General features: G+C 40.7%; 101 protein-coding genes and 2 pseudogenes. 46 read left to right on the top strand and 57 right to left on the bottom strand.

From position 1 onward, the window contains the following. Window positions 1-232 precede the first annotated feature (232 nt). From ACHSBP_RS12400 to dapB, 5 genes are all read right to left on the bottom strand, one after another. A complete protein-coding gene (locus ACHSBP_RS12400) occupies window positions 233-1,348 on the bottom strand; it encodes a tetratricopeptide repeat protein (protein ID WP_395388984.1) in 1,116 nt (371 codons plus the stop codon). A gap of 89 nt (window positions 1,349-1,437) precedes the next feature. Then, entirely contained in the window at window positions 1,438-1,914 is a 477-nt protein-coding gene (gene greA, locus ACHSBP_RS12405) for a transcription elongation factor GreA (protein WP_010558849.1), read from the bottom strand. Window positions 1,915-2,019: 105 nt separating this feature from the next. Then, a complete protein-coding gene (carB, locus tag ACHSBP_RS12410) occupies window positions 2,020-5,238 on the bottom strand; it encodes a carbamoyl-phosphate synthase large subunit (RefSeq protein WP_395388985.1) in 3,219 nt (1,072 codons plus the stop codon). Between the two features lie 17 nt (window positions 5,239-5,255). After that, window positions 5,256-6,386, bottom strand: coding sequence for a glutamine-hydrolyzing carbamoyl-phosphate synthase small subunit (gene carA / locus ACHSBP_RS12415; RefSeq protein ID WP_010558847.1), 1,131 nt, complete (start codon window positions 6,384-6,386; stop codon window positions 5,256-5,258). A 217-nt stretch (window positions 6,387-6,603) separates the two neighbouring features. Next, window positions 6,604-7,404 (bottom strand): 4-hydroxy-tetrahydrodipicolinate reductase, encoded by an 801-nt coding sequence (gene dapB, locus ACHSBP_RS12420; RefSeq protein WP_395388986.1) that lies wholly within the window; start codon window positions 7,402-7,404, stop codon window positions 6,604-6,606. 339 nt (window positions 7,405-7,743) lie between these two features. Between dapB and ACHSBP_RS12425 the strand changes: the two genes are divergently transcribed. Further along, a complete protein-coding gene (locus ACHSBP_RS12425; protein ID WP_395388988.1) occupies window positions 7,744-9,060 on the top strand; it encodes a Na+/H+ antiporter NhaC family protein in 1,317 nt (438 codons plus the stop codon). A 508-nt stretch (window positions 9,061-9,568) separates the two neighbouring features. Further along, window positions 9,569-10,858, top strand: a complete 1,290-nt coding sequence (locus ACHSBP_RS12430; protein ID WP_395388989.1) for a hypothetical protein — start codon at window positions 9,569-9,571, stop codon at window positions 10,856-10,858. 166 nt (window positions 10,859-11,024) lie between these two features. Here the strand turns inward: ACHSBP_RS12430 and ACHSBP_RS12435 are convergent, their stop codons facing one another. Both ACHSBP_RS12435 and ACHSBP_RS12440 read right to left on the bottom strand, forming a co-directional pair. Then, a complete protein-coding gene (locus ACHSBP_RS12435; protein ID WP_395388990.1) occupies window positions 11,025-11,546 on the bottom strand; it encodes a GrpB family protein in 522 nt (173 codons plus the stop codon). 391 nt (window positions 11,547-11,937) lie between these two features. After that, a complete protein-coding gene (locus ACHSBP_RS12440) occupies window positions 11,938-12,810 on the bottom strand; it encodes an AraC family transcriptional regulator (RefSeq protein WP_010558842.1) in 873 nt (290 codons plus the stop codon). 621 nt (window positions 12,811-13,431) lie between these two features. On the opposite strand from ACHSBP_RS12440, the gene ACHSBP_RS12445 reads away from it, so the two are divergent. Genes ACHSBP_RS12445 through ACHSBP_RS12455 form a run of 3 tightly spaced genes read left to right on the top strand, consistent with a single transcriptional unit; the run spans window position 13,432 to window position 18,092 of the window. Continuing rightward, window positions 13,432-14,676, top strand: coding sequence for an MFS transporter (locus tag ACHSBP_RS12445; protein ID WP_395388991.1), 1,245 nt, complete (start codon window positions 13,432-13,434; stop codon window positions 14,674-14,676). Window positions 14,677-14,686: 10 nt separating this feature from the next. After that, a complete protein-coding gene (locus ACHSBP_RS12450; RefSeq protein ID WP_010558840.1) occupies window positions 14,687-15,553 on the top strand; it encodes an ROK family protein in 867 nt (288 codons plus the stop codon). After that, entirely contained in the window at window positions 15,546-18,092 is a 2,547-nt protein-coding gene (locus ACHSBP_RS12455) for a family 20 glycosylhydrolase (protein ID WP_010558839.1), read from the top strand. The genes ACHSBP_RS12450 and ACHSBP_RS12455 overlap by 8 nt, the downstream gene beginning before the upstream one ends. A 285-nt stretch (window positions 18,093-18,377) precedes the next feature. Here ACHSBP_RS12455 and ACHSBP_RS12460 read toward each other — a convergent pair whose 3' ends face one another. Next, complete coding sequence (locus ACHSBP_RS12460; protein WP_010558838.1) at window positions 18,378-19,217, bottom strand: GNAT family N-acetyltransferase; 840 nt, start codon at window positions 19,215-19,217, stop codon at window positions 18,378-18,380. A 217-nt stretch (window positions 19,218-19,434) separates the two neighbouring features. Between ACHSBP_RS12460 and ACHSBP_RS12465 the strand changes: the two genes are divergently transcribed. From ACHSBP_RS12465 to tyrS, 3 genes and pseudogenes are all read left to right on the top strand, one after another. Continuing rightward, a complete protein-coding gene (locus tag ACHSBP_RS12465) occupies window positions 19,435-19,881 on the top strand; it encodes a hypothetical protein (protein ID WP_010558837.1) in 447 nt (148 codons plus the stop codon). 248 nt (window positions 19,882-20,129) lie between these two features. Then, window positions 20,130-20,930 (top strand): LuxR C-terminal-related transcriptional regulator, encoded by an 801-nt coding sequence (locus ACHSBP_RS12470; RefSeq protein ID WP_010558836.1) that lies wholly within the window; start codon window positions 20,130-20,132, stop codon window positions 20,928-20,930. A 90-nt stretch (window positions 20,931-21,020) separates the two neighbouring features. After that, window positions 21,021-22,270 (top strand): annotated as a pseudogene (gene tyrS, locus ACHSBP_RS12475) (tyrosine--tRNA ligase). A gap of 193 nt (window positions 22,271-22,463) precedes the next feature. On the opposite strand, the gene ACHSBP_RS12480 reads toward tyrS, so the two are convergent. From ACHSBP_RS12480 to ACHSBP_RS12510, 7 genes are all read right to left on the bottom strand, one after another. After that, window positions 22,464-24,152: a diguanylate cyclase gene (locus ACHSBP_RS12480; protein WP_010558835.1), complete on the bottom strand. Its 1,689-nt coding sequence runs from the start codon at window positions 24,150-24,152 to the stop codon at window positions 22,464-22,466. Between the two features lie 312 nt (window positions 24,153-24,464). Next, a complete protein-coding gene (locus tag ACHSBP_RS12485; RefSeq protein WP_395388994.1) occupies window positions 24,465-26,642 on the bottom strand; it encodes a carbohydrate-binding protein in 2,178 nt (725 codons plus the stop codon). Between the two features lie 396 nt (window positions 26,643-27,038). Then, complete coding sequence (locus ACHSBP_RS12490) at window positions 27,039-29,624, bottom strand: TonB-dependent receptor (RefSeq protein WP_395388995.1); 2,586 nt, start codon at window positions 29,622-29,624, stop codon at window positions 27,039-27,041. A 235-nt stretch (window positions 29,625-29,859) separates the two neighbouring features. Next, window positions 29,860-31,458, bottom strand: coding sequence for a glycoside hydrolase family 3 protein (locus ACHSBP_RS12495; protein ID WP_395388997.1), 1,599 nt, complete (start codon window positions 31,456-31,458; stop codon window positions 29,860-29,862). 124 nt (window positions 31,459-31,582) lie between these two features. Then, window positions 31,583-32,380 (bottom strand): ATP-binding cassette domain-containing protein, encoded by a 798-nt coding sequence (locus tag ACHSBP_RS12500; protein WP_010558831.1) that lies wholly within the window; start codon window positions 32,378-32,380, stop codon window positions 31,583-31,585. Then, on the bottom strand, window positions 32,373-33,365 hold the full coding sequence (locus ACHSBP_RS12505) for an ABC transporter permease (RefSeq protein ID WP_395388999.1): 993 nt from the start codon (window positions 33,363-33,365) through the stop codon (window positions 32,373-32,375). The genes ACHSBP_RS12500 and ACHSBP_RS12505 overlap by 8 nt, the downstream gene beginning before the upstream one ends. 9 nt (window positions 33,366-33,374) lie before the next feature. Continuing rightward, window positions 33,375-34,469, bottom strand: coding sequence for a substrate-binding domain-containing protein (locus tag ACHSBP_RS12510; RefSeq protein WP_395389001.1), 1,095 nt, complete (start codon window positions 34,467-34,469; stop codon window positions 33,375-33,377). A gap of 177 nt (window positions 34,470-34,646) precedes the next feature. Here ACHSBP_RS12510 and ACHSBP_RS12515 point away from each other — a divergent pair, with 177 nt between their 5' ends. Beyond that, window positions 34,647-35,840, top strand: coding sequence for an ROK family transcriptional regulator (locus tag ACHSBP_RS12515; protein WP_010558828.1), 1,194 nt, complete (start codon window positions 34,647-34,649; stop codon window positions 35,838-35,840). A 68-nt stretch (window positions 35,841-35,908) separates the two neighbouring features. Here ACHSBP_RS12515 and ACHSBP_RS12520 read toward each other — a convergent pair whose 3' ends face one another. From ACHSBP_RS12520 to ACHSBP_RS12545, 6 genes are all read right to left on the bottom strand, one after another. Further along, complete coding sequence (locus ACHSBP_RS12520) at window positions 35,909-36,085, bottom strand: hypothetical protein (RefSeq protein ID WP_157813591.1); 177 nt, start codon at window positions 36,083-36,085, stop codon at window positions 35,909-35,911. Between the two features lie 186 nt (window positions 36,086-36,271). Beyond that, window positions 36,272-38,389 (bottom strand): methyl-accepting chemotaxis protein, encoded by a 2,118-nt coding sequence (locus ACHSBP_RS12525; protein ID WP_395389003.1) that lies wholly within the window; start codon window positions 38,387-38,389, stop codon window positions 36,272-36,274. 207 nt (window positions 38,390-38,596) lie between these two features. Beyond that, window positions 38,597-39,610, bottom strand: a complete 1,014-nt coding sequence (locus tag ACHSBP_RS12530; protein ID WP_395389004.1) for a tetratricopeptide repeat protein — start codon at window positions 39,608-39,610, stop codon at window positions 38,597-38,599. 73 nt (window positions 39,611-39,683) lie between these two features. Beyond that, complete coding sequence (locus ACHSBP_RS12535) at window positions 39,684-40,160, bottom strand: hypothetical protein (protein WP_010558825.1); 477 nt, start codon at window positions 40,158-40,160, stop codon at window positions 39,684-39,686. Further along, window positions 40,160-40,846, bottom strand: coding sequence for a hypothetical protein (locus ACHSBP_RS12540; protein ID WP_040641345.1), 687 nt, complete (start codon window positions 40,844-40,846; stop codon window positions 40,160-40,162). The genes ACHSBP_RS12535 and ACHSBP_RS12540 overlap by 1 nt, the downstream gene beginning before the upstream one ends. 208 nt (window positions 40,847-41,054) lie before the next feature. Further along, window positions 41,055-41,903 (bottom strand): LysR family transcriptional regulator, encoded by an 849-nt coding sequence (locus ACHSBP_RS12545; RefSeq protein WP_010558823.1) that lies wholly within the window; start codon window positions 41,901-41,903, stop codon window positions 41,055-41,057. 119 nt (window positions 41,904-42,022) lie between these two features. On the opposite strand from ACHSBP_RS12545, the gene ACHSBP_RS12550 reads away from it, so the two are divergent. Then, on the top strand, window positions 42,023-42,718 hold the full coding sequence (locus tag ACHSBP_RS12550; RefSeq protein WP_010558822.1) for an FMN-dependent NADH-azoreductase: 696 nt from the start codon (window positions 42,023-42,025) through the stop codon (window positions 42,716-42,718). Beyond that, window positions 42,702-43,172, top strand: a complete 471-nt coding sequence (locus ACHSBP_RS12555) for a nucleoside deaminase (RefSeq protein WP_395389005.1) — start codon at window positions 42,702-42,704, stop codon at window positions 43,170-43,172. The genes ACHSBP_RS12550 and ACHSBP_RS12555 overlap by 17 nt, the downstream gene beginning before the upstream one ends. A gap of 34 nt (window positions 43,173-43,206) precedes the next feature. Here the strand turns inward: ACHSBP_RS12555 and ACHSBP_RS12560 are convergent, their stop codons facing one another. The 9 genes from ACHSBP_RS12560 to ACHSBP_RS12600 form a co-directional block, all read right to left on the bottom strand. Beyond that, the gene (locus ACHSBP_RS12560; protein WP_010558820.1) at window positions 43,207-43,758 is read right to left on the bottom strand and encodes a GNAT family N-acetyltransferase; all 552 of its coding nucleotides are present in this window, start codon (window positions 43,756-43,758) and stop codon (window positions 43,207-43,209) included. A 47-nt stretch (window positions 43,759-43,805) separates the two neighbouring features. After that, window positions 43,806-44,411, bottom strand: a complete 606-nt coding sequence (locus ACHSBP_RS12565; protein ID WP_010558819.1) for a DUF998 domain-containing protein — start codon at window positions 44,409-44,411, stop codon at window positions 43,806-43,808. A gap of 66 nt (window positions 44,412-44,477) precedes the next feature. Continuing rightward, window positions 44,478-44,816, bottom strand: coding sequence for a GNAT family N-acetyltransferase (locus ACHSBP_RS12570; protein ID WP_395389007.1), 339 nt, complete (start codon window positions 44,814-44,816; stop codon window positions 44,478-44,480). A gap of 22 nt (window positions 44,817-44,838) precedes the next feature. Continuing rightward, window positions 44,839-45,108 carry a hypothetical protein gene (locus ACHSBP_RS12575; RefSeq protein ID WP_096035309.1) on the bottom strand — a complete coding sequence of 90 codons (270 nt, stop codon included), beginning with the start codon at window positions 45,106-45,108 and terminating at the stop codon, window positions 44,839-44,841. Window positions 45,109-45,146: 38 nt separating this feature from the next. After that, on the bottom strand, window positions 45,147-46,004 hold the full coding sequence (locus ACHSBP_RS12580; protein ID WP_395389008.1) for an alpha/beta fold hydrolase: 858 nt from the start codon (window positions 46,002-46,004) through the stop codon (window positions 45,147-45,149). A 55-nt stretch (window positions 46,005-46,059) separates the two neighbouring features. Further along, window positions 46,060-46,413 carry a 2OG-Fe(II) oxygenase gene (locus tag ACHSBP_RS12585; protein WP_336436042.1) on the bottom strand — a complete coding sequence of 118 codons (354 nt, stop codon included), beginning with the start codon at window positions 46,411-46,413 and terminating at the stop codon, window positions 46,060-46,062. Continuing rightward, on the bottom strand, window positions 46,414-46,974 hold the full coding sequence (locus ACHSBP_RS12590) for a GNAT family N-acetyltransferase (protein WP_395389011.1): 561 nt from the start codon (window positions 46,972-46,974) through the stop codon (window positions 46,414-46,416). Window positions 46,975-47,080: 106 nt separating this feature from the next. Beyond that, window positions 47,081-47,395: a hypothetical protein gene (locus tag ACHSBP_RS12595; RefSeq protein WP_105172649.1), complete on the bottom strand. Its 315-nt coding sequence runs from the start codon at window positions 47,393-47,395 to the stop codon at window positions 47,081-47,083. 187 nt (window positions 47,396-47,582) lie between these two features. After that, on the bottom strand, window positions 47,583-48,377 hold the full coding sequence (locus tag ACHSBP_RS12600; RefSeq protein ID WP_395389012.1) for a polysaccharide deacetylase family protein: 795 nt from the start codon (window positions 48,375-48,377) through the stop codon (window positions 47,583-47,585). Window positions 48,378-48,630: 253 nt separating this feature from the next. Between ACHSBP_RS12600 and ACHSBP_RS12605 the strand changes: the two genes are divergently transcribed. The 5 genes from ACHSBP_RS12605 to ACHSBP_RS12625 all read left to right on the top strand — a co-directional run bounded on the left by ACHSBP_RS12605 (window position 48,631) and on the right by ACHSBP_RS12625 (window position 52,148). Further along, window positions 48,631-49,512, top strand: coding sequence for a class II glutamine amidotransferase (locus ACHSBP_RS12605; protein WP_395389014.1), 882 nt, complete (start codon window positions 48,631-48,633; stop codon window positions 49,510-49,512). Between the two features lie 442 nt (window positions 49,513-49,954). Beyond that, window positions 49,955-50,236, top strand: coding sequence for a hypothetical protein (locus ACHSBP_RS12610; RefSeq protein WP_010558812.1), 282 nt, complete (start codon window positions 49,955-49,957; stop codon window positions 50,234-50,236). Window positions 50,237-50,391: 155 nt separating this feature from the next. Next, window positions 50,392-50,592, top strand: coding sequence for a hypothetical protein (locus ACHSBP_RS12615; protein ID WP_010558811.1), 201 nt, complete (start codon window positions 50,392-50,394; stop codon window positions 50,590-50,592). Between the two features lie 15 nt (window positions 50,593-50,607). Then, window positions 50,608-51,648: a cyclin family protein gene (locus ACHSBP_RS12620; protein ID WP_096035310.1), complete on the top strand. Its 1,041-nt coding sequence runs from the start codon at window positions 50,608-50,610 to the stop codon at window positions 51,646-51,648. A 200-nt stretch (window positions 51,649-51,848) separates the two neighbouring features. Further along, complete coding sequence (locus tag ACHSBP_RS12625) at window positions 51,849-52,148, top strand: hypothetical protein (RefSeq protein WP_148665301.1); 300 nt, start codon at window positions 51,849-51,851, stop codon at window positions 52,146-52,148. A gap of 306 nt (window positions 52,149-52,454) precedes the next feature. Here the strand turns inward: ACHSBP_RS12625 and ACHSBP_RS12630 are convergent, their stop codons facing one another. Both ACHSBP_RS12630 and maoP read right to left on the bottom strand, forming a co-directional pair. After that, on the bottom strand, window positions 52,455-52,598 hold the full coding sequence (locus ACHSBP_RS12630; protein WP_158523473.1) for a hypothetical protein: 144 nt from the start codon (window positions 52,596-52,598) through the stop codon (window positions 52,455-52,457). Continuing rightward, window positions 52,588-52,926, bottom strand: coding sequence for a DUF413 domain-containing protein (maoP, locus tag ACHSBP_RS12635; protein WP_010558808.1), 339 nt, complete (start codon window positions 52,924-52,926; stop codon window positions 52,588-52,590). Before maoP ends, ACHSBP_RS12630 begins: the two co-directional genes overlap by 11 nt. 351 nt (window positions 52,927-53,277) lie before the next feature. Here maoP and ACHSBP_RS12640 point away from each other — a divergent pair, with 351 nt between their 5' ends. After that, window positions 53,278-54,570 (top strand): hypothetical protein, encoded by a 1,293-nt coding sequence (locus tag ACHSBP_RS12640; RefSeq protein WP_010558807.1) that lies wholly within the window; start codon window positions 53,278-53,280, stop codon window positions 54,568-54,570. Window positions 54,571-54,664: 94 nt separating this feature from the next. On the opposite strand, the gene ACHSBP_RS12645 is transcribed toward ACHSBP_RS12640, so the two are convergent. The 3 genes and pseudogenes from ACHSBP_RS12645 to ACHSBP_RS12655 all read right to left on the bottom strand — a co-directional run bounded on the left by ACHSBP_RS12645 (window position 54,665) and on the right by ACHSBP_RS12655 (window position 58,277). Then, entirely contained in the window at window positions 54,665-55,324 is a 660-nt protein-coding gene (locus tag ACHSBP_RS12645) for a cysteine hydrolase family protein (RefSeq protein WP_010558806.1), read from the bottom strand. 75 nt (window positions 55,325-55,399) lie between these two features. Then, on the bottom strand, window positions 55,400-55,966 hold the full coding sequence (locus ACHSBP_RS12650; protein WP_395389017.1) for a Crp/Fnr family transcriptional regulator: 567 nt from the start codon (window positions 55,964-55,966) through the stop codon (window positions 55,400-55,402). 196 nt (window positions 55,967-56,162) lie between these two features. Then, a pseudogene (locus tag ACHSBP_RS12655) lies at window positions 56,163-58,277 on the bottom strand (TonB-dependent siderophore receptor). Between the two features lie 270 nt (window positions 58,278-58,547). On the opposite strand from ACHSBP_RS12655, the gene ACHSBP_RS12660 reads away from it, so the two are divergent. Both ACHSBP_RS12660 and ACHSBP_RS12665 read left to right on the top strand, forming a co-directional pair. Next, on the top strand, window positions 58,548-60,314 hold the full coding sequence (locus ACHSBP_RS12660; RefSeq protein WP_395389018.1) for a TonB-dependent receptor: 1,767 nt from the start codon (window positions 58,548-58,550) through the stop codon (window positions 60,312-60,314). Next, window positions 60,299-60,577: a hypothetical protein gene (locus ACHSBP_RS12665; protein WP_395389020.1), complete on the top strand. Its 279-nt coding sequence runs from the start codon at window positions 60,299-60,301 to the stop codon at window positions 60,575-60,577. Before ACHSBP_RS12660 ends, ACHSBP_RS12665 begins: the two co-directional genes overlap by 16 nt. 75 nt (window positions 60,578-60,652) lie before the next feature. Here the strand turns inward: ACHSBP_RS12665 and sdhD are convergent, their stop codons facing one another. Continuing rightward, on the bottom strand, window positions 60,653-60,991 hold the full coding sequence (gene sdhD, locus ACHSBP_RS12670; RefSeq protein WP_395389021.1) for a succinate dehydrogenase, hydrophobic membrane anchor protein: 339 nt from the start codon (window positions 60,989-60,991) through the stop codon (window positions 60,653-60,655). Further along, window positions 60,979-61,362 carry a succinate dehydrogenase, cytochrome b556 subunit gene (gene sdhC / locus ACHSBP_RS12675; RefSeq protein ID WP_395389022.1) on the bottom strand — a complete coding sequence of 128 codons (384 nt, stop codon included), beginning with the start codon at window positions 61,360-61,362 and terminating at the stop codon, window positions 60,979-60,981. The genes sdhD and sdhC overlap by 13 nt, the downstream gene beginning before the upstream one ends. Before the next feature lie 244 nt (window positions 61,363-61,606). On the opposite strand from sdhC, the gene ACHSBP_RS12680 reads away from it, so the two are divergent. The 3 genes from ACHSBP_RS12680 to ACHSBP_RS12690 all read left to right on the top strand — a co-directional run bounded on the left by ACHSBP_RS12680 (window position 61,607) and on the right by ACHSBP_RS12690 (window position 65,491). Next, on the top strand, window positions 61,607-62,110 hold the full coding sequence (locus tag ACHSBP_RS12680) for an RNA polymerase sigma factor (protein WP_395389023.1): 504 nt from the start codon (window positions 61,607-61,609) through the stop codon (window positions 62,108-62,110). Next, window positions 62,103-62,996 (top strand): FecR family protein, encoded by an 894-nt coding sequence (locus ACHSBP_RS12685; protein WP_395389024.1) that lies wholly within the window; start codon window positions 62,103-62,105, stop codon window positions 62,994-62,996. The genes ACHSBP_RS12680 and ACHSBP_RS12685 overlap by 8 nt, the downstream gene beginning before the upstream one ends. A gap of 68 nt (window positions 62,997-63,064) precedes the next feature. Beyond that, entirely contained in the window at window positions 63,065-65,491 is a 2,427-nt protein-coding gene (locus ACHSBP_RS12690; protein ID WP_336436057.1) for a TonB-dependent receptor, read from the top strand. Window positions 65,492-65,539: 48 nt separating this feature from the next. Here ACHSBP_RS12690 and ACHSBP_RS12695 read toward each other — a convergent pair whose 3' ends face one another. Beyond that, window positions 65,540-67,789 (bottom strand): carboxypeptidase-like regulatory domain-containing protein, encoded by a 2,250-nt coding sequence (locus ACHSBP_RS12695; protein ID WP_395389025.1) that lies wholly within the window; start codon window positions 67,787-67,789, stop codon window positions 65,540-65,542. A gap of 429 nt (window positions 67,790-68,218) precedes the next feature. Here ACHSBP_RS12695 and ACHSBP_RS12700 point away from each other — a divergent pair, with 429 nt between their 5' ends. From ACHSBP_RS12700 to ACHSBP_RS12710, 3 genes are read left to right on the top strand one after another with little or no spacing between them, the layout of a single operon-like run. After that, window positions 68,219-68,449, top strand: coding sequence for a helix-turn-helix domain-containing protein (locus tag ACHSBP_RS12700; protein ID WP_395389026.1), 231 nt, complete (start codon window positions 68,219-68,221; stop codon window positions 68,447-68,449). Between the two features lie 14 nt (window positions 68,450-68,463). Continuing rightward, the gene (locus ACHSBP_RS12705; RefSeq protein WP_395389027.1) at window positions 68,464-69,066 is read left to right on the top strand and encodes a hypothetical protein; all 603 of its coding nucleotides are present in this window, start codon (window positions 68,464-68,466) and stop codon (window positions 69,064-69,066) included. A gap of 36 nt (window positions 69,067-69,102) precedes the next feature. Next, a complete protein-coding gene (locus ACHSBP_RS12710; protein ID WP_395389028.1) occupies window positions 69,103-70,341 on the top strand; it encodes a serine hydrolase domain-containing protein in 1,239 nt (412 codons plus the stop codon). Window positions 70,342-70,403: 62 nt separating this feature from the next. Here the strand turns inward: ACHSBP_RS12710 and ACHSBP_RS12715 are convergent, their stop codons facing one another. The 4 genes from ACHSBP_RS12715 to ACHSBP_RS12730 all read right to left on the bottom strand — a co-directional run bounded on the left by ACHSBP_RS12715 (window position 70,404) and on the right by ACHSBP_RS12730 (window position 72,777). Continuing rightward, complete coding sequence (locus ACHSBP_RS12715; protein WP_395389029.1) at window positions 70,404-71,036, bottom strand: LysE family translocator; 633 nt, start codon at window positions 71,034-71,036, stop codon at window positions 70,404-70,406. Window positions 71,037-71,155: 119 nt separating this feature from the next. After that, window positions 71,156-71,653: an ATP-binding protein gene (locus ACHSBP_RS12720; RefSeq protein WP_010558791.1), complete on the bottom strand. Its 498-nt coding sequence runs from the start codon at window positions 71,651-71,653 to the stop codon at window positions 71,156-71,158. A gap of 25 nt (window positions 71,654-71,678) precedes the next feature. Next, entirely contained in the window at window positions 71,679-71,915 is a 237-nt protein-coding gene (locus tag ACHSBP_RS12725; protein WP_010558790.1) for a helix-hairpin-helix domain-containing protein, read from the bottom strand. A gap of 58 nt (window positions 71,916-71,973) precedes the next feature. Beyond that, window positions 71,974-72,777 (bottom strand): DUF2071 domain-containing protein, encoded by an 804-nt coding sequence (locus tag ACHSBP_RS12730; RefSeq protein ID WP_395389030.1) that lies wholly within the window; start codon window positions 72,775-72,777, stop codon window positions 71,974-71,976. A 384-nt stretch (window positions 72,778-73,161) separates the two neighbouring features. Between ACHSBP_RS12730 and ACHSBP_RS12735 the strand changes: the two genes are divergently transcribed. Beyond that, entirely contained in the window at window positions 73,162-75,243 is a 2,082-nt protein-coding gene (locus ACHSBP_RS12735) for a TonB-dependent siderophore receptor (RefSeq protein ID WP_395389031.1), read from the top strand. Window positions 75,244-75,459: 216 nt separating this feature from the next. Here the strand turns inward: ACHSBP_RS12735 and ACHSBP_RS12740 are convergent, their stop codons facing one another. Together ACHSBP_RS12740 and ACHSBP_RS12745 are read right to left on the bottom strand one after the other, a co-directional pair. Further along, a complete protein-coding gene (locus tag ACHSBP_RS12740) occupies window positions 75,460-76,371 on the bottom strand; it encodes a hypothetical protein (RefSeq protein ID WP_395389032.1) in 912 nt (303 codons plus the stop codon). A 101-nt stretch (window positions 76,372-76,472) separates the two neighbouring features. Next, on the bottom strand, window positions 76,473-77,435 hold the full coding sequence (locus ACHSBP_RS12745) for an alpha/beta fold hydrolase (protein ID WP_395389033.1): 963 nt from the start codon (window positions 77,433-77,435) through the stop codon (window positions 76,473-76,475). Between the two features lie 333 nt (window positions 77,436-77,768). On the opposite strand from ACHSBP_RS12745, the gene yiaY reads away from it, so the two are divergent. The 3 genes from yiaY (at window position 77,769) to ACHSBP_RS12760 (ending at window position 80,438) form a co-directional block, all read left to right on the top strand. Next, window positions 77,769-78,917: an L-threonine dehydrogenase gene (yiaY, locus tag ACHSBP_RS12750; RefSeq protein WP_395389034.1), complete on the top strand. Its 1,149-nt coding sequence runs from the start codon at window positions 77,769-77,771 to the stop codon at window positions 78,915-78,917. Between the two features lie 240 nt (window positions 78,918-79,157). Continuing rightward, a complete protein-coding gene (locus ACHSBP_RS12755; protein WP_010558784.1) occupies window positions 79,158-79,391 on the top strand; it encodes a phage tail tube assembly chaperone in 234 nt (77 codons plus the stop codon). Window positions 79,392-79,541: 150 nt separating this feature from the next. Beyond that, window positions 79,542-80,438: a hypothetical protein gene (locus ACHSBP_RS12760; protein WP_395389035.1), complete on the top strand. Its 897-nt coding sequence runs from the start codon at window positions 79,542-79,544 to the stop codon at window positions 80,436-80,438. Between the two features lie 51 nt (window positions 80,439-80,489). On the opposite strand, the gene ACHSBP_RS12765 is transcribed toward ACHSBP_RS12760, so the two are convergent. Beyond that, window positions 80,490-82,457: an LTA synthase family protein gene (locus ACHSBP_RS12765; RefSeq protein ID WP_010558782.1), complete on the bottom strand. Its 1,968-nt coding sequence runs from the start codon at window positions 82,455-82,457 to the stop codon at window positions 80,490-80,492. Between the two features lie 312 nt (window positions 82,458-82,769). Between ACHSBP_RS12765 and ACHSBP_RS12770 the strand changes: the two genes are divergently transcribed. The 5 genes from ACHSBP_RS12770 (at window position 82,770) to ACHSBP_RS12790 (ending at window position 87,874) form a co-directional block, all read left to right on the top strand. After that, a complete protein-coding gene (locus tag ACHSBP_RS12770; RefSeq protein WP_010558781.1) occupies window positions 82,770-83,510 on the top strand; it encodes a transporter substrate-binding domain-containing protein in 741 nt (246 codons plus the stop codon). 83 nt (window positions 83,511-83,593) lie between these two features. Continuing rightward, window positions 83,594-84,343 (top strand): DUF805 domain-containing protein, encoded by a 750-nt coding sequence (locus ACHSBP_RS12775; protein ID WP_395389037.1) that lies wholly within the window; start codon window positions 83,594-83,596, stop codon window positions 84,341-84,343. Between the two features lie 82 nt (window positions 84,344-84,425). Then, on the top strand, window positions 84,426-85,448 hold the full coding sequence (locus ACHSBP_RS12780) for a winged helix-turn-helix domain-containing protein (RefSeq protein ID WP_395389039.1): 1,023 nt from the start codon (window positions 84,426-84,428) through the stop codon (window positions 85,446-85,448). Window positions 85,449-85,586: 138 nt separating this feature from the next. Continuing rightward, window positions 85,587-86,345: a DsbC family protein gene (locus ACHSBP_RS12785; protein ID WP_395389040.1), complete on the top strand. Its 759-nt coding sequence runs from the start codon at window positions 85,587-85,589 to the stop codon at window positions 86,343-86,345. A gap of 419 nt (window positions 86,346-86,764) precedes the next feature. Next, window positions 86,765-87,874, top strand: coding sequence for an OmpA family protein (locus tag ACHSBP_RS12790; protein WP_395389041.1), 1,110 nt, complete (start codon window positions 86,765-86,767; stop codon window positions 87,872-87,874). A gap of 63 nt (window positions 87,875-87,937) precedes the next feature. On the opposite strand, the gene ACHSBP_RS12795 is transcribed toward ACHSBP_RS12790, so the two are convergent. Together ACHSBP_RS12795 and ACHSBP_RS12800 are read right to left on the bottom strand one after the other, a co-directional pair. Next, window positions 87,938-88,873: a sodium-dependent bicarbonate transport family permease gene (locus tag ACHSBP_RS12795; RefSeq protein ID WP_395389042.1), complete on the bottom strand. Its 936-nt coding sequence runs from the start codon at window positions 88,871-88,873 to the stop codon at window positions 87,938-87,940. A 3-nt stretch (window positions 88,874-88,876) separates the two neighbouring features. Further along, window positions 88,877-89,095, bottom strand: a complete 219-nt coding sequence (locus ACHSBP_RS12800; RefSeq protein WP_138631336.1) for a hypothetical protein — start codon at window positions 89,093-89,095, stop codon at window positions 88,877-88,879. A gap of 124 nt (window positions 89,096-89,219) precedes the next feature. Here ACHSBP_RS12800 and ACHSBP_RS12805 point away from each other — a divergent pair, with 124 nt between their 5' ends. The 7 genes from ACHSBP_RS12805 to ACHSBP_RS12835 all read left to right on the top strand — a co-directional run bounded on the left by ACHSBP_RS12805 (window position 89,220) and on the right by ACHSBP_RS12835 (window position 94,790). Beyond that, window positions 89,220-90,155, top strand: a complete 936-nt coding sequence (locus tag ACHSBP_RS12805) for a LysR family transcriptional regulator (RefSeq protein ID WP_395389043.1) — start codon at window positions 89,220-89,222, stop codon at window positions 90,153-90,155. A 273-nt stretch (window positions 90,156-90,428) separates the two neighbouring features. Next, window positions 90,429-90,923, top strand: coding sequence for a hypothetical protein (locus ACHSBP_RS12810; protein ID WP_395389044.1), 495 nt, complete (start codon window positions 90,429-90,431; stop codon window positions 90,921-90,923). Between the two features lie 31 nt (window positions 90,924-90,954). Continuing rightward, window positions 90,955-91,563 (top strand): superoxide dismutase, encoded by a 609-nt coding sequence (locus ACHSBP_RS12815; protein ID WP_395389045.1) that lies wholly within the window; start codon window positions 90,955-90,957, stop codon window positions 91,561-91,563. A 69-nt stretch (window positions 91,564-91,632) separates the two neighbouring features. Then, on the top strand, window positions 91,633-92,685 hold the full coding sequence (locus tag ACHSBP_RS12820; protein ID WP_395389046.1) for a ChaN family lipoprotein: 1,053 nt from the start codon (window positions 91,633-91,635) through the stop codon (window positions 92,683-92,685). Window positions 92,686-92,831: 146 nt separating this feature from the next. Then, complete coding sequence (locus tag ACHSBP_RS12825; protein WP_395389047.1) at window positions 92,832-93,320, top strand: hypothetical protein; 489 nt, start codon at window positions 92,832-92,834, stop codon at window positions 93,318-93,320. Between the two features lie 63 nt (window positions 93,321-93,383). Continuing rightward, window positions 93,384-93,686, top strand: coding sequence for a hypothetical protein (locus ACHSBP_RS12830; protein ID WP_010558769.1), 303 nt, complete (start codon window positions 93,384-93,386; stop codon window positions 93,684-93,686). A 54-nt stretch (window positions 93,687-93,740) separates the two neighbouring features. Beyond that, window positions 93,741-94,790, top strand: a complete 1,050-nt coding sequence (locus tag ACHSBP_RS12835) for a hypothetical protein (RefSeq protein ID WP_010558768.1) — start codon at window positions 93,741-93,743, stop codon at window positions 94,788-94,790. A gap of 45 nt (window positions 94,791-94,835) precedes the next feature. Here the strand turns inward: ACHSBP_RS12835 and ACHSBP_RS12840 are convergent, their stop codons facing one another. Continuing rightward, on the bottom strand, window positions 94,836-95,444 hold the full coding sequence (locus tag ACHSBP_RS12840) for a glutathione S-transferase family protein (RefSeq protein ID WP_010558767.1): 609 nt from the start codon (window positions 95,442-95,444) through the stop codon (window positions 94,836-94,838). Window positions 95,445-95,550: 106 nt separating this feature from the next. Between ACHSBP_RS12840 and ACHSBP_RS12845 the strand changes: the two genes are divergently transcribed. After that, entirely contained in the window at window positions 95,551-96,435 is an 885-nt protein-coding gene (locus ACHSBP_RS12845; protein ID WP_010558766.1) for a LysR family transcriptional regulator, read from the top strand. Window positions 96,436-96,515: 80 nt separating this feature from the next. Here the strand turns inward: ACHSBP_RS12845 and ACHSBP_RS12850 are convergent, their stop codons facing one another. Then, window positions 96,516-101,873, bottom strand: coding sequence for a hypothetical protein (locus ACHSBP_RS12850; protein WP_395389049.1), 5,358 nt, complete (start codon window positions 101,871-101,873; stop codon window positions 96,516-96,518). Window positions 101,874-102,262: 389 nt separating this feature from the next. Here ACHSBP_RS12850 and ACHSBP_RS12855 point away from each other — a divergent pair, with 389 nt between their 5' ends. Next, window positions 102,263-104,680, top strand: coding sequence for a TonB-dependent receptor (locus ACHSBP_RS12855; protein WP_395389050.1), 2,418 nt, complete (start codon window positions 102,263-102,265; stop codon window positions 104,678-104,680). Window positions 104,681-104,789: 109 nt separating this feature from the next. On the opposite strand, the gene ACHSBP_RS12860 is transcribed toward ACHSBP_RS12855, so the two are convergent. Continuing rightward, the gene (locus tag ACHSBP_RS12860) at window positions 104,790-105,683 is read right to left on the bottom strand and encodes a LysR family transcriptional regulator (protein ID WP_395389051.1); all 894 of its coding nucleotides are present in this window, start codon (window positions 105,681-105,683) and stop codon (window positions 104,790-104,792) included. Window positions 105,684-105,792: 109 nt separating this feature from the next. Between ACHSBP_RS12860 and ACHSBP_RS12865 the strand changes: the two genes are divergently transcribed. After that, window positions 105,793-106,428 (top strand): NAD(P)-dependent oxidoreductase, encoded by a 636-nt coding sequence (locus tag ACHSBP_RS12865; protein WP_395389052.1) that lies wholly within the window; start codon window positions 105,793-105,795, stop codon window positions 106,426-106,428. A gap of 141 nt (window positions 106,429-106,569) precedes the next feature. Here ACHSBP_RS12865 and ACHSBP_RS12870 read toward each other — a convergent pair whose 3' ends face one another. The 4 genes from ACHSBP_RS12870 to ACHSBP_RS12885 all read right to left on the bottom strand — a co-directional run bounded on the left by ACHSBP_RS12870 (window position 106,570) and on the right by ACHSBP_RS12885 (window position 109,314). Further along, window positions 106,570-106,863: a hypothetical protein gene (locus ACHSBP_RS12870; RefSeq protein WP_395389053.1), complete on the bottom strand. Its 294-nt coding sequence runs from the start codon at window positions 106,861-106,863 to the stop codon at window positions 106,570-106,572. A 69-nt stretch (window positions 106,864-106,932) separates the two neighbouring features. Beyond that, window positions 106,933-107,541, bottom strand: a complete 609-nt coding sequence (locus ACHSBP_RS12875) for a glutathione S-transferase family protein (RefSeq protein ID WP_395389054.1) — start codon at window positions 107,539-107,541, stop codon at window positions 106,933-106,935. Window positions 107,542-107,554: 13 nt separating this feature from the next. Next, window positions 107,555-108,604 carry an NADP-dependent oxidoreductase gene (locus ACHSBP_RS12880; RefSeq protein ID WP_395389055.1) on the bottom strand — a complete coding sequence of 350 codons (1,050 nt, stop codon included), beginning with the start codon at window positions 108,602-108,604 and terminating at the stop codon, window positions 107,555-107,557. Window positions 108,605-108,639: 35 nt separating this feature from the next. Next, the gene (locus ACHSBP_RS12885) at window positions 108,640-109,314 is read right to left on the bottom strand and encodes a type 1 glutamine amidotransferase domain-containing protein (protein WP_395389056.1); all 675 of its coding nucleotides are present in this window, start codon (window positions 109,312-109,314) and stop codon (window positions 108,640-108,642) included. Window positions 109,315-109,488: 174 nt separating this feature from the next. Here ACHSBP_RS12885 and ACHSBP_RS12890 point away from each other — a divergent pair, with 174 nt between their 5' ends. After that, window positions 109,489-110,373: a LysR family transcriptional regulator gene (locus ACHSBP_RS12890; RefSeq protein WP_395389057.1), complete on the top strand. Its 885-nt coding sequence runs from the start codon at window positions 109,489-109,491 to the stop codon at window positions 110,371-110,373. Window positions 110,374-110,439: 66 nt separating this feature from the next. Here ACHSBP_RS12890 and ACHSBP_RS12895 read toward each other — a convergent pair whose 3' ends face one another. Both ACHSBP_RS12895 and ACHSBP_RS12900 read right to left on the bottom strand, forming a co-directional pair. Next, complete coding sequence (locus ACHSBP_RS12895) at window positions 110,440-111,276, bottom strand: DUF417 family protein (RefSeq protein ID WP_395389059.1); 837 nt, start codon at window positions 111,274-111,276, stop codon at window positions 110,440-110,442. A gap of 187 nt (window positions 111,277-111,463) precedes the next feature. Beyond that, on the bottom strand, window positions 111,464-112,327 hold the full coding sequence (locus tag ACHSBP_RS12900; RefSeq protein WP_395389060.1) for an alpha/beta fold hydrolase: 864 nt from the start codon (window positions 112,325-112,327) through the stop codon (window positions 111,464-111,466). Window positions 112,328-112,472: 145 nt separating this feature from the next. Here ACHSBP_RS12900 and ACHSBP_RS12905 point away from each other — a divergent pair, with 145 nt between their 5' ends. After that, a complete protein-coding gene (locus ACHSBP_RS12905) occupies window positions 112,473-112,907 on the top strand; it encodes a hypothetical protein (RefSeq protein ID WP_395389062.1) in 435 nt (144 codons plus the stop codon). 128 nt (window positions 112,908-113,035) lie between these two features. Here the strand turns inward: ACHSBP_RS12905 and ACHSBP_RS12910 are convergent. After that, a partial coding sequence (locus ACHSBP_RS12910) for a hypothetical protein (protein ID WP_395389063.1) occupies window positions 113,036-113,311 on the bottom strand: 276 nt, incomplete at its 5' end.

Here is a 113,311-nt window from a genome sequence, read left to right on the forward strand (position 1 = left end):
GTTCTGTTTGAGCGTGCTTTTATCGCGGCGCTCGATGTGTGGCCTAGTAATCTAAGCGAATATCGAGCAACAATGAGAAAAGTGCGCTCAAAAGAACCGTTCGGCAGCGCTTGATTGGCTTTTCTACAGTGTTATCGGCTGGCTCACATAGAATAACTATGCCACGCAGCCTCTGCCTTGTATAAAACCCAATCAAACTGCTGCAAAAACGAACTTGAAAGATCAACAGACCCTAGAATTTTGCTGCAAAATTAAAGTCACTTGCAACACGAATATAAGGCATCGCAATATTATACGTTTGCACTAACTGCTGAGCGCGTTTTTTAGCCGCGGCATATGTCGCAAAATCAAAGTTAATGGCGTAATAAAAACCTGCCATTTCAACAACCTTACACTCAAGCTGTTGCGCCACTCTTAATGCATTTTCACGTTCTGCATATTTACCAAACTGTAAAACAAACCCACTTAAATTTTGACTTGGTTGTGGTGGCTCAAAGGTCAATGCATTGTGCGAACGAGTGCTGGTTTGATGTGCTGCGGCAGATTGATTGCTGTGCTCGTTAATAAGGAACATTTCCGCTTGAGGCACACCTTGCTTAAGGGCCATTAGCGCGTATTCATGGGCTTTGTTTTTATCTTGCGCTAGGTATTCGCCATTAAAGTGTAACGAAGCCAAGTTATGCGCTGCAAAACCATTGCCTTGTTTGGCGGCACTTTGGTAATAACCAATACTTTTTTGGGGCTCAGTTTTAAAAATCAGTGTGGCATAAATAAATTGCGCTTTATCATATCCTGCATCAGCAGATCCTTTGATAAGTGCCAAGCCCCGTGCTTGATCTTTAGAAACGCCCTCGCCTTTCAAATAAAGCGCGCCTAATTCTAATTTGGCTTTATTATCACCCTGTTCAACAGCCGCAGTTAACCACTGGGCTGCTTTCTCCGGTTGATAAACAACACTCGTCTCATTGCTATAGCGACTCGCCAATTTACGCTGCGCATTAATCGAGCCATTACGCGCTGCTTTCAAATAATAATCAAACGCCAGGCGCTTACGCTTTTCAACATCAACGCCAACTACTTTTCCAAGTTCAAACGTAAGCGCGAGATTAAACGTTGCCTCCGCGTGACCTTGTTCATCGGCAAGGGTTAAATATTCGAGTGCTTTTTGTTTGTTTTTAACGACTCCTTGTCCTTTAGCGTACAAGGTTGCCAAGATAAAATTTGCTTCTGCGTTATCATCTTCTGCTAATTCGGCACATTTATAGCGCGCGTTTATATAATCCGCATCGTTAAACGCGCGGGTGCATTCATTATCAAACTGGGGCGTGTACTGGGCTTTAACAGCCATAAATGGCGTTAAAAGTAGCAAGCAAAACAGGAAATGTATTTTCATAACGCTAAAACAAAAAAGCTCGGTAATAACCGAGCTTTTATAAGTTAGATGTATTCTACTTCTGTGATTTCGTACTCAACCGCACCATTTGGGGTTTTGATTGTTACTGCATCATCGATTTCTTTACCGATTAATCCACGGGCAATTGGTGAGTTAAATGAAATCAGATTATTTTTAATGTCTGCTTCATCATCACCAACGATGCGATAAGTCGTTTCTTCGTCAGTATCAACGTTAACGATAGTAACGGTTGCACCGAAAATCACTTTGCCGTTATTTTGCATTTTAGTAACGTCAATAATTTGAACCGTTGATAGTTTTGCTTCAATCTCTTGAATACGGCCTTCACAAAAACCTTGCTCTTCACGCGCTGCGTGGTATTCAGCATTTTCTTTTAGGTCACCGTGTTCACGCGCTTCTGCAATATCAGCGACAATTTTAGGACGGCGTACCGTTTTTAATTCATTTAACTCGTCACGCAGTAATTGTTCACCACGTACTGTCATTGGTGTTTGTTGCATTATTCTTCCTAGAACTCTTTCACAATAAAAGCCCGGATTAACCGGGCTTTTTATCATTTCTACTTTAATTGTCTTAGTCTATATCAAAAAATATAGACGGGGCAATTAATTTACACGCTTGTGTAGCTCTTGTACCGACGATACCGTTGAACGGTCATCAGCAGCATGTGCTTTACAGTTAGCAAATGCGGCATTAAGCGTTGTTGTGTAGTTTACTTTACCTTGCAGAGCACCACGACGAAGTACTTTAGAGTCTTCAATCGCTTGACGACCTTCAGTGGTGTTTACAATGTAGCTGTACTCACCATTCTTGATACGGTCAAGAATATGAGGACGACCTTCGTAAACTTTGTTTACACGACGCGCTTCAATGCCTGCATCTTCAAGTGCTTTTGCTGTGCCGCCAGTTGCGTCAAGCTCAAAGCCTAAATCACGCATGGTACGCGCTAATTCAACAATACGCTTTTTATCGCTGTTACGAACAGATAGTAGCGCACGACCACCACGTGGCATTACGTTACCTGCACCAAGCTGTGCTTTAGCAAATGCGTCAGCGAATGTGTCACCCACACCCATAACTTCACCTGTTGAACGCATTTCAGGACCACGCATTGGGTCAACGCCAGGGAATTTAGCGAACGGAAGTACTACTTCTTTTACGCTGTAGTATGGAGGAATGATTTCTTTCGTTACGCCTTGGCTTGCAAGAGACTGACCCGCCATACAACGTGCAGCTACTTTAGCAAGTGCAACACCTGTTGCTTTTGACACAAAAGGAACAGTACGTGCAGCACGTGGGTTTACTTCAATTAAGTATACTTCGCCATCTTTAACAGCAAACTGAGTATTCATTAAGCCAACAACGCCAAGTTCTAATGCCATGCGAGTTACTTGGTCACGCATGCGGTCTTGGATTTCAGGGCTTAGTGAGTATGCTGGTAGTGAACATGCTGAGTCACCTGAGTGAACACCTGCTTGTTCGATGTGTTCCATGATACCACCGATGATCACTTGCTCACCGTCACAGATAGCATCTACGTCGATTTCGATTGCGTCATCTAAGAAGCGGTCAAGAAGTACTGGCGCTTCGTTAGACGCTTGTACCGCTTCTGTCATGTAACGACGTAAATCGTCTTCGTCGTATACAATTTCCATCGCACGACCACCAAGTACGTATGAAGGACGCACAACTAGTGGGAAACCGATTTCTTGAGACTTAGCGACTGCTTCTTCTAAAGAAGTAACCGTTGCGTTTTCAGGCTGAAGAAGGTCTAAACGCTCAACCATTTGCTGGAAGCGTTCACGGTCTTCTGCACGGTCGATTGCATCTGGCGAAGTACCAATGATTGGCACGCCGTTCGCTTCAAGTTCACGGGCAAGCTTAAGTGGTGTTTGACCACCGTACTGCACGATTACGCCTTTTGGCTTTTCAACACGTACGATTTCTAATACGTCTTCTAGCGTGATTGGCTCGAAGAATAAACGATCTGATGTGTCGTAGTCGGTAGAAACCGTTTCAGGGTTACAGTTAACCATAATCGTTTCATAACCGTCTTCACGCATTGCAAGGGCTGCGTGTACACAACAGTAATCGAATTCAATACCTTGACCGATACGGTTAGGGCCACCGCCGATAACCATAATTTTGTCTTTGTCAGACGGGTTCGCTTCACACTCTTCATCGTACGATGAGTACATGTAAGCTGTGTCTGAGCTAAATTCTGCCGCACAGGTATCTACGCGCTTGTAAACTGGTAATACTTCAAGCGTGTGACGCTTTTTACGTACTTCAGCTTCGCTAACACCAAGTAGTTCAGCGATACGTGCATCCGCAAAACCTTTACGCTTTAAGCTGCGTAGGAAGTCTTTGTTAAGACCAGCCATGCCGCCTTCAACGATTTTTGCTTCGTCTTTAATGATATCTTCGATTTGTACTAAGTACCAACGGTCAATCTTAGTCAGTTCGAATACATCTTCAACGCTCATACCGTGACGCATTGCATCAGCAACATACCAAATACGCTCTGCACCTGGCTCACGTAATTCACGTACGATTTTTTCTTTCGCGTTCGGGTCGTCAAGCGCAACGATTGGGTTGAAACCCGTTGCGCCAACTTCTAAGCCGCGAAGTGCTTTGTGTAATGATTCTTGTTGGTTACGGCCAATCGCCATAACTTCACCAACAGACTTCATCTGAGTCGTTAGACGGTCGTTAGAACCTGCGAATTTTTCGAAGTTGAAACGCGGGATCTTAGTTACAACGTAGTCGATTGACGGCTCGAACGATGCAGGTGTTGCGCCACCCGTGATATCGTTTTGAAGCTCGTCTAGCGTGTAACCTACTGCTAATTTTGCAGCGATTTTTGCAATTGGGAAACCTGTTGCTTTTGATGCAAGTGCAGATGAACGTGATACACGTGGGTTCATTTCGATGATAACCATACGGCCATCAGCTGGGTTTACACCAAACTGTACGTTTGAACCACCTGTTTCAACACCGATTTCACGAAGAACCGCCATCGATGCGTTACGCATTAGCTGGTATTCTTTGTCTGTTAGTGTTTGTGCTGGAGCTACCGTGATTGAATCACCTGTGTGAACACCCATAGGGTCGAAGTTCTCGATAGAACATACGATGATACAGTTGTCGTTTTTGTCACGAACAACTTCCATCTCGTATTCTTTCCAACCTAGTAAGCTTTCATCAATAAGAAGTTCGCTTGTAGGTGAAAGGTCAAGACCACGGGTACAGATCTCTTCGAACTCTTCCATGTTGTAAGCAACACCACCACCGGTACCACCCATAGTGAAAGAAGGACGAATAATACATGGGAAGCCAATACGCGTTAGCGTGTCACGTGCTTCATCCATTGAGTGTGCGATTTCTGCGCGAGGACACTCAAGGCCAATCGCCTTCATCGCTGCATCAAAACGCTCACGGTTTTCTGCTTTGTCGATTGCATCTGCAGTTGCACCGATTAGCTCAACGCCGTGCTTTGCAAGTACGCCGTGCTTATCTAAATCAAGTGCACAGTTAAGTGCAGTTTGACCACCCATAGTCGGTAGTACTGCATCTGGCTTTTCTTTTTCGATGATGCGCTCAACTACTTCCCAGTGAATTGGCTCGATGTAAGTTGCATCAGCCATTTCTGGGTCAGTCATGATAGTAGCAGGGTTAGAGTTTACTAAGATTACGCGGTAACCTTCTTCTCTTAGTGCTTTACACGCCTGTGCGCCTGAATAATCGAATTCACATGCCTGACCGATAACAATCGGACCTGCACCTAAAATTAAAATACTTTTTATGTCATTACGTTTTGGCATTTTAGTCTCAGTCCTAATTATTTACGTTCTTGCATTAAGTCGATGAAATGGTCAAATAACGGTGCTGCATCGTGAGGACCTGGGCTTGCTTCAGGGTGACCTTGGAAGCTAAACGCTGGCTTATCAGTGCGGTGAATACCTTGTAATGTGCCGTCGAATAATGAAACGTGCGTTGCACGTAAATTTTCAGGAAGTGTGTCTTGGTCTGCCGCGAAACCGTGGTTTTGCGCAGTGATCATTACCACATCGCGGTCTAGGTCTTTAACCGGGTGGTTACCACCGTGGTGACCAAATTTCATTTTTACTGTCTGCGCGCCTGAAGCAAGAGCAAGTAACTGATGACCTAAACAAATACCAAAAATTGGTGTATCTGTTTCAAGGAAAGTTTTAATTGCTTCAATTGCATAAATACACGGCGCTGGGTCACCAGGGCCATTTGATAAGAAGATGCCATCAGGGTTAAGTGCAAGTACGTCAGCAGCAGGGGTTTGTGCTGGTACAACAGTTAACTTACAACCGCGGTCAACTAACATACGTAAAATGTTACGTTTTACACCGAAGTCGTATGCCACAACGTGGAATTTTGCATCTTCATCGCTCAGAGTTTTAAACCCTTCGCCTAACGTCCAACTTGTTTCGTTCCAAGTGTACTGTTCTTTTGTACACACTACTTTAGCAAGGTCCATACCTTTAAGGCCTGGGAATGCTTTTGCCGCTTCAAGTGCTTTTGCTTCATCAACATCACCTGCGATGATACAGCCGTTTTGTGCGCCTTTGTCACGTAAAATACGAGTTAGCTTACGCGTATCAATATCAGCAATACCTAGGATGTTGCGTGATTTAAGATACTCATCTAACGATTGCTCATTACGGAAGTTGCTTGCAAGCAGCGGAAGGTCGCGAATAACTAGGCCTTTAGCCCAAATTTTTGAAGCTTCTTCATCTTCGCTATTGGTACCTGTGTTACCGATATGTGGGTAAGTTAAAGTAACAATTTGTTCAGCGTAAGATGGATCGGTTAAAATTTCTTGATATCCAGTCATTGAAGTATTAAAAACTACTTCACCAACTGAGATACCCTCAGCACCAATGGCAGTACCGCGAAATACCGTGCCGTCTTCAAGGACTAACAGAGCGGATTTAGACAAGTTGACCTCCTAACAGTAAAAAACGGGCAAAATTTGCGTAAAATTCAACCCGTTCAATCGACCTAACGCCCTAGAGAAAGCGCTAGATTATAAAATTTTGGCAAATTCCAAGTATTTTAGATGAAATCTGAAAAAAGGTCTAATAAAAAATCAGAAAAAATTAAAAATAACGTGTTTAACAGAAAATTTACTTTAACCTGCCAAAAAATTCAGTTATCTACCTAAAACCAAGCACATCTTGCATAGTATAAAGTCCAACTGGTTTATTATATAACCAAGCTGCAGCCCTTACAGCGCCTTTAGCAAAGGTCATTCGAGAGCTTGCTTTATGAGTAAGTTCGAGTCTTTCGCCGTCAGCCGCAAAATAAGCCGTATGTTCACCAACTATATCGCCGCCACGCATCACAGAATAGCCAATTTCTTTTTGACTTTTCGCCTGCTCATCTTTTGAACGGTCAAAAACCGCGACTTCATCGTGTTGCCAGCCTTTTGCCTCAGCAATGGCTTCACCAATCATTAATGCCGTGCCAGACGGCGCATCAATTTTGTGTTTGTGGTGCAGTTCGAAAATTTCGATATCAATATCGTCTGCCAAGGTTTTTGCCGCAGTTTTAACCAGGTTCTCAAGTAAATTGATTCCTACTGAGTAATTGCGAGAAAAAACAATTGGGATTGATTTTGCAGCAGATTCAAGCTCCGCCATATCATCCGCGGTTAAACCGGTCGTGCCAATTACCATTGGAATATTATGTGCCACCGCGTAGGCTAAGTGTTTTTTCATGCCTATTGGTAGTGTGAAATCAATAATTACGTCAGTGCCAGCGCTTACACTCGTTTCATCACTAAAGGTAACTGTGCTGTTGCCTTGGTTAATAAAATGCTTAACGGCTTGTCCCAGTAATTCATTGTTAGCGCGCACTGCGGCACATACTAATTCTGTTGACTCATTGTTGATGCTTGCTTCACAAAGTGCGCGGCCCATTCGGCCATTCGCCCCAAACACTGCGATGTTTATCATAATTTTCTCTACTTTTGTTCGGTTAAATGCGTTAAACCTGACGCTTTCATAATCTCGGATAAAGTTTGTTTGATATTACCCATTAAAGAAAGCCGACCTTAGCATTTTTTAGCTATTAGTTTTATTCCTTTGCCAATTATAACAAGTTCAATTTGACAAAACATCTAGACATCTATACATTCGCACATCCATTTTTATTCACTCTATTTTTTTGCCAATATCGCTTAAAACTTGCGCTCACGCACAAAACATGGAACAAATAGAACTGAATAAGAAGAAGAAATTTCGGTTATTGCCGGTTGTTAGCAATAACTTACAAAGTTTCCGTTTGAGGTTTTTATGGATACGCACATTAACAAAACCGCAGCAAAACTCTCGTTGCTGCCGTTACTTACATTTGTCGGCCTATTTTTAGGGGCGGGTTTATATTTGCAGTCGCAAGGCGTTGATTATGCGTTTTATCAATTACCAGCGCCTGTAGCGATTTTACCTGCAATTTTACTGGCGTTTTTACTCAATAAAAAAACTATTAACGAATCGGTAGAGACCTTTATAAAGGGTGCGGGCCACAACAACATTATCACTATGTGTTTGATTTATCTGCTTGCTGGTGCGTTTTCAACAGTTGCAGGCGCGACTGGTGGTGTTGATGCTGTGGTAAACGCAGGCCTTGATTTAGTGCCTCCTGCGTTTTTATTGCCAGGCTTATTTTTAATCTCAGCAGTGGTGTCAACGGCAATGGGTACATCAATGGGTACCATAGGTGCCATTGGCCCTATTGCCTATGCACTCTCAGTTAAAACGGGGCTTGATCCTGCGCTTGTTGCCGGTACGGTGGTGTCAGGTGCAATGTTTGGCGACAACTTATCAATTATTTCAGATACCACGATTGCCGCTACGCGCACGCAAGGCTGTGAAATGAAAGATAAATTCCGCGAGAACTTAAAAATTGCCTTACCCGCCGCTGCGTTAACCGTATTACTGTTAGCCTTTTTAACACCTGAACCTGAAATCATCGATGTTAAGGATTACGACTTATTATTAGTATTACCTTATGCATTTATTTTGGTACTTGCGGTCGCAGGCTTGAATGTCTTTGTCGTGTTGTTTAGTGGCATTGTGTTTGCCGGTTTAATGGGCTTTACTGGTGACTACCAAGGTGGTCAATTTGTTAAAGACATTTACGAGGGCTTTAAAGGCATGCAAGAAATTTTCTTGTTGTCGATGTTTATTGGCGGCCTGTCTGAGTTTATTCGTGTAAATGGTGGCCTTGATTACATCGCCCACAAAATTCAAAAAGGCACTGCTGTTATTGCTAAATGGAATCGTAAAGTAGCCGACCAGTTTGGCATTGCTGCGTTAGTACTTACTTCCAATTTATGCATTGCGAACAACACAGTATCAATTATAGTCGCAGGCCCAATTGCGAAAAAGCTTGCTGAAGACGGCAATATTCCGGCTAAACGCTCGGCAAGTTTACTCGATATTTTCGCTTGTGTAATGCAAGGTAGTTTGCCATACGGTGCACAAGCACTATTACTTGGCGCTACTTTCCATATTACACCCTGGGATGTTGCAACTAGCTCTTACTATTGCTTTATTTTAGCATTTGTTGCGCTGGCAATAATTGCTTTATACAAGCGCCACGAAGCCTAGTTTCGCTTTTAACGGTTCCGTGTTTGGCGCTCAAATGAGCGCCTTTTTTTTATCTTTAAAATGTACTTGTTGGTAAAAGGGTGCAACCTCTATTACTTATTACCGAGTTAAAAGGAAAACCTAGGCTATTTTAAGGCTGAAACACCCTCTGTTATTCCCGCTTTTTCCATAAGCACATCGTTTAGTTTACGCTCTCTTGTACCTTAAATTATTTACAATCTCGCTATGTTAAGAGGTAAACAGATTCAGTTTTGGATAACGCAGCACTACTATCGATTATTGTTACTGATATCAGCTTTAGTTTTCTCTGCATTAAAATTGTAATAAGAAAATTCGCCTTAAACTCTGTAGTCACTGCGCCCTATAACTATATACATAACCTTCTACTATTAAATTTAGACAGTCGTACTGTTTCATATTCAGGTCTGATACCAAATAACACTTGCATTTAATTGTTATAGTATAACATAATATCAGTGTTACTATATAACATTACAAGGATAAAAAGATGATACGTAAAGCGCTTGCAAGTGCTATTTTGGTTTCCCTACTGAGCGCCTGCGGTTCAGACAAGCACACCGTAATTGACAATACGCCGGTTGTAGATCAACCTTCTGAGCCTCACCCAGAACTTGAATTACCTGCGGGTCGCTTAGCGATTAACTCTCCCGATTCAAATCAAGTTAGTATTTATGATTTAACCAGCAATCAAGTCATTGACACATTTTCTGTTACTAACACTGTATCTGCACTTTATGCCAGCCCTAATGGTCGCTACGCGGTAGCGATTCAGCGTAACGATAATCTAGTTGAATTTATTGATGGCGGTATTTATTTAGAAGAACACGGCGATCATCATGATCTGCATGAAGATGCCCCATCTGCTAACTCGTTTGAATTACTCGATGTAAAACCAACGCACTATGTGCCTGTTGGTGAGCAAGCATTGGTATTTTTTGACGGTGATAAAGACGCATCTGCAGATGCCGGGTTTGCAATTATTTCTGACGAAAGTATTACTGAAAGCCGCATTGTTGCTGAACACCATTATGAAACCTATCAACACGGTACAGGACAAATTCGTGATGGCTTCGTACTTGCCACTATTCGTGATGTAAACAGTGAAACATCGTTACCTGAAACAATTGGTTTATTTGAAGTACATAACGATCACTTCCACCAAGAACAAACATTTGAACACGCGTGCCCTGATCTTCACGGTAGTTTCCAAACTGAAGACTATATCGCGTTTGCGTGTAATGACGGCGTTGTAAAAGTAAAACAAGAAGGTGAGTTATTCACGTCTAGCAAAATCACTAACCCAGAAGAATTACCAGTCGGAGTGCGCATTGGTAAATTTATTGGTAGCAAGGAAAACAACACGATTATCGGCTTATCACGCGGGGGCGTATTTGCTGTTGATTTAACAACAGATGAAATTAGCCCATTCCAATGGCAAGCTGAAGGTATTACTAGCTACTTAGCGTACGGTGTTAGCGGTGATGAAGAATCAATCGTCGTATTAGACGAAGCTGGCTATATTAATGTGTATAACCAAGAATCGCAGTGGCAAAGTGTCGCACGTTTCGCCGCGATTACGGAACTAGATGCTGAAAAAAGCGCTAAGCTTATTGCAAATAAAGCAAATAATCACGTTTACCTAGCGTACGGCAATACCGTGTATCAAATTGATATAGAACATCAAACAGTTGATGAAGTTACAACCTTTGAAGATGGTATTGGCAACCTAACTTGGTTAGGCGCGTTTGAAGAAGAAGAGCACGAACACGACCATTAATAAGCGCATATTTTATATTTAAACAAAAAAATACGCTTATCGGTTTAACGCTTTCACTTTGGTTTCCCATTAAAGTGATCTTAATGCCGGCAAGGCTACATTGCCGGCATTCTTTATCTGAAACTTCCTAATAAAATTTAAAACAGTTAGATAAAAACTGACTGATTTACGCTAAACGTGCCAATACGCCTTTCACAAAAGGCGATTTTGCTTTGCCGTAGTCATCTTGAACGGTATTACCTTCAGCTAGTACCGCTTTCTTTTTTGCTTCATAAGCAGCTCTATCTTCTGGATTTTCGAGCATATGTTGTTTGTAAGCGACTTGTTTTAAATGCTCTTCGCTATTGTGTTCAATAACATGTAAATGCACATTAAACACTTCACCATTATATTTAACGCCTATGTCTTTACGCGGGCGTGTTGCTGGAAAAGGCTTATTACTGTGTTGGTCAACAAAGCCAAACTGCTTGATGTATTCGACTGCCGATTCCAATTCACCTGGTTGATATAAAATAGAAATATCAATGATGCCCTTGCCGGCAACATAAAATGATGACGAGCCAAAATGTAAAAAGGTAAAACGAGGATCATCAAGGCGTTGCATAATATGCGTTGCGACGGTTAAAAATTCTTCTCGCCAAGGGTTAAAGCTAGCTGGCACTAATTTATAACTACAAAATTCAATCATTGAAATGTCTTAAAAACAATTTTGTTTAATATAACGCTTTGTTAGTTAGCGATAAATAGTTTCTCGGTAGATGAAGTTTATTTGTTACAGATCAACAAACACTATTGAGAATAATTATCAATTCACTTAAAGTAAATATCAATCTGATACAGTGTTTTTGTCTAAAATAATGCCAATTCAGTTAGCGCAGTTATATTGCTAAACACCTTATGTGCTAACAATTCGTGATTTCGGTGAAGTGGTTTAACTGTGCCTGTATTTACACACCTCCCCTGGTTTTTAGTAACGATGGGCTGTAATTCAGCCTTATTCCACTAAGTTAACAAACCAAAGGGCACGCACGTGCCCTTTTATCTTTCAAATACATGGGCTGTTGCAAAAACTAACAATTTCAATTAATTAAGTTGTGGTTAATGAGTTGTTGACGAAACTTACGCGGCGTACATCCTTTAAACGCCAGAAAACGACGATTAAAGTTAGACACGTTATTAAAACCGCATTGGTCGCTGATCACCGAAATGGGTGATGAACTGGTCACCAACAGCTTGCACGCTTTACCAATGCGTAAACGATTAATAAACTCAGTGAGCGTGCATTCGGTGCGCTGTTTAAAATAGCGATGAAAGTGGTTGGTTGACATATGCGCCAGTTCTGCAAGTTGATCGGCGTATAAATTATCTGTGTAGTGTTGGTATATAAACTCAATCACTTGGTTAAGTTTGCCGTTATCTTGTTCCATCTGCTTACCAAATGCGAACATTGGGGTTGATAAAGTAACTTGTTCGACGTCGTGCTGCATTTTATCTAGCAAATCGAGTAATAAAAACAAACGCTGAGTTGCCCCCGCATTATCCATAGCTTCAAATAACGCTTTTGCTTCAATTGCGCATTCTTTTGAATACTTAATGCCTTTTAGCGAACGCGCTAACATTGGCAGTAAGCCTTGCAATTCTTTATGGTCACGCGCTAGCTTATCAAGCCATTTTACGGGAATTTGCGCTACATACACGATTTGCTCTGAGCCATCTTGGTTTGCTTCAGATTGCCATGTGTGCGGTAAATTAGGCCCGACAAAAACCAAATCTAGCTCACCATATTCCTCAATATGATCGCCAATATGGCGCATACCTTTACTGTTTAATGTTAGGCAAATTTCATATTCAGGATGGTAGTGCCAACTGAACGGCAGATATGGCATCAGGTATTTATGATACCGCCATGACGCATCGGTAGGCGTTATCACCTTTTCGCAAAATGCACGCATAATTTAATAACTAACTTAATTCAATTACTACAAACCATTTCAACAGAATCGTGCATAACAAAAGATACTATTCTATCAAGTAACGATACTTTTCAATTTTATCGTTAAGTTGTATTTCAGACTATTCGCTAAAAGTCGAACAAGTATGTACCTATAAAATTAACGGGTTACTTATTAAAGTGGTTTAAAATAACCTAAATGCTGTGATACCGGCTTCAGCTCCTGTTTTGTTTGGAGTAATTTGATTCGATATTTACAATAAGTAGATCCGCTTATCTCAAAAAACTCTCAAAACTTACAACATTTCAGCGGTGATGGGCGCATTCAATTAACGCTCCATCAAAAGTCAAAATCACGCCTGAAATGATCGAAAACAGCTGTTAGCTTGATTGAAAAGTATTATTAATAAATAGAAAAATACCGCTATCTATTTCTTTATCTTGGCACACTAGATAACGTTTACAGTCTACTCGGTATTTCCCCCTAAGAAATCACCTTACAGGACATGTAAGCGCGAGGCTGTGGCAATCCCCTTGTTTTTGTCGCAGCCTCACCCATACGCTCTTGGCGAACGAAAAATACTAATAAACGAATAAAGCCAATAATAAACAGGAAATAATCATGAAAGCCTATCCCGTCGTGCTCTTAGTCTTAATCACCTTTTTTGTGATTTCGTTTGTTTCAAACCTACTCGGCCCTATTTTTCCCGCACTGATTGAAAGCTATCAAATTGGTCTGATGTTAGCTGGATTTTTCCCCTTTGCCTTTTTTGCCGCATACGGCTTAATGTCAATCCCAGCGGGACTAATCGCACAAAAAAAAGGGGAAAAATTTGTTATTTTACTGGCGTTTGCGTTGGCGGCACTCGGCGCTATATTATTTGTATTATTGCCTAATTTTGCTATGGCAATGTTTGCGCTGTTTACCATTGGCAGTGCGATGGCACTACTACAAGTAGCGATTAATCCGCTGCTTCGACGCGCCGGTGGCGAGCAAAACTTTGCCGCTTATTCTGTATCGGCTCAATTATTATTTGGTGCAGCAGCGGCATTATCACCATTAGTGTACAGCACTCTGGTTAGCCACATTGAAAATGGTACACCAACTGGGCAACTACTTGCGGCCTTCACTGAACCAAATAAAGCGTGGCTAATTATGTATGCGCTATTTGCGGTTATTAGCTTAGTGATGTTGGCCATTACTTTTATTACTCCAATCGCGCGCGAGCCTCAGCAACAACAGAACAGCAACCTTGCCGATTCGTTAGCACTTTTTAAAGACAAAACCGTATTACTGTTTTTTATTGCAATTGCCTGTTATGTCGGTTTAGAGCAAGGCATTGCGAACTCGATTTCGGTCTTTTTAGAGACTTACCACGGACTTGATCCCAATACCCAAGGCACTGAAGTGGTCAGTCAGTTTTGGTTATTTTTAACCATTGGCTGTGTATTAGGGTTAGTGCTGTTAAAAGTGCTCGACGCTAAATTAGTGCTAAAACTGTTTTCTCTGGGTGCTGCAGCGTCACTTGCTTGCGCTATTTTTGGCAGCAAGCAAGTTGCGCTTGTGGCGTTTCCAGCAGCAGGCTTCTTTTTATCAATTATGTGGTCTGTACTGTTCTCACTTGCGCTAAATTCGGTTGCAAACGGTCACAGTGCAGTGTCTGGTATTTTATGTACTGGCATTATAGGTGGTGCGTTAGCATCGCCGATTATTGGCTTTATCGCAGAGTTTTCAGACGATTTACGTGTAGCACTGTTAGTGTTGTTTATTCCACTGGGCTTTATTTTCAGCGTTAGTATTTGGGCTAAGCCGCTGATTAAAAATCACACCATTCAATTTAATAAAAAACGTATCGCAGTAGATTAAGAGAGCAGTAATGACTAGTTGCAATACCCCGTTTATTACCTGTGTTGACTTAGGCGGCACTAAACTTGCCATCGCAAACATTGCAGATGGCAAGATTATTAAATCGCATACCTTGCCAATTGATGCGAGCTTAAGTAAAGACGACTTTAACGCGTTTTTATTTAATAATTTAGCCCCCTTTGTAACAAAGGCATGCCGTGGCATTTGCATTGGTGTGCCAGGCTTAGTCGAGAGTGATAGCGGCTTTGTTATTGAGGTGCTCAATATTAAACACTGGCAAAATGTGGCGCTTAAAACGCTGCTTGAAGCGCGCTTTGCTCGGCCTGTTTTAGTGCATAACGATGCCAATTGTTTTACCTATGGCATTTATAAGAGCGAAGCCTATCAGGGTTATGAAAATTTAGTCGGTGTCACCTTAGGCACAGGCCTTGGCGCGGGCTTAATCTTGAATGGCCGCCTTTATACCGGCAAACAATCTGCCGCTGGCGAGTTTGGTAGTTTCCCCTATTTAGACGGCATTATCGAAGACTATTGTTCAAGCCAGTTCTTTAAAAAACAAGGTTTAGATGGCGCTGCCACTTATCAGCAAGCACAAGCAGGTGATAACCGCGCACTGGCGGTGTTTGCCGAACTAGGTAAGCATTTAGGCCACGCACTAGTACAAGTAGTGCAAGCGTTTAACCCTGAAAAAGTGGTGTTTGGCGGTGCAATCGCCAAAAGTGCCCCACTGTTTATTGATGCGTTACAGCAAGCATTACTTAAGCAACTGCCGCAAAGCGTTTATAGCGCACTGCAAATTCATTACACCCAAGATACAAATACTGCGCTGTTTGGCGCTTATCAGCTTTTTTTAGAAGAGGTAGCAACAGGTGAATAAGTTATTAGCCCTTTCTGTTTTATGTGTAGTAACACCGAAGCTTGTCAATGCCAACCAACACACCATCGATACGCTTGCCAACGAGCTTGATGTTAACTATCGCTTAATTAGTGCCAGCCCCAAAAGTTGCCCAGGCGATGAAAAAAAGTGTTACTTATCTGAGTTAACACTGACCAACCCAAGTGACCTTAAAGACACCAACTTTGCCATATTTTTTAGCCAATTGATGCCAATTTATGCTGTGGAATCACCGCACTTTGATATTAGCCATATCAACGGCGACGTTCACAAAATTTCCGCAAAAAAACACTTTAAAGGGTTTACTAAAAATACCCCAGAGGTGATCCATTTTTACAGCAAAGATTCGCAAATTACCCGTTCCGAATTTATGCCAAACTACATTATTAGCGATAGAGCTGCGAGCGATAAGGTAACTGCACGCAAGATTAAAAGCACCCATACTCGCATAGATCCTGAAACCGGTCTTGAGCGCCAGCCCTACCTTGCGCCATTTACCTCACTTGCGCAGTTACGCGTAAGCAAACAAGACCAAACGCCGTGGATGTCGCCACAATATCTCTATCAAACGCAGTTAAAACCGAGCCTTAACACGGCGCCAGTGAGTTTAATCCCGAAACCAAGTCGCCTTAACATTAATTCAGCCGATAATCTTGTAAAGCTCAGCAAGGGGCTAAACCTGTCACCTGAGCTTGCCAACAATAACGCGCTGTCTGCGGCGTTAACGCGCCTTGAACTGTTCGGTATTGGCCATTCCAAAACAGGCATTCCAACACAACTTAACATTGATAATACACTCGCCAATGAGGCCTATCAGTTAACCCTAGCGCCCAATGCCATTACCATCACAGCGAGCAGCAACACCGGTGCATTTTACGCACTAATGTCGATTGCGGGCTTAGTCAGCCTGGATAATTTAAGCGTACCAAGCCTTACCATAGTTGATGAACCGCATTTTGAATTTAGAGGTTTGCATATTGATGTGGCACGAAATTTCCGTAGTAAACAGTTTATCTTAGATACCTTGTCACAAATGGCGGCCTACAAACTCAATAAATTGCACCTCCATTTAGCCGACGATGAAGGTTGGCGCTTAGCCGTTAACGACTTACCAGAGCTGACCGAGGTCGGCGCATATCGCTGTTTTGACTTAACTGAAAGCGAATGTTTATTGCCACAATTAGGCGCAGGTATCGACAAATCGAGCCCAGTTAATGGCTTTTATAGCAAAGCAGACTACCAAGAGATTTTAAAATTTGCTGCGCTTAACCATATTGAAGTCATTCCATCGCTGGATATGCCAGGGCATTCACGCGCTGCGGTAAAAGCCATGGATGCGCGTTACAGAAAATACATGCAAGTGGGCGAGCAACAAAAAGCCGAGCAGTACTGGTTAAGTGAAGCAAATGACACCACCCAATACTCATCAATTCAGCATTATAACGACAACACTCTCAATGTTTGTTTGCCAAGCACTTATACTTTTATTGAAAAAGTGATTGATGAACTTATCGCGATGCACCACGAAGTTGGTGTAGAGCTTGCCACTTATCATATTGGTGCGGACGAAACGGCCGGTGCGTGGCTTAATAGCCCGGCATGTAACGCCCTTAAAGCCAGCACACCTGAGCTAACCTCATTTAACGGCTACTTTATTGAAAAAGTATCGCAATTAGTCGCCAGCAAAGGGATAAAAGTAGCGGCTTGGAATGATGGTTTAGGTGATACTAATCCACAGAATATGCCGTCAAAGGTACAGTCGAACGGCTGGTCGATGATCACCGAGGGTGGCTACAAGGAAGTACACCAGCAAGCCAATTTAGGCTGGGATATGGTACTTTCTACACCCGAAGTTACCTACTTTGATTTCCCTTACCAAAGCCACCCTGAAGAGCGCGGCAATCATTGGGCGGCACGTGCCATTGACGGTTATAAAGTGTTTGGCTTTATGCCCGAAAACTTACCTGCTCACGCAGAAATTTGGCAAACCAAAGAGCACCTCGCATATCGCGCTGATGATAACCAAGCGCGTCTAAACCAAGGTATTCAATTTAAAGGCTTGCAAGGCCATTTATGGAGCGAAATGTTACGTTCAGATAACCAAGCCGAATACATGCTTTATCCGCGCTTATTGGCGCTAGCTGAACGCGCTTGGCACAAAGCCGACTGGCAACTTAGCTACGCTGAAAAAGGGCGTATCTATGATAAGCAAAGCGGTGTGTTTACGGCACAAAAACAAGCCGAAAGGGATACTGATTGGCAGCGCTTCGCCGCGTTGGTTGGCTTAAAAGAAATTGCAAAGTTAGAAAAGCAAGGAGTATTTTATCGCGTACCAACCGTTGCAGCAGCGGTTAATAACGGCAAGCTAGATGCATTTACGCCTTACCCTGGCTTTGCAATTGAGGTGCAAGATAAACAAGGCACTTGGCATGCAATTAACCACATCAAAGATGTAAACGATGCTCGTTATATTCGTGCGCGCAGTGAAACACGCGTTGGTAGAAGTCTTTCGTTAAAATAGACTGTGTGCGCCGCTTTACGTTTACGCTAGCCTAAAGCGGCGCAAATAATATATACCGATTTGCTACAAAGGGGTAACTTTTAGTTATTTATAACAAAAGTATTAGCTCACCTAGCACCATGATTTAAATGATAAAATAGTACTTTTAAACAGCTTTACACACCTTTTCTGGGGATAACCCTCTAATGATTATGGATGAAGGTATTAGTTTCCAAATAGACCAGCGATACTATTTAAATAGCAAACAACCATTTCATCATAAAAGGCTTATTTGTTTTTTGCATGTTAACCCAACTCAAAGGTGGTAATGCCATAAATTTTATCACGTGCGGTAGCGGGTATTGTTTTTTGATACATGCGCATTGTGGCAAACACTACATCCATGCGTTCCGATTCAGCTAAAGAGATTGCCTGTGGGTTGTTTTCGGGCACATCTAAAATAATCTGTTCCCCTTGAATATCCACCTGCAACGCCTGAAAAAGCGATAATGCAATATCTGGCGAATCAGCAAAAAGCGGCCCTACTTTATAACCTTCCTGACACTTGCGCCTGACTGCATAACCTTTAATTTCACCGTTTTGTAAAAAGCATACAGACTTACCCTGAGGTTGTAATAACCACGCAGCTAGAAATTGCTCACGCGTAGCACCAAAACATGGCTTATCGTAAGTTAAAATATGAGGAAGATGTTCTTTTTTAATATCAACAACCTGCGCCGAACGAGTTGTCGCATTGGCTAATTTTTGAAAGCGTTTATTCTGATAATAAGGCACGTAACCGATGCGCTTGTATATCTCGACATTTTCCAGCACACCATCAATGCCAACATTTCGATCGCCGCAATATGTTAAGCGGTGTTTGGTCAGAGTTAAACCATAACCCTTACCTCGATGCTCAGGTGCAACAATATACAAGCCACAAAACGCATACGTGTGATCATAAGTGACCGCACTGCCAACTGCGACAATTTCACCATTTAACTCTCCAACAAAAAAGCCATTGGGATCTGCCAAATAAAACAGCTCAGCATCGTTTAAACCTGGGTTCCAACCTTCTCTTGCAGCCCAATCAATGGCGATTTTTAGCTCATCAGCCAACATAGGACGAATTGTAAATTCTGACATGAAACCCGCTCTTTATAGTTGAAAATCAAATTATTTGAGTGTGATTCTTAACAGCCTAACGTCTATGCTATCATCTGTAAATTAAACGGATTAAAAACAAAATAGTGTACTGTTGTTTACCTTGGAGATAAAAAATACTTAACTAATTTAAAAATCAGCCGACATCTATCGCGTATGGCCTAAATCTCTTTGCTTTATTAATTAACCAAGGACAGTAATGAGCATTTCTAGCATCAGTAGTATTCATACTACTACCTCACAAAAAACAAATCCGGATAACAACATTGATAGTGCTGAAAACAAACAAGCTGACGAAGAAAATAGCGATGTTCAGGTATCAATCTCAACAGAAGCATTTAAAAAATTAAAAGAAAGTAATAACCCTGAAAGTGATAAAAAATCTGAATTACCTGAACATATTCAACAAATGATCAAAGCAATTGAGCGCATCGTTGAACAAATCAAAGTAGCAGAACAAACACTAATTGAGGCCAAAAGTGCAGATTATGAAAGTGAAGAAGTAAAACAAGCAACATTGGATGGCCATCAAAGCCATTTAAACTCTCTTGAGATTGCTCGTTTTGATGCAGTTAGAGCATTACAAGAAGCAATGAAAGAAGCTGGCATTCAAGACATGAGTATCATAGCAGATTTAATGAAATAATATTTTTTTACAGTGTGACAATGAACAACAAGTAAAAATTTAAGTTCTTTAGTGTTATTCTTAGTACTTATTTTATCTGGGCGAAAACACTTCATTTTGAGCCAAAAAATAGCTAAGCAATGAAGGTTTGGTTAAGTAGAGAATAGTTGAGTATGTAAGTTTATTAATAATTAACGATTCTTACTCCGCTTTGAGCAATTTAGGTAAATACGCTATGTTAAAACGCCCTATTGTTAATAAAACGCGATATGCCTCAATCAGAATTTAATAATCTACTTGCTGACTCTATTTCCTCTCTTAAATCACTGAGTTTTGCATCTAAACTAATGAACCTAGTCGGTTCCATAATTGATTATGACTGCGCCGTAATTTTGGGTCTACGTGAAGGAAAACACCCTATATACCTTTACGATTCAATTGAAAGTAATCGTGAGTTACTTTTCTATCATTACCTCACTCGTGCTTTTCAAGATACTCCTTTCTACAAAATGTTCAGCAATAACAAACAACAAGGTGTTTTTGCATTAAAAGACGTTGTTAAATGGGAGCTGGGATTTCAAACATACAGCAATAAATTTTACCTACAAACAGGCTGGAAAGATGAGCTAAGTATTCTCATTAATGTTGAAGCAACACGCTGGGTCGTTATCTTTTTAGGTCGCATTCATGCAGGAAGTTCATTTTCGTTGTTAAACGTCAAGACGTTAGAGTCGTACTTTACAATCATTCAATCTCTATGTAAGCAACATTGGAAACAAACTGAATTCTTGCTTGCTGAGCAAGTCATTATACCTGAGTCTTACACAGACAATAGACGAGAGTTTATACGAGAAGCCCTACACTCTTTTGGCAAAGATTTACTTTCAACTAGAGAAAAGCAAATTGCCCGTTTAATCTTACAAGGGCTTGATACTAAAGAGATAGCAAAACAATTAGGCATTGCCGAAGGAACGGTAAAAAACCACCGTAAACGTATCTACGCGCAACTTAGAGTGACATCTCTCAGTGAACTTTTCCAAATCTTTCTCAATCACATTATTATCCACTAAATTGAGCCATTATCCCTTTAGGGATATATCGCGTTTAAGCTTGAATTCGTAATCTGTACATCACTAATTTATAAAAATAAGACGTTATAGATGACACTTTTACAGGAACTACAAACACGCGGATTAATTACTCAAGCTAGCGATTTGGCGCAAATACAGAAGCATCTTAGCCAGTCACAAACTGTTTATTGCGGTTTTGATGCCACCGCAAGTAGTCTACATATCGGGCATTTAGTTCCACTCGTTTTACTCAAACGTTTTCAAGATGCCGGACATCGAGTAATTGCTCTTGTTGGTGGTGCAACAGGCATGATTGGCGACCCAAGTTTCAAAACTATAGAACGCAGTTTGAATGCGAAAGAAGTAGTAAGTGATTGGGCCCAAGAACTCATGACTCAAATTGAGTGTGTACTTACGCCCCATCTAACTAAGCCCATGCTCATCCTCAATAATGAAGATTGGATGAAAGAAGTTAATGTCATTGATTTTTCCGTGAGGTAGGTAAACATTTCTCACTCAACAATATGCTCAAGCGCGAATCTGTTAAGCAACGACTGCTAAGACCTGACCAAGGTATTTCCTTTACAGAATTTAGTTACGGGTTGCTTCAGTCCTTTGATTTTACGGTTCTTAATAGAAAGTATGGTTGTAGTATACAAATTGGAGGAAATGATCAATGGGGTAATATTGTAAGTGGTATTGACCTGACACGCCGTCTAAATGACAAACAAGCGTTTGGTTTCACTCTACCGTTAATAACTAAATCTGACGGTACTAAATTTGGAAAAACAGAATCCGGTACAATATGGCTTGATCCGAACAAAACATCTCCATACATGTTTTACCGGTTCTGGTTATCCGTGGACGATTCTGATGTTTACAACTTACTTAGGTTCTATACTTTTTTGTCCTGTGATGAAATCGACCTGATAGCGGTTAAGGATAAAGCCTGTAACAATAAACCTAAGGCACAAAAAATTCTTGCGCAACATATGACCCGCTTTGTTCACGGCGACCTTGGAGTACTCAGCGCTGAGCGTATTTCAAGAGCCCTCTTCACAGGTAACATAGCCAAACTGAGTTATAGTGATCTAAAACAACTTGAGTTAGATGGCCTTCCAAGTATCGAAAGCTCTCAGCAAGACATTATCGAATTGCTGGTGGAATCAAAGTTAGCTAAATCAAAGCGTGTTGCAAAAGAGCTAATTAAAGATAAAGCGATTAGTGTAAATGGATCAAAAATAACATCAGACGATATCCAATTAGGTTTACCATTGACTGATAATCATTGGCTAATTCAGCGTGGTAAGAAGCATTTTTGCTTAATCAAGCGTAAATAAAAAATAAAACTAATGCGTTTTAACTTTATATTGTTAGAGTTAAACGCATTATTAAAGTATTTGCTAACAAGTTTTTAGGAATATCCTCAACAAAAAATAAACCTTATTAATTGTCTACTTAGTATCAGGTTAGACACAGTTATCAAAACGGTAACTTTCAATTTTTCACATGTCAGTTTTTATCTTAATCAAATCAATCGGCAATTGTATTATCAATAGAAGTAGCGCAAACTTGATTTCTACCCGCATGTTTTGCTTTGTATAGCTGTTCATCAGCAGCCTTTAAACAACTTATATAATCTACTTTGCTTGTTGAACTTGTTGCACATAAACCAATACTAACAGTAACATATTTACTGACTTTAGAAAGCGCATTAGGAAGGGCTAAAGCTTCGACCATCTTACATATTTCGTTGGCTACTGTTGTTGCTTGTTCTTTATTTGCTCCTATAAGCAGAGCCGCGAATTCCTCTCCACCATATCGTGCAACAAGGTCCCCAGTACGACTTATTCGCTCATTTAATGTCTGTGCAACTTTAATTAAATACTCATCTCCCACGTTATGCCCTTGACTATCGTTAACCGATTTAAAAAAGTCTATATCGATTAACAATACTGAAACCTCTATGCCTGCTCTCGCGCTTCGAACCCATTCTGTATTTACGTAGTTATCAAAATATCGACGATTTTTAAGCCCAGTTAAAACATCAGTTTGCGCTATTTTTTGCAGCTGGGTGTTTGCATCTTGTAATTCAGAGGTTTTTGCTTTTACTTTTTGCTCTAAAATTAAATTGCTGTTAATGAGTCTGTCCGCCATTTTGTTTAAAGCTTGTGCTAGCTTTCCCAACTCATCATCTGAAAAAAACTCTATCCGTTTAGCTAGATCCCCTTCACTTATCATTACGGCAACCTCGGTAATTGATAACACTGGCTGAGTAATTTTTTTCGCCAAAAAAAGTGATGCTAGCAACACAACAAAAACAAGTAATATAATGAGATAAATAATCAATTGCTGCAGCTCATCATTGAGACCCCGCACTTCTTGCTGATCCATTTTTACAATAATCGCGATATCTAATTCATCCATCTGTCGACTTACCGCAAATACAGGCTTGTTGCGATAATCTTCTGTCATTATTAGCTGATCGCTTTTATCTCTATACTTACGGTCCATAAATATTGCTGCACTGCTAGATTTTTCAAATAACTGCGGATGGCTTTCGAAGCGAAGCGGTGTAAAAAACAAGATATTTTTATCCGCAGAACGCGTCGCCATAATCACCTCGCCTGTTTTTCCAAGCCCTGTGTAATCACGTAAAAATTCATTTAAGCTGTGAGTGTCTACCGACATAACTACAACGCCTATTGTTTCGCCTGTTAAAATTAATGGAGCTGCGAACACAATAGCAGGCACATCGCTTTCTCGCTCACCGAGCAATACGTCAACCGCACGACTTTGTTTTCCTTGTAAGTAAAAGGGCTTGTTAGAAAAATCTAGGTATTGCTTGGCCGGGTTACTCGCAGTCAACACTTTGCCATCGATATCTAGAATAAAAATATCTTTAATTGATGATGTTTGCGCGATCGCATCCGTAATAATGCGTTGCACCAGTTTCAACTCTTGCGCATCTTTATTGGTTAAATAGTTAGACAACGAAATACGGAGCTGGGTGCGACTTTTAACCAAATTTAGTTTTTCAAAGTTACTGTCAATAAACGAACTCATGCGTTGATACTGAATATTTGCAATAGACAACAAATGATAAGTTGCAAGATTTTTCACTAACCGCTGAGAGTTAAAATAATAAACAGACGTAATTATAGTGTGAGTAACAAACCCAAGTAGCAGCAATATCAGTAGTATTTTGTATTTAATGCCCATAGAGTTATCTCAAACAGTAACCTATTAACCCAACCTTTATATTAGTTGATATTTACAAAGATGCTTCTGGGTGCATTCATACAGGAGGAGGTAAATAGGTTAATTATTTCGATTTGGCTTAACTATAACCTTAATTTATTGCACGTCCGAATGTGCACTTAGCGATAGCGTAAAAGTAATGAGGGTAAAAATTGTGTGATGCCCTATCACATCACACTAATTTAACCTGAGTTTAAGTTAGTCGCTTTAAAAATGTCCATGCACCTCAACTTGCGAGCCAACAACTCTAGCTGAGCCTAAGTAATTTCGTTTTTACTGGCAGTCACTTATAAACTTCCACGGATCACCCGCAGTCGGCACATTATTTTGCGACCACCATTTGGCCTCGTATATTTTGCCTTGATAAGTGACTTGCATACCGCCCGTGTAAACCTCTGACGAAAGCCATGCATTTGGACAAGAAACCCCTTGTTCAAAGCTCACAGAAATAGTGTGATTACTACTGATAGCATTAAAGGTATAAGCATTTGCTGCGTTGACCGTTACCCCATCAACTGTAATGTTTGCCACGCGATAACCACTGTCTGCAACAAAATTAAGTGTGAAGTCAGTGTTACTTTTTGCTCTTAGCTCGCCATTTGCATTAGGTAGTGGTGAAATACTGCCACCATTACCCACCACTGCCGCTGTTACCGTGTAATACACTGGAATATCGATTGTCGCGTCACTAAAACTACCATTAACAAATGAAAAGTTTGCTGCACTTAGTGTTGTGACATCGGTATTTTTGAGCACTAGTCGTTTTTGATCGCCTTGCGACGCCGCTGCATCAAGTGTAATGACCGTATCCGCCCCCTCTTGCGTTAACACTAGCATCGAAAAACTGTAGTTAAACAGTGGCATACTAATCACAGTTTTTGCTGCATCAAAACTGTTAACCGACAAGGTCATGTTCCAGCCCCAGTTTTGGCTATTAAGTGGAACAATAAAGCCTAAACGGTCATACCCACCGGTTACATTATCAAACATATCTGGCGATAAATCGGCGATGGTTAACCCCACTAACTCAACCGAGCTATAAATGCCGCCATCTGCTGCTTGCACGCCAACCACCAGCGCATTATCCGTTTCGTACGCTTTTAAATGTTTAAAACCAATCCCTGCAGTGCCCCGAATTTTATCTAAGCGTGGATTAAAGTTATTAACCGTTTGCGAACCCGACCAAGCAATTTCATAAATTTTTGATTCTGCAATCACAGCACTTGGATTTGCGCTAATTTCAGCGGCGCTCACACCTTCAATCACCACACGTTGATTAGCAAAGCTAAGCTCTGCACCTGCAGCGACATCAGCTATCTGTAAATTTGCCAATGGCGCAGTTGCTGTCCAATCTCTTAGCACAATAAAATCTTCTGCAAGGGTGAAACCGCGCACTGTAGTGATAGCGCTGTCATTTTGATGTAACGCAAGCGTATCCACTCCGCCACCTAATATTACAAGATCATTACCCCAGCCAGCGGATAATGTTTCTGCGTAGCTTGAGCCTTCAATTACATCGTCAAAAGGCGTATCGAAAATGGTATTATAACCACCAAATTTATGTACATATTTAGTGATGCAAGTGCCTAATTCGTCACACGTAATTTCATCCTTTGTTAATAAACGTGCTGTGCCCCACGCACCGCGTAAATGTGCTGCGGCTAACAACCCCGACATAGTCGCTTGCACTTGCACTGGATTGCCATTGTCATCAACATCCGGCCAGCTTTTTGTAAGTGCTTCTGCCCATGTCATATTGGCATCACTTAACAATTGCGTCATCACACCGTAATTAAAATGCATGGCATCGCGAATAACCAATTCTTGTTTTTCTGGCTTAATTAAGTCAGCAAATGAGTTAACACCGTTTTTGCCAACGAATGTGCCTTGCCAGTTATTAACATCCGTTGCTAAGATTTTATTGCCACCAGAGCCGACGATTTCGACTAACGCTTCAGTTTCGCAACCAATCCACGTCGAATCATCAACAAAGACATAAAAACTGTCGTATTCAACACCGTCTACGGTAACCACTTTTGGACTGTAATACCCTGCATCAATTAATACTGCTTCACCTAGCTGATAACCAACAAAGCCCCACGCATTCATTGAGTTGTACTGCATGCTCTTAAACATTTCTGGGTCGTTAGGGGTTTGCGCGTTGTAAAAATGGTCGACCCCCAATTTAGTGAAAAACTCATTGATGGTCGTTGGCTCGGGGATCATGCTACCAGTTGAGCAATCACGCACCATACGACCGGGTGCACTTACCCGTGCATAGTTATAAACAGGATTGTTGAGGTTTTCGAGATAAAAATCGGCGAGATTTGGGTTTATACCCGATTCAAAGTTTCGCAATGAATCTAAAAAGTCTTGAATACCAGTACCTGCATTAACATTACAGCTAATTAATACAGCCAGTGCGCAAGTAGTCATTTTAGCGTGACGCATTAGGGTGTCCTTCTTAAAATTGTTTACAAGTTGCTAATTTTGCAAAAGTTAAATTTAAGTATGCTTAAACAATCGCATTGTCTTGGTTAAACCAGAACTGCGCTAAATCTAATGGTCTAACATAATTCACACTAACGCTTGACTAAAATTTAGTCAATATAATTTACTTATTAATTTAACTTTTTATTTACATTTTGAAATGGTGATAATTGTGAGATAAAGATAAGGCAAACTGGGCAGCTTGCCTTAGGGGAACACGAGCCACTAATCTAAACAACATAATTCGGCCCATCTGTGTTAGACGGATAAACGTTGCTGATGTGGTATTGGTAATACTTTTGCATTCAACAACTTAGAATATAGCGGTTTGAGGCACATTAGCCTCAAATCTTTTATTTAAAAGCGAATGCTGGCGCCAACAAAGTAACGGGTACCGAATTCATCGACACTGTGAACAATATTGCCCGCCTTAGGTTGACGCAATACCAATGCTTCGTTGAGCAAGTTCACCGCTTCAAATGACATATCTACATTTTCTGTAACATGCCAAATAACCGATGCATCTAATTGATCATACGCATCATTTAGGCTGTCTAAGCTACTACCATTGTACTGACGGACCCAGTCATCACGGTAGTTATAAGCTAAACGTACACTAAACATTTCGTTTTCAAAGTAACCTGATAAGTTAAATGAGTTTTTAGACACTTCTTCAATTGGTACTTCTTCGCCGGCTGAGTTGGTACGTGCACTGTCGGTATACGTGTAATTAAACTGAGCACCAAAACCATTACCAAAGTCGTGTTGGTATTGTAATTCAATACCTTGCACATCAGCGGTGCCTACGTTACGAGAACGTGTCACTAAACATTCAGGACCACACCCAGCATAGTTCTCTTTTGCTGTGGTTTGCTCTATGTAATCACTAATATTTTTTATAAAGAAAGTCGCACCAACAATCGATGACGGATTAAAATAATACTCTAAGCCCATATCGTATTGGTCTGATTTGTATGGGTTTAATTCAGGACTGCCCACATTAGCTGTTTGAAAACTTTCAGAGATAATGTCTGCTACTTTCATATCGTCATAGTCAGGACGCGACACCGTCGAGCCTGCTGCAACACGGAAAATAAGGTCATCTGATAGGTCCATTGCCACATTCACACTTGGCAAGTAATTGGTATAAGACTTTTCAACTTCACCCGCTACGCCGTTAATTTCGCCAACTGAAAGAATATCGGTATCGACGATACGCAAGCCTACGTTACCGCGAAAGCCTTCACCTGAAAAATTAGCTTTAACATAGGCCGCGGTAATGTCTTCTTCTATTGAAAATGCGTCACGTACAGAAATGCTACTAGGCTTGTTTGCCTCGGCATAACGCCAAATATCGCGACTCGCTACTGGAAACGACGACATACTTCCCGCGCGCCCTTCTGCTGAGTGTAGGCCAGATACAAAACCGCCATTAAAATCAGCTAACGAAAGACCCTCAGCTATTGCCGCTGCAAGGTCAAGATCTTGGTAATTACCTTGTGATGAAAACGCTTGTTGTTGATATTTTAAACCCGCTTGAATTGACGTTACTAAGTCGCTCTCTAACAAGAAAGTAAAATCAGCCTGGGCGTAATCAATTTCGTTTTCACGAATGTAATTGATATATGTAAACTCTTGAAATAGATCAAAGTTACTGTGTGAATCAAGATAGGCTGGATTCGTTGGGATGAGTTCCAGTGGACCAGCGACATCAAAGCTAAAACTTGAATTTTCGGTGTTGGTGATATCCCCCCACCACGTACTCGACTGCAACGTTTCACCTTTAGCATCCGATTTACCAATTACAAAATCAGCAGACCATGTATCCGCCTCATATTCAACGGTAAAGTTAAGCGCATCGGTTTGCATATCAGGTTTACGCAATACCGCATTGTTAAAAAGTGGTGCAAGTCCAGCACCTGATGCACGCGATGTTGCTTGAGTAACAATGCCGTTTGCATTTTCAACTACCGAATCACCTTGCATTTGGCCAAAACCAACAATGGCAAACATCGCTGAATTGACGTGATCGTTCTTCAATTCAAATAAATTGTAATTTAAGTTAAACGATAAGTTATCGCTTGGCGCGTATTGCAATGTCAGTTGAGAGCTTGCACGCTCGCGATCTTCATCGAATAAAATAGATGACATAGCGCCATAAGAGCTACGCTCTACGCCATTAGAATCAGTAAACGTGGCGTTTCCAGCGGGGCCAAAATTCGACAAGGTTTCGCGGTATACCTTTGACTCTTCATTGGAATACGCGAGTAACACACCAAACGTTTCGCTGTCATTCTTCCAACTGCCTAACGCTGAATACGCAGGCGACCAGTCTTCAGCATTGTTGTGATACATGCCTTCAACCGACGCAAATACAGTCCCAGCATCCATATCAAGCGGTTTACGGGTTTTAAGATTAACCGTACCGCCCATCGCGCCTTCATTAATATTAGATTCAACGGATTTATACACATCCATGCCAGCAATCTGCTCCGACGCTAACATTTCAAAGTTAAAGCTGCGGTTCATACCGCCCAAGTCAAACCAACCAACGCTTGCTACATTTTGACCGTTTAATAGCACCATACTGTGCTCAGGCGCCGTACCACGAATGGTTACTCCGTTCACTTCACCAAATGTTCTAACAACTGTCACACCAGGAATACGTTGTAGTGCATCACCGATGTTTTTATCGGGAAACTTACCAATATCTTCAGCTGAAATTGAGTCGACAACAGCATTGGCAAAGCGCTTTGTATTGAGTGCTTTGGTTAAACTTCTGCGAATACCACGCACTTCAATGGTCTCAATGTTGTCATTTTCAGCCAGTTGTTTGCTCTCTTGCGCTGACAAATTAAAGGTCATGGCACAAAGCGCTGCACCAATACACAATGACAGGCGCGTTGCTTTTAGTGTTACCGCAACAGGTTGGTTAGTCTTCATCTTGTTGTCCTTATTATTATTTATAAGTTTTCAAATGTTATGTGGTCTCACTGCCGCTAACCAACTGAAATATCTTTGCATTCTCAGTCAACTCGCTCCGTCAAAGCACTGCCTTCTCCCCAGACGCATGCAATTGCCACTTTAGTTTATTTGTATTAGTAAATTATTTTGATTAATTATTTATTAAATCATTTTGACTAATTGTCAAGCAATTCTCATTCTTTTTGTTTAATTTCTATAAAAGTGACGCAACATACTTTGCGGCACAGACACGGCTTGAGTAAGCACAAATGTAAGTCGCCAGTTCTGTATAGTCCGTTAGTTCGTAATCAGAGCGCATAGCAATCACCACTACTTGCTTGCCAAAGCGTTTTAGCGCGCGTTGTACTAATTGCTTTTGCTCCGCTACATCAAAGCTTTCTCCGGGTAACGGATAATCTTCGGTAACAATTACAAGCGGTGTTGAAATTGTCTCATCACAACCTTCAAGCAACGTTAAAAACTCATCAAAAGGTAATAAGTTTACTTTACTTGTGCGCTGTTGTAGGCCCTGAATAATGGTATCTTTTGCAGATCGGGGATCGTTTGGCCCAATACCTCGACTATTTACTAAGCTGTCATATTTTTTCGGATGCGCGGCAAAGGTGAGAGTAAACTCACGACCCGTAAGTGGCCAATTACCCGCCTCATTCCGCAACACCGAAACGCTACTGCTAACCGCCGTTTCAATTAACGCTTGAATATCGTCTGCAGTTAAGTGCTCCGGCGTTTTTACAACATTGAGCTTGTCGTATTTAAACGACAACACATGGTGTAACCGTTCGTTTATCACGGCTTCAGCAAGTTGCCCTGATTCAACTGCGTGGATCACCCCATTTAACGTAGCAAGTTGCAGCGCTTTATAATCAGTTGCACTGTTTTCATAGTGCTCTTCGCTTAGCATCACTAAATGCGCACCTGCTTTTAACGCTAAAATCGCGGCTTCAGCAGGTTGGTAGTTTTTACGCATTGCCCACATATTCATACTGTCGGTTATGATCAGTCCATTAAAGCCCATTTGTTGCTGTAGCAAGTTGGTTAGGATTTTTGATGACAATGTTGCAGGATAAGTATCGTCAAGCTGTGGGAAGCGAATATGGCTTGTCATAATCAGCGATACACCGGCATCAATTGCCGCTTGAAACGGTAACAAATCACCCTGTTGCAGTTCGCTCAACGTTTTGTCGACGGTTGGCAAACATTGATGGGAATCACTATGCGTGTCGCCATGACCCGGAAAGTGTTTTGCCGTTGCCAAATTGCCGCCGCGTTTAATACCCCTAACTGCTGCTGCAACATGCGTTGCGACCTGCTTAGGCGTTTCTCCAAATGAACGCAAACCAATAATCGGGTTATTTGGATTGGTGTTAACGTCAGAGCAAGGCGATAGCAGTGTGTTGTAACCGATTTCATGCATTTGTTCAGCAAATACCTGATACATTTGCTCAGTTAGCTCTGGTTTATTGGCTTTGCCAAGCGCCAAATTTCCCGGTCCTAAATCGGTGTGCTTGGCTAAAATCCCCCACGAGCCTTCTTGGTCAACACACAGCAATAAGTGGGCATCGCACGCACGTAACTGGGCTTGGTGTTGCAGTTCGTCAGCTAATGTTTTCGCATCTTTAGGTGTGGCAGCGTTGTCATCGGTAATATAAAAACCACCCACATGATGCGATTTCACCAACTGTTTCGCATAATCAATATCGGGCCCAGCAAATGCCAATACAAACAGCTGCCCAATTTTTTCAGCTAACGTCATAGTGCTAATTAGCTGAGTTACTTTACTGTTATTATTCATGATTTCTCCAAATTTAGGCCGCAAGAGACCGCTTTTATGAATTAACATAAAAGTAAAAACATTGGTTAAGTGAAACTTTTGCTATTTGGCTTAGCGCTAGCAATCGCGCAAAAGCCAAAATCCGTTAAGCAACCTTGGACGTAGTAACGTCGAGTGCTGTTTTTGCGCCCGTGATTAAACTGACTAAGTCTTCTTTCGTAACATCACAAACAGATACATCGGCAACAGATTGTCCTTGATATAGCACTACTGCCCTATCACAAGTATCAATCACATGCTGCATATTGTGGCTGATCAGAAGCACTGCCACCCCTTGCGAGCTAATCACATTTATTAATTCATTTACCTGAGCACTTTGCTCAACACCTAGGGCCGCAGTCGGTTCATCCATAATCACAATGTCCGCGCCCCAATTGACCGCTCTGGCAATAGCAACCGCTTGTCGTTGCCCCCCAGAAAGTGATTGAATTTGCGCCTGAAAGCTTGGAATACGGCTGTTTAAGCGATTAATTGCTTTTTTAGCGCGCTTTTCCATGGCTTTTTTATCAAGCCAACCAAAGGCACGTAATAGCGGGTTTTTATGCTTTATTTCACGGTTCAAGAATAGGTTATCGGCAATATTAAACTCTGGCACCATGGCGAGGTCTTGAAACACCGTTTCAATTCCCGCATCACGCGCTTGCTCTGGGTTGGTTATGTGTACGGTTTTATCATTCACCAAAATACTGCCGCTGTCGGGCGCATGAATGCCTGATATGCAGCGCACCAATGTTGATTTACCCGCGCCGTTATCACCTAACAAACCCACCACTTCACCTTTGTTGATTTTAAAGCTGACATTTTTTAACGCAGTTACTGCACCAAAGCTCTTTTTAATGTCTTTTAATTCCAGTGCAACTTGATCTAATGCTGTTCTAACCATTTTTAATCTCCTTAACACCAATTGCTACGGCAACAATTAATATTAGGCCTCGAGCTATCATCTGTTCATTGGTCGAAAAGCCAGATAAAATCAAACCGTTATTAATTAAGCCCATTAACCATGAACCAAGCACCGCGCCAATAATACACGCGCGCCCGCCAAATAAACTCGTGCCACCAATGGCAACTGCAGCAATCACGGTAAGCAAATCTGCCTCGCCTAATGTATAGCGCGCGCCATGTAAGCGACCCGCATATAAAAGCCCTGCAAGCGCTGCTGCCATAGATGAAATGACTAAGGCATAAATACGAATGCGCGTTACCTTAATCCCCATAGCAAGCGCCGCTTTAGGGCTGCCGCCAACCGCCAAAAGGTGTCTGCCAAAGGCCAGTTTGGTTAATGCCACATAACCAATCGCAGCAATAACAACCGTCCATACTAATAACGATGGAATGCCAAATAATTCGCCTGCGCCAAAAAATCCGGTAAAGCTACTATTAATAATGGGTACCGATTCTAAATTAGTGAACTGACGCGCAAGCCCTGTGATAACACCCATTGTGCCAAGTGTGATTAATAAAGAAGAAACCTGTAATCGCTCAATTAAAAAGCCATTTATTAAACCGACAAACAAGCCTACGCACATTGCGCCAAGTACCGCCAATGGTATCCCGGTATACTGCAACAAAACCGCACCGACCAATGCTGATAAGGCCACCACGGCGCCAATAGATAAATCGATATGACCCACAGCGAGCGCAAATGTTAAGCCAACAGCCATCACGGTAATAGGCGCTGTTTGACGAATAATATTCATAAAATTAGTCAAACTAAAAAATGCGGTGTCATGCAGTACAACGGCAAAAAGCAATAACACGGCGACGAAAATATAGTAAATAAATAGTTCGCGCTTAAAGGCGTATTTAACGACAAATTCGGCAATGCGCGATTTTGTCTCTATGGTAGTTAAGTCACTGGCACTCATTATTTTTCCTTATTGTTTTAGTGCAAGGTCAAGCATTTTAGGCAATGGCGCTTTAAATGCTTGTTGCCAAATATCAGCAATATTGTCTTTCGTAACAGCATCATATGGCACCAAAGTAAAGTGCGGTGCAGGTAGGTCTAATGTTGCTAATGCACCTAACTTAGCCATCGTTGCGCCAATAACATAAGGCCTATCGGATATGGTTGCGAGCATGTTGCGCTGCATCGCCATATCGAGCAAATTATTAACGCCAAGGTCGTGTGTTACTACTTTAATATCGCGATTACCAAATGAACGCAGTGCCTCAATAACACCTTCTGCTGCGGCATCCCAAGATACATAAATCACATCCAGATCAGGATGTTGCAAAATCATTGCCGCGGCGATTGCACTTGTTTCATGCTCTTTAACAAAGCCTTTTTCGACAACAATTTTATGACCCGCTAAGGTGGAAACTTGTTTACGAAATGCGCTATCGCGATTATTGGTAATAAAGTACTTTGCATCGTGAAAAATCATGCCTATTTTGGCGTTCTCACCAAATGCTTGTTGAATACTTGTTGCTGCAGCTTTGCCCATTCCGAACATATCGTCGGTTACAATGCCAACATACTCTTTGCCATGGCGAAAGCCTGGTATTGGGTTACTCAACAGTACTAACTCTGTACCTGCATTGATGGCTTTTTGGTAACTTTGCTTAGTGCTTGTGCCATCAACACTGAGTGATAACAAAATGTTAGGTTTTAACGCGGTGATATTTTCAAGATCAGCAACTTGCTTGGCCGGATCAAACTGTGCATCAGTACTGGCAACCACTTTAATGCCAAGCGCTTCAAAAGTATCGCTCGCACCACGAGATACTGCGCTTATCCAAGGGCTTGCACCATGCCAAGCCATAGCAGCTGTAAGCGATTTTTGTTTAATCTTTTGGGCTTGTTCTTTGCTTATCGTAATTGATTTTGCTTGTTTTGCCTGTTGCCAATCGATATTTTGTTCATCGGCGTGAGTTGGCATGGCGAAAGAGATGAGTAATCCCGCGGTTATTGGGATTAGTTTTTGTAATTTCCTAATATTTCGCCAAATTGGCTGTCCTTGCTCTTTCATTTTTGAATTCTTTTTATACAATGGATTTTGTTATATTTATGCAAATGGTTAATTATGTCAAATGTTTTGACTAATTAATTCTGGCGAAAAATACCAGTTAATAATTGCACATCCATCATTACTCAATATATCATCGTTTAAACTTCTGAATTTTGGGATAAAAGCAGGACATTTCTTTTGAAAGGATCAAACGCAAAGCAAAATAAAGCGCTTAATTTACGCTTAGCCCTGTCCCAAATTGTTGCTTTGGGTCCAATCTCCCGCGTTGAGATCGCTCGAAATACTAATCTGACCAAACAAACAATTACCAATATGGTTGAAACCTTATTGGAGCATGATCTGGTGTCTGAAGTTGGCATAAAAAAAGCCGAAGGTGCCGGTAAACCCTCAAAAATGCTCTGTTTTAATGAGAAAGCGGCGTATTCGATTGCCATTCGCATTATGGAAAATGAGTTGTTTGTGGGTATGTTTAAACTCAATGGTGACTGCATCAATAGCTTAACTACGCTATTTTCACCTAATGAGCTGGTGAGTAAAGCCACTTATTTAGTTAACACCTTAGTTAATATTGAAAATATCGATAGCAGCAAGGTGCTTGCCGTAGGTCTTGCCATGCAAGATAGCAATAACTTTGCATTAGATGCGCACAAAGTAGCAAAAGAAACCCAAGTCGCCCTTGCCGAAAGCCTAAACTTACCTGTTGCGTTAGAAAGCACCGCATCGGCGTGTGCCGCATACCAAATGCTGTTTGGTGAAGCTCAAACGCTGCAAAGTTTCGTTTATGTACATATAGGTAATCGAGTTGAATCATCCGTTGTTTATAACCGCGACATTTTGCTAGGTCAAAACGGCCTAACAGGTGCGTTAGGCGATATATTTGTTACTCCCGAAACGGATAACGATACTGGCGAACTAGGCCGTTTAAATGACTTTTCATCGCTTAATTCATTAAAAGCGGCGCTCAATATTGATAATCAAAAGCACGATGATTTCTTAGCGAATTTAACTGCTGATAATAAGCTTCTTGAAAGTTGGGTTAATCGTGCGGAAGAACCAATGCGCATCGCGATTCATACAATAGAGTCTATTTTTAATAGCCAAACGATTATTTTAGGCGGCGATATAAACGAATGGTTACTCGATACCTTAATTAAGCAGCTTCGCCCTTACATTCCAAGCATCGCACAATATGGCGAGCGTCAAGTTATCCGCTTAATTAAAACCCCAGAAGTTAGCCAAATCACGCAAAAAGGTATCGCTACGTTACCACTTTATGCGGCATTAGGCTTTGAGAACCATCATATTCTTTACTGCCCAACCGCGCTACAAGCAACTCCTTTGCAGGCACTTATTTACGCGTTAGACGCATAAAAAAACACTTGCTGGTTGAAGGCAAGTGCTTTTATGGTTGAGATACTGTAACTGTAAAATTATAAATATTATTTATGACGAATTAAGTATGTCGCTAATGCTGCAACTGAGCCGATAACTACCGCACTTGCCATACCTGCACCCACTAATGTGCCAATGGTTGCGCCTAATGCAAAAATTGCGATACCACCCTCTACAAGGTGTGAAACGTCAAAATCGAATGTTGTGTTATCTGCTGTTGTCATGGTCTTAATCCTGTTGTGTTGATGGGTTTAGTATAGGCAGATCCATCAACTGAAAATTGGCTTTGTGTTTAGCGGTAAATTTAAGTGATATTTGGTAAAAGCAGGGGATAAAGCGTGTACAGAGTTAAAAATAAAAAAGGCGCAAATCTAGTTACTTGCGCCTTTTCACTCAAACACCAAAGCGTGTTAGGTTTTTAGTTGACCCAATTGTTTGTGTTTCTCTTCAACTAAATGTGTTAGTTGTTGCGCCGCTTGTTCAACGGTATCGGCCAGCTGTGACAGTTCTGCTGCGGCATCTGAAATACCCGTCATATTGGCACTTAAATCTTCGGTTACTGCACTTTGCTCTTCCGCGGCTGTAGCGATTTGCGTTACCTCATTTGAAATAAGGGCAAGCTCATCAACCATTTCACCCATTTGCGACGCGGCTTTAGCACAGTGCGCCATCGCATCGCTGGCTTGCGATACTGATTTTTCGATAATTGATTCAGATGTGCCAACCTCACTTTGTAGGTTATCGATCAATTGGCTAATTTCATTGGTTGATTCTTGTGTTTTCGACGCGAGCGAGCGAACCTCATCAGCAACAACCGCAAAGCCTCGACCTTGCTCACCTGCACGCGCAGCTTCAATTGCCGCATTTAATGCTAGCAAGTTGGTTTGTTCTGCAATCGAGCGGATCACATCAAGAATATGCGTAATATCATTGCTGCGCTGAGCAACGGCAACAATTGATTCTTTTGCACTGCTTACATATTCGGTCATGGTTTCAACCGAGTGAGATGCAGCCACAATGCCCTGTTCGCTCTCTTTTACCTTTAAATTGGTATTGTTTGTGGTCATCGCAGCACTTTCTGATGAGCGGGCGACTTCACTGGCGGTCGCACTTAATTCATTAATCGCCGTAACAACACTATCAATTTCCATATGTTGCATATTTACTTTGGCTTTTATTTCCTGCGCAGCCTGTGATGTATTTGCCGATTGACTAAACGAGTTATCCGCCAACTCTTTTAAGCCATCAACCATAGTACGCAGCTTTTGCGTAAACATATTAAAACCAGCCGCCAGAGAAATTAGTTCTTCGTGTTGCGTAACCGTTAAGTTCACGGTTAAATCCCCTTCACTGCTGGCTAAGTTTTCAATGCGCTGTTTTATATCGGTAATTGGCTGGATAATAGTGCGTAAAATGACGATTGAAATCGCAATTGCAATTACCGACACCAAAATACCAATAAACATCATGGTGCGGCCTACTGACGCCGTTGCTTTAGCCTGGCTTTGTGCAAGTGCTACCGCGTTTGCCAATGCGACATTTTTAGGTAATTCTAAAATTAAGCTCCAAGTAGTATTAGCCACTTTGATATTGATTGGCATAGAAAAAACCAAATTCTCACCAATCTCAATGTTATCTTGGCGCTTGCGTATTGCCATAATGTTTGTCGCATCGCCATTGGTCAGTGACTCGCTTAACGGGCGCGCCAGCTTTTTATAGTGACTTGAACCCACAACTAAACCAATATCACTTAAAATAGTCACTTTGGCTTGCCCATTGTAAAGGCTTCGCGAAATGCTTTCGGTAAGTGATTGGAATTTAGGTAAATTAATATCACTGCCTACCAAACCAATAAATTTATTATTGCTGATGATTGGCACTGTCAGTGACGTCATCAGTTCAGATTTGCCGGGCTCAATCTCATAGAGATATGGTTCCATAATACATGGTTTGCGCGTATCCATGGCACACAAGTACCATTCACTTTCTCGAAAACCGAATTCATTTTTTGCCTGTAAGTATTTTTCAGCAGCATCTTCAACTTGGTGTTGCAATAAGCTGCCATCGTTTTCACGTGTAATGTAAATTTCTAGCGTACCGGCTCCTGGCACCGAGTGTGTAAATCCAGTGGTAAATTCACTATCACGTTGATCATAACCATTTGCTTCAAACTGCGCATAAATGGACGAAATATCGGGGTTTTTAGCAAGGGCACCGCGTGTCATTTGATAAACACTATCACGTGATAACGGAGAATTTTCTGCAGTATTGGCCAAGCCACCCGACAAAGTTAATGGAATTTTGTATTCTGTATTGATGTAGCCCGCAATCTCCGTGGCATAAAATTGCGTTTTAGCCATTAATTTATCGTTTATTTCTGCAAGCAATACGTCCTGTACTTTAGCGCTTTGCGTATCATTATTAGTGTTTAATTGAGACCAACTAATAGCAACCAAAGTAATAACCAGTAAAGCCAAAGTTATTGAGATAAACGCTATTAGTTTTGTTTTAATTGAGAGGTGATGCATAGATGTAGCGACTCTTTTGTTTTTATACTCAATTAAATATAGTCAAACATCAGAGAAATAAGAAGTTTTTTGCGCTAAGTGGCGACTATTTGAGCAAACGTATCAACGGCAAAGTTACTGCAATTAACTAATGCGATGTTAAATAACAAAAATACGGTTCAGCTAAATGTTTTTGACGTGTTTAATAGGCTTTGCTATCTGCTGCTTTTAGCTTGTTTTCTGACTAAAGTCGCAACTTTTCACATAAGCAAACCAGGGGGCGTCAAAACGCGATGATTGCACTTTTGGTGCTTCAACTGCAAGCAAAATCCCCATCGGCTGAGCAAGGTATTTTTCAACAACCACTTGCTCGCGATAGTCCACAATATAAGCAAACTTTTGTAACAATTGAGTACGCTCGGCTGCTGACGTTTTTTGCCCTTTTAACTCTAAATAACGAGCATGAACCCAAGCGAGTAACGCATGTGACCGTTCGTTTGGAAATGCCTCTGCTTTTCTTGAAATAGGCGCATACAAACGTTGAAAATTAGTAAGCTGCTCTTGAATTACAAACGTCAGTAGCAGATACATGCCAGTGTTAATATTACCCGCACGTTTATTGATTGAGGTATAGTATTCAAGTGCGTCTCTAAAGCGCTGCTCTGCAACACTAATTTTGCCCTGCTCTAACGCTATTAAACCTAAATTGTGGCTTGTCATCCCCATCATATTTACATTGCGGCTTGCCTTCGCAAGCTTAAACGAGTATTCAAACAGGGATTTAGCGCGTTCTAAGTTGTTAACCTCACGAACTACCAACGCCAAACTGTTGTTTAATATTAATTTTAATCGGTCATTTTTAGCATGCTGATACGAACATTCAAAGCTCAACTGAGCATCTTCCAAATAATTATTTTTTCGCAGCCAAATGCCAAGTGCACTCGTTACTGTGGTGATATTCTCAGTAAAATACGGATGGTTATGATGCTCAAACAAGTCTTCTACCGCCAAATAAAGCTCGTCTAATTTATCTAACGGTAATGCAGCTCGCGCTATCAGTATATTTAAGTCAATTTGTTGTTGTGTTGTTTTCCCAGTAGTTTGCTGTAATTTAGTTAAAATTTCATAACTTTTTGAGGGTTTAACTGTTAAATAATCCTTGGCTTCTTGCAGCTTTTCATCAATGGGATCTGCTCTCAATAACGTTGAAAATGTAATTATCAGCAAAAAAACAAAGCGCACAGTCAAACCCCATTAGGTACTACAAAAATTAAACCCAAGCCTATTTAGGTATAACACATAGCATCAATAAACTTTATAACTCTGGCAAATTATTTTCATAAGGTTTACCAGTAAACTCTGCCATATTTTTACACACGTTTAACGCTAGACCTCGCTCTTTTGGATTTGCAACCGCAACATGAGTACCATCGTTTAAAACCATATAAACACGGTACCTCTGAGTTGCGGCTTGAGCAGTCATTGCTCTAAAGCCCTTTACGTCTGTGAGATGATAAATACGGTCAAAAACGGTGTATAGGTTACTTGCCTTAAGCTGAATGGTTTGTGAGCTTAAATTCATACGGCAAACATAGCCGCCAAACACGCCAAGCCAGCCCAGCCAACAAAAAAAGCCTGATACCCAAATTGGTAATGACCTAACGGAATCAGAACCTAAAACACTTACAATACCAACAAGTAAAATCACTAAACTCAGCAATCGTAACAATAACTTAGCAATACCTGTAACGCGATAAACCGCTTCATCATTAGATAATTTGTTAAAGTACATTAAAGCACACCATACTTAACCAATGCGCCGAGCACGGTAAAAAAGAAAAAGGGCAGTGACAACCTAATGATTGATTTACGATCCCATATTTCAATATACACATCGTTTTTATCATTAAGAGTTTCAGTTTGGTCGAGTGGCGTAATATCAAAAGCCTGCATATTGTCAAAACTAAGCGGTGTTTTGCTAGGCCAATTTGAGATGTTTTCTGTTACAGGCAACTTATAGTGCAAAGAAAAAAACGCCAACAAAGCGTAGGCATCTTGATAGTCATCGAATACGTAGTTTTGCTCTGCCACGGTTATTTGATACGGGCCTTTCGTTCCAAGGCTGGTTAATTCGCATGTCAGCGCACTAAAAGGTGTTATCGCACTTCGTTTTTGAAAAAAATGCCAAAGTGATGTTGATAAATAAACTTGTTGGGTGGCGCTATCAAACTCTAGTAATCGCTTTCGGCCGAATAGCAGCAATGAAATGCCACAAAAGAATATGGCCGAAACGATAAAAGCGAGTCCGCTTGTTTGATGCAATGCAATTGCCATCACCACACTCGCAATACCAGGCACAAGCGCAACCAATGCAAACAATTTGGAGGTCATTTGACGTCTTGATGGCAACGTAGTATTGCCATGTGCCGTTATTTTTAGCAAGCGTCTGACCAATTTGGGCAGAGTGTGATAATCCATTATTTCAACCATTACAATTGAGACTATTGACTCTGAAACTAGTCATGAAGAGAAACAGAGCCAAGCTTAATATCGACAAAGGTTAACACAAACAGTGCATTAACTGGCTAAAAAGTTACTAAGCGCAATTAAACGACCCTACAAAAGCGTACGTTAAATAATTAACTAACGCGCTAATAACCAAAAATGGCAGCGTAAAAGTAATTTGTTATGCCGAGATCAGGTTACTTAACCACTCACAAAACAAGCGAGCGGGAAGCGTCGCCAACGCGCTTTTATTAGGAATGTAATAACAGAGATCAGACGCAACAGGCAAAGTAGTTAGCTCACACAATTCTCCGCGTGCCACATAACTTTTGGCTAATGTTTGTGAGCAAAACACGTACCCGCCATGAGCAATGGCCTGTTGCAAAGCAAAAAGCTCTTGATCGTACTGGGTTAAGGCTAACGCTTGCGTTATGCCATTTTGGTTACACCACTCAGTTAATGGCACAGGCGGCAAATCGGGATTTTTCCATTTACAGGTATAAATATGACTTAACGACGCTAAGTTGTTTTGCTCGCCTGCCGATTTTGCGCGATACATATTAAATACATCGCACTGCAAAATATCTTGGCTATTCACCATGCGTTTATCGCCTAAACGAATAGCCACAGCATATTGATTATACTCAACGCTCTCTCCCGTTGAAATCGCAACCTCAATATCACCATGCTTTGCGTTAAACTCTGCGAGCGACGGTAACAACACCGAGGCAGCAAATGACGATGTCGTGTTCACATTAACCAACTTACCAATATGCGTGATTTCATCTAACGCCTGTGCAATTGTTTGAAAACCGGAATTGGTTGCTTGTGCTAAGCGTTTTCCTAATTCGGTCAATTCTATTTTCCGCGTTTTACGCACAAATAATTGGGTATTTAAACGCGCTTCTAGCTTACTTACATGATGCGAAATTGCAGTTGGCGTTAATGCAAGCTCACTTGCTGCTAGTTTAAAACTGCCATGACGCGCCGCCGCATCAAATGCTTTTAACGCTTGTAACGATACTTGCAACGCCTAATTCCACCCTTTCTATAAATAAGTTTTACTCACCTATAAATGATATCAAATCGTTTGTCCAAAGCCACCTAGAAACGCATTATTCAACACACATTTTTAATAAAGGAAACATCATGACCACAATACTACACATAGATTCAAGCGTTAGAGCGATAGATAACGATAATCCCGCACACAACTCACTGTCTAAAAACATTGCTAAAACATTTTTAGACAGCTGGCGAGAAAGCAATCAGATAGATGAATATATTTACCGTGATGTAGGTGTAAATCCACCTCATTTTATTTCCCAAGATTGGATTGGCGCCGTGTTTACGCCAAGTGACAAAAGAAGTGCAGCGCAACACCAACAATTACAACTGTCAGATACCCTAATTGATGAACTAACGCGCGCCGATATCATTTTAATGTCAACACCTATGTACAATTACGGCATGCCAGCACAGTTAAAAGCATGGTTCGACCAAATCATTCGCATCAATAAAACGTTTGATTTTGATTTAGCCCGTGGCGATCAACCTCTAAGACCTTTACTTAGTGGAAAAACCTTAGTACTGATCACCTCGTGTGGCGAGTTTGGTTTTGGTAAAGGCGAAGTAAACGAAGCGCACTCACATCTCACACCACATATTCAAACCTTATCGAAATATTTAGGGGTACAAGCAATGTTTGAAATTGCCTCTGAGTATCAAGAATTCAATGATAAAAGACACCAAGATTCTGTTGCTAAAGCGCATCACGATGCAGCCAAATTGGCAAAGACTCTAAGCACGCAACGACAGGAAATACAGCATGCCAGCGCAGTTTAATCAAAATCACATAAGTGCCATAATTTCGCTCGCAGAGAAAAACGTGGCACAAGCTGGATTACCTTTTTCTGCCATGATTCTTGATGACAAAGGTGAAATATTAAGTACCGGTGTGAATCAAGAATCACAATGTCACGACTGCACGGCTCACGCGGAAATTCAAGCCATTCGAGCCGCAACGAAAAAATGTCGCCGCTTGAGTCTTGAGGGCAGCATATTAATTGCCTCGGGTGAACCATGCGCCCTTTGTTATATGGCTATGTATGTGGCGAAAATATCGCATATCGTGATTTTAACCGACCGATATCAAGCAAGCGCCTATGGGTTTAACTATCTCGCGAGTTACGACAACATCAATGCACAATTACTCGATAATTTTTCCATAACCTACTTGCAAAACAGTGATGCAATAAGTCCATTCGAGCTATATCGAAAGACACTAAATCAAGGTTAAAAAAGGCGCATTAAGCGCCTTTTTTAAGTTATGTTTATGAGTACGATTTATCCTTGGCAAGTAAGCCATACATCGCTGAGTCTGAAATTACCCCATTAATTTCCCAACGCTGTCTTAACAAGCCTTCTTGCACAAAGCCTAAACGCGTTAGCGCTTTTGCTGATGCATTGTTGTCAGGGTCAATTTCAGCTTCAATTCTCCTTAAATTCAACTTATTGAAAGCATAATCAATCAGCGCATTTGCAGCTTCTGCTACTATGCCTTTTCCCCAAAAGTCACGACTTATACCGAAACCTATTTCTGCGCGTTTAGATTCGTTGTCGATACTAAATAGCATGATCTTACCAATCAATGTATTGCTGTCTTTCAAAAAAACACCTAACGTTAATGAACTGTTTTCACTCATTGCTCGTGTGCTACTGGTTATAAATTCATGTGCCTGAGACACCTCTCGCCAAGCTTCGGTGTTCCAGTATTTCATAACAATCGGGTCGGAAAAAATAGTAAATAGTGAGTTGGCATCGTCATCTGACAATGCTTTTAATATTAAGCGTTCGGTTTCAATTTTAATCTTGTTCAATAGCATTACATCCTTTCTAATTTCCATAAAGTTAAGGGGAAAACAATCACGTTCTAGGCTAAAACCAACGACAACCCAGTTAACCAAATTAATTGTGCACCATAAGATAAACGCTGATGAATGCCGGGGTTTGTTTGCTGATTAATTGCACGCGTCATAGTCAGCAAAAATACAACAGCCGCGACCACCATAATCCAAGAAAACACCTTAAAATGCTGCGAAATGACATCACTGGTTGGGCTAAGTGCCACCAGTATTGGCGCCACAAGTAACGACAACAACATCACAATGCCTGCAACTGTGTGTATTTTGCAGTTAAACGAAGGATTTTCAGTAAAAGGGTCAGCATCCATCGGGAAATAACCCGCAACCCAAGTCGCGAGGCCATGTGCAATAACACACCAGCCAGCACCCGTGACTAGCAAAGATACGTTTGGTAACTGGATTAAATACCAGCCAAAAAAGCAAAAAAGTAAACCCAATGGGTAATTATTGATACGGGGTGACAATTTTTCTGTTGGACAACCCGCAGCACCAAGCTCACTGCAGAACTGCTTAGCATGGTTGTAACCCGCATAATATCGCCCAGCAATAAACACACCTAACACAATCCAGACCGTTGCAATAAGCCCTGAATAAACTGCCACTTTTTCAAACATAAACCACCTTCCTGTGTTATTTCAGTTCCATTTATTTACACTTTCTAATGTCGTTTTTAAAAAGCGTTATTTGCTATGCGTATTTTGCCAAACCATTGGCACAAAACGAATTCCATTTACACTCATTTGAGAGCCTGTTGCCACAAAACCTTGAGACTCATAAAAAGAAACCGCATTTAACGATGCTTTTAAACTTACTTCGTCTGCGTGTGACGTTGCCATTAGCCGTGCAAGTAATGCTTTACCTACGCCCGTTGCCTGATACTGATTATCGACAAACAAGTGCGTTATACCAATTCTGTTAAGTATGAGATCAGGGATAGCGCTGGATAAATGAAATGATAACAAGGCGGAATTTTTCTTATGTAGTTGTTCTACATTGATAAATTCTAACGCATTTAGCATGATATTTAGTCCGCTAGGATGATCAGCTACTTAAGTGAATTGGTATTATGTAATTGCCCTCTCGCATTGCAGCAAAACCAATAAGCTTATTGTAAATCGACGCTTTAACGCTTTGATACTCACTGCGATTGAGCACAGTATTAATGTCTGATTGAATGCTAGCAACATACGCGTTTTGCCCGTTGGATTCTAAATACGGCAAAATCGATTGTTGTGATACATCAAGCACTAATGTCGCCAGACTACTGGCATCACTCTGTGTTGCTGTTTCAAATGTTATTTTCTTAAACACGACTCATCCCTTTTGTGTTTAACCGCATAAAACAATAATTACTCAAGTAGCTGCTTAATACTTTTGACTACAAGGTCGGCATCGGCGATATGAAGATGATGCTTGTTTGACTTTGAATACACGATTGCGCTTTGACTCGAAAGCCTCAAAAAATCGTGTTCAGCGCCTGCGTAAAGCGTATCCATTTTTAGCGCAATTTCATCTGGTACAAAGGGCGGATCGTAGCGTTCATCCGATGCCTTAGCGCGTAACACGATAATCGGTTTATTTGCAAAACCGTCTGACTTAACCAGCGATTGATAGCTTGCGATATGGTCGACATTTTCCGGCACTTTTTTATACATTGGATCACGCACACTTTGCTCAAATTGATAGTAACGCGCTAAGTTTTCATCGTCTGTTTTAAAATTTTTCGGCCAGCGTGTTGCCATTGTATAAAAGTATCCAAATGGCGGAGGGTCGATAAATACCGCGCCTTTCACCTTGTCTGCATACTGGTTATTAAACGCTGTGATAATGTAAGAGGCGTAGGAGCCACCAGCAAAATAGTATGGTGGTTTAACATTGGCATTGTGCAGCAGCGCGTTAAGGCGTGTTGCCATATCAGTAACAGTAAACGGTACTGGGCCTTTTTCACTTTTACCTAACCCTGCACGGTCGTACAAACAAATACTAAAATCGCTGTGTAAACGTTTTACATTGTCGAGCCAAACACCATCAGAGCCTGAACAACCAAAACCTTGTTCAATTATGAGTGTCGGTTTATCGTTTTCATAACAGGTCAAATACAGCTTAAATCCACCAACATCAAATAATCCGGATTTTGTTGGTTTCAGCTCTTGCGCAATTGCAGTAACACTCATCACAAGTGCACATAACCCAGCAATAATCTTCATGTAAGTTCCCTAAATAACATGTTTTAGTATATTTTTTATTAGGCTCACGTGAGCACTACGTATTTCTTATCCAACCAATACTTAATATGTAACGATTACCTTTAATTACTTTAGAAACTCGATGTTCACATGCATCGGGGCGGAAAAATTTAATACGCTCACTGTCGTAAATCGGTGATGCACATATAAACTCACCACCTTGTTGTGCTTTTTTAAGCACGATATTCAATCGATAATGTTTGCCCGACGCAACGTTATCGGTATGCGCGGGTATTTCACTGCCGGTTGGGAATTTCAGTAGGTAAACATCAAATTTAATTGGCCACACGGCCCCACATAACAGCATTTTATCGTAGCCACTATTTTGACGCCCACGTTGCCAACGAAAAAGCCGTGTTGTAAACGGCATTTAACAACCAACCTTGCTGCTAACTAGGGACGATTTTGCCTGTAACGCCTGCTGATTTAATTCGCTAAGGCGCAAACTAAACTCAGTGCACGCCAAACTTTGTCCGTTCAAGCGTAAAAAATCGGGTTGCGTACTTGCAGCTTGAAAAGCAAACTTGTGCAATACGCGCTCTGACGCGGGATTATTATTGAGTACCTGTGCACGCAGTGTTGTTAAACTAAATTGCTGCGCAGCAACCTTAATTAGCTGCGCTACACATAAACTGGCGATACCTTGCGAGGTCATGTTTTTTGCTACGCGATAACCAATGTATGCTGTGTCACCTGTTATATCTTTTAAATTTGCGCGCGCCACAATTGCGTCGTTTTGTATCAATACCGTAGAATAACCGCTTTTCGAACGCATTGTTGCGTCAAGCACAGCAATATGTTTTGAAACGCCAACATTGGAATAAAAATCGGCATCTCTTGGTGCAATAAATGATTCAAACCACGCTTTATTTTCTAGTTCAAAGTCGAGTAACTGCTTACTATGACTGCTATTAAGGGTTTCAAATTTCATAAATCACCTTACTACCGCGCATCTGCTGCCTTATTGCACTTTGTTATGGCAATGCTCACAGCAGCAAAACAATTGTTATTTGAAAAATGATTTTTTACTCAACGAATTATTTGCTGCTTTCGATGGTTAAATACTTGTTTTTACCGAATGAAATGTAATACCAAGCGAAAAACATTGCTTCAATAATATTGTTAGCAAATGTGTTTTTAACAGTGATTTTTGTGCCACTTAATTCACTCACTTTCACCTCAGCACTGCTACACCAATCGATTTTTGCTTGAATAACGTGGGTATTCGCAGGCAGCGACACGGTTTGAGTTTTACCCCGTTTAATCACAGCAACTTGTTTACCATCGGCAAACAGTTTGTAATCTCGCGCCATATCTTGGAACTGTTTAGGTCGGAAAACTTCAATATCCATATTTATCCTTGTCTCACTAAAAACTACAGGTCATTAGCAAAAAAGCTTAGAGTAATTACCTAAAGACCTCTTTTTACTAATTTTTTTAGAATTTTAACAAGACAAAAACGTATTTACTATCGATTAAAAAAGGTTACGTTATGCGCTTGAAAAGAGGACTCAAGCGCTATTAGGTTTAAAGTAACAATTACCGAGTACGTTTTTGCTGAATATACTGATTTACCTCAGCAACAGGTGCTAACCAAAAGCCGTTTTTAGGATCTTTTAAATATACGATTAACTGATCTAATGCCTTGCTATCGATAGTGTAAAGCGCTCTATCACCAACTTCGTGACCGGCAAGTACTATCCACGCATCATCAAATCTAGCTCGCTCGATAATCGCCTTTATTTCTTCAAACGATTTATTATCAATATCAAACGCGCGGATTTGTGCTGTGTCATAATAATGCGGGTCATTTGCCGTTTCATCATTCCACGTTCTGCCATATTCAAATGACTTAGCGATCAGCGGCACATAGCTTTTTACCGATTCACCGCGGCCCACAAATTTATGACCACACGGATAGGCATAACCCACAGGCGCCACACCTGTAATTTGCTCAATTTGCTGTTGCGCTGTTTGAATATCTTTTTCGATAAATGGCAAATCGACTTGTTCTAGCCCTTTGTTCTTTTCCCGTAACCAGCGAAAATTGCCCGTACATAAATGGCTAGCACTGTGATTCGCAATTTCATGCCCCGCTTTAGCGGCGGCTTGCCACTTGGCTTCTTTGCCTTTCATTTGCACTGGCATCAAGTAAAACGTACCTTTAACGTTATGTTTATCTAAAATTGGCAGCCCAATATCAGCTTGGGAACGGCGCGCATCGTCAAAGCTCAAACTAACCGCATGTTGCGCGTTATTGGGGTAAAAATCGCCAGCAACTGAAGCGAAACTCGATAACGTTAAACAAATTGCAAAGGAAGAAATAAATCGCATAAAACACACTATAAAAAGAATAAGTTAGACACAAACTAACCAGCCATTTTAGGAAATACAAGTGAAAAAAATTTGTATAAACTGAGTTTTAAACACCATATTTTAATGCCCTTAAACACCGTAAAAATAATCTTTTGGCCTTTTCCCTTCACGTTTACTGTAAATAACAGATAATCAGTGGTTAACCGTGCATATTTTTGTATGAAATTTTTAAAAATCGCCTATAGTGTAAAAAATTTTTTTGGATAAATTTATGTGTCGTTTTATTGCGTATAAAGGTGAAGAAGTCACTTTAAACGATATTGTTATTTCGCCAACGAATTCGCTTATTGAACAAAGTAAAGATGCGAAAAAGCGCAAAAAGCCGCTCAATGGCGATGGATTTGGCTTAAGTTGGTACCCAACTCACAACGATCCTTTTCCCGCGCGATTTGTCAGCATTGAGCCTGCGTGGAGCAATCAAAACTTGCAACAAATTGCGAGCAAAGTGCGCAGCCAGTGCTTTTTTGCCCATGTTCGTGACGCATCTGTTGGTATGCCTGTCTCGCAAGCAAATTGCCACCCATTCAATTATCAAAAATACACATTTATGCATAATGGCCGCCTCGACCAATTCGCAAAATTTAGGCGCAATTTACTTAATCAATTATCAAATCGCGCGTTTGATTTAGTGAAAGGAAACACCGATTCTGAGTGCATTTTTGCCCTCTTTCTCGACACCATTGAATTTGCTGATAATTTGTCGACAGATGATCTCACTCAGGCGCTATATCGTGTCATTGAGAAAATTATTCAAATAAGACGCGAAGCAGATGCAAACACCAATGCATTTATTAACTTAGCAGTGAGTGATGGCACATCTATGGTCGCCACGCGTTTTGCAACCGACCGCGAAAGCCAACCCGCTTCATTGTTTTATAGTCAAGGTAAATTGGAAATTGCAGCAGGCAAAGACTTTAGTTTAAACGGAAATTCAGCGCAAAATACGGTAATCATTAGCTCAGAGCCTTTAACGAGTGAACCGCTTACAAGTGAAAAAAGCGATTGGATTAAAGTAGCACGTAACCACGCGGTGATTGTTGACGCACGCAATCAGGTTGTCACCCAAGCAATCCCAATCGATTACCAAACATAGTTAAGTAACTACTGAGATAGCTGTAGTAATTTATAGCTATCTCGTGAGTTTATTGATATCTAAGTCAAAAAGTAGCGATAAGCGAAATTTAATAATTAATAAAACAACTTCACTTAAGACATTCGGTTTATCATTCAAAATTGATTAGGGTTTGATATAAACAAAAAGGAAGCTTAGCGGCAGCGTTCTAGGTCAGAATTGAACGATTAGCGGTCTTTCAAAATTACTTTTCTATTTTGTCAAACTATGTTGCTTGCATAGTCAGAAGCACGGCCCAATCGCTCGTTTTTGTCCTGAGATAAAAGCTATAACCACTGCATTTTGTTAGTATTGGCAAATAGTTAAGAAGTTTGTTACAAATGAGTCATTCAGAAATACGCGCGACGCTGTGGTAGAAAAACGCGCGATTCGCTCGCTATAAACATGTTAGGTGCACTTGGAAATGCGGAGTTTAGTTTTAATTTTTGTACTTTTATCAGGGTGCGCAACAAAACCAAATGGCTGTAGTTTCGATCTGAAAGCTTGGGAAAAACCACTTGAGTTACCAGCTTTGTTAAACACAGATTTTAAAGCAGACATTAAAAATTGGCACAAAGCTGATAATGGTGATTTATTCTACTGTAAAAGTTATATCGCAGAAGGTATTTGTGGTGCGGAGTTTGAAATTCATTTTAAACAGCAAAACGGTACATATAAGTCCGAGGAAATAACGTGTATGCAATAGCGCACCTAACAAGTTAATCAAACAATGGACGCAAAACAGCAGGCTTGCGCTCATTCTTCGCTTAGTTTAGCCTGCTATTTTTCGACGTTTATTAAGGCGTTAGGTTTTCATAAGGTTTATCACTTAACTTCAAAGTAAAGATGAGGGAATATTATATGTCTAAGATCACAGTTGGCGAATTAATCAAAGAGTTAGAATTGTTCAATAAAAATGATACTGTTTGTTTTGGTCCAAAAGGACACTTTAGTTTTTATCGCACAAAAGACCGTGGAGGTGATGTTCAAATAGAGTTCAACGAATCTCCAGATATTGAGTATGCGTTGTTGCCTAATCACCCATTAAAGAATACAACCTAACAAGCGCCTTAAAAAATGGACGCAAAACGCTTGGCTTGCGCTCATTCTTCGCTAATTTTAGCCAGGCATTTTCCGTCTCTTAGGCGGGCGTTAGAGCTTTCTGGAGCATGGATGCGTTGCCAATATAAATTTAAATTAAATGGTCAAGTTAAACCGAATCAAAACACAGATTTTGAAATAGATGATTATCGGTTCGAGTTTGTTTTAAAAGATAACCTAATTGACTATATAGTTGTTTCGTTTCCTGTTTCACACCATGACATTCCTCAAGTTAAGGAAAGTGAAATACCCGGTGTAAATTTCAGCATAAACATAGTTCATCCTAGATGGGAAGAATTAGAAACAATCATGCGCCAAATAGAAGGTATGTGGAGCTTATGGGGTGTAGAATCAATAGATATTTCAGGGCATGAAATAGAGTGGATTCCTGAAAATGAATTGGAAAAAGAGCTAATTCAATTAAATAACTTCCAAGCCGGTAGGCACAAATTTACTCCTGATGAAATTGAACCAATAGGATTTGATTTGTTAGTTAGACCAATAATAACCGCCGTTAAAGATAAAAATCACGATGTAGTTTTATCCTTCTACAGAAGAGGAACAAACGACATTAAGCGAGAAGAATATATCGAAGCATTTTATGATTTTTACTTCATGCTTGAATCGCATTACGGTAATGGAAAAACTAAGAACACAGCTATTGAACGAGAAATGGTTTCCTCCTCAAAACTAGAGGTATTTATAAATAAAATACTTAGAGACCCTAAATATGTTTACTCTTTACCGTCGGAACTAAGGGCTAAGTACATTGCAGAGTACTCTTTGACATCATCAGAATTCATAAAAAAGATTGTCAAACTTCGCGGCTTTCTTCATCACCACAATACGAAACGTAAAGACGGATGGGATCCAGGTAAGCAAAGCGCATATAAATTGGAAGCCTTTATACTTCAAAATATTTGTATTAATGTGGCTATGGACATATTAAACAATAGTGTTTTTTCTGACCGTATAGTTAATGAATACAAAAACTTGTTTAGCAATAAAAAGCTCTAACAAGTCGTTAAAGTAGGACAAAAACAGTTGGCTTTTGCTCCTTCGTCGCTAATTTTAGCCAACAATTTTATTGCCTCTTAACGCGGCGTTACGACTGTCCGCTTTTGGCACAAAGCGGAAGTAACCCTCTGAATTTAATTATGTATCCGACAGTAATGAGCCAATAACGGTTGTTGATAAAACTATTATGAGCATACAAAATGCAAAGCAGAACCCCATTTTTAAAGGAGAATAGATTGGGATTAAAAGTAAATATGTATTCAGCCAAAACAACGAGCTCTTCATATACTTTAGATATCGAAACTCTTTCTATTGAGTTTGCAATTGGCACTATTTGTACTGTAATTGCTATTGCGGGTTATCAATCACAATTATTATTAATTTTTATCCCATTTCTTATTATTGCAATTGCCTGTTTTTCTCTAATTTTAAACAACATACATCAGTATTTTTCAGATAAGAAAAACTGCCAAGGTTCATCTACTAAAAAGTCAGATTAACTGATTTCACAAAGTCTATTGTATGGGGATAATTACCACAAACTTTGAGAGGTAACATTCGTTAGCTGTAGAAAGTTATTTTTGCAATTAATGGGGGAGATGTTGATTTTTTCTCTCACGACCGAATTTGACACCTTTGCGTCTGCCATTCTTGATTTAGTTAGGTTAGATAAATAACACGAAGCTAAGGACTTGCTAGAGTAAATAACTGGGCTTTTACATACCATTAGGGCTAGTTTTTCCTATTTGAACTATCATCAAAATTAAACAAGCCCTATGGTTTTTGTGTAGATAAAGGCGTGAGTGCTACTCGTCACTCCAGTCATCATCGTCATCAAATTTTTTGCGTTTAGATTTGTGACTTAATTTAGCTTTCGGTTTTTCCTTTTTTGCTTTCTTGTGTGCTTTATTCTTCTCAAGATAACTACCTTGATTTTGCTCATGCTTCATCGAAACTCTCATACGACCGTGTTACTTCATTGCGAGAACTATTTGCACTCGCTCTGTGGCTCACTTTATATAGCGCTTTTAAGTACTTGCGCCATAAGCGCACCTCGTATAACCCAGACTCAGCATCCACATTGATGTTATCAACAAAGTTTTGCTCCGCCTCGTTACTCGGTGCCAATTCGCCACAATACAAGCCGTTTAACGTATAGCCATAATTAATTAAAAAATTTGCCTCAGGAATAGTGAAAAAGCCAGCCCTATCGATGCCACCAGGAAAGTGTTCATCGTCATAAAATTTTCGACCACCTAATCTAATTTCAGCTGCCATATTTTTAATCTCAACATGTTATTAAATTAAACCTTGCCCGCATCAACTATTGATGCGCTCGCAAGTGAAAAATAGTTAAATTTTTCAAAGAAGAAAATCAAAAAATTATTATCGTGAAGATAAAAATTTGTAGTTAATAAAGGTTTGAAATGAATGGAAAGAATTTTCATTCTGAACGTTTAGTCACGTTTTAAGTGTGCATTTTATTTTATGAGCTCTACCCTTGCTATAAGATTTACAGATTCCGGTTGTATTTAATATTATGCCGCTTAACATATTCATTGGATATACCTTCTATTAAGACACTAAGTCCTTTAATATTAATGAGATAAAGTAAAATGGGAAAATAAAATGAAAGGTATTTTTATATGTTTGTTATTTATACTTTGCCAAGTAAGCTACGCCAATACTCTATATAGCAGAGCAAGTGAATGCACTGCTGACTTAGATGCTGAAGGAAAGGAGTTCAAAACCTCGGTCAATTACAATCGAAGTAAAGACGAGCAAGAACAACTAAATGCAGTAAGAAAAAAACTTTTTACTCTTATAAAAAAACAATTAAACAAATACCCAAATGGCTTGATTGAACAAAGTGTAATTTTTAAAAGTGACATTGAAACAAGGAAATTAATCGGTACCGTCGTTGTCAAACCGATTGCAAATTGCTCAGATAAAACCTATGAAATTAACGAAGATAACCTTCGCTTACTGAGTACACTTTTGTCTGAAAATACATTTCCTGCAATAAAATTCACTACTGAGCATACATTTGAGGCGCAAATACCAAAACAGATTGAACGCATAAAGTTTGATGGTCAAATATCAAAAAGCGCTATTTTTGGTATAGCTGTTGGTGATAGTTACGATGATACCATCACTAAATTAGGAAGGTTTACCTTAGTATGGCCAATTAATAATTCAGTAAAAATGACATTAATTGGGAGGAATCACCTATTCTTATTTGAAGACAATCAGCTGGTTAATTATCAATATCATAGCAATTTATTACCAATGTCTTTAGCAAATCAACTAGAACTAGAAGCGATGGACTTTAAAATTAACCTAGCTTCATCCAGCATCAATATTAAAGATAACCTTTCAGATAAACAAAAAAGCGAATTACAAAACATATTTTCTGACGTAACTTTTAGTTCTATTCATCATGATGGTGAAACAACTTTTAGTAGGTTAAATAGTTTTAACATAGGTGAACCAATTGAAATCAAAAACCTCAATAATCTTCCCTGCTTTGAAAACGATGCTAATTACGATCAGTTTCTGATAAAAAACAAAGATGTAATGGTATCTTTTGTAGATGTAGATAATAAGTCTGCCTTGCTCACAGGCTGTTTACAAAAGTTTGTGCTATTGGCAAATGGTAACTTAAAAGAAATTGCGCTGTTAGATGAGATATCAAAAGGAAGGGCAAATATCCAAATCATCACTAAATTGATAAGCCACTTAAAACCTTGGACATTTAATAATATAAAACATGGGCAATCTGTTGCTGCATTATCTGAGCTTGGTGCAAAAATAGAATGGCAACAAGCGGTGTTAGAAACCCCAAACTGGCAAGGAACATTCGAGATTTATGATGAAACTATTTTTAGCGGAAAAGTGATTCCATTTACCACAAGCGACTAACGTACATTAACGGCCTTAATATAATCATGAAGCTGATAACATAAGAGGCATTACACACAACACTAGGTTGCGTGTAATGCCGCACTATTTAGTGCTAAAGTGCGTCGAATGCCTCAACTAAAATTCCTTTCCCAAAGTGATGCAAAATCTCGTCTTCAAAATAATTTTGCTGTTGCTGAGTAAATGCCCCTGTTGCGTCGGTTACAACATACGTTGTATAACCTTTGTCGTGCGCTTCTCTGAGGGTAGATTCAACACACACATGCGTAGCAAAGCCAGCAAGGTACAGTGATGTAATGTTATTATTTCTTAGGTAACTATCTAAATTGCTACCAGCGAACGCCGATGCACCTGAGCGTTCTGAAATAACAAACTCACCTGCTTTTGGCTGAAAATTAGGGTGAATATTTGCCATATCACCTTGCCATGTTTTGGCTTTTTTAATGGCGGCACGTAACCCAAATTGCGCGTTGCCAAAAATTTGATAGTTAGCATCTGGTTTTAATGTAACGTGTACAATATGCATTTGATGCTGACGTGCTTTTGCTAATAATTGCTGAGATTGGCTAATAGCCTGTGCAAATGCCTTTTTATCTTTAACCAATAAGTTTCTTAGTGTGCCTTTTGGCGATACCCATTCATTTTGGTATTCAATCAGTACTAACGCGCTTGTGTTTACCTGTTCTTTTGCTAATACATGGCAACTAAAATACAAGCAGCAGATGACTATTTGGCAGTTGAGTAAATTTTTCATGACTATTCCTATAAAGTAAATGTAGCAATAGTGTGATTTGATTAACCTGCGTTTGCCTTAACATTTGATAAGGCATTAATTTTTGTTTTTTACACGAGATAAGGTAACGTCTGTCATACCAAGATACGAAGCGATGTGTTTAAGCGGTATTTGTTGACAAAGTGTTGGGTATTTTTTGGAAAAATAAGCGTAGCGTTTTTTCGCGTCTTGCTGCAAAAACATTAATTCGCGCTCTATTTTGTCTTCTAGCAATTGCGCTGTTAAGTGATGAAATAAGTACTGACTAATATTGCAATCTTTTAATAGTTCAACCACTTTTGCGTAAGCTATATGGTAACCATGTACCTCAGTCAGAGTTTCAACATAAAAACTCGATGGGCCTGTTATTGCCGACGGCACAATTGGTGCCAATATGTCACCTTCGCCAAAAAAACCTTTATTTGATTCTTTACCCTCGGAGTCGAGGTAGTACAGGCGCACAAGTCCGTGTGAGATAACATAAAAATCTTGCCAATGCTCACCTTGGGATAATAACGGCGTGTTTGATTTAAAGATTACGGGCTTTAATTCTTTAGCAAGTAAAGCCGCTTTTGCTGCACTAATGCCTTTGGATTCTAAAAATACGGAAAGTGGCATATCCATTTGCGATACCTATCCAACTTGTTTTGACCACTATACTATTCGCAAACAACTAATAATGCAGTAACGCATTACAAATTATATCCAACCTTTGATAAACCACCGAATGTTGGGCGCTTCAAAAATACTACCTACACACCAAATATACTGAGGCAAAACCCTAAAAAAAGGTGCTAGCAACGCCAGCACCTTAAAAAGCTTAAAACGTATAATTAGCAGATAACGACACAAGGCGTCCGTTACCCGGCGCTACGCCCCAATCCATGCCCTTTGCCCCAGCCGATACCCAATATTCTTTATCAAATAGGTTTTCAACTTTAAAGCGTAGCATTAAATTAAGGTCGCTAAAGTCATAACGCACGCCCGTATCAACGCGCGTATAGCTTGGCAGTGATAAGCTGTTTTGTAAGTTTTGTTGGCGCTCACCCACGTAAAAAACACCAATATTGGCGCTTAACCCAGACAAGCCTTTTAGCGAAGCAAAGTTATAATCAACAAATAGGTTGCCTTGCGTTTTTGGCACATTATGTGGCTGATTACCATTGATCTATGCTTGCCCCGCTAGCTCTCTAATTTCTGCATCCATAAAGCTGGTTGAGAATACTAACGATAGGTTCTCGATAATTTCACCATTGGCGTTTAACTCAATACCGCGGTGACGTTGCACACCATCTTGCACAAAGTAATTGGTAGCGCGATTATGATACTCCAATGACTTTTCAATTTGATAAATCGCAGCGCTAAATGTGGCCTTTTTGACGCGATACTTTACGCCCACTTCCATTTGCTCACTTTCTTGCGCACCGAGGTACTGGCCTTCGTTTTCAGCGCCACTGCCAATCACCGCAATGCCACCTTCGCCTGCGCCTTCGGTATACATGCCGTAAAATGCCAGCGCATCATTTGGGTTATAATTAATACCCAGCGTTGGTGTGGTATAACTATCATCGTGGGTGCGTACTCGTTGCTCGCCAGGGGCTGTTTTATCACGCTGATAGATTAAATGCCTCACTCCTAAGGTTGCATACACATGATCGCTAAAGTGCACAATATCTGTGATAAATACCGCACGTTCACGCGATTTTTCTAGATTTGCATCTGGGATCTCTGGAAACTCAGGGCGCGTTGTGTAAACAGGATTAAATAGGCTTGCAACTGGATTTTCAAGTTCGAACCAACGACCCGAAATAGACTCCAAATCACGGTAACTTACGCCAACCACCAACTCATGCTTTAAAAAACCGGTTTCTACTTCGCCACTTAAAAAACTGTGGCCAGAGCGTGCTTTAAACGACTCATCAGGCGTGACTAAAATAGCAGCACTCAGTACTTCCCTTTTAGGTGATGTGGCATAAATATCAGGGAAAATGGTAAAGCGATCATTGTTGCTTAGCGCCATTTGATTAACCCATTGCCAATTATCGTTTAACCAGTAATCGACACGTGCGCCTACATTATAGGTTTCTGTCTCGTACAACGCCCACGGTTGGCCTAGCAGTACCTCTTGGGTGTCGACATAAGGTGGTAAAAAGGTTTTCCCATTTTCACCATACACTAAGCCAATTAAGGGTTGCGAGACAATCGACTTGTCGTGATAGTCAAAGTCTAGTCTGACAAGCACCTGATCATTTAACTGCCAATCAAATGCACTGCTTAAAAAGTAGCGTTCGGTGTCATCACCGCCGGTAAAATCACCATTATCTTCTATCGCTGCGTTCACACGATAACCCATATCGCTTTGTGCTGATAACGGGCCGCCCATATCAAGCGACAAATAACGACCATCACTGCTGTTAAACTCTGCTCCAAGCTCAATAAATTGCTCAGAGGTAGGTCGTTTGGTTACGTAATTAACCGTGCCTCCAGGATTGTTAAACCCTGCAATCACACCCGACGGCCCTTTTAGCACATCAATGCGTTGTACATTTTCAAGTGCTACATCTTGGTACGGCGCTAGTGATAAACCATCACGTCGCAGGCCATTATTCCAATCCAGTTGAAAGCCACGCAAACTAACAAAATCAAACACAGTACCTATTGAGGTATTTTGTACCGACGCATCATTACTTAATACCTCACTTAACGTACGCGCAAGTTGATTATCGATAAGTTGTTCTGAAAACGACTGAATGGAAATTGGCAGCTGCAATGGGTCTTTAATGCCCAAGGCAGCGGCGTTCACATCGCGGGCATCATACATTGGAGCACGTGTGCCCAATACTTCAATATGTTCGTGTGACTTTTCGGTATTGGCATAAAGGGAGAGGGTCAATAGAGAAAGGGGTAAGGCGCACACGCCATTATTTAACTTCATGGTTTTAAGGTCCGTTTAAAAAACAAAATGATACATTATAACATATTATTTTTAAAGCATTAGCCAACACACAGCTGCCGCTTTTTCCTTTGGATAAAAAAATAGAACATCGTTAATTTTTATTTAATATCAATAAATAAGCCCTAAAAATGTAGATTGAACGTGTTCTAATTGACATTAACAAAATCATTAAATGATAATTATTACTACTTTTATTTAATTAAAAGTTTCTACAGTAACGTTTTAAATTTTCTCATTATAAGGATTTACATGAAGGCTTTACCTTTTCGGCTAAATACTGTTTTCACAGCCATTTTTCTCGCTTCTATTTTCCATGCAGAGGCACAGCAAAGCGCCGATTCAAACGAAATTGAAACCATTACTATCTTCGGTGAAAAGAAAGAGCAAACCATCTTTGAGACCGGTTCCAGCGTACACGCATTTGATGCAAATGCATTAAATTCACTAACCAATGTAAGTGAAATCGATGACTTACTTGAAATCATTCCAAACCTAGTCAGCTCTGGCATGGATAACAATCTGCCAACAGTTCGCGGAATCGATGGTTCTGGCCCGTCAGTGGGTGGATTGGCGAGTTTTGCAGGCACAGCTCCTCGTTTAAACATGTCTATAGATGGTCGCTCTCTGACTTATTCAGAAATCGCGTTTGGCCCACGTTCCTTATGGGATATGCAACAAATTGAAGTCTATTTAGGGCCGCAGAGTTATATTCAAGGGCGCAGTGCATCTGCGGGTTCAATTGTGATGAAATCGAATGATCCTGTGTATTATTTTGACAGCGCTATCAAAGTGGGAATTGCGAACCACGACTACCGACAAACCGCGGTAATGGTAAACGCACCACTTGTTGATGATGAATTAGCACTACGTTTTAGTGCCGATCACCAAACTAAAAACAGTCATCTCGATATCGTCAGTTACCAGCCTGCTGGAGATTCTCGCGAAATAAGCACAACAAATATTCGTACTAAATTACGCTACGAACCAAGCGCACTCGAAGAACTCACCTCTACTTTAACGTTTAATTATATGGATACACGTGCGCCACAATCTGAAAACGAAGTTGGCAGCTTTTTTCCAAAAGAACGTCCTGTTTATGAAACCGATTCAACCAGCGCTGATTGGCAAATCGTTTATCAAATTTCCGATGCTGTGATCTTTGAAAACAGTGTTAACTACACTGATTTTGGTTATGAGCGCATTACAGACCCAAAAGGCCGTCGCGCTGATTTTATCACAGATGGTGAAGAAATATTTATAGAACCGATAATACGTTACAACCCTAGCAATGCGCCTTTGTCTGCAATTACGGGGCTGCGCTACTTTGATTCCGCACATGATGACGTGTATACCCACAACCGCGGTAAAAATGACATGACGGGAGAAACGACAACTCATTCAGCTTTTGCCGAAGTGGTATATAAAGTTAATGCGCAATTTACAGCGACACTTGGCGGTCGTTATGAAAGTGAAACCGTAACCCGAGTGGTTCCCCTATTCGCACTTGATTATGATGAAACCACCGATGTATTTTTGCCAAAAATAGATATTAATTTTGCACCAAAAGAAAATCAGGCATTTGGTTTTAAATCAGGCAAAGGGTTTAATTCAGGTGGTGCAGGGTTAAGCTTTAATACGTTTACTGCTCGTGCACCAATGAAACCTTACAGCTTTGACACCGAGTACGTCTGGAATTACGAACTGTATAGCAGACAGCGATTTTTCCAAAACACGCTCGAGCTAACCTCAAATCTATTTTATAACGATTACGATGGTATGCAGATCCTACAAACTCATTCCGACGGTTATGTATCAGTGCAAAACCTCGATAGCGCAAATACTTATGGTGTAGAGGCAAACCTTCGTTGGCTTGCCCTTGATAATTTAGAGTTATCTGGTGGCGTTGGTTTACTTGAATCTGAATACAAAAAAAACAACACCGATACAAAAGTTAAAAAGAACTACCAAGAGCCCCCAGCGCTTCCGCTAACCTTAACCTTGTGTATCGTTTCTTAAATAGCTTCCAGTTTTCGGCTAATGCCAATTACTCTAGCAGTTACTATTCAGACCGAAATAATATTGAAGCATTAAAAGTAGATGCCTATTGGCGCGCTAATGTGAAACTAGCTTACAAGTTTAATAATGGCCGCATTGCTTTATATGTAGATAATTTATTTGATGCAGATGATATCACCTTGATAAGCTCTGAGTTTGCACCCGAATCGCCGCTAACGATTACGCCAAGAACCATAGGCGCAAACTTCGAATATCACTTTTAAATACAATAAAGCCTGTTTTTAAACAGGCTTTATTTTTCACATAGACTTTTGAGCATTGGCAATGTTAAACACGGGTTAAAACCAAATAATGTAGTTACCAAATGCTGCAATCATTACACTTACCACAATACACAATGTATTGAAGAAATAGTTAACGAAACTTCCCTTTACGTAATCGCCTGCGATTTGCCAACCTGCCAGCATGCTATTAAGCGATAACACAATAAGGCTTATACTTGCGATTGCTTTAAACCAATGTGCGTTTAACAAGCCGATTAACGATGCATAATCGTCGACAGGAAAAGTAGCGAACACAAAAACAAAACACAGACTAAGTAGCACAATTAATAAATTAGCAACCCGCTGAAAAATCCACTGTTTTGTACCGTGACGATTAATGTTTAAACTAACCAAACCCAGCCTCCTGCAATAAAGCTTAACACCAACGCCAAACCAATCGTAACGCGAGAAATCGCAATGCCGCCTGATAACTCTTCAAAATAACCAAATTCCTGAATAAAGTGTTTAACGCTTGCAAGGCAATAATACGCCAATGCGGTTAACCCACCCCAAACTAAAAATTGGATAAAAAATACGTCATTGAAATAGGATTTCACTTCGTCAAACTGCTGTTGCGTTCGACTCGCATAATAAATTACAGGGATTAAAGCCACTGAATAAAACCAAATGATCACTGCACAAATTCGATGCAAAATTGATGCGTAGGCAGTAATCGGTAACGCCATGGTATGAATTGCCAAATTAACTGGCCGCTTATTTTTCATAACATAAAACCAAAATGAAAGAGTGAAAACAAATTAACACTAACGATAATCATTATCAATCTCATGCATTTAAATTAATACCTAATCTCACTGTGTTGATGATTAATCAGGCAAGTTCGACACGTTTTTGTATGAAATTGAAAAGAATGGATTGAATAAACACAGTGCACCGACCACATAAAGCTTGATTTTGATAATAGCTATCATTAGCATTAGCGGCAAATTGACTGTTTTAATGATTTCAATGCAGCCTCCCTATACTGCCGAGCGAATTTTTCAACATTGCATGCCGTTAATGCAGCAACACCTCGCCAAAAAAGTAGCATGTAGCGAAACCAGAAAAGATCTTTCGCAAGAGCTTTACCTCAAGCTTATGCTCGTTGAAAACTGGCATAGCATTGGCAATATTAATGCCTATGTTACAACCATGTTGAACAACTTAATCATTGATTTTTATCGCAAAAGTAGTAAAGAGTTAGTTGATGATGTCGATCTGGATTCACTTAAAGCCGATACCTGTCCAGAACAATATGTTGGCCAGCACCTGGCCATTGAAAAAATTCAACAACTGCTCGATAAACAAAAGCCCGAAATGAAAGACTTAATTTGGCGCGCTAAAATCAATGGCGATAGCTGTCGTAATATCGCGTGTGATAAAGGGCGCTCACTAAGTTGGGTTGAAAAGTCATTGGCGAATTTGCAAAGCAAATGCCGTCAGCTTATTTTGGGGTCGCAGCATAATGATTAAACGCTGGTTAATTCGACTACAAGCCAAGCGCTGGTTAACAAAAATGCGCGCTGATAATGTAACTTACGAGCAACAGCGCGCTTTTGTCGCTTGGTGCAAAAAGTCGAAACAACATCAACATACCTATTTTGCTGAGCGCGACATATTACTAAACAGCAACAGCAATAAAGCGCCTCGTTTAGGTCATTCATTGGCGTTTTTATCGTTAGTGGCATTTGCGCTGACAATTTGGCTTGTCAAAACGCCCAACACCAGCAAAATAGCGCCATCATTGGTGTACTTTAGTGCCGAGCAAAGCCCTGTAATCTTAAGCGATGGTTCGGTAATTGAGTTAAAAAAAGCCACTAAAATTGCCGTTGCTTACAGCCAAAACGAACGCATAATCAAATTGCTTGAAGGAGATGCCTGGTTTGATGTCGCAAGTGACGCTAATCGACCATTTCGCGTTGAGTTTAATAACAAGCAAGTCACCGCGCTAGGTACGTCTTTTTTGATCAATACGTTAGGCGTTGCAAAAGTGGTTGTAACCGAGCATAAAGTCAATGTTACCAACACCCAAACCAAGCAAATGCAGCAACTTGCACAAGGTGAAGGATTAATTTTATCAAATAAACATTGGTTGAAAATGCACGCAAGCGAAATTAATGCGGCACTGGCATGGCGTGATGGCAAACTGATCTTTAATGCAACTCCGCTCGGTGATGCAATTAAGCAGTTACAACCATTTGTGGATTACAAAATCAGCGTCGTTAATCCGCAACACCTAAATTTAAAAGTAACCGGTAATGTGAATACACAATCGCCTGAGTTTGCGCTGTCTTTGTTATTAGAAAGCTTAAATTTAAAGCAAATGCGCAATGCCAGTAACGATCTCATAATTTATTAAAAATAATTTACGGTTTTTCATTTTTAACGCGTTATAGATAGTAAGAATTATTTTTATTAAGGTTAAAAATGAAAATCCTCCCACTTGCATTAGCTATTTCAGCAGCCTCTCTTTCTACGATTTATTCACCTGTTGTGCTTGCCAATACGCAAAGTGTCAATCAGCTTGTTCAATTTGATATTAATGCATCCTCACTACGCCAAGGCTTAGCTGAATTTACACGCGTTACTGGCATTCAATTATTTGTAAACGATGCGCTATTAAACGAACAACAAAATGCACCGCTTAAAGGCCAATTTACAGCGGCTCAAGGCCTTACATATTTGCTCAACCAATCAAATTTATACGCTGAGTGGAAATCACCGCAAGGTGTGGTGCTAAAAGCAAAAGCACCGCAAAATCAACGTTCACAAACGACGAACAAACCATCAACAACTGCGCCATTAGATAACATTGAAGTAGTGCAAGTAAATGGCTCTCGTATGCAACAAGGGCTGACCAGTGTTGCACGTCAAACCAGCTATTTTTCAGCAACCGATATCAGTAATGCAATGGCCGCGAATGCAAATTTAGCTCAGGTAATTGGCAAACTAGTGCCCGGTGTATCGCCTGCCAGTCAAACCATGACGAATTTTGGTTTAACATTACGTGGGCGCAATTTACTGGTATTGATTGATGGTGTGCCAATGAGCACTAACCGTAATGTGTCGCGCGACCTATTTAATCTTGATCCATCACTGATCTATTCAATTGAAATTGTACGTGGTGGTAACGCCATTTACGGTTCAGGCGCAAGCGGCGGTGTGATGTACATCACCACTAAAACGGCTAAGCAATCAAGCACTCAAACGCGTGCAGAATTAAGCACTAGCTTAACTGAAATTTCAAGTGATGCCACCACCTATAAACTTGGTCAAAGTATTGCTGATCAACGCGATAAACTGTCGTTTGCAGTGGACTTTGATATTGCATCGACCGGTGGCTATTTTGATGCAAATGGTGACAGAATTGCACCCGAGCCAAGCCAAGGTGATCTGTTTGACAGCACCCAATTTAGCCTTCACGGCAAGGTCGGGTATCAGTTTGATAAAAATGCAGAGCTATTTGCCAGTGTAATGTGGTTTGATTCAAGCCAAGACACTGAGTTCGCGTCAGATCCAAGTGTTAACTCGCTGCCATTACATAGCGTAAGTGCAAAACCGCGCAAGGGCCTGGTATTAGCTGAACAAAATAGTGCCGACAACTTAATGTTTAACCTTCATTATGTTGACAACGATTTATGGTCGCAGCAGTTTTCTGGCCAGCTTTATTATCGCGACTATGAAACCCGCTTTTATCCGTTTGACGGTCGCCCATTCGCCTCTTGGAATCATTTAGGGCAAGTTTACCTTAATGCGCAAGTGCTTGGCTTTAGAAGCGCATTTAGCCTGCCAATTAGCAATCACACCGTTATTTATGGCCTAGATGGTAATTTTGAGTCAACTAAAATGCCGATCACAGCATACGACCCAGAAGTATTTGATAACAGTAACGGCTTAGAGTTTGTCAAACTCGAAGATAAAACCTTTATGCCAGAAACCGACACCAATAACATTGCAGCATTTGCGCAATACAAATACCACACAGATTGGGGACTTAATGTAGACGCCGGTGCACGTTTTGAACATATTCGTGTTTCGTTCGATGATTTTACAACTCTTGGCCAAGGTAATTCTGTTGATGGTGGCAGCAAAAGCTACGACGGCACTATGCTAAACGCTAGCGTAAACTATAGTCTAACCGACAATGTAAAAACCTATATCGCATTTGACCAAGGGTACGAATTACCTGATATTGGTCTGCTACTTCGCTACGCATCAAGTGATTTTGACATCGCAAGCAGTGAGTTAGAACCCGTAACCTCAGATAACTTTGAAATTGGTTTTAACTATCAATCGGATAACGTTAGCGTTAATGGTGCGCTCTTTAATTCGACGTCAGACCGTGGACGCGTTAAAAGTAGTGGCTTTGGTTTAGATTTGCGCCGCGATAAAGAACGAATTTCAGGTATCGAGCTGGACGTAAACTATTACCTAACGGATGCCCTAAGCATGATGGCGTTAGTGAGTAAAATAAACGGTGATGAAAAACCTGAAGGCGCCGACAAGTGGCGCGAAATGAATGGTTTTAGAATCGCGCCGTTAAAAGCAACATTCGCAACCCAATATCAGTTCGATAACATCAATCTGCAAGCGCAACTAAACTATGTAGACGGTCACGATTATCGTTTAAATGGCAACACCGGTTTTGGCCGCCACCAAACAGATTCGTATACCACACTCGACTTATTCGCCAGCATTGAACTAGACCAAAGCGTTGTAAATATTGGTATAGAAAACGCCACAAACCGCGAGTATTACCCGCTTTATAGTCAATTATTGCGCTCAAACGCTAATACCAGCCATATTCCTGCGAAAGGTGCGATGGTGAAACTCACTTATCGCTATAACTGGTAAATTAACACGTCAATTTATTAAGCGTTAAGGGCATACGCCCTTAACGTTTTAGCGCGCTACATTGGTGTAATTTGCTCTGTCTACTTCTCGCTCAATATTAATGCGCGACGGGATAAAGGTGTTGTAACCCGGCTGCCCGCCAAACCACAATTGCGCATCACGCTCTTCACGTTCAACAATGTAAAACACTCTATCGCCGTTAATAATGGTACTTGCGATGGGGTACCAATAACGTTTGGCAAAAGGTAGACGGTTAATTTCAATATTCTGTGCCCCCACCTGATAACTCACCGCATCACTTAGCACAAAATTAATGCTGCTTAATCCGTTTTGGTCTGGTCCCTGCCATGCAACACCATCGATATTTTGCACTGTGTGACTGGTAAACAACCAGCCCCATAAGCGTTCTGGAATAAGCAAACCATTACTATCAAACGAACCCGGGATCCACGAATTAATTTCACCATTCCAGTAATGATTGCTACTTGTTGGCTGCAAATAAGCACTATCGAGTACAAAGCTAGTTTGCCCTTTTACCCAAATATCATAGGTAGCAAACTCCCCTTCTGGCGTACTGAACTGAGAAAACACACCGTATTCTAATCCAAGTTGATCAATGATTTCGCTCGTTTGCACAGCGCCATTTGGATATTGGATCACTAACTGACCCACATTATTTATCTGCCAGTTTGCGCTAGTATTAGATATTTTGCCGTTTGCCACGCCATTTGAATCAAACATAATTACATCAGCATATGAGGTGGTAGGATAAATATAATCATCATAAGCGCGTTTACCTTCCGAGTAATTATATTGCCCGCCCCACTGACCAAGCACACACGCAACGCCATTGCTGCAGTCCGCTTTAAACGCAATCGGCTCAATATCAAGCGCAGAGCGGAAAGTTTGCTGACCACTGCTGATTTCAATTTTATTATTTTGCAGCGTTAAGGTATCGCCATTCGTTAATTGAATTGGTGGCGTTCGCTTTTCAACGCGCGTTTCAACATTAATTACATCAACTAACGCGCCATCAACAACACGAGTGTAATTTTGCGACAGCGTTGATTGATAAAACACGATTTGGTCATCTACGCCACCGCCCGCATAAAATGCATCAATTTCAGCCTGATCGTCAGTAAGCGATTCAATATTGTAAGTTAGTAATTCTTGCTCGATAGGGGTGGTATAGGTTGTTTCGATTCGGCCATTGGCAACATGCCACGAATAGCCCGCGTTAATTGCTTGCCCATTCCATGAGGTAAAACTGAGCTTGCTTCCAGTACCTGTCGCGTTAAATTTAAGTGCTGAGCCACTGCGTGATAAATATCCAGGTTCGGCGGTATCAATGGCGTAATAAAAACTTGGAATATCACTATCGAATCCTGCCACCAAGTCACTGTCGGCTAAAATCGCGTTTTGCGCTGCGATTAGGTCAACCTCGGGTGTGTTCTCAATAAAACTCTCAACCGCACTTTGCGATGAAACAAATTCAATTATACTGGTGTAACCATCGGGCAATTGATAATTCGCATCATCAACAATCAATTTAATTACCGCGGCTAATTCAATTAACTGCGATGCATCAACTGCGGTTTCAGCTTGCCGCAATTCTGTAATATTAGTCGGTTCTTGAAAGCCATTTGCCGCAAGAGTTAATACGTAACTCGCAGTTGTTACGTTCGTAACATTATGAGAGTCATCTTCTAGTACTTTTTCAAACGACCCTAACAAATTAACGAAGTTAATTTCATCGCCAGTTTGCGCATCAAAGGCCGATGATTCTATTTTCACAAGTGTTTCGAGTGTAGTGGTTAAAATCGTCAGCGAATAAGCGCCGTTTTCATCGGCTGTAGTCGTAAAGGTATTACCATTTACGGTAACACTAACGCTGGCATATGGAATAGGTTCATCAGTCACTAAACCCGATAATGTCGCACTGTAACCGCCGCAACTACTAACATCGGTCACATCTGCGCTATCCATTAAAGTGGTATTGTTATTCGCAACAGCGGCGATTTTACACGGTACGTAAATCAGATTTTCAATTTGCACTTTCGCATTAAAGCGTTTGTTTTTCACGGTTTCTGAATGAAAAATCACCTCTAGGTTGTTGGCATCTCGTAAGGTTAACGACGTATTTTTACCAAAGCCTTTTAGTTCACCTTTAACCTTGAGCCAAGTTTGCTTGTTGTTAAACGACACACTGTCGATTTCAACCGACTGAGTGCCCGCCCAACTCGCTGGTGAGATTGCGACGGCGCTCAGTAACACCGCCATAACTAACTGTTTAATCATTGCTTTTCCTAAATCTGAGTTGTTGTCCTCAGAGTTAGATTAGACGTTGGTAGGCAGTTGAGATTTGTCGCAACTGAACACGCGCTTTTAAATCACTTACTGTTGCGAGAAAGGTGACACCAACTTAAACAAGTTAGTGAGTAATTAACGCAAAAGCAATAAAAACGCTCTCATCCAAAACTGAGGTTATTTAGTTTATTAAGTACCACTTAAAAACAAATGCATCCCTACTGCTCAATGCTTCATTCAGCCTAACAACTGTTTGTTAATTGATCAAATTATTGCAATAGTTTCACATTTTTAAAACTCAAACCAAGGCAAAAAATGTGCTTTTCACATTATTCTCAAATAAACGTTAAACATTAAATAGTTTACGTTTATCATAAAACTTTATTTGACAAACATAAATTACATGATTAATTTACAAGCATGAGTATACGAATCAACCTAGATATAGAACTGGCAAAAAATAAAATGTCATTGAAACAATTATCGCAAGATATCGGCATTTCAATGACCAACTTATCGCTGCTTAAAAATGGCAAAGTGAAAGCCATTCGGTTCTCAACATTAGAGGCAATTTGTACGGCGCTTAATTGCCAGCCGGGCGATATTTTGCAATATGAACACGATCATTCAGACACTGATCTGGATACATAACAAAAGGACGTATTATGACTTCTCGCGATAATTTTATATCCGCTGGGGCGGCTGCTTTGCTAGCAGTGTTATTTCCATTTTATTGGATCACGTTTTTGGGCCAAACCTTTGATGGCTTTGAAGCCGCTCTTAAACAAGATCTACTCACATTCAATTGGCGTGATTTACTGTTTGTATTGATTGGTGCATTAGAAGTGTGTGTTTATTTGAGCTTAAGCAATCATCTCAAATCTCACTTTAATGCCCGCTCCGCTCGTATTTTGTTGTGTGCTATGGCCGCAGTCGTCGCCATATTTCACTCTACTGTGTTATTTGATATTTATTTAGCCTTAACCAACCAAAATACGCTTTCAGAAAGTACAGGCATCGTAGCGATGGTGGTAGCGTTTGGTTCTTTGGGGCTATACACATTATTCGCGGCTGTATTTTCAATTGTATGTTTAATTAACAAACATTTGCCGCCACTGTTGAAAGTGTTCTCGGTGTTAATGTTGTTAATGAGCATTCTACAAATGACCCTTGTTTTGTCTTTCACCAACGTATTCCTATTCCCTGCTGCACTACTGGTACTGTCTATTTACTTTGTTAAAGACAAAGAAGAACTGGAAGTAATTTAAGCCGTACAAGGTAATGAAACAAAACAAGGATATGTTATGCGTTTAGTTAAAGTACTTATAAGCTTTATTGTACTCACTTTGAGTTGGAGTTGCGTTTGCCTTTATGGCGCATTAAATGGTTGGTGGTTAACACCGCTTGCCAAACAAGGTGATTCGGCCGCATTTATTGCCAGGGTTCAACAGCGCTTTTTAAACGAGGCAAAAGGCAATTTTGCCATGGTTATCATTGAAGATGGGCGGGTTTTGTTAAAACAATTCACACCATCAATAAATTCGGTAAATGGCGATACCCTCTTCCCTGTGGCGTCAATGAGCAAGTTATTTACCGCATATGGTGTGTATCAATTGGCACAACAAGGCGACATTGATTTAGATGCACCTATTTCTAATTACCTAACAGCAGCATGGCAATTGCCCGCATCCAGTTTCAATCATAATAAAATCACCTTGCGCAGTTTACTGTCCCATACCTCGGGGTTAACTGATGGCTTAGGCTTTGCCGACATTAGTAAAAGCCAGCCAATGCCTAGTTTAATTGAGTCATTAAACCACCCAAAAGGCGCACGCGGTGACGTTAAACTTGAAATCGGATTCGAACCAGCAACTCAGTGGCAATATTCGGGCGGCGGTTACCTAATTACAGAACATATCATCGAGAATGTGACTAAGATGTCATTTGAAGATTTTATGGCAAAAACCGTTTTCAGCCCGCTATCGATGTATCGCGCCAACTATGCATTTATCGAAACGCACAGTAATGTGGCCCACCCTTATGATTCGGCTGGCAACAAAGCGCCTTTTTATCAATATGTAAGCCCTGCCGCAACAGGGTTACTGGCTAGCACTAATGATCTTACTCAGTTTGTATTGGCCTTGCAGCAAACGGATAAACACACTAAAAATGCCATCAACACATTAACTAAACCTCTCGGTCATAAACTAGGAGCGCCAATTTGGGGCATGGGTGCAATGCTATATGCCCCGCTACCGGATGGTAAATTTATTCTCGGTCATGATGGCGCAAATGAGCCTGCAATTAACAGCGCACTTCGCCTCAATCCAACTAATCACGATGCAATCATTGTGTTAACCTCTGGCGGAGAAAACCTTGCAACCGCTATCGCATCTGAATGGACCTTTTGGCAAGCAGGTATACCCGACTTTTTAACCTTCGAACGCGCGATTCGCAGTGCCTTTTTACCCATAGGTTTAGGCGTAGTCGTAATTTTGCTCGCTCTTGCTCTCGTTTACCGAAAACGGGTTATCTCAACCTAAAGTGACGAGTAGAATACGTGACAGCATAGAGCATGGCTGGCACGTAAAACGTATTAAAACGATTACTTGGTGGCGTCACTGACCAGCACTTTACTGGCTAAGCCCACCAGTAGCACGCCGGAAATACCATCTAAAACACGGGTAAAACGCGCTGAATTTGCTCTTTTAAACAGCCAACTGCCCAATACCGCGTAAAGTAAATTACATGCCGTTGCTAATAGACTGAAAACACACCCCAATAACAGCAGCTGAAGCGCAACATCAGCAGACGATGTGTCGATAAATTGCGGTAAGAACGAGAGAAAAAATAGCGCTACTTTAGGATTTAAAACACTTACAATTATTCCTTGCAAAAATACATTGTCTGAAGCGCGTGATTTATCGTTTAGCACGACCTGACTTTCACCACGCCACACCGCGTAAAGTGACTTAATACCGAGGTAACATAAATACGCTGCTCCTAACACCTTAACTAGAGTAAATGCCAGTGCAGAGCTTAAAATTATCGCCGACAAACCAAGGCATGCAGCTAAGGTATGTGCAAAATAACCAACGCCCAGTCCCGTTGCCGCTTTTAATCCCGTTGTCATTTTACCTTTCATTGTGTTTGATACGATGTAAATCACATCGGGTCCGGGAATTAAATTTATTGCCAGGCAAGCAATAACGAATATAAGTAATGCGTTTAAATCCATATATTTTCCTATTCGTGTTTCTTAAGCGGTGTTATGTCAGGTTAATCTATGCTCGAGGGCTTAAATTAACACTCTTTTTCTTCAAGCTTAACGTAAAACTATCTTTTAAATTTAGTATGTTATTGCGCATTTTTATTTAGGACTATGTTAAGTCCTTCATTCTCTTTCGGGGGCTCAAAATATTGTGTCACATGATGAAACATTGCTTCCGTATCAAAGTGCGACCGCTCAGGTTCTGAGATACGGCGCTTGGCGATTTGTGCAAGGCACGTTGCATTACTCACATCTAGATAGATAACTTTATGTTGGCCATTAATTTCATCACTCAATGAACGTAACCAAGCGCGTTGCTTTACGGTATTCGCAGGAAAATCCATTACCACATGACTACCCGTTGCTAAAATACGCTGCACATGCGTTTTCACAAACGGTTTTATCAGATTTGCATAATGAATATAGTCATCAAACGACTTAATTTGCTCAGGGAAGTGCGCACTTAACCATTCATCTTCAGAAATCAACACTCCGTGCGTTTGCTTCGCTATAAGCTTTGCTTGAGTTGACTTGCCCGCTCCCATCTTGCCGCAAAAAAAGGTTAAATTACCAAGATTATTCATAAAACGTCCTGTAAAAAGCGTACGATTAAAGCGTTAACTTTGCGCGTTCAATTGCTGCTGCAATGGCCATTTTAGCCTGCGGGCTATTCTTCCAACAGCTCGTTCTTAACATTGAGGCGACCATTTGAGCAATATCATCAACACTGTATTGGGTTAATTCAGCAAATGAGTGAATGCCTATTTCTTCAAAGCGCTTTATTACGGTTGGCCCAACCCCTTTAACGGCAAGCAACGCCGCCTTTTCTTGGCTTGAAAATGCCATTACAACTCCTTGTAAACATCAAAATAAATTATTAAAAAATATCAGCTCTAGAAGGTTATTAACCCGAGTTCAGTTCGTTTATCACCGTTGGCGGCAGATAAATCGTAAATTCGTTGATAGGTTCGATTAAAACACTGTACGGCGACTGTTGCTCTTGGATATTTACCAAGTTTAAATCCGATAACAGCTTAAAGTTTGCAGATTTAAGCTGACCGGGTTTTACATGCAATTTGTCATGCCATACCCGATACGTGCCAAGCTTTTTATCACGACGATAATAAAAACCCGCGAGCGGATGGGTTAAATAAACCAGCGCTGATTCTGTATCTGGAAAGCCGGGGAAATTTAAACTATCGCGATCAGATTGGCTTAACTCAACCGATGCCGCAGCCCATTGGGAACGTGTTTCCATACGATATTGCTGGTACAAGCCTGTCGACTCATCAAAAATACAATCAAACCGAATATTGCCCGCATGCCATGGCAAATTCCACAAATAGCGCGGTACCGCTAAGGTCCATGAATCAAGCGTGGTGCCTAAAAACCACACACAACGCTCGCCCGTTTCACTATCAATAATGTAGATGCGGTAATTGGTTTGTCCCATAGTGAATTTGGGAAACGGAAACACTGCCGAGGTAAAGTCAACATCAATAAAGGGCACTACTGAGATGAGCGCCATCTGCTCGCCATTTAATTCAATGGTGTCGAGTAAAAAACGCTTTGGAAACAAGCCTGCAAATCGCTCTGCCGGCACCGCATACGTTATGATGGCAAAATGCTTTAAGCCACATAACACATCAATGCCTGTGGGTTTAGGTCGAGCGGTCAGATAATCCTTAAATTTACGTGAACTTTGCACGCTACCTCCTTGAAATTCTTACCTCGATTTATAACACGTTAATTACACTTGTGTCACTGCAATGTAGAAGCGGCTAAGAGTTTGACATAAAAGGCCTATATTTACGGTTCAAGTTTATAATCGCGAATACCTCGGGTCTGCCCACCTTTGCTGTTCTATTTTTGTTCTCTTTGAGCGTGCTTTTATCGCAGCGCTCGATGTGTGGCCTAGCAATCTAACTGCTGCAAAAACGAACTTGAAAGGTCAACAGACCCTAAAAACTAATTTCAGATTGGGTTTTGCTTAAGCCTTTTGGCATTTATGAAACACTATATCAAAACACACTTGCACCTTTTATCGCCACACGATACCATGCCGCCACCTCAAATCTAAATGATAACCATTATGAAATGGAATTTATTATTGTTTCCAGTCTTTGCATTGAGTGCATTGCTTAACACGCTCAATGCGTCAGAGTCCGATGACAATAAAACAATAGAAGTAATTGAAATTACAGCAGATCGCCCTAACAGTTATAGTGCTAAGTACGTGCAAGCAGGCACCTTTTTTAACGCTAATGTACTTGATACCGCATTAACAACGAACATAATCACAAAAGAGTTATTGGACGCACAACTCGCCAGCTCTTTAGCAGACACCATTAGAAACACTGCAGGCGTCAGCGCCGCGCAAATCAACACCACCATTTACAGTAACCTTAACATCCGTGGTATTCGACTTGATCCCACCACCAATTATCGTCTTAATGGCATATTACCCATTGCCAATTACGTGCAAACGCCAATGGAGAACAAATACCGCGTTGAAGTACTTAAAGGAGCGGCTGGCTTGTATTACGGTTTCGGCTCTCCCGCCGGAATTGTAAATTTAGTAACTGAACGTGCATCTCAAGACCAAATTGCGGGGTCGTTGTTTGCAAATCAACACGGTACCTATGGCGCATCACTCGATATTAGTAAGATGTTTGACGATGCCGGTGTGCGTGTAAACTTAGTTGCGGCAGACGAAGAAATCGGCATTGAAAGAACATCAGGCGAGCGCCAATTCGCGTCAGTTGGTTATCATTTTGATATTAATGACAAACTACGTTTTGAATTTGATGGTGAGTATATTGCCCGCGACATTACCGAGCCGACCCAATATTATTTACTTGCAAATCAAGATGGTTCTCTCTCGCTCCCTCCTTTACTCGATACAGATATCAATCACGGTGCTGAATGGTTTAAAGCAGAAACAACAGCGCATAACCTACTCGGAAAATTAAGCTACGCAATCACACCGAATTTACACATTAATATGTCACTTGGGCGTGCTTATGCAGACACAACGCGTCGTTATTCTGCTTTTTTTGGTTATGATATTGAAACAGGTGGTGATGGGTTAGTCAGTTTATCTACATTTCCTAATACTGAGTACGAAAACAACATCGCCGATGTAAAACTTACCAGCAGCTTTACGTTATTGGGCACTTATAATCAATGGGTTATGGGTGCAAGCTGTCGTGAAAATGAGTCGATTATTGCTGATCGTGTGCGCCAAGGTAAGTGGGCGCAAAATTTGTATCATCCTATCGATATAGCAAAACTGGCAACACCGCCCAGAAGTATCAAGAACACCATTGAAAAAACCGATATCGGTTACTTTTTAAATCTGAAAACGCACTTTAATGAGCAATGGCAAACCACCTTAGGTTATCGCTATGCCGATTATAAAAATACCAGCGACTTTGCTCATTACGATGACACCGAAGACACACTTTCAGGCAGTGTGATATACAAACCTCAGCCAAACTTTGCGTTTTATACAAGTTACATTGAGGGGCTTGAAGAAGGCGGTATCGCCCAAGGAATTGCGAAAAATGCAGGGGAAGTATTGCCCGCAGCATTAAGTGAACAATGGGAATACGGTGTCAAATTTGAAACATCACAACAACTGCTGCTAACACTCGCTTATTTTGATATCGACCGCGCATCTGCATTTATTCACCCCGAAACTGAGTTTTTTGTGCAAGATGGTCGTGCAAACTATGCGGGCGTTGAATTAAGTGCCTCAGGCGGCATAACTGAAGGCTGGTCCGTTTACACCACCGCAAGTTATATTGATGCAGAGCAGCAAAAGTCTTCCAGCGCGCAACTAAACGGCAACGCAATTGAAAACACACCAAAGACCACGGCATCGATATTTACCACATACCAATTAAATAGTGTGCCGGGGTTAAGCCTATCATTCGGTGCCTATTACACGGGTAGCCGCTATGTTGATGCGCTTAATTCAGCAAGTGCCAACGCATACACACTATTTGATGCAGGGATAAACTACCAATTGAATCTTCGCAATCATGATGTAGCGATTAGTCTTTACGTTCAAAATATTGCAGACAAAGCTTATTGGGCGGCAACGGGGTCTAGACTACTGGCACAAGGTCACCCTAGAACAATCAAATTTGAGCTAAAAACAGCGTTTTAGTAACCAAAAATAAGCAAAATGGTGTGGCCACTTTGCTTATTTTATACCAATTCTGTTAAGTATGTGATCACAGATAGCGCTGGATAAATGAAATGCTAACAAGGCGGAATTTTTCTTATGTAGTTGTTCTACATTGATAAATTCTAACGCAGTTAGCATGATATATAGCCCGCTAGGATGATCAGCTATTTAAGTGAATTGGTATGATTGCAGCTGTTAGCTAAAATGTACTCCGGTGATGTCATATTCGCCAATGTATCGCTCACCGTACATATCAGCAAAGAAAAACTCCATCTCGACTTTGTGCCTGCCTTGATGGTTGAGTAGCTCGATTACATAAAAGGTTTTTTTGGGGCCGGAATAGGTTTTAAGATCGCTCGATTGCACTATTTTGAAATCGCTCGGATTACCTATCTTATCAAAATATTCATAAAGCACATTTAAGCCTCGCGAATAAATGTCTATTTCTCGTTTGCTTGCATTGGGAATGTGCTGCGCCATCAAAAATGCAGTATTTTGGCTATTAATCGCATCAATAAATTGGCTAATTAACTGCTGATACTCAACAGGCGGTACAACTTTAACCTTTGTTGCTAACGCTTTTAACTTATCCGACGGCGGCATAATGCGATTTTGATACACCGTGAAATCACGTGAGTAAGCAACAAAATTCAAATAGCTTTCTAGGCTTTTTTGGTATTGGTTGTGAAATTGTTTAAAATCTTCCGCTAGGTTATTTTCCAAATCTAAGTAAAAATCATAACCAGCTTGTCCAGTTAAATGAAGAATATCTCTATGATCAATGAGTAAGCCAAATAACAATGCATTAAAATCAATCACATTGTCTTGTTGGTTAAATAAAACCAGATCACTTGACCAGGTTTTATTACCTTTTTTTATTTCAAGCACATAATCTTTAAAGGGTGCTTGGCTGCCAAATTCTAGGTGTATTTGGTTAGATTGAAACGGAATAGACTCAGATTTGAAAAATTTTTCGCGTAAATGTAACTGAAAACCTTCGCTTGCTTTAGCAAACTCAGCTGACTTTTGCACTAGGGTCGTCTGTGACGAATGCACCTTAGTAACAAACATAATAAGTACGGTAACAATCAGTAGCTTAATTTTCATTATCACTCCTTGATAACTTGCACATGCGCTTTGATAGTATAAAAATCAATCGGCAAAATAAAGCCTTAACCGTTAAATTTGCATCTATCATTAATTGTCTGTTACACAGTTACTTTGTTTAGAAACGAAATGACAGCGTGATTGAACACATTTGGCTGCTCCCATTGCAATGCATGTCCAGCTTCTGCCACCACTAAGGTTTCACAACCTGGTAATTGCCTTGCTGCTGCGCGCATCAGAGCAGGCGGTTGATACAGATCTGCGCCGCCTGTTAGTAAGAATATAGGTAAATTAAGATCCCGTAGCTTTTGCCATGTGATGGTATTCTTATCTTTCTGACGATTTCTAAGACCGGGCTCTTTCGCCTGTTTTTCCATCGCTATCCACGCTTTTACGCCCTCAGGGTGGGCAAAGCGATACGACGGACCCAACTCTTTAAATTCAGGCGGCAAATCGGCAAACCCTTTCGACAAAATAAAATCTGAACGGGTATCAAGACCCTTATCCCACATGCCCAACAAACTGCATGCTATGGTGATACTTAACAACCTGTCTGTAAATGAAACAGCAAAATCAGTAACTGTAAAACCACCAGCTGCTAAGCCAACAATATGAAATTTACCAATGTTTAAATGGTTAATCAGCGCAAGTAAATCATCGGCATCGGTACTAGGCTGCTCAGCCGATTTAATTGGCGAGCCTTGATGGCCGCGCCTTGAATATGCGATGGTTCTAAACCCAGCTTGCGCAAATGCATCTTGTTGATAAGGCCATGAATAAGCACTGCCCCGCCCTGGATGCACCAAAACAACTACGGGTCCGTTGCCACCGGTATCCCAATAGTAAATTCCTTGTTCATTTGACACCTGAAATACACCTTCTTTTGCAGGTCCATGCTTAGGCACCGGCAAAAATGGCGCTTCGTCAAAACTGTTCGATACTAGGCCGCAATTTTCTTTTGCATTTACTTTTGAGGATAGCGCCAAAGATGCGCCAAGCGTGCCAACCGCAACGCTTTTTATAAACTGGCGTCGTGACGTTCCTTGCTGAATATGGTCTGCCATTATTATGTGTTCCCTTTTTATTATTGTGTACTATTTAAACGCCACCGGTTTTCAATAAACAAGCCAGATACGATAAAACAATGCGTAAACGAGATAGAATCGTTAAATGTAATAAAACGTGTCATAACATACTGAAGTTTGATTATTTTTTCTGTCACTTTTTATTTTTCAGCCACTCTAAATAACTCAAATAAACGCCGATACAAGTGCATTAGATTAAAGTCTAAGTGTTCTAAGCGCGGTATTTGTTTTAAATCAAAAAGGCGAAAGGTTTCGCATGTGACAATCACCGTCGCAATAAAGTAACTCTCACTAAATAAAGGACAAATCATTATGACTACTGCATTTTATATTCCTACCGTTAACTTAATGGGTGCAGGTTGTTTAAAAGATGCCGCTGATAATATTCAAGCAAAAGGATTTAAAAAAGGGCTTATCGTAACCGATAAAATCCTGAACCAAATTGGTGTTGTTGAAAAAGTTCAGTCGCTGCTTAACGAGCGCGATGTCGCAACGGCGGTATTTGATGGTACCCAGCCAAACCCTACCGTTAGCAATGTAAACGATGGCCTAAGTATTTTAAAAGACAATGATTGCGACTTTGTAATTTCACTTGGCGGCGGTTCGCCACATGATTGCGCAAAAGGCATTGCGCTTGTTGCTGCAAATGGCGGCAAGATTGGCGACTATGAAGGGGTCGACCAATCAGCAAAACCAATGTTACCGCTTGTCGCAATTAATACAACAGCCGGTACAGCTTCAGAAATGACGCGTTTTTGTATTATTACCGATGAAGAGCGCCACATTAAAATGGCCATTGTTGATAAACACACCACGCCGTTAGTATCGGTTAACGATCCTGAGCTAATGCTGGCAAAACCTGCCTCGCTTACTGCCGCAACCGGTATGGACGCGCTTACCCATGCAATTGAAGCGTATGTATCAATTGCTGCAACGCCAATCACTGATGCTGTTGCAATTAAAGCAATTGAACTTATTCAAACACATTTGCGCGAAGCGGTGAATAATGGCGAGAACATTGAAGCACGTGAACAAATGGCCTATGCGCAATTTATGGCAGGCATGGCGTTTAACAATGCATCACTTGGTTATGTACACGCGATGGCGCACCAGCTTGGCGGTTTTTACGATCTGCCTCACGGTGTATGTAACGCAATCTTATTACCACACGTACAACGTTTTAACGCTAAAGCGGTTCCAGGTCGCTTGCGTGATGTTGCAAAAGCAATGGGCGTTGATGTGAGCAATTTAAGCGAACAACAAGGTGCAGATGCAGCAATTGACGCAATTGTTAGCTTAGCCAGTGATGTTGGTATTCCATCCGGTATTGAGCAATTAGGCGCAAAAGCTGACGATATTCCTACACTTACTGAAAATGCGCTAAAAGATGCCTGCGGATTTACTAACCCAATACAAGCTACATCTGAAGAAATTGCAGAGATATTCCGCGCTGCAATGTAGTGATAACGCGATAACTCCTTAAAAAATAAAAAGGTTAGCATTCGCAGCTAACCTTTTTTCTTGCCTTAATAATAATGTTGCTTGGCTATCTAATCTAGCGCGTGTTGCTCTTTACGTTCTGCATAAATGCAAAATAAATTTTACCTTTACGACAATTATTTATCGTTTTACTTAAAACAAAAATAGCCCTAATTTGTCGGTGTTAAAAATATCAATCCAGTTAATTGAAAAAGGGTAAATATGAAGATTTTTTTAATGGTATTGGCATTAGCAAGCACTGTAGTTTGGGCAAGCGAAGAACAAGCGAGCGTAGAAACAGTGAAAGATTCTTATGAATTCTGCCTAGATATGGCTGAAGAAGAAGAGAATAAAGACAGCGCCGTGCTATTTTGCGTAAACGATGAATTAAAATCTCTTGGTTACAAAGGGTTTGATTCATTACAAGCAATCAAAAGCTTTATTAAAGCAGATTAAGCGTTAACCGCTAACACACATGATACAGACGAATAAAGGCCAGCATTTGCTGGCCTTTTTGTTTTTTAAGCTTTTGTTTCGTCAAAAAATATTGCAACCTTTTAAAAACAATTTGCGACTTAGTTAAAAACAACAGCTAAACAAACAACTATGAACAAATTTTTACTCGCACTTTGTACACTCGCTATTACCTTTTCAACAAACGCTAGCGCCGTACCAGCCAGCATTTTTGATATTTCGATAAGTGAATCATTTGATTCATCTCTAACTAAATTACAAGAAAATTGCCAAACAAAAGTGCGCGTTTTGTCTAACTTACCAGTGCGCTTTCCACTCGCAAAACACACAGAGCAACATTTAGTATGTGACATTGTAAAACACGGCGGAAAGGCTGCTATTGTAATTGCCGACGGTAAGGTTGCGCACATTAACACAAATAATATCAGTGAAAGCGCCGTTACCGGCTTAAGCGATAAATATGCTGAGTACTTAGCGTATCAAGCACACAGCAATCATTTATTGTGGTTAAATACAGACATCAACAGTGCTACCTTAATCGGGCAGGATGCGCTTCACCCAAATTTATTTGTTTGGTCAAACCCATATATCAACAATAACCAGCAAAGTGAGGTTACGTTAAATACCTTACTTAAATTTGGTGCGTCAATTGATGCGCTTATGCCCATATTTGAAAAGCACTGCCAACCGCTGGTGATTCAAGACACTAAACCCTGGTTGTTAACCAAGCCTAATGCGCAAAAACAAGTTAACTGTTTTAATTTTTCGGCATTTGGTTTTCCGCGCAAAATTGAAGCCGTATTCGGTGATAACCACCTAGAACTCGCTTGGATTTTAACTGCAAGCGCTGAACAAACACGTGTGGCGCAATCACTTAGCAACACCTACGGCAAAGCAATATTTGAAAATGCTCAGTGGCAGGCATATCAAAATGGTGAAATTTATTTACGCAAAGACAAGCCAGAGGTCTTAGCAATATCAAAAAGGCTTATTCCTCTTATCAAAGAAAAATACGCAATTACGTTTTAAAACAAAACACCGCATGTGATTCGTGTGCCAATTAGCTTACCTTGACGCTAACTAATTGGCATGCCAGCCATTTTGATATGCTAAACTGCCCCAAAGCGCATGTGCCAACGCCACTTTCGCCTCATTATGATCGAGTGGTTTTTCACTCATATAATTATCTGCGCTATTAAAATCGAACATTTTCGGTTTTTTCCCTGGCTGCAAAATGGTGATACCTTTATTACTGTAGTAGGCAAAATTATCCGCATACTGCATTAATGCCCTGCCAGTTGTGGTACTTTGTGTTAAATCGCGCCCAATCATAGGCGATTGATTAGTTACCCCCATTAATGACAGCAAGGTTGGCGCTAAATCAATTTGGCTAGCAATGGCTTTATAGCTCTGATTATCAAACTCACTGTTTAAAATAATCGCTGGAATATGAAAATTGTTTACCGGCACTAGAGCCTGACCTAACGCGCGAGCATCGTGGTCAGCAACAATCAAAAACAGCGTATTTTGCCAATACGATTGGGTTTTTGCTGTATTAATAAACTCACCTAAGGCCAAGTCTGCATATTGAATTGCTTTATGTCTTGCGCGCTCTTTATCATCATACTGAGCAAGCTGAGATGGTGTGTAATCAAACGGTTTTATCGCCTCGTTCGGAATTTCAAATGGATCATGATTGCTTGAAGTGAAAATCAGGCTAAAAAACGGTTTTTCTTGTAACGCCAGCTTATTAAGCTCTGTATTCGCTTGTGTGAACACATCTTGGTCACTTGCACCCCAAGAGCCGACAAAATTTAGCTTATCAATATCATCAAAATCCACAATTGTTTGAAAGCCATTGCCGAGAAAAAAGCTTTTCATATTGTCAAAGTGGCTTTCACCGCCATAAATAAACTGCGTGTTGTAACCTTCAGATTGCAACAAACTTGCAAGTGTAAAAAAACCTTTCTGTGACTTGTCTAACTTAACCACCGCCCTTGCAGGCGTCGGCGTAAAGCCAGTAACAACGGCCTCAATGCCACGTACAGATCGCGTGCCCGTTGCATAAAGCTTGTCAAACCCCCATCCCTGTTGATACAAACTGTCGATATTAGGTGTCAGTGGCAAGCCGTTTAAACGTTTAACATACTGGGCGCCGAGGCTTTCTTCTAAAATGATCACCAAATTCTTTTTCGCACCTAGGTAGCTAGGTTGCTGTATTTTAAACAATGGATTATTCGGTAAAGTAAAAGCCGATGTTGGTAAGCCTGTTTCTTGACGAACAATGTTTATAACCTCGCGCTCAGGCATCGCGCCATATAGTTTGCTCGCATTTTTTTCATTTAGCAGCGCTTTAACTGCATGGAATACACTATAGGTGGAATTAAGCGTTAGCGAATTCACTAGCGCATCATTTGAAAAAAACACATACGCGGGATTGATAGGTCGGTGTCCCAACGTGCCACGTGCAAACAGTATAAGTGCAGCAAGTAACAGTAAAATAGCGACGAGTTTAACCTTTGCTGTAGCGTGAGTTTGCCCAGTAGTTTTAAACACAAAATAATTGGCTAGCGGCAGCACAATTAACTTAATTGCAGCGACCAATAAAATAAGTGTTACAAAAACAGCGGCAGAATGCCCGCTCATCAACATTGAAAACACTTCTTTTGGATACACCAAATATTCCACAAACAAACGATTTGGTCGCAAGCCATACTCTTCTATGAACATGGGTGTTGCCATTTCTAAAAACACCAAGATTGTTAGAATTAGCACTAAGTAGCTTTTAAGACATGCTAGCCATATTGGTTTTAGCGCTTTAATACTTAATGCAAGCGGTGAGATAAGTGCAGGGATAAGCAGTAAATAACCCAACGTACTTAAATCAATGCGTAATCCACCAATTAATAAATTTAACAACGCGTTGGGGTTTGAAAAGTGTTGATACTGCCAAAGGCTAAAGCCCAAACGAAAAGTGCTAAGTACACCTAGCACACACAAAGTTAATACCAAATACGGCATTAGATGTTTTTTAAGATCTGTCAGCATTATTAATCTCAGCTGTTACTACCTAGAGCGTTCTATTTGTTAGACCTTAAACGGCAATACTTAAGAAAAGCTTAAGAAACGGTTTGCTGCAGCTTATTGCTAAAATAACCTTGTTAACGTAAGGCAAAGGCAATTAGCTGTGTGAAAGCTGAACAATATCGCTATTAAATGCAATTTCTTTGATGTAGCGCTAATTCTTAAACGCAAACGCGGTTAATTTTTAGCGCGCATTAAACTATAATTTGTGTCGCTAATTACCTTTTACTCGCGTTCTCTTTGCGCTGCACCTTTTTGACTACCGACTTGTAAATAATGACTACGTTTCTTTTCCGCTTTGCTATGGTTTTTTTGCTAACAGTTTTTACCTACACCGCGACTGCACAAACGGGGAATAATATTAAATGTGGTATGGCGACAGGCTATCCGCCTTTTCAGTTTATCGAGAATAACCAACCCACTGGCTTTGATTACGATGTGCTGACGCGTGTGTTACAGCAAGTTAATCAAGAACTGTATTTAGTTGCAGATACATGGGATGAGGTAGTAAACCACTTACGTTTTGCCGAGCTTGATTGCGTCACTGGAATGGAAATCAATCCGCTGCGAGAAAAGTACTTTGATTTCACCATACCCTATTATTTTCGCTACACCACAGTGTTTGTAAAAGAAGACAGTAAAGACATTGAAATTGTACGTGACCTCTACGGAAAAAAAATTAGCGGCGACAAACACTCGCTCACCGAAACCATATGGCAAGAAAAGCATATAAAAGATAACTTTCGTTTAATCCAAACTGAGTCAAAAGAGCAAGCGATGTTAATGCTTGCCAACGGTGAAACTACCGCTGCTATTATGCCGCGTTCAGTGGGGCTGTACCTCGCTAAACAGTACGGTGTTAAAGTTAAAATTGTGCAATCAAATTATCGCGGTACCCCCGTTGCCATTGCGGTCAGAAAAGGCAACAAAGTACTGCTCGACAAACTGAATTCAGCGCTTCAAACACTGCTTTCGTCAGGCCAGTTAGACACCTTGCAATCTAATTACCAAGACTAATTTAACAATTGATTTAATTGACAAAATTTATTTAAAGCGTAGCCTAACGCCACATTTTATTTAAAATCACTACAAGGACTGTAATGAACTGCTCTCATGCGCTTTATTGTGTGGAAGACTTCCTTCAAATTGCTTACTTACTTTCAAATCCTATCTTTGCTAGTGGCATCGTAATTCTTGCTTTTATGCTTCGCAATATTCCAGGTCGCCCTTGGCTAATTAGTTTTGCTGCGCTGTCGTTATTTTCGAGCGTGTTTTATTCTGCTATTCAAATTGCGCAATATACATTATGGGGCGATTTACTTTATTTATACAAACATTATAACGATACGATGAGCGTATTAAATTTATTAAAATTTAATATTTTATTTCCCTGCTTTTTACTTAATTTATGGACTCTAAAAAATCTAAACATACCAATTCATACCTTGTTCTTTTCGTGGCGAGGACGTGCTACTCGAAGCATGTTTTGGGGTATATCGCTGCTTTACGTAGTATTATGCTTAGGGTTATTTAACGTATTAAATAATTTCTTTAAATCCAATTCTAGCCTGCCCGTTTACGCTGAAGCGATTTTTTTCTTAGTATTCTTTTTCACCCTGTGTGTGATTTCCTGGATGACCTTAATGATTCACATAAAGCGTTGGCACGATTGTAATCAGTCGGGTTGGATGATGTTTTTGAGTCTGATCCCTGTGATTGGTCCTATCGGTTGTATGTTATACCTAGGTTTCGCCAAAGGAACCGATTCGGAAAATAAATATGGCCACCCAGTTTCAGTAGGTGCTGGCGTTACCAATAACCCTGTACCTAATGAAATAAATAACGGGTAAAAATAGAGCAGCGGTTGCCTTAACCTTGCTTTATCTTTATAACACTAAAGAAAAAACAAACAGATGCTGTTAAGGACTATTTATGGCTATTTATCAATTTCTCGATTTCACGTTTTGCGCAACAACATTTGCCTTAACGCAATCAGGTAAAGAAAAGCCGATTCGCCCTAAAACTGCACAAGCACTGCTGTTTTTTTTAACACAGCCAGAGCAATTAATATCAAAACACGCATTGTTTAAGGCACTGTGGCAAAGTGAAGACGTGCAAGACTATCGCCTTTTCCAAGTGATCAGTGAATTGCGTAAACTGGCACCAGAGCAACACCTTATTCGCACTCAACCTAATCAAGGTTATATTTGGCAAGCCACGGTAACACAGGTAACGCCGGTTCAAAGAGCACAGCTGCCTTGGCGCGCCATTGCTGCCGGCCTAACCTTAATAATATCAACAATTACCAGTGCTATGTGGGTATCACATAACGATACACCGCCTACAACAAATTTATTGCCGGCAATGAGCAGCTACTCAAATGCGCTAATCGCTTTTCAAAAAAGTGATTTGGAGGTTGCCGAAAAGTGGCTTAACTTTAGTTTGCAAGAAAACCCCCACTCCATAGAGGCGCAACTATTGCTCGCTGAAGTAAAATTACACAAAAAAGAGCTCACTCAAGCAAATCAGCTTGCGTTTAAGATTATTAATCAAACGCCAACTTCAGATTATTATCGTACGCAAGCACTCGACCTATTAAGTCGTATATCATTCGAAAACAGTGAAATAAATGATGCTCTCAACTATGCAATTGAAAGTAAAGCACTGCTTAATTCAAGTTTAGCCGTGTGCAGCAGTGAAGTAGTCAATCAGCGTATTGCGACGATTATCACCAACAAACCAGCAACTGCAAGCACAACTCAGCATAACCCCGTTAACAGAGAATCACTTATTGCAACAATAGTGACAAATAACAAGCAGCAAGCCAACACAGAGCAAAATGCTGAACACTTAGCGCTTTGCCACCAACTAAATCAGCCAACCAGTTTTAATTTCTCAAATAGCACCTTGCATAATGATATTTTGGGCTTACGACCACGCACTATGCGCAGCTAAAACCTCCTTGCGAGAAAACTATAACTTATTAATATTAAATAAATTATAGCTATTTATAGATGATTATAGATAGTTTTAAATGCGTCGAACGCGGTGACCTTGTAAGTTGGCCTAATCCAATTTTAATAGGCTAATTATATGCAATCAGTTAATCGAATTATCGCGTTATTATTCACACTTTCACTCTTTTTTTGCGCCGCGTTTGTGCACTCACAAACAGTGCAACCACTTGAAAATAATCACTCGACTCTTGCAGCGGTAAAACAAAAGTTGTTTGATTTACTCGGTGAAAATACACAGTTTTCCGTCGAGCCCTATAACAATGAGCTCCGCTTAGTCACAACACAAAACCATACGTTTTTCGCAAGTCCCGATGGTAAATATTTATATTTAGGACAAGTTATCGACACCGAAAGCAAAATAGATCTAACTGAACTAGTAAAGCAGCAGCAACGTGTAACACTTATCAAAACCTTGCCTAGAGATGCACTACTAAGCTATCAAGCAAGTAACGAACAGCATGTCATCACGATTTTTACCGATATCGATTGCCCATTTTGCCGCAAATTGCATGGAAAAATTGAGGAACTCAATCGCCAAGGCGTTACGATTGACTATGTAATGATCCCACGAGGCAAAGTCGGCAGCAGCGCATTTGAAAAAACCGCCGCCGCTCTGTGTGCACGCAATCCACAAGAAGCCATGAACCAAGCAATGCAAGTTGGCCACTACCAAGGTAATGTTACAAACGTCTGTGAGAATAACTTAGTTACACAGCAACAGCTGGCACAGCGATTTGGCTTTAGTGCAACGCCTACTATCTTGCTACAAAATGGTGAAGCCATTTCGGGATTAATCAAAACCGATGAGTTGCTACAGCGATTAGCAGATATTTAGCTCTTTCACTTTGTTATGTTGCTGTACCACATTATAAATTGAGGGTCTATTGAACCCTCACTCCCCATTGCAGTTCGGTTTATAAACACATTGTGTGTAATACCATCATCTAATCATAAAACCACAACATAGTGCCGTTTTTTGCTTTCAAACCCAGCTTGTACCGATTTACAATATGCCTTGTGCACCACTGAGCAATGTAAAACTTACAAATTGCGACTTTTTTACCGAGTAACTCTTTACACAGTTATTATTAAAAAGCTAAGAAGCCTTATTAATCCATTGAAATATAAATGAAAAATAATAGGCATAAAATTTGTAAGCAAGTTCGTAAAAAAGCAGAACGAACATATTTACTTCGCCACTGCAGCAATCTACTAAACTAAATGACGTTTACATAAGAAAACGGAGATCATTAAATGAAAAAACACACTCTAGCGCTATCTATTTTGGCAGCTGTAACAAGCATGCCATCACTTGCTGAAGATAAGGAAATCTGGCTTGGTGGCTTTGCCGAATATTACTATGCAGACAAAGATAAATTCCAAGCAATGCCAAAAGACCGCATTGATTGGGGTTGGGGCTTAGAGCTTGGCGAACGTTTCACTCCTTCATGGGGTGGTCGTTTTGAATATGCACGCATCGACTTAGAAGCATATCCAGGTCAAGAAAGTATTGACGGTCATCGCTACGGTTTAGATGCGATGTTCTTCCCATTCCAAGGCAATTCATACGTATTTGCAGGTTTAAAACACGAATCACTTGATACAGGTTATAACCTAGGTAATTTAGGTGTAGGTATGCATTGGCCAGTAGCCGACAAATGGAAAGTGATCACAGAAGTGGCGGCTTACCATGACTTTGGCGAGAATCATAAAGATTATAGCGGTAAACTTGGTCTGCTTTATCAGTTTGGCGGTAACAGTGCGCCTGCAACCGAAGCACCTAAAGCAGCACCGGTAATTGACAGCGACAACGACGGTGTTATTGACGCAAACGATCAATGCCCGAACACAAAACAGGGTGTACGTGTCGACAGCACTGGCTGCGCTATTGTGCTTGATAGCGATAACGACGGTGTTAACGACAACGAAGACAGATGTCCAAATACACCAACGACAGATAAAACAGACGCACAAGGGTGTACACTGTTTAAAGACATGCAAGACAGCATTAAATTAGCGGTGCAGTTTGATAACAACTCAAGTGAAGTACTTGATCCAAACAGCACTGACTTACGTCGTTTTGCTGATTTTATGAAAAAATACCCAGAGCAAAATGTGCAAATTGAAGGCCACAGCTCAGCGCCAGGTAACGCGGTTTATAACCTAAAACTGTCAGAAAAACGTGCCAAAGCAATTAAACAAGTGTTAATTGACACATACGGCATTGATGCGTCACGTATTAGCGCTGTAGGTTACGGTGAAACGCGTTTATTAAACGACGCAAACACAGCTGAAGCACACAGTGAAAACCGTCGCATTGAAGCGAAATTGATGATTGAAAAACGTGTAAAAGTAACGCGTTAATTCTAGTAAAAACTAAAAAACGGCGAACTTAGGTTCGCCGTTTTTATTTAATGACTATCACGATTATTTTGCCGCAAGATATTCTGCAAACATGATAAAGAATGGCACACCAATCAGTACGTTAAATGGAAAGGTAATACCTAAAGATGCGGTAATCGACATACCAGCATTAGCTTCTGGCAGGCTTTGTTTCATTGCAGCAGGCACTGCAATGTAAGACGCACTTGCGCCTAGCACCGCCATTAACGCAATACCACCGCTACTTAGCCCAAGCATTAACCCGAGCCCTGTGCCCGCAAGACCACCAATCATTGGCATCAGTACAGCAAAGCTAATTAAGAACACACTGTTCTTTTTAACCGATACAAGCTGTTTGCCTGCGATTAGCCCCATTTTGAATAAAAACAGCGCAAGAATGCCCGAAAAAAGCTCAATAAAGAAAGGCGATAATTTAGTAACACTTTCACCACCCAAATAACCAATAATTAAGCTCCCGAGCATCAGCAGAATGCTTTGGTTCGCCACAAGCTCTTTTTTAACAAATTCGCCGTTGATGATTTTCAAGCTGCCTTTTGCTAATACTAAGCCTACAACGATCGCTGGCATTTCTAATAGGACGACAAACAGCGGGAAGTATGCCTCATACGAAACATTGTTCGCTTCAAGAATAGCTATTGCAACAGCATACGTGGCCACACTCACCGAGCCATAATGTGCGGCAATTGCCCCAGCATTAATTTTATCGAGCTGTCCGAAGTAGCGTAAAAGAGGGTATGCGATTAACGGTAAAACAAGGCCAAAAGCAACGACGGCCAGTGACATTGTAAGTAATACGGGATCGATGTATTTTTGCAATGCAAGGCCCCCTTTTAAGCCAATCGCAATCATCAAAAACATGCTTAGCGACTTATACAGCCCATCAGGAAATCCTATTTTGGCACCTAATAATTGACTAACGATACCCAGAATAAAAAAAGCGACAACGGCATCAATAATCATGGTTTATTTTTCTCCCACACGTTGCATATAGTGCTCTGCGGCAGGTCGAGACAAGCCTAGCTTGTTGCGTGCGACTAACTGTGAATAAAGTGAAAAGCTAAACAATAACGCTGCAACAATAACAAATGCCAACTGAGGCTGACCAATTTGACTGCTCAGCGCGTAAAACGCCAGCAGCATTGCACAGGTAACGAGAGACAATATAAAACTTCGGTTCTTCATTTTACTTTCCCATCCATTAAATTAAGCGACAGAAAAAAGTTTACACACCGTTTTGATTAGATAAAAATAGATATTAACTATCTTTAAATTAGATTTTTATCTAATTTAATATTTTGGAATGAGTATGGCATCACGATTACACGCGCACATTGGCACCTTTCGTCAACTTGAAATTTTATTAGCCGTATTTGAAGGTGGCAGCATTAAAGCTGCAGCAGAATCATTATTTTTGACCCAGCCTACGGTCTCTATGCAACTTAAAAAGTTAAGTGAAGCCATTGGCTTACCGCTTTATCAACAAGTAGGACGGCAACTTAAATTCACCGATGCGGGATTGGCAACCGTGGCAACAAGTCGGCAAATAATGCAGCAATGCGAGGCGCTTGATATGCATTTATCTAACTTGCGAGGACTTAAGTCGGGTACGCTTCGTATCGCCTGTGCCACAACAGCAAAATACTTTATTCCTCACTTATTAGGCCCGTTTTGTAAGCGTTATCCAGGAATTGACATTCAATTTACCGTTGCTAACAGGCAACAAGTCATTGAGCGATTTGAACAAGGGGTAGATGACTTTTATGTATTTAGTTACGTGCCACAAGAGCTTGATCTTGAAGTTATTGAGTTTATGTCGAACGACCTTGTGGCAATAGCCAATGCGGAGCACCCATTTGCAAAACGTAAGCAAGTTTCATTAGCAGAGTTTTCAGCGGAAAGTTTTATTATTCGTGAAGAAGGCTCAGGTACACGCTACGTCACCGAACAATTTTTCAAAGCAAACAATATAAAACCTAATGTCAGAATGACTATTGCGAGCAATGAAGCCATTATTCACTCTGTACTCTCAGGCATGGGCGTAGCCATTTTATCAGCTCATACATTGGCATTTGGCGACAGCTATAATGTGAAAGTGATTAACGTATCGTCCTTACCTATTCAATCCAAGTGGTCTTTCTCTTGGGCCAAATCGCAGCAGCTTTCACCCATTGCCAAAGTGTTTTTAGATTACGTAGAAACCGAAGGTAAAGCAATGATGACAAAAGCCATTCGTTTGCAGTAACACTGCTTACCTAAGCAAACACTGCAATACACTTTTTAAAGCATGCTGCTCCATAATTACCAGCACCAATATGGAGCAAATGCTAACGTTACGTGAGACATTGTGCAAACCATCAAATCTCACGCTACTATGCGTTCAAAACACATGAAAGTCTGACAATTAACGCGTTATGCTGCCAAATTAGCCATTACATCCCCTAGCTAAAATCAAATTACCGCTTGAAATAATTTAAATATTAATGATAATGGTTTTTATTTGAATTAACTATTTGAGATGCCCGATACTAAAACCTGTATTCATAACGTGATGCAAATTTGGCAACAGCATGTATCAAAAGGTAACCAAGCTTTCGATAGTTGCCAGTTTTCTTACGCTAACCTTCTTTATGCCGATTGTTTAACTGCGTTAGAACAAATAGAGGCGGAAATCGAATCTGATTCACCTCAGCCAGAAGCTTGGATTGTGGATCAGTATATTCCCGCTGTGGTGGTGTCGTATTTAAACTTAGTAGATTCCAATATCGCACTGCAAAATATAAACAACGCCTGCGATCTGTTAGTTGAAGGCTACAAAAGCGTATGCAAATGCGCCGCACATATTTTTACATCAACCCAGTCTTCGCATCAGCTCCTCGTATTAAAGCATCTCTCACAACTAAAACACCATTGCTTCGTTTTACTAAAGCAATATGGCGACGATGCGAATATCGCCAGCAAGTTAAATACCATCATGAACACAATCAGTGCTCAAAACAACACGATTCACTAGCGGATAACGCTAAATTATAAAGGAAATAAATATGGCATTTATACTACCGAACCTCGAATATGCATATGACGCATTGGAGCCGCACATTGACGCAAAAACAATGGAAATACATCACACTTTGCATCACCAAACTTATGTGAATAAAGCTAACGAAGCGCTAGCAGGTTCTGAGTTTGAGCAAAAAACTGATGAATGGCTGCTAGCTAATATTGCTGCTTTACCGCACTCATTACAGGGGGCTGTAAGAGATCATGTGGGTGGTCATCATAACCACAGCTTATTTTGGCAAGTAATGTCTCCCACTGGTGGTGAGCTTCATAAAGGTGAGCTCGCAAATGCGATTACTGCAACATTTGGCTCATTTGATGCGTTTCATGATCTGTTTGTTAAAGCAGCATTAACTCGCTTTGGTAGTGGCTGGGCATGGCTTGTTGTAAATGCAAATGGCGAACTAGCAGTGACAAGCTCTGCAAACCAAGATAGCCCGCTAATGAATAACGAAACGCCAATTTTAGGTTTAGACGTGTGGGAGCATGCCTATTACTTAAAATACCAAAACCGCCGTCCAGAATACATTAGTGCATTTTTCAATGTAATAAACTGGCAAGAAGTAGAGCGCCGCTATTTAGCTTTAATCTAACCTCGATAAAAAGGCTTACCAAATGGTAAGCCATTTACCATAATCAATAAGAAAACTAAGAGGTTTACTGTGCTACGCACCAAACTTTCATTCATTGTGTTATCGCTTAGTATGTTGTTAACTGCTTGCCAAAGCACTCACATGCCAAGCCACGAGAAAACCGTGAGCTCGCTTGTGCAAAACAACAACCAATGGCACTTAGCTATACCGCTAACAAACTTGTATGACTATCAACTGATCGATGTGCGTTCAGGGCAACCTAAGACTGTTGATTTAGCAAAAGGCGTTGGCGGGTTGAGCGATTATGACGTGATATTTATTGGTGAAAATCATCGCCATCCCGGTAACCATTTAGCACAGGCAAACATTTATCAAGCGCTACTGAAAGCTAACCCCAAAACCATACTCTCGTTAGAACAATTTGAGCGAGATACGCAAACATACCTAAATGCGTATTTAAATGGTGAAATTGGTGAGTGGTCATTACGCCACTTTGGGCGTGCATGGGATAATTACCAAAGCAGTTATCGCCCTCTTGTTGAAATGGCAAAAACACATGGTTTACCTGTGATTGCCGCAAACGCACCGAAAGATACTGTGGTATGTACCGGAAGACATGGCTTAAAGATACTAGACAACTTACCAGAAGAACGAAAACATCAAGTAGCACAGTCGTTTTATACGCCAACCGAGGGCGCTTACTTTAACAAGTTTACTGCCAATATGGGGCACAGCCAGGAAACAATTAAACCAAGTACGTTAAATCGCTATTTTGCCCAAGTTGTTCGTGACGATACCATGGCTGAATCAATCCATAATGCATTAGAAAATCACCCAAATCACAAGCTAGTGCACTTAAATGGCCATTTTCACTCTGCATCGCACCTTGGTACCGTTGAACGGGTAATGCTGCGAAAAAAACGAAAAATCGCGGTGATCCAACCTATTTTAGTAAATAACCCCAGCGCTCCCTCATTTTCAGTTGATGATATAAACAAAGGCGATTACCTATTGTTAATTCACCCGCTGCCAGAGCAAGTTAAAACTCAAGAAAACCGACGTATTTGGATGCAAACCGTATTTAAACGCTCCGAGCAAGACTGTACTTTTGGCACTAAATAAGCCTAATCTAAGCTGTTAGATAAAACGTACAAATTAAAGGGTAAATAGTTGTGATACGTAAATACGTTGCAGGCACACTGATTACCCATATTTCACAGTTTAAGTTATTACGCCACGTTTAAATAAAGCAGGATTTAAAGCATATTATGAGATTTCTAGACATTTTCGCTGTTTTTTCGCTACTTTTAACCTCATGGGTTAGTGTTGCCGAGAGTGCAAAGCCAACATTAACCGTAGGCCAAACACTCTCGTTGCCCGAGCTTAATGACCAATTTGATAAAAAGCAGACACTTTTACCTAGTACAAAATGGCTGGTATTCAGTCACGATATGGATAGTAGCAAACTTGTTAAAGCGGCATTTGAAAATAAAAAAAGTGATGATTTATTGGCTGCAAATGTTCAATACTACGCCGATATTAGCGCCATGCCATCACTTATAAGCCGCTTTATTGCTATTCCTAAAATGAAGAAGCTCGCTTATTCGGTAATTATGGATAAAGAAGGCAACGTACTAAACACTATTCCCAAAAAAGATGAGCACGTTACTGTGATAACACTCAATAACGGCAACATAACGCAAATTAATATAGTGGACACTAGCAAGGCTTTAAAAGCCCTTATAAAGTCCTTTTAATTTATTTTCATATGGCTTAGCATTAAATAATAATGATTATCAATTGCAATTTAGTATTAAGCCATGTTAAACGAATTCGTTACTCGCTCATGCCCTTGCTGCAACAAGCCGCTTAAACTGAGTGACCGCCTTGCATTATTAAATCGCGAGCCACTCAACTGTAAGTATTGCGCTAAACCGCTTAAACCAAATGTAAACATCACTTTGTTTAACGTATTTTGGCTAAGTATGAGCATTTCATGGCTAATTAAAAATACCACCAGCTTAAATTATTTATACGCTCTCGCGGCGGCGCTGTTTACCGTCAGCGTGTTTCTGCCAGCGCTCGATCTGCTCTTTACACTCGAACCAGATGAATCAGACTAAATTAACAAACGCCTATTCACAATCTTACGTTCCCCTATTTTCTCAAGGATTATCATGAAGTACTTTGCTATTGTATTAATTGCTGTCTGCTTAGCTGCATGCGACTACTTACCGAAAAATGCGACGCTAAATCTATCGTCAGAGCAAATTAGTCAATTACAAACACAGCTACAGCCAAGCGAACAGGTTGTCGTCGATGCACTCTCAACCCATCAATTTGTTGCACTTGGCGATGCCCATTACTACCCTGGTTTTATGCCAGCAATAAGTGACATTATTACCTCACCAAGAGTTGTATCACAGCAGCCAATTATTGTGCTGGAATTTGGCAATCAAAATTACCAAAAATATATAAATCAGTATATTAAAGGTGATGCTGTTGATGAATCACAGCTAAAACACGTACTGCGCGAAACCCTCTATTTCACCGCATGGCTTGGCGACGGATATATAGAATTATTGCAATCAATCAGGGCCATAAATCAAACATTGCCCGATGACAAAAAGCTAACGGTACTGTTGGCAGAAAAACACTTTAACTGGGAAAATGCCACCGCCGAGTCTTGGCAGCGTGCTGCATCGAGCAAAGTAGATGGCTTTTACGACACACTCACACCAATTATTCAGTCTAACCAAAAAGCGATTTTAGTGTTTGGCGGTTTTCACTTATTAAAAGCAACGCATCCAGAAACGGTTAATCAGCAGGACTTGTCTCTGGTTTCTCGTATTGAGATGGCTAAACCTAACTCAGTATTTACTGTGTGGCCTGTTATTCAAAACGTGTTGTATGACGTGCTGCCTAATACAGACACGGCAAAAATTATTAAGCTAGACGATAATTCCGTTCTCGCCGATATCCCATTTCGCGACATAATGCCAAAAGCGCGACCTATGCTTAGTAAAATAAACAGTAAAGATGCGACACTTCAATCACTTGCCGATGCTTTGTTGTATGTGGGTCACACTAAACGCGATATGACGTTTTCAAAAGATGTGATGAGTGATGAAAAATGGATAACAGAAATGAAAAAGCGTGTTGCGATTATCGGTGGCAAACTCGAAACCCGCTTTAATTCGTTACTTAACGATAATAACCTTAAGTAACGAGTTACACCGTACTAAACATCTGTTGTTAGTACGGTGGTTAGCTTAAATATTTTGTAAGGTTTCTGATTGCGGGAAAGTCGTTTGTAATCGCTTTTTATATACCTCAAATTCAGGGAAACGTGTAAACAGCTCAAAACTTAACACCTGCCCCCAGCCTAAGATCACCGCAAAATATAAATCCGCAAGGGTTGGTTTTTCGCCTGCTAAATAAGGCGATTGAGCTAATTGGTCTGACACAAAATTAAGTAACTTAACAATCTCTTCTTCAGCATTTTGCTTAACCGAATCATGATCCGTTGACACTTTTTCCGGATGAAATATCTTAGTGAAATGGCCATGCAAACTACTGGCAACAAAATTTAACCACTTTAACGCTTCCATGCCATCAACACTTGCTAAATCAGGCATTAGGTGTGCATTTTTATGCTTTTGCGACAAATAAATTAAAATTGCTTCGCCCTGCGTAAAGGTGTGGCTGCCATCTACCAACACTGGTAATTTACCAAGTGGATTAACAGCCAAAAAATCGGCGTTGTGCTGCCCGCCTTCAAAGAGATCTACTACCACAGTTTTATGTTCTGCACCAATAACTTCTAGCGCCATTTTTACTGCAGAAGAACATGAAATTTGAAAATGATAAAGGGTATACATAATTAGCATCCTGTCTAAAGTTGAATTAATTACACACGCACTTTACGCCACTTTAGCGCTAAAAAAATTAGTGATTTACGCATTTTTATTGTGCAATAATGCACAGATGAACTTAGATGATGATTACCAATACATAGTTGCACTTTATCAGTCGGGTACCTTATCGGGCGCTGCCAAGCAACTTAAGGTTAACCACACAACCGTTGCACGGCGTATTCAAGCATTTGAAAAACGCTTTAAGGTTAGGCTGTTTGAACGTGTGCCAAAAGGCTATCAGCTGACGGAAACCGGCAAAGCGGTGTTACCTGATATCGCGCTGTTAAAAGAACAACAGCGCAATATTGAACGCAAGCTTTTTGGCCAAGACCAGCTGTTAAGTGGTGAAGTAAACATTGCTTTAACACCTGAACTTGCAAACGACTTTGTTGTACCCGCACTTAACGAGTTCAATGCGCGTTATCCCAATATTCAAACCAACTTACTAATTGGTTCAATGCACAAAGACTTGCGTGCAAGAGAGGCCGATATTGCACTTAGATTTACCCCATCACCGAGCCAAGACGATTTAATCGGCAGAAAGCTGTTTGCCTCAAATTGGGGCGTCTATGCAAGTGATGATTATTTAAGTACCTCACGCGCACAGCACCGCGTGTTATTGTGGGAGCTAGAATTTGAAGCCGATTGGCATAACAAATACTTTCCAAGTAGCAATGTGATCGCGCGATTTGATCAACTCGGCCCGCTTGTTACCGCGACTAAAAATGGATTAGGTATTGCAAAATTACCCTGTGGTTTAGTCGATTCACAACAAAATTCAAATCTTTACCGCTTAGATATACCGGTAAAACCCTCAATTTGGAGTTTATGGTTGCTGTATCATTCTGATTTAAAAACGGCAGCAAAAGTCACCGCAACCAAAGACTTTTTATATCAGCATCTATCCCAATTTGCGCACTACTTTTCAGGCGAGCATTCACGCTATTGGAAATAAAGCAATTCACTTTAAATGTGTTACAAAAAAGCCGCAACTGATTGCGGCTTTTAGTATTATGTAGCGGATTCAATCACACCCTAATTTGTTTGACCCACAAATTTAATGTTATCAATCCAAACCGCATCATCTGACTCCGAAACCGATGAATCTTTGGTATAACGCCATTCGATTTTATTTTCTCCTTGCGGTATATCAATAGATAGGTCTTTCTGCCAGTCTGCTTGGCTGCTAATTGAAAGCTGAAACACGTCATTCAGATATACCTTCAACATATCACAGCAGCTCTCTGAAGATACCTTAGCATCAAATGTTAACTTTCCTGCCATTAACAACGCTGAATAGGTGATACCTGATTGTTGGTTGTGGTTAATTTCCCCTGAGCGAATGCTCCTAGTACCATCACTTGCCTGCGCATCTGATAATTGCCATGGTTGAGCACTGTCGCTACTATTTTGCCAAAATGCACTGTCGATACCTTGCTCAAATGATTCAGTAAAAGCACTAATTGCGATTGGCTTAGCGTCAGCATCAAGCGGATCCGTGTTGTATTTTAATACCTCATCACCATCGCTAAATGTATCACCATCAGTATCAATTACTAACGGATCTGATCCAACTGTTAAGACTTCTTGACCATCACCTAGCCCATCGCCGTCAGTATCAAATACCAATGGCTTGGTTGAATGACTGTTAATTTCGTCAAAATCACTTAGCTCATCATTGTCGGTGTCTCGCTCGATAGGTGATGTATTAAACAAATACTCGGACTGATTTGATAGTCCATCATTGTCTAAATCGCCAATCGCATCGTCTGGATTATCGTCTGATAGCCCATATTTTATTTCCCACCATGCTGGCATATTATCGCCGTCTGAATCACCATAGTTGATAACTTCGAAGTGCAGCTCGTTTGAAATGCGTGACACGACGACAAGCTGTTCGTGATGCTTTTCAATGGCAAGCAGCTCACCATTTACAGGCTGGCTTAAGAGAATAGAAAATGCACTATCATAGGTTTTTAGTTCTGAATTGGAGTTTGCCACTACAAACACGTCAGAAAACGCCACAGCATCTTCATTCGTGTTAGTCAGCGATGTTACAAATTGCATGCTGTCTGCGTCATACACATCACCACTACCTAATAAAACATGATCACCTTGGTTAATCACATGTATTGGCGGTCTAATGCTGTAATCTCCATGATAAGGGGTTTCACCCTCCCCAGTTATTTTTCCGGTTTGCTGGTCAATCACTTCAAAATGAAGGTCATTAGGTGATGTACCGTCACTGAAGAAATAAACGCGATTGTTTTGCTCGTTCCAAGCATAGACACGCGAATAATGATTCCAATCTTTGTAATCTGTTTTATTTCCATCTCTATCAAAAATATAGTGTGACTCCCAAGCACCGCTAGCATCTTGCGCTAGTAAATAATTACCAACTGATGCAAGTCCATTTACTGCCGATGCAGTATTCGCCAACCGCATTTCAGGGCCAATGTTCGTTACGTCAACATAGGTAATTTCGCCACTTTCATAACCGAAATACAAACGTTGATGAGAAGGCGAGTAAGTCATCTTATTAGGTGAAACAGATGAAATAGCTGACTTTTTGCCTACTTGAATTGGATTTGTATATGACTGAGTTTGTGAAGACCAACGGTAAACTTTTCCATACTCTTTACTAAACAAGTAAAGGTGGTCAGTACCATTTGACGCGATTTCATCAGGAACAAAAATAGGCATAGTAGCGCTGTAATCACATGAACCTTGTCCATCATCATGCTCCGCTAACCAACAGGCACTGTCCTGGGGGAAAATATCAAGTGTTAAGCCCGTTGTTGAATCAGCTTCTGTATAACCCGAATTCCACTGTTCTGGAAATCCATCATTATCAGAGTCTACTGATGCAGCTGGGTCAGTTGGGAAAGCATCTAAGATATTACTTACACCATCTCCATCGGTATCATTATTTACAACGTATTCGGTAAATAAAATGTCATCGTTAGACCGACTCACGATAAATATGCGATTATCAGTAGCAATTACACGAATAAATTGACCAGTAAAGCTCAGACTTTCAATTGTATCAAAGCGTGAATTGTAACGATTCAACACAAATGTATTGTCTTGAGTATTCGTTACAGTAACTAATTCACCATTAGCTAACCAAAGCGCATCGCTGAATGCATCAATTGCGCTTTGCCACTCTAGGGTATTTGCATCATACAAGTCTCCACTACCAAGCAATACTAATTGACCAGTATTCGATACCCTGATTGGTGGTCTTATACTATAAGCTCCGTGATATGGCGTTTCACCCGACTCAGTTACTTTTCCTGTTTGTTGGTCCATTTCTAAGTACATTAAATCATTGGGCGAACTATTATCTCGGAAGTAATAAACACGGTTATTATATTTATTCCACGCATAAACTCGTGAATAATAGTGCCAGTCTTTATAATCCGTTTGATTTCCATCAACATCAAAAATGTAAATTGTCTCCGCAGAACCACTTACACCTTGCGCTAACACATGATTACCAACTGATGCGATGCCTCCCACTGAGTGAGCTGTATTTGCGAATCGTTTTTCTGGGCCAATATTTGCTAAATCAACATAGGTAATCTCACCACTTTCATAACCAAAATATAAGCGGTTATGCGTTTGTGAAAGCTCAACTTTTTTTGGTGCAGCTGTTGATAGCCCCATTTTGCGACCCACAATTAATGGGTTTGTGTATGCATTAGACTGTGCAGACCAGCGAAACACTTTACTGTGTTCTTCGCTGTATAAATAGATACCGCCAACACTATCGGACAATACAAGATCAGGAACAAAACTCGGCATTGTCGCAGCATAATCGCATTGCCCTTGGCCATTGTCGTGTTCTACTAGCCAACATGCACTATCATTTGGAAAACTATCCAACGTTAAGTCTGTGGTAGAGTCTGCCTCAGAATATCCGTCATTCCATTCATCAGGATAACCATCGTTGTCCGAGTCTAAAGATGCTGCAACATCCATCGGGAAGGCATCGGTTAAATTATCAACGCCGTCACCATCGGTGTCATTATTTGCAACATACTCAATAAAGGTAAGTTCGCCATTTAATTCACTAATAATGATAACTTTATTTGCAGCCGCTATTATGCGAATAAAGTGGCCCTCGTAATCACTTAGTTCAATAGTTGTTAAATCACTCGTTCGACGTGTAAGAGTAAATGTACTTTCATTCAAAGCATTTACAGTAACAAGTTCCCCGCTACTTAGCCAAATTGCATCGTTTAAGGCATCTATCGATATTTGCCAATTCAAAGTATCGGCATCGTAGATATCACCACTACCAAGTAAAACAAACCTTCCATCATTAGACGCTCTTACTGGCGGTAAAATCTGAAAATCACCGTGATACGGAGAGTCTCCACTGTCAACAATCTCACCTGTCGTTTGATCTATTTGCTCGTATTCCAAGTCATTAGGAAACATGCGTTGACTGAAAAAGTACATTCGTTCATTTTCAGCGTTCCACGTATAATCGTCAGAATAGTGACTAAAATGATTAGCTGCGGTCTCTTTTCCATTTTTATCAAATATATAATGTGAAGACCAAGAACCTGTACCTCCCTGAACAAGTAAAAAATTGCCGGCCATCGCAAGACCACCTAATTGTTTAGGGATTTGTACTAAATCAAGTTCGATACTTGGATTTTCAATATCAATGAAAGTAACTTGCCCATCTTGATATCCGAAGTACAGACGTTGATGTGACTGAGAAAAAGCCATGTCAATTGGCGCTGAGCCGATAAAACCAGTCTCAATTTTGATTGGACTCAAGTAGTGTTGCGTTTCAGACGACCACCTGTACACCGTACTGTGCTCCTCACTGAACAAGTAAAGAATACCATCTGCATCAGCTTCCACTTTTTCAGGAGTAAAACTCGGCATAGTAGCACCAAAGTTACACTCTCCCTGCCCATTATCATGCTCAGTTGCCCAGCAAGCATTATCATCTGGGAATAGATCTAAAGTCAGGCTTGATGTGGAATCGACTTGCGAATAACCATCATTCCAACTATCCGGAAAACCATCATTGTCCGTATCTAACGACGCAGCAATATCCATCGGAAATGCATCCAACTCGTTCGAAATACCGTCGCCGTCAACGTCATTTGTTAAATCGTAATTATGAGCCTTAAAGTGGTCTATCGTTTCGGTGATAAGTGTAAATTGACCATTGTGACCAGATATCACCTTTGGCGCACCTTCTAGCTCGCGCATATCAATTAGGTTAAATTCATTATCCAACCAACTAAAGGTTGTATTTCCAGCCACATAACGAGTAGAAAGGTATTGTTCGTCATTCACCGGAATCATTTCGAATAAATTAATATCTAACCTATCAGCATAACTCAGGCCTTCCTTAGAGAAAATTTCTCCAGATAAAAACATCAGCCGAGAATCGTTCAACTCAATAAACAGCGGGGTGTTTGGAAGAACATTACTACTTGGGTACTCATAACGTCCGATAGTGACTTCGCCATCGCTGTTTAATTCAAAATAACCAAGGGCATGTACTTGGTTTGAGTAGCCTAATGATGCAAAGAACGTCGAGTTCTGTTCATTCCAAACACCATACTGGATATTATAAGGAACTCGAGCAGAGCCAGTCTCTATTCCGTTTACATCGTAAACCAATACCGAATTCATGTCAGACACGAACAAATAAGGTCCCGCAACAACAAGCTTTTGCTCAGACGTAAGCGTAAATTGACTTGGCTTTAATGTTTTAGATTGATCGAAGTATTTAACTGAGCCATCACCATATCTTAAATAAATGCGTTCGTGTGTTGGATGAATCAAAAAGTCTTCTAATTCAAACTCATTATCATAATTGAGCGGCGTGTCAAAATGTTGATTTTCAGTATTTAAAGCAAGTAATTGCGATGTATCGCTCAAGGTGAAATAAATATATTCATTCGAGCCTCGAATAATCGGCGCACTCGTTTGTTGTTTTAATAAGGTTAAATAACATGTGCTGCCGTTACCATCGGTTTGCAAATAACACGACTGATCATTTGGGTAATCATCTGAATTATCCCCTACGCCATCAAAGTCAGAGTCAACGGATTCATTAGCATCAAGTGGAAATGCATCATCTTCATCCAGCACACCATCGTTATCATCGTCGGTATCTTCGTTATTACCAATACCATCTGAGTCGGAATCTAACCACTCAGCACTATCCATTGGAAAAGCATCTTCGGTGTCTAAATAACCATCATTGTCATCATCGTTATCTTGAGAATCCGCAATACCATCACCATCAAAATCTGCAATAGGTGGCTTTGGCGGAGGAGCAGAAGAATCACCGCCTCCACAAGCGGTCAGTACGGATAGAAAAAAAAGATATGAAAGTAAACGAAGCGAGCGCACTTAAAATCATCCTTGAGTTTATGTAATTTATATGGGGACGGGAGTATAAGGGGTTAAAAATCCAAAATACAGATAAAACAAAGTTTTGTTCTACTTTTCTTATGGTTGGGGTAACTATAAATTTGTGTATCTAGGTCTAAATCATTTTTGTCACCGCGCTTCTTTTTATCGTTTTTACACATACCGACTTATTGTACTTTTACAAATAGTGGTTTTTACAACCAAAGCTTGCCTGTAACCGTAAGTCAATCTGACTACGCCATAAGCACATTTGTTAATAACGTTAACCGTTACTTTTATTAATGTTAAATGTCATATTGAACGATTGAATATAGCAAATGATTACAGTTATCATTTGTATCTTAGTTACAAATACAATTATCTAAACAATGAAATCATTTAATCTCTCGCTTATTGCACTGTCATGCGCAGCGCTTTTACCAGCTTCAATGGCTTTTGCTAATAACCAAGCAATAGCTAAAAACAACGACGACATTGAAGTTGTCAGTGTTTATGGCCGCCAAAATAAAGTGGTACTAAACTCGGGTCTTGCTACTAAATCGAATATGTCGTTAATGGAAACCCCAGCAGCCGTAGTAGTGGTTGACAGTGAATTACTTAACTCGCAACTTGTCGACAATTTACAAGATGCTATCAGAAACATCAGTGGTGTAACCCAAGCTGGTAACAATTACGGCATTGGCGATAATTTAGTGATCCGTGGCCTTGGTGCTAACTACACATACGACGGCATGTATGGTGGCGCAGGCCTTGGCAACACCTTTAACCCTACCCGTTCAATGACCAATGTTGAGTCAATCGAAGTACTAAAAGGCCCAGCAACCGGTTTATACGGCATGGGCAGTGCTGGCGGTGTTATTAACCTAATTGAGAAAAAGCCAGAATTTGAAGCCTCTCACACCATGACCGCCGATTTAGGCCAGTGGAATACATATGCGCTTGAACTTGACTCAACAGCTGCAATCACCGACGATCTCGCTTACCGTGTGTTGGTTAAATCCGCGCGCAGCGGTGGTTATCGCGATTTAAACAACGACCGCGACGAAGCCTACCTCAGCTTCAAATACATATTTAGCGACAGCCACGATGTAATGCTTTCGACTGCCTATATTAAAGATGGCATTGCAGTTGATTCAATCGGTCACCCTATTCGTATTTATAATGCCAAATCGGTCGACGGTAAAGGCGCGGGCGACGTAAGCTGGACTGACTTAGTAAACGACCCTAACGGGGTTGGTATTCAGCTTAGCGATGCACAAAGGCAACAATTAGCAGAGTCACTTGCAGCTAACGATGGCTTAACGCCCTACACCTTTGGTCATAACGGCATTATTTCACCGATGGCAAAAGACAATGAAGGTGAAGAGTTTCGTATAAAGCTAACGCACAATATTAACTTCACTGATAACCTCTACTTTAACCAGCAATTACAATACCGCGACTATGATTCAGGGTTTGCCCGTCAAACTGGTGCCTATAACTATGTGTATTGGAACCGCCGCGGCACTATAAATGCCGATCCGCGCGCACCACTTGTCGTTGACGGTGAGCTGTTCCCATTTGCTGCAAGACGTCAAGAATACCGAAAAGTAACTGCAAATGAGCAATCGTTACAATATTTTGCTGATTTACGTTACGACTTCTCAATTGGTGATATCGACAACGAGTTACTAGTCAATGCCAACTATGAAGATCGCGACATTCGTTTTCAGCAATATTCAATCTATGACGCTGATAAAGTAATTAAAGATAAAGGTGGCAACACTATTTATCAGGGTCAATTGCCGTATATTTTCGATATTCGCAACCCAAACTGGGGGGCTGGCAGCTTCGAAGATTATGATCCATTAAAAACCGCGAACTACAATAAAGAAGTAAGTGCTTGGGGTTTAGGTATTCAACATGTCGGTTATTTTGACTTTGGTTTAACTACGCGTATTGGTGTAGCATTTAATGAAATCACCCAGCGCTACGAGCATTTAGGCGTAGACCATCGCTACCGCGCGAGCGCGGCCGAGCCAACACCAGAGCAAGATACGTCAGATAGTGGTATCACTTATAATTTAGGTGCAACCTACCTTGTAAATGACGACTTGTCGATATTTGTAAACCACGCCAAAGGCAGAACCGCCTACAGTGTGCTTGGCACTATCTACGGCAACGAAAGTGACCGTAAAGATTCAGAATCTATCAGTAATGATATTGGTATGCGTTATAAAGCACTCGATGATCAACTGGTTGCATCATTAGTGGTATTTGAATCTAGTCGCACTAATTTACGCTATAACAACCCAGATTTTGATGAAGGTGTTTCAGCACCGAATGTACCCCGCTACTTCTATGATGGTAAAGAAGAAACAAACGGTATTGAACTTGATATAAATGCTTATTTAAATGAGCAGTGGAAGCTAAATGTCAATGCGGTGTATCAAGATGCCCGTGATAACGATGATGAGCGACAAAAAGGTGTGCCGTATGTTACCGCGGGTGCTTGGTTAACTCATTCGAGTTATGTCTTTACCAGTGAAAGCCCGATTGAGTTCAGCCTAGGCGGCATCTATGTTGATGAGCGCAGTACAAACTCAAACTCCTTTGGTATTCCTGACGGTTATGTACCAAGTTATACCGTGTTTGACGCGGGAATTGCTTACCAAGCTGAGAATTGGGGTGTACAACTTAAGTTAAATAACTTATTCGACAAAGTATATTACGAAAAAGCCATGTTCTTAGGTGGTATGCCTGGCAAAGAGCGTAATGCCCAATTGCGCTTTAACTACCGCTTCTAAAACTGTGGTCTCGGGTGAAGTTAACACGTATACGGCTAACGTAAATTAATTTAACCAAACCTGAGAACATAACCATTTTCATACCCAAGGGATCTGAACATTCAGATCCCTACTTGTTTGGCAAAATGTCCTGCTGCCAACAACCCGATACAAAATCGATAAATGCGCGCACAAGCGGAGATTGATAACTTCGCGATAGATACACGGCCCACAACTGACTCGCTTCAAGTGAATACTCAGTTAAAATAGGCACCAGCTGTTGTTGCTGTATGTAACTGCGAGCAATATCAAACGGCAACCATGCTATTCCGGCACTATTTATCGCCGCGTGCACAATCGTGGTTACATCATTACACACGAGTGGCCCAGCCACCTTCACTTCAACACGTGTATTGTCATTAAAAAAGCGCCATTGGTAGTGATTTAAATGCACCAAACAAGGGTGCTCTGTTAATTCATCCGGTGTTAAAGGCGCACCATGTTTTGCCACATAATCTGGCGAAACACAAACACATGCGCCAATTTTCAGAAGTGGCCGTGCAATCAAGCTTTCATCTGGTGTATTTGTATACCTAAGCGCAATATCAATGCGCTGCTCGACTAGGTTTGAAAAGCTATCGCTGGCGTGAATATCAACCTTAACTCGTGGGTGTTGCGCAATAAACTGGCTAACTGTATCTACTAACATAGTTTGTGCAAAACCAATTGGACTCGAAATTCGAACGGTTCCTGACAACTCTGTTTTATTTGCAATACTTTCAGCCACCAGCGCACTGGTTTCATTCAATATTCTCTCAAATCGGATTAATGCGCGCTCGCCTTGTTGAGTCAAACTTACTTTACGGGTTGTTCTGTGCAGTAAACGCTGCTCTAACCATTGTTCCAGCTCTTGAACATGACGCGACACTTGCAAGCGACTGAGTCCCAAGCGCTCAGCTGCTTTGGTAAAGCTTGCCAAGTGTGCAACTTCAACAAAGCTTTTTATTGCATTAATACGATCCATAATTAGTAACTTTAATTGATACAATCTATTTCAATTTAATCTGATTATTTCATGATAGTTTTCTTCTAATCTAGACACAACGAAATCAAACACATTGTGAGGAAAAAATATGAAACTCGTTGTTTTAGGTGCATCAGGTTGGATTGGTAGCCATATTGTTGCAGAAGCAAAATCAAGAGGACACCAAGTTACTGCACTGGTACGAAACCCCAAAAACTATGACGTGACCGATGTTAACGTTAAACCATTCGACTTAACCGATAACAGCTCCCTTTCAGATGTAATTACGGACGAAAGCGTATTTATTGCAGCCATAGGTGGCCGTGCGTTGGGAAATCACAACATAGTGGCAGACGCCGCAAGGCGATTACTGCGCGAATTGCCACATACCGCGATTGAGCGACTGGTTTGGGTGGGCGGTGCAGGTTCATTAACCGTTGCACCAAATGTAAAACTGGTTGATACGCCTGAGTTTCCCGCAGAATACAAAGATGAAGCGATTGCTCAAGGCGAGGCATTAACGGTGTTCCAGCAAACACAAAGCCCATTAAACTGGACATTTATTTGCCCTGCCGCTGAAATATTCCCTGGCGATAAACAGCAAAATTATCGCGTGACAGACGACCAACTATTAGTTGACGAACAAGGCCAGAGCCGTATTTCTGTCGCTGACTATGCCACTGCATTTGTCGATGAGCTAGAAAAAGCAAAATACCTGAATCAGCGAATTGGTGTGGCTTACTAAACAAAGTTTACTCATTGCGTTACACAAATTTGATGTAACGCCGCGTCTAAATAAATAGCCCAAGTTCTGGTTAAGTAAAAGCCTTGTCGCGTATTAGTGCTACAAGGCTTTTTTTATCGAAAGGTTAAGCTTTGGTTCTAGCTAAAAAAAGCCATTTTCAAAATCCATCGCATGGTCTAAATCATCAGGAAAATAGAATAGCCAACCTTGCGTTTGCTTTTCTACCAGCAACAAATTAAGTAATTTAATGCTTAGGCTGTGAGCTTGTAATTGATCAACCCCGAAGGAAAACTTTTCAAATTTGAAGGCGTTGATTGTTACTTTACAGCGAAAATCGCCACCGGGTTCTGGATCAGGTTCAGGTAACCCTATTTCAATGGTTAAGTCTAAAAAATCCCCTTTAGGACTTTTTGCAACATAGTGACTGCTAATCATAAACGTTATTATCAATTAAAAAACGCGACCAGTGTAAATCATGGCCGCGTGTTTTTGTATCAATAATCGTTAGCCAAATGAACGTGCTTTTTGGTATGCCTCACGGCTGTGCACATTTGCCAAATAGCGTGTAATGTTATCGCGGTTTTCAAGCAAGTTTAAATTAGCTGCAAACTCTAAGGTGATTGTCATCATAATATCCGCGGCGGTAAATTCGTTACCAGCAAAATAGGTTTGCTTAGCAAGTACTGCATCAATGTAACCTAAATCTAGGTTAATCTCTTTTGCAATATAGCCATCCATTGGGTTAGTGCCATCACGTTTTTCCATTCGCATTAGCAAGGTCGCAATAATTGGCAAGCCTAACGAGCCTTCGGCAAAATGCGACCATTCAAGATACTGATAGTAGCTTTTTGTGCCTTTTTCTGGGCGCAAACGCTGCTTTTCATCTTGATCGAGAATGTACTCCATAATGGCGCTGGATTCGCAAATTACAACATTGTCGTGTTCAATGATTGGCGCTTTATTTAGCGGATGAATTTCACCCAAACTAGCGGGGGCTAATCGCGTTGTCTCATCACGTTTATGATGTTCAATTTGATATGGCATACCCAACTCTTCAAGTAACCACAATACGCGCGTTGAGCGTGATTGATTGAGATGATGTACTTTAATCATAAGCAACTCCTGTTTATTCTGTATCCAAGTGTTCTGGGCCAACTTGCACAACCAATTTGCCAAAGTTTTCGCCTTGCAATAACCCAATAAATGCCGACACTGCATTTTCAAGGCCGACTACTTTGTCTTCTTTATATTTGATTTGTCCTGATACGAGCCATGGCACCATGGCTTGTTGAAATTCACCATAGCGATGACCGTAGTCATCAAATACAATAAAGCCTTGCATTTTTATACGCTTAACAAGCAAATTGCCCATTAGTAAACCAAGGCGATCTGGGCCAGGTGGTAAATCTGTTGCGTTGTATTGTGCAATTAAGCCACACAATGGAATACGAGCTTTGGTATTTAAAAGGGGCAGTACGGCATCAAACACTTTTCCGCCCACATTTTCATAATAAATATCAATACCCGAATCGCACACCGCTGCAAGTTGCTCAGCTAAATCCGCATCATTGTGGTTTAAACAGGCATCAAAACCTAACTCGTTTAGAGCGTAATCACATTTTTCTTGGCTGCCCGCGATACCAACCACTTTGCAACCTTGCAACTTACCAATTTGACCAACAAGGCTACCAACCGCCCCTGTTGCCGCCGCAACGACTAAGGTTTCTCCTGCCTTTGGTGCACCTATGTCCATTAACCCCATATACGCGGTTAAGCCGGGCATACCCAACACACCTAGCCCATAAGATGGATTGGTCATTGCGCTATCTAACTTGATTACGCCCTCGCCATTTGAAATGCTGTAATCTTGCCAACCACCAAATGCGACAACCAAATCACCTTTTTCAAACCCTTTTAAATTGGACTCTTCGACGCGACAAATACTGCCGCCTACCATAACCTCGTTAATCGCCACGGGCTCTGCGTAAGACTTTGCATCACTCATTCGCCCGCGCATATAGGGATCGAGCGATAAGTAAATGGTGCGCAGCAACATTTCATTGTCACCCATAAGTGGTAGGCTGCTTTCTACTAAATTAAAATTCGCGGGTGTTGGTGCGCCATGGGGGCGCGACGCCAAGGTAATTTGGCGGTTTACTGTACGATTTTGTTTCATACTAAATCCTTCTTATTTAACAGACTGTTGGCTGATTACTCAGCCAATAGCTTTGCCAAAAACTCACCTACAGCGTGGGCGCTCGTTGGGTTTTGACCGGTAATTACACGCTCATCTTCAATTACAAACTCACTCCAAGGCTGAACTTTGCTATATTGCGCGGCTTTACGTGTTAGTGCTTCTTCAAGTAAGAAAGGAATATCATTGATAGTGCCAAAATCGATCTCTTCTTCACGGGTAAACGCGGTTACTTGTTTGCTCGCAATTAATGGTTCGCCGTTACTCAATGTGATAGGTAACAATGCCGCAGGGCCGTGACATACAGCAGCAATAATGCCACCTGCTTCATAATGTTTAGCCGCCATACTCGCAACTTCTTCATTGCTCGCTAAATCCGACAGCAAACCAAAGCCACCTGGGTAGAAAATTGCGACATAATTATCAATATTAACTTGCGATACAGGCACCGTATTGTTGATCTGCGTTTGGAATGACGCATCACCAAGTACTTTGTTATTCACATCATCGCCCTCAATATCTGTGCCATAAAGCGGTGCCTTGCCACCATTAATTGATACAATATCAAACGCAATTCCGTTGTCGTTCAATACGTGAACAACATGCGTAAGCTCTGGCGCATACGTGCCGTTTGCTTGGTCAGTTTCACCCAATGTTGCGTGATTTGTTACTGGAATAAGTACTTTTTTCATAATAAATACCTTTATTGCGTTTTAATAAGTTAAAACCACTTTATATTGTTTCTATTTCAATGATAATTACCTAAATCAGTTAAACTCTTTTGCTATTTAGCAACAATCAACGCAAACGTGTGCTTTATCATAAAAGCGTTAACACAAAGCGGGTTGTTATAATGGAGCCGTTATATGGATAGTTTTGAAGGTATATTTGAATTTGTTGCCGTTGCCGAAAGCGGTGGTTTTTCAGCCGCGGCTAAAAAGTTAGGCTGCTCCACCAGCCACATTAGCCGACAAGTATCGCGCTTAGAAGAACGCTTAGGCTCGCGTTTGCTTGCCCGCACCACGCGGCAGATCAGCTTAACTGAAAACGGTGAGTTTTATTACCAGCAATGCAAATACCTAGTAAATGGCTTACAACAGGCTAATGAACAAGTTACTCAGCAGCAGTATCAACTTAACGGAACACTGAGAGTCAGTGCTGCAGGGGGCTTTGCTGAGAATTTTGTCGCTCCCGCGCTTATGACGTTTGCTAAAGACCACCCTGAGCTTTCCATTGATATCGACTTTAATAGTCGCATGGTTAATTTTATTGAAGACGGCATAGACTTTGCGATTCGTTATGGCGAATTAAATGATTCAAACCTTATCGCGCGAAAACTAATTAGCCGCTCTATGATGCTTGTGGCAAGTCCAGACTATTTGGCCAACTACGGTACACCAAATCACCCGAATCAATTAAAAAGTCATCGCTGCATTTTGGCAAACAGTGATCACTGGACCTTTAACATTAATGGGATTAAGCAAAGCATTAAAGTCAGTGGCAACTGGCAAAGTAACAATTCAAATGTAGTCCTTGATGCATGTGAACAGGGTTTAGGAATAGCCTATATGCCTGATAGCACCTTCACAGAGTCAATTAAACAAAACAAGTTGGTGCCGATATTAGCGCCCTTTTGTATTACTGGCGCAACAAGTTGGATTGTGTATCAAAACAAGCAATTTATGCCACTGCGTGCACGCCTTGCGATCGATTATTTATTAGAACACTTCGCTAAATGGCCAAATGAATAAAAACGACTATTTCGAGCTGTAAAATGGCATTAAGAGGTCTTAATGCCATTTTGAATCACGTTATCGCTAAAGTGTATTCTCATCACGATTATTCAAATAATAATACAATACGAGATTTGCGATAAACCATAAGTCTTTAATTAAAAACTGCCCACCCGATGTGAGTAAGGTCTCGCCCGATAACGCTGCCGGCCATGTAAACAGGAATGTTTGTGTTGTTAGCATTACCGCCCCTGCCATGGCAATACCTAGTAATAATAAACGCTTAAATTGCAGAGATAAAATTAATAGACTAAGTGCAACAAGGTCGTAAACCCCAATAATATTTGAAGCGGTTTGCACAGACCAAATTGAATACATCCAACTCATTAATGGCGACGAACGAACCAGATCTTCAATGCCTTGTGCTTCAAGCAAAGTAAACTTCATGCCTCCAATCCATAACAGCACCAATACAACAGGAAATAGCTGTAAAACGTGCTGTTGACGAAGTGTCATTTTATCGGCGTAAATAAAGTGAATTGCAAGTGCCAACAACGCAGCATACTTAATGATCCCTTGCCCAGAACCAATCGCCGGAAAACCACCTAAATCAGCAATCCAACGACTACTGTCCAGTAACGTGAGTAACGGCACTATGCTAATAACGAGTAAAAAAGCAAATAAAACACCTTGGTATTTACGCTTTTTTATACTCAACAAAGCAAGAATAGCCATAGCCAAAAATGCAAAACCCGCTAGCAAACTTGCATAGTGCGAACTCATCACGCCATCGAGCAAATAAAAATCCAGCACGCGCTGTAAACTTACATCTTGTCCAATCAGCAAGGTGCTGATCCCCATTAATAAACCGGAAACGCCAAGCAATGCGCCAACAATTACTTTATTGCTGCTCTCTTTCATAAATTGTGTACTCAACCGTCTAATCATAAATCGTATGGTGATAGACCTGTATTGAGCACAAAACTATTCAAAAAAGTAAAATAATCCGCCAGTTCTGCTTCGCTCTGACTTGCAATATGTTGCTGTTAAAATAAAAACAGGCCTTGTAACGGCCTGTTTTTAATGTGATAAATCAGCATTATTACTGTTAAGCATGTGAATTCAACCAATCGAGCGCAATTGGCCACAATGTGTTGGCGCGACGACTAAAAAACTTCATATGGCCAATTTCGTTTAAATTATGTTCGGCTGGCGATAACGTCAGTGTGTTTGCCGCTAAGTTGGGGCAAACCGACATCATATCGCGCACATTCTCATCGGTCGCAATAAAGTCATCTACGGCATTGACCCATAACGCAGGCATAGCAAGTTCGTTGTAGTAATGCGTAAAAACCGTTTTATTAAATGCGGTTTTTACATATCCACTACCGTTACACCAAGTTTGCCATTGCTTCGCAACCTGTTTTGGCAATGGCTCTCCCATGCCAAACCATTGGGATTTCGTATAACCAAATACCATGTTTGAAAACGGAATAAACATATTCATGAAAAAATGTGATTTAAACTGATCTTTCAGTTTCATATTGCGCAGTTGCCCTGACGAGCTTGCAAAATTGAATATTGAACTTAATTCGGTCGCATTTTTGGCAAGGCCAATAAGCTGACCACCGGCGCTGTGGCCAACTAAATGGTACGAAGTATTTGGAAATAACTGCTGTAAGCATGAAATGGCGGCAGGTTTATCTAATTGCCCCCAACATTGTAAGCTCGCGGTATGCGACGCAATATCACCATCAATTGATTGCCCAATACCACGATTATCATACGTTAAAACGCTAAAGTCATTGCCTGCTAAATATTCTGCAAACGCATTATAGAACTGACGTTTTATACCGGTAGCCGGACCAATAACAACCGCTGCTTTTACATTATCAGGTAAATAAGCTGTTGCGGCTAATACATAATTATCTTCACAACTAATTTTAATTTCTTGTTTAACAAAGCTCGCCATGGATTATGCATTTATTAAATGTTCATACTTCATAGATTACAAGTGGTCTTACCAGATAGCAATAAGCATAATCCATCAATAGCGCTTTTATAAAAGGCACAATAGTTGCTTAACTGCCTGTTTACATGTCAAATTATGGACGTTTATGAACATTAATGATCTTTCCTCGGGCTATTCAGGATATAACACATTACTTCACACTAACGAGGACGACATAACACAATCAAAAAACAATACCGCCACCGCTGACGCAAAAGATAAAGCGAGTGAATCACAGAACGAAAAACCGGCGAAAACAGAAGAGCAACACGATGCTGCTAAACCAAATGAAACACAAGATAAAATTAACCACATTGTGTCGCTGCAGCAGCAAATAAAAGACTTACGTAACACCTCAGATGATGACGACCCAGAAAAAAATACGAAACTCATTGAACTGCAAAAACAGTTAGATGAAGCGCTTGTGAACGTACAATCACTAATACAACAACAAGCAGCAACGTATGTAAGCGGACTATTTGCAAAACCGACTCACACGGCACAGAGCAATGCTGGCTTATTTTTAAATAGTAAAGCGTAAAGCTATCTAGTAATCACTGGCAATTTGATTTGAGCATCAAACACATGATGCTCGGTGAACTTGTTAATAGTGCGTTTTTCTAACTTTGCGAAGCAAGGGGGTAGCTAACGGTTTTGAGCGTTAACAGATTACTCAGCAGCAAGACTCGGCATTTGCTTCTTCTGTTGGTATTGCGTTGCGATTAAATAACCGAAATAACATAACGGTGCAGGTGACAATACTTTCAATACGTTAATCAGGATAGACGCTTCAGGGTGCAATACAATACTTAAAACGCCATACAAGATTAACAATCCGGTAAAGTATACGAGCTGTAAAACATGTCTTTTAGCGCGAAAAGTAATAAATGCGGCGGTTAACATAGTTGTAAAGACGCCTATTATCGCACTTCCAATAATTATAAA

This window comes from Pseudoalteromonas sp. XMcav1-K (assembly GCF_044005875.1).
In the GTDB taxonomy this organism is placed as follows: Bacteria; Pseudomonadota; Gammaproteobacteria; order Enterobacterales; family Alteromonadaceae; genus Pseudoalteromonas; species Pseudoalteromonas spongiae.

Bases quoted from the DNA above. Each gene is read 5' to 3' on its own strand.
- ACHSBP_RS12400 (WP_395388984.1), bottom strand. From the start codon at position 1,348: ATGGCTGTTAAAGCCCAGTACACGCCCCAGTTTGATAATGAATGCACC.
- greA (WP_010558849.1), bottom strand. From the start codon at position 1,914: ATGCAACAAACACCAATGACAGTACGTGGTGAACAATTACTGCGTGAC.
- carB (WP_395388985.1), bottom strand. From the start codon at position 5,238: ATGCCAAAACGTAATGACATAAAAAGTATTTTAATTTTAGGTGCAGGT.
- dapB (WP_395388986.1), bottom strand. From the start codon at position 7,404: ATGATAAACATCGCAGTGTTTGGGGCGAATGGCCGAATGGGCCGCGCA.
- ACHSBP_RS12425 (WP_395388988.1), top strand. From the start codon at position 7,744: ATGGATACGCACATTAACAAAACCGCAGCAAAACTCTCGTTGCTGCCG.
- ACHSBP_RS12430 (WP_395388989.1), top strand. From the start codon at position 9,569: ATGATACGTAAAGCGCTTGCAAGTGCTATTTTGGTTTCCCTACTGAGC.
- ACHSBP_RS12435 (WP_395388990.1), bottom strand. From the start codon at position 11,546: ATGATTGAATTTTGTAGTTATAAATTAGTGCCAGCTAGCTTTAACCCT.
- ACHSBP_RS12440 (WP_010558842.1), bottom strand. From the start codon at position 12,810: ATGCGTGCATTTTGCGAAAAGGTGATAACGCCTACCGATGCGTCATGG.
- ACHSBP_RS12445 (WP_395388991.1), top strand. From the start codon at position 13,432: ATGAAAGCCTATCCCGTCGTGCTCTTAGTCTTAATCACCTTTTTTGTG.
- ACHSBP_RS12450 (WP_010558840.1), top strand. From the start codon at position 14,687: ATGACTAGTTGCAATACCCCGTTTATTACCTGTGTTGACTTAGGCGGC.
- ACHSBP_RS12460 (WP_010558838.1), bottom strand. From the start codon at position 19,217: ATGTCAGAATTTACAATTCGTCCTATGTTGGCTGATGAGCTAAAAATC.
- ACHSBP_RS12465 (WP_010558837.1), top strand. From the start codon at position 19,435: ATGAGCATTTCTAGCATCAGTAGTATTCATACTACTACCTCACAAAAA.
- ACHSBP_RS12470 (WP_010558836.1), top strand. From the start codon at position 20,130: ATGCCTCAATCAGAATTTAATAATCTACTTGCTGACTCTATTTCCTCT.
- ACHSBP_RS12480 (WP_010558835.1), bottom strand. From the start codon at position 24,152: ATGGGCATTAAATACAAAATACTACTGATATTGCTGCTACTTGGGTTT.
- ACHSBP_RS12485 (WP_395388994.1), bottom strand. From the start codon at position 26,642: ATGCGTCACGCTAAAATGACTACTTGCGCACTGGCTGTATTAATTAGC.
- ACHSBP_RS12490 (WP_395388995.1), bottom strand. From the start codon at position 29,624: ATGAAGACTAACCAACCTGTTGCGGTAACACTAAAAGCAACGCGCCTG.
- ACHSBP_RS12495 (WP_395388997.1), bottom strand. From the start codon at position 31,458: ATGAATAATAACAGTAAAGTAACTCAGCTAATTAGCACTATGACGTTA.
- ACHSBP_RS12500 (WP_010558831.1), bottom strand. From the start codon at position 32,380: ATGGTTAGAACAGCATTAGATCAAGTTGCACTGGAATTAAAAGACATT.
- ACHSBP_RS12505 (WP_395388999.1), bottom strand. From the start codon at position 33,365: ATGAGTGCCAGTGACTTAACTACCATAGAGACAAAATCGCGCATTGCC.
- ACHSBP_RS12510 (WP_395389001.1), bottom strand. From the start codon at position 34,469: ATGAAAGAGCAAGGACAGCCAATTTGGCGAAATATTAGGAAATTACAA.
- ACHSBP_RS12520 (WP_157813591.1), bottom strand. From the start codon at position 36,085: ATGACAACAGCAGATAACACAACATTCGATTTTGACGTTTCACACCTT.
- ACHSBP_RS12525 (WP_395389003.1), bottom strand. From the start codon at position 38,389: ATGCATCACCTCTCAATTAAAACAAAACTAATAGCGTTTATCTCAATA.
- ACHSBP_RS12535 (WP_010558825.1), bottom strand. From the start codon at position 40,160: ATGTACTTTAACAAATTATCTAATGATGAAGCGGTTTATCGCGTTACA.
- ACHSBP_RS12540 (WP_040641345.1), bottom strand. From the start codon at position 40,846: ATGGATTATCACACTCTGCCCAAATTGGTCAGACGCTTGCTAAAAATA.
- ACHSBP_RS12550 (WP_010558822.1), top strand. From the start codon at position 42,023: ATGACCACAATACTACACATAGATTCAAGCGTTAGAGCGATAGATAAC.
- ACHSBP_RS12555 (WP_395389005.1), top strand. From the start codon at position 42,702: ATGCCAGCGCAGTTTAATCAAAATCACATAAGTGCCATAATTTCGCTC.
- ACHSBP_RS12560 (WP_010558820.1), bottom strand. From the start codon at position 43,758: ATGCTATTGAACAAGATTAAAATTGAAACCGAACGCTTAATATTAAAA.
- ACHSBP_RS12565 (WP_010558819.1), bottom strand. From the start codon at position 44,411: ATGTTTGAAAAAGTGGCAGTTTATTCAGGGCTTATTGCAACGGTCTGG.
- ACHSBP_RS12570 (WP_395389007.1), bottom strand. From the start codon at position 44,816: ATGCTAAATGCGTTAGAATTTATCAATGTAGAACAACTACATAAGAAA.
- ACHSBP_RS12580 (WP_395389008.1), bottom strand. From the start codon at position 46,004: ATGAAGATTATTGCTGGGTTATGTGCACTTGTGATGAGTGTTACTGCA.
- ACHSBP_RS12585 (WP_336436042.1), bottom strand. From the start codon at position 46,413: ATGCCGTTTACAACACGGCTTTTTCGTTGGCAACGTGGGCGTCAAAAT.
- ACHSBP_RS12590 (WP_395389011.1), bottom strand. From the start codon at position 46,974: ATGAAATTTGAAACCCTTAATAGCAGTCATAGTAAGCAGTTACTCGAC.
- ACHSBP_RS12595 (WP_105172649.1), bottom strand. From the start codon at position 47,395: ATGGATATTGAAGTTTTCCGACCTAAACAGTTCCAAGATATGGCGCGA.
- ACHSBP_RS12600 (WP_395389012.1), bottom strand. From the start codon at position 48,377: ATGCGATTTATTTCTTCCTTTGCAATTTGTTTAACGTTATCGAGTTTC.
- ACHSBP_RS12605 (WP_395389014.1), top strand. From the start codon at position 48,631: ATGTGTCGTTTTATTGCGTATAAAGGTGAAGAAGTCACTTTAAACGAT.
- ACHSBP_RS12610 (WP_010558812.1), top strand. From the start codon at position 49,955: ATGCGGAGTTTAGTTTTAATTTTTGTACTTTTATCAGGGTGCGCAACA.
- ACHSBP_RS12615 (WP_010558811.1), top strand. From the start codon at position 50,392: ATGTCTAAGATCACAGTTGGCGAATTAATCAAAGAGTTAGAATTGTTC.
- ACHSBP_RS12620 (WP_096035310.1), top strand. From the start codon at position 50,608: ATGGACGCAAAACGCTTGGCTTGCGCTCATTCTTCGCTAATTTTAGCC.
- ACHSBP_RS12625 (WP_148665301.1), top strand. From the start codon at position 51,849: ATGCAAAGCAGAACCCCATTTTTAAAGGAGAATAGATTGGGATTAAAA.
- ACHSBP_RS12630 (WP_158523473.1), bottom strand. From the start codon at position 52,598: ATGAAGCATGAGCAAAATCAAGGTAGTTATCTTGAGAAGAATAAAGCA.
- maoP (WP_010558808.1), bottom strand. From the start codon at position 52,926: ATGGCAGCTGAAATTAGATTAGGTGGTCGAAAATTTTATGACGATGAA.
- ACHSBP_RS12640 (WP_010558807.1), top strand. From the start codon at position 53,278: ATGAAAGGTATTTTTATATGTTTGTTATTTATACTTTGCCAAGTAAGC.
- ACHSBP_RS12645 (WP_010558806.1), bottom strand. From the start codon at position 55,324: ATGAAAAATTTACTCAACTGCCAAATAGTCATCTGCTGCTTGTATTTT.
- ACHSBP_RS12650 (WP_395389017.1), bottom strand. From the start codon at position 55,966: ATGGATATGCCACTTTCCGTATTTTTAGAATCCAAAGGCATTAGTGCA.
- ACHSBP_RS12660 (WP_395389018.1), top strand. From the start codon at position 58,548: ATGAAGGCTTTACCTTTTCGGCTAAATACTGTTTTCACAGCCATTTTT.
- sdhC (WP_395389022.1), bottom strand. From the start codon at position 61,362: ATGAAAAATAAGCGGCCAGTTAATTTGGCAATTCATACCATGGCGTTA.
- ACHSBP_RS12680 (WP_395389023.1), top strand. From the start codon at position 61,607: ATGCAGCCTCCCTATACTGCCGAGCGAATTTTTCAACATTGCATGCCG.
- ACHSBP_RS12685 (WP_395389024.1), top strand. From the start codon at position 62,103: ATGATTAAACGCTGGTTAATTCGACTACAAGCCAAGCGCTGGTTAACA.
- ACHSBP_RS12690 (WP_336436057.1), top strand. From the start codon at position 63,065: ATGAAAATCCTCCCACTTGCATTAGCTATTTCAGCAGCCTCTCTTTCT.
- ACHSBP_RS12695 (WP_395389025.1), bottom strand. From the start codon at position 67,789: ATGATTAAACAGTTAGTTATGGCGGTGTTACTGAGCGCCGTCGCAATC.
- ACHSBP_RS12700 (WP_395389026.1), top strand. From the start codon at position 68,219: ATGAGTATACGAATCAACCTAGATATAGAACTGGCAAAAAATAAAATG.
- ACHSBP_RS12705 (WP_395389027.1), top strand. From the start codon at position 68,464: ATGACTTCTCGCGATAATTTTATATCCGCTGGGGCGGCTGCTTTGCTA.
- ACHSBP_RS12710 (WP_395389028.1), top strand. From the start codon at position 69,103: ATGCGTTTAGTTAAAGTACTTATAAGCTTTATTGTACTCACTTTGAGT.
- ACHSBP_RS12715 (WP_395389029.1), bottom strand. From the start codon at position 71,036: ATGGATTTAAACGCATTACTTATATTCGTTATTGCTTGCCTGGCAATA.
- ACHSBP_RS12720 (WP_010558791.1), bottom strand. From the start codon at position 71,653: ATGAATAATCTTGGTAATTTAACCTTTTTTTGCGGCAAGATGGGAGCG.
- ACHSBP_RS12725 (WP_010558790.1), bottom strand. From the start codon at position 71,915: ATGGCATTTTCAAGCCAAGAAAAGGCGGCGTTGCTTGCCGTTAAAGGG.
- ACHSBP_RS12735 (WP_395389031.1), top strand. From the start codon at position 73,162: ATGAAATGGAATTTATTATTGTTTCCAGTCTTTGCATTGAGTGCATTG.
- ACHSBP_RS12740 (WP_395389032.1), bottom strand. From the start codon at position 76,371: ATGAAAATTAAGCTACTGATTGTTACCGTACTTATTATGTTTGTTACT.
- ACHSBP_RS12745 (WP_395389033.1), bottom strand. From the start codon at position 77,435: ATGGCAGACCATATTCAGCAAGGAACGTCACGACGCCAGTTTATAAAA.
- yiaY (WP_395389034.1), top strand. From the start codon at position 77,769: ATGACTACTGCATTTTATATTCCTACCGTTAACTTAATGGGTGCAGGT.
- ACHSBP_RS12755 (WP_010558784.1), top strand. From the start codon at position 79,158: ATGAAGATTTTTTTAATGGTATTGGCATTAGCAAGCACTGTAGTTTGG.
- ACHSBP_RS12760 (WP_395389035.1), top strand. From the start codon at position 79,542: ATGAACAAATTTTTACTCGCACTTTGTACACTCGCTATTACCTTTTCA.
- ACHSBP_RS12765 (WP_010558782.1), bottom strand. From the start codon at position 82,457: ATGCTGACAGATCTTAAAAAACATCTAATGCCGTATTTGGTATTAACT.
- ACHSBP_RS12770 (WP_010558781.1), top strand. From the start codon at position 82,770: ATGACTACGTTTCTTTTCCGCTTTGCTATGGTTTTTTTGCTAACAGTT.
- ACHSBP_RS12775 (WP_395389037.1), top strand. From the start codon at position 83,594: ATGAACTGCTCTCATGCGCTTTATTGTGTGGAAGACTTCCTTCAAATT.
- ACHSBP_RS12780 (WP_395389039.1), top strand. From the start codon at position 84,426: ATGGCTATTTATCAATTTCTCGATTTCACGTTTTGCGCAACAACATTT.
- ACHSBP_RS12785 (WP_395389040.1), top strand. From the start codon at position 85,587: ATGCAATCAGTTAATCGAATTATCGCGTTATTATTCACACTTTCACTC.
- ACHSBP_RS12790 (WP_395389041.1), top strand. From the start codon at position 86,765: ATGAAAAAACACACTCTAGCGCTATCTATTTTGGCAGCTGTAACAAGC.
- ACHSBP_RS12795 (WP_395389042.1), bottom strand. From the start codon at position 88,873: ATGATTATTGATGCCGTTGTCGCTTTTTTTATTCTGGGTATCGTTAGT.
- ACHSBP_RS12800 (WP_138631336.1), bottom strand. From the start codon at position 89,095: ATGAAGAACCGAAGTTTTATATTGTCTCTCGTTACCTGTGCAATGCTG.
- ACHSBP_RS12805 (WP_395389043.1), top strand. From the start codon at position 89,220: ATGGCATCACGATTACACGCGCACATTGGCACCTTTCGTCAACTTGAA.
- ACHSBP_RS12810 (WP_395389044.1), top strand. From the start codon at position 90,429: ATGCCCGATACTAAAACCTGTATTCATAACGTGATGCAAATTTGGCAA.
- ACHSBP_RS12815 (WP_395389045.1), top strand. From the start codon at position 90,955: ATGGCATTTATACTACCGAACCTCGAATATGCATATGACGCATTGGAG.
- ACHSBP_RS12825 (WP_395389047.1), top strand. From the start codon at position 92,832: ATGAGATTTCTAGACATTTTCGCTGTTTTTTCGCTACTTTTAACCTCA.
- ACHSBP_RS12830 (WP_010558769.1), top strand. From the start codon at position 93,384: ATGTTAAACGAATTCGTTACTCGCTCATGCCCTTGCTGCAACAAGCCG.
- ACHSBP_RS12835 (WP_010558768.1), top strand. From the start codon at position 93,741: ATGAAGTACTTTGCTATTGTATTAATTGCTGTCTGCTTAGCTGCATGC.
- ACHSBP_RS12840 (WP_010558767.1), bottom strand. From the start codon at position 95,444: ATGTATACCCTTTATCATTTTCAAATTTCATGTTCTTCTGCAGTAAAA.
- ACHSBP_RS12845 (WP_010558766.1), top strand. From the start codon at position 95,551: ATGAACTTAGATGATGATTACCAATACATAGTTGCACTTTATCAGTCG.
- ACHSBP_RS12855 (WP_395389050.1), top strand. From the start codon at position 102,263: ATGAAATCATTTAATCTCTCGCTTATTGCACTGTCATGCGCAGCGCTT.
- ACHSBP_RS12860 (WP_395389051.1), bottom strand. From the start codon at position 105,683: ATGGATCGTATTAATGCAATAAAAAGCTTTGTTGAAGTTGCACACTTG.
- ACHSBP_RS12865 (WP_395389052.1), top strand. From the start codon at position 105,793: ATGAAACTCGTTGTTTTAGGTGCATCAGGTTGGATTGGTAGCCATATT.
- ACHSBP_RS12870 (WP_395389053.1), bottom strand. From the start codon at position 106,863: ATGATTAGCAGTCACTATGTTGCAAAAAGTCCTAAAGGGGATTTTTTA.
- ACHSBP_RS12875 (WP_395389054.1), bottom strand. From the start codon at position 107,541: ATGATTAAAGTACATCATCTCAATCAATCACGCTCAACGCGCGTATTG.
- ACHSBP_RS12880 (WP_395389055.1), bottom strand. From the start codon at position 108,604: ATGAAACAAAATCGTACAGTAAACCGCCAAATTACCTTGGCGTCGCGC.
- ACHSBP_RS12885 (WP_395389056.1), bottom strand. From the start codon at position 109,314: ATGAAAAAAGTACTTATTCCAGTAACAAATCACGCAACATTGGGTGAA.
- ACHSBP_RS12890 (WP_395389057.1), top strand. From the start codon at position 109,489: ATGGATAGTTTTGAAGGTATATTTGAATTTGTTGCCGTTGCCGAAAGC.
- ACHSBP_RS12895 (WP_395389059.1), bottom strand. From the start codon at position 111,276: ATGAAAGAGAGCAGCAATAAAGTAATTGTTGGCGCATTGCTTGGCGTT.
- ACHSBP_RS12900 (WP_395389060.1), bottom strand. From the start codon at position 112,327: ATGGCGAGCTTTGTTAAACAAGAAATTAAAATTAGTTGTGAAGATAAT.
- ACHSBP_RS12905 (WP_395389062.1), top strand. From the start codon at position 112,473: ATGAACATTAATGATCTTTCCTCGGGCTATTCAGGATATAACACATTA.